General features: G+C 55.3%; 110 protein-coding genes, 2 tRNA genes and 1 riboswitch (2 of these 113 only partly in view). Of the genes, 34 read left to right on the top strand and 78 right to left on the bottom strand.

The genetic code is table 11. The annotated features are described in order from the left end of the window. The 25 genes from ybgF to Ga0123462_RS10110 form a co-directional block, all read right to left on the bottom strand. Positions 1 to 754 carry the 5' portion of a tol-pal system protein YbgF gene (ybgF, locus tag Ga0123462_RS10230; protein ID WP_100266203.1) on the bottom strand. It extends 50 nt beyond the left edge of the window, so only the first 754 of its 804 coding nucleotides appear in the window; it begins with the start codon at positions 752 to 754; its stop codon lies off the left edge, out of view. 164 nt (positions 755 to 918) lie between these two features. Beyond that, positions 919 to 1,668, bottom strand: coding sequence for a flagellar type III secretion system pore protein FliP (gene fliP / locus Ga0123462_RS10225; protein WP_198507443.1), 750 nt, complete (start codon positions 1,666 to 1,668; stop codon positions 919 to 921). Further along, positions 1,668 to 1,964 carry a flagellar biosynthetic protein FliO gene (locus tag Ga0123462_RS10220; RefSeq protein ID WP_100266201.1) on the bottom strand — a complete coding sequence of 99 codons (297 nt, stop codon included), beginning with the start codon at positions 1,962 to 1,964 and terminating at the stop codon, positions 1,668 to 1,670. The genes fliP and Ga0123462_RS10220 overlap by 1 nt, the downstream gene beginning before the upstream one ends. A gap of 38 nt (positions 1,965 to 2,002) precedes the next feature. Next, positions 2,003 to 2,332, bottom strand: a complete 330-nt coding sequence (locus Ga0123462_RS10215) for a FliM/FliN family flagellar motor switch protein (RefSeq protein ID WP_100266200.1) — start codon at positions 2,330 to 2,332, stop codon at positions 2,003 to 2,005. Continuing rightward, on the bottom strand, positions 2,325 to 3,329 hold the full coding sequence (locus Ga0123462_RS10210; protein WP_100266199.1) for a flagellar motor switch protein FliM: 1,005 nt from the start codon (positions 3,327 to 3,329) through the stop codon (positions 2,325 to 2,327). Before Ga0123462_RS10210 ends, Ga0123462_RS10215 begins: the two co-directional genes overlap by 8 nt. Beyond that, a complete protein-coding gene (locus Ga0123462_RS10205; protein ID WP_100266198.1) occupies positions 3,326 to 3,844 on the bottom strand; it encodes a flagellar basal body-associated FliL family protein in 519 nt (172 codons plus the stop codon). Before Ga0123462_RS10205 ends, Ga0123462_RS10210 begins: the two co-directional genes overlap by 4 nt. Positions 3,845 to 3,877: 33 nt before the next feature. Further along, entirely contained in the window at positions 3,878 to 4,618 is a 741-nt protein-coding gene (locus Ga0123462_RS10200; protein WP_100266197.1) for an OmpA/MotB family protein, read from the bottom strand. Between the two features lie 4 nt (positions 4,619 to 4,622). Further along, a complete protein-coding gene (locus tag Ga0123462_RS10195) occupies positions 4,623 to 5,399 on the bottom strand; it encodes an OmpA family protein (RefSeq protein ID WP_100266196.1) in 777 nt (258 codons plus the stop codon). Positions 5,400 to 5,405: 6 nt separating this feature from the next. Then, a complete protein-coding gene (locus tag Ga0123462_RS10190; RefSeq protein ID WP_100266195.1) occupies positions 5,406 to 6,170 on the bottom strand; it encodes a motility protein A in 765 nt (254 codons plus the stop codon). A 124-nt stretch (positions 6,171 to 6,294) separates the two neighbouring features. Further along, on the bottom strand, positions 6,295 to 7,683 hold the full coding sequence (locus Ga0123462_RS10185; protein WP_100266194.1) for a flagellar hook protein FlgE: 1,389 nt from the start codon (positions 7,681 to 7,683) through the stop codon (positions 6,295 to 6,297). 38 nt (positions 7,684 to 7,721) lie between these two features. Further along, the gene (locus Ga0123462_RS10180) at positions 7,722 to 8,381 is read right to left on the bottom strand and encodes a flagellar hook assembly protein FlgD (RefSeq protein ID WP_232726444.1); all 660 of its coding nucleotides are present in this window, start codon (positions 8,379 to 8,381) and stop codon (positions 7,722 to 7,724) included. A 20-nt stretch (positions 8,382 to 8,401) separates the two neighbouring features. Further along, positions 8,402 to 10,498, bottom strand: coding sequence for a flagellar hook-length control protein FliK (locus Ga0123462_RS10175; RefSeq protein WP_100266192.1), 2,097 nt, complete (start codon positions 10,496 to 10,498; stop codon positions 8,402 to 8,404). A gap of 322 nt (positions 10,499 to 10,820) precedes the next feature. Next, positions 10,821 to 11,195, bottom strand: a complete 375-nt coding sequence (locus tag Ga0123462_RS10170) for a hypothetical protein (protein ID WP_100266191.1) — start codon at positions 11,193 to 11,195, stop codon at positions 10,821 to 10,823. Between the two features lie 140 nt (positions 11,196 to 11,335). Then, entirely contained in the window at positions 11,336 to 12,397 is a 1,062-nt protein-coding gene (locus tag Ga0123462_RS10165) for an SPOR domain-containing protein (RefSeq protein WP_100266190.1), read from the bottom strand. 127 nt (positions 12,398 to 12,524) lie between these two features. Then, positions 12,525 to 12,869, bottom strand: coding sequence for a pentapeptide repeat-containing protein (locus Ga0123462_RS10160; RefSeq protein WP_100266189.1), 345 nt, complete (start codon positions 12,867 to 12,869; stop codon positions 12,525 to 12,527). A 204-nt stretch (positions 12,870 to 13,073) separates the two neighbouring features. Then, positions 13,074 to 13,463: a PilZ domain-containing protein gene (locus Ga0123462_RS10155; protein ID WP_100266188.1), complete on the bottom strand. Its 390-nt coding sequence runs from the start codon at positions 13,461 to 13,463 to the stop codon at positions 13,074 to 13,076. Then, the gene (locus Ga0123462_RS10150; protein ID WP_100266187.1) at positions 13,456 to 13,821 is read right to left on the bottom strand and encodes a response regulator; all 366 of its coding nucleotides are present in this window, start codon (positions 13,819 to 13,821) and stop codon (positions 13,456 to 13,458) included. Before Ga0123462_RS10150 ends, Ga0123462_RS10155 begins: the two co-directional genes overlap by 8 nt. Positions 13,822 to 13,877: 56 nt before the next feature. Then, positions 13,878 to 14,327, bottom strand: coding sequence for a chemotaxis protein CheX (locus tag Ga0123462_RS10145; RefSeq protein WP_100266186.1), 450 nt, complete (start codon positions 14,325 to 14,327; stop codon positions 13,878 to 13,880). 11 nt (positions 14,328 to 14,338) lie between these two features. Then, entirely contained in the window at positions 14,339 to 15,157 is an 819-nt protein-coding gene (locus tag Ga0123462_RS10140) for a CheR family methyltransferase (RefSeq protein WP_100266185.1), read from the bottom strand. A gap of 5 nt (positions 15,158 to 15,162) precedes the next feature. Beyond that, entirely contained in the window at positions 15,163 to 16,260 is a 1,098-nt protein-coding gene (locus Ga0123462_RS10135) for a protein-glutamate methylesterase/protein-glutamine glutaminase (RefSeq protein ID WP_198507339.1), read from the bottom strand. Between the two features lie 11 nt (positions 16,261 to 16,271). Further along, on the bottom strand, positions 16,272 to 16,637 hold the full coding sequence (locus tag Ga0123462_RS10130) for a response regulator (protein WP_100266183.1): 366 nt from the start codon (positions 16,635 to 16,637) through the stop codon (positions 16,272 to 16,274). Between the two features lie 116 nt (positions 16,638 to 16,753). Continuing rightward, positions 16,754 to 18,742, bottom strand: coding sequence for a methyl-accepting chemotaxis protein (locus Ga0123462_RS10125; protein WP_100266182.1), 1,989 nt, complete (start codon positions 18,740 to 18,742; stop codon positions 16,754 to 16,756). Positions 18,743 to 18,865: 123 nt separating this feature from the next. Further along, positions 18,866 to 20,464: a methyl-accepting chemotaxis protein gene (locus Ga0123462_RS10120; protein ID WP_100266181.1), complete on the bottom strand. Its 1,599-nt coding sequence runs from the start codon at positions 20,462 to 20,464 to the stop codon at positions 18,866 to 18,868. A 52-nt stretch (positions 20,465 to 20,516) separates the two neighbouring features. Continuing rightward, a complete protein-coding gene (locus tag Ga0123462_RS10115) occupies positions 20,517 to 20,936 on the bottom strand; it encodes a chemotaxis protein CheW (protein WP_100266180.1) in 420 nt (139 codons plus the stop codon). A gap of 2 nt (positions 20,937 to 20,938) precedes the next feature. Continuing rightward, positions 20,939 to 23,374 (bottom strand): chemotaxis protein CheA, encoded by a 2,436-nt coding sequence (locus Ga0123462_RS10110; RefSeq protein ID WP_232726698.1) that lies wholly within the window; start codon positions 23,372 to 23,374, stop codon positions 20,939 to 20,941. Positions 23,375 to 23,949: 575 nt separating this feature from the next. Between Ga0123462_RS10110 and Ga0123462_RS10105 the strand changes: the two genes are divergently transcribed. Beyond that, positions 23,950 to 24,036: transfer RNA gene (locus Ga0123462_RS10105), tRNA-Leu, on the top strand. A gap of 160 nt (positions 24,037 to 24,196) precedes the next feature. On the opposite strand, the gene Ga0123462_RS10100 is transcribed toward Ga0123462_RS10105, so the two are convergent. Then, positions 24,197 to 24,273, bottom strand: a tRNA-Arg gene (locus tag Ga0123462_RS10100). A 141-nt stretch (positions 24,274 to 24,414) separates the two neighbouring features. Here Ga0123462_RS10100 and Ga0123462_RS10095 point away from each other — a divergent pair. The 9 genes from Ga0123462_RS10095 to Ga0123462_RS10055 are packed head-to-tail and all read left to right on the top strand — an operon-like array spanning position 24,415 to position 38,233. Beyond that, complete coding sequence (locus tag Ga0123462_RS10095) at positions 24,415 to 26,025, top strand: ASKHA domain-containing protein (protein ID WP_100266179.1); 1,611 nt, start codon at positions 24,415 to 24,417, stop codon at positions 26,023 to 26,025. Positions 26,026 to 26,068: 43 nt separating this feature from the next. Next, positions 26,069 to 26,734, top strand: a complete 666-nt coding sequence (locus tag Ga0123462_RS10090) for a cobalamin B12-binding domain-containing protein (RefSeq protein ID WP_100266178.1) — start codon at positions 26,069 to 26,071, stop codon at positions 26,732 to 26,734. Continuing rightward, positions 26,731 to 27,762, top strand: coding sequence for a uroporphyrinogen decarboxylase family protein (locus tag Ga0123462_RS10085; protein WP_100266177.1), 1,032 nt, complete (start codon positions 26,731 to 26,733; stop codon positions 27,760 to 27,762). The genes Ga0123462_RS10090 and Ga0123462_RS10085 overlap by 4 nt, the downstream gene beginning before the upstream one ends. Then, complete coding sequence (locus tag Ga0123462_RS10080; RefSeq protein WP_100266176.1) at positions 27,749 to 28,363, top strand: DUF1638 domain-containing protein; 615 nt, start codon at positions 27,749 to 27,751, stop codon at positions 28,361 to 28,363. Before Ga0123462_RS10085 ends, Ga0123462_RS10080 begins: the two co-directional genes overlap by 14 nt. Next, complete coding sequence (locus tag Ga0123462_RS10075) at positions 28,356 to 30,569, top strand: GAF domain-containing protein (RefSeq protein WP_100266175.1); 2,214 nt, start codon at positions 28,356 to 28,358, stop codon at positions 30,567 to 30,569. Before Ga0123462_RS10080 ends, Ga0123462_RS10075 begins: the two co-directional genes overlap by 8 nt. Then, on the top strand, positions 30,550 to 31,557 hold the full coding sequence (locus Ga0123462_RS10070) for an ABC transporter substrate-binding protein (protein ID WP_100266174.1): 1,008 nt from the start codon (positions 30,550 to 30,552) through the stop codon (positions 31,555 to 31,557). The genes Ga0123462_RS10075 and Ga0123462_RS10070 overlap by 20 nt, the downstream gene beginning before the upstream one ends. A gap of 17 nt (positions 31,558 to 31,574) precedes the next feature. Continuing rightward, positions 31,575 to 33,965 (top strand): ATP-binding protein, encoded by a 2,391-nt coding sequence (locus tag Ga0123462_RS10065; RefSeq protein WP_100266173.1) that lies wholly within the window; start codon positions 31,575 to 31,577, stop codon positions 33,963 to 33,965. A 2-nt stretch (positions 33,966 to 33,967) separates the two neighbouring features. Beyond that, positions 33,968 to 35,941 carry an ATP-binding response regulator gene (locus Ga0123462_RS10060; RefSeq protein WP_100266172.1) on the top strand — a complete coding sequence of 658 codons (1,974 nt, stop codon included), beginning with the start codon at positions 33,968 to 33,970 and terminating at the stop codon, positions 35,939 to 35,941. 42 nt (positions 35,942 to 35,983) lie between these two features. Further along, positions 35,984 to 38,233 (top strand): heavy metal translocating P-type ATPase, encoded by a 2,250-nt coding sequence (locus Ga0123462_RS10055; protein WP_198507337.1) that lies wholly within the window; start codon positions 35,984 to 35,986, stop codon positions 38,231 to 38,233. Here the strand turns inward: Ga0123462_RS10055 and Ga0123462_RS10050 are convergent. Next, entirely contained in the window at positions 38,196 to 39,365 is a 1,170-nt protein-coding gene (locus Ga0123462_RS10050) for an MFS transporter (RefSeq protein ID WP_100266171.1), read from the bottom strand. The two genes, Ga0123462_RS10055 and Ga0123462_RS10050, sit on opposite strands and share 38 nt — an antisense overlap. A 45-nt stretch (positions 39,366 to 39,410) precedes the next feature. After that, entirely contained in the window at positions 39,411 to 39,806 is a 396-nt protein-coding gene (locus Ga0123462_RS10045; RefSeq protein ID WP_100266170.1) for a hypothetical protein, read from the bottom strand. Positions 39,807 to 39,954: 148 nt separating this feature from the next. On the opposite strand from Ga0123462_RS10045, the gene Ga0123462_RS10040 reads away from it, so the two are divergent. The 4 genes from Ga0123462_RS10040 (at position 39,955) to arsC (ending at position 44,873) form a co-directional block, all read left to right on the top strand. Continuing rightward, positions 39,955 to 40,554 (top strand): hypothetical protein, encoded by a 600-nt coding sequence (locus Ga0123462_RS10040; protein ID WP_100266169.1) that lies wholly within the window; start codon positions 39,955 to 39,957, stop codon positions 40,552 to 40,554. Between the two features lie 72 nt (positions 40,555 to 40,626). After that, a complete protein-coding gene (locus Ga0123462_RS10035) occupies positions 40,627 to 42,423 on the top strand; it encodes a chloride channel protein (protein ID WP_100266168.1) in 1,797 nt (598 codons plus the stop codon). Beyond that, a complete protein-coding gene (locus tag Ga0123462_RS10030) occupies positions 42,416 to 44,518 on the top strand; it encodes an ATP-dependent helicase (RefSeq protein WP_100266589.1) in 2,103 nt (700 codons plus the stop codon). Before Ga0123462_RS10035 ends, Ga0123462_RS10030 begins: the two co-directional genes overlap by 8 nt. Before the next feature lie 10 nt (positions 44,519 to 44,528). Then, positions 44,529 to 44,873 carry an arsenate reductase (glutaredoxin) gene (gene arsC / locus Ga0123462_RS10025; RefSeq protein WP_100266167.1) on the top strand — a complete coding sequence of 115 codons (345 nt, stop codon included), beginning with the start codon at positions 44,529 to 44,531 and terminating at the stop codon, positions 44,871 to 44,873. An 80-nt stretch (positions 44,874 to 44,953) separates the two neighbouring features. Here arsC and recQ read toward each other — a convergent pair whose 3' ends face one another. Further along, positions 44,954 to 47,119 (bottom strand): DNA helicase RecQ, encoded by a 2,166-nt coding sequence (recQ, locus tag Ga0123462_RS10020; protein ID WP_100266166.1) that lies wholly within the window; start codon positions 47,117 to 47,119, stop codon positions 44,954 to 44,956. A gap of 248 nt (positions 47,120 to 47,367) precedes the next feature. On the opposite strand from recQ, the gene Ga0123462_RS10015 reads away from it, so the two are divergent. From Ga0123462_RS10015 to Ga0123462_RS09990, 6 genes are all read left to right on the top strand, one after another. After that, a complete protein-coding gene (locus Ga0123462_RS10015; RefSeq protein WP_232726443.1) occupies positions 47,368 to 48,156 on the top strand; it encodes a uroporphyrinogen-III synthase in 789 nt (262 codons plus the stop codon). A 15-nt stretch (positions 48,157 to 48,171) separates the two neighbouring features. Continuing rightward, on the top strand, positions 48,172 to 49,161 hold the full coding sequence (hemB, locus tag Ga0123462_RS10010; protein ID WP_100266165.1) for a porphobilinogen synthase: 990 nt from the start codon (positions 48,172 to 48,174) through the stop codon (positions 49,159 to 49,161). Between the two features lie 14 nt (positions 49,162 to 49,175). Further along, the gene (locus Ga0123462_RS10005) at positions 49,176 to 50,195 is read left to right on the top strand and encodes a hypothetical protein (protein ID WP_100266164.1); all 1,020 of its coding nucleotides are present in this window, start codon (positions 49,176 to 49,178) and stop codon (positions 50,193 to 50,195) included. After that, a complete protein-coding gene (locus Ga0123462_RS10000) occupies positions 50,195 to 51,328 on the top strand; it encodes a heme biosynthesis protein HemY (RefSeq protein WP_100266163.1) in 1,134 nt (377 codons plus the stop codon). Before Ga0123462_RS10005 ends, Ga0123462_RS10000 begins: the two co-directional genes overlap by 1 nt. 162 nt (positions 51,329 to 51,490) lie before the next feature. Further along, positions 51,491 to 51,895 (top strand): Rieske (2Fe-2S) protein, encoded by a 405-nt coding sequence (locus tag Ga0123462_RS09995; RefSeq protein WP_100266162.1) that lies wholly within the window; start codon positions 51,491 to 51,493, stop codon positions 51,893 to 51,895. Beyond that, positions 51,888 to 52,325 carry a nucleoside deaminase gene (locus Ga0123462_RS09990; RefSeq protein ID WP_100266161.1) on the top strand — a complete coding sequence of 146 codons (438 nt, stop codon included), beginning with the start codon at positions 51,888 to 51,890 and terminating at the stop codon, positions 52,323 to 52,325. Before Ga0123462_RS09995 ends, Ga0123462_RS09990 begins: the two co-directional genes overlap by 8 nt. 56 nt (positions 52,326 to 52,381) lie before the next feature. Here Ga0123462_RS09990 and Ga0123462_RS09985 read toward each other — a convergent pair whose 3' ends face one another. From Ga0123462_RS09985 to Ga0123462_RS09950, 8 genes are all read right to left on the bottom strand, one after another. Next, positions 52,382 to 52,828 carry an SRPBCC family protein gene (locus Ga0123462_RS09985; RefSeq protein ID WP_100266160.1) on the bottom strand — a complete coding sequence of 149 codons (447 nt, stop codon included), beginning with the start codon at positions 52,826 to 52,828 and terminating at the stop codon, positions 52,382 to 52,384. A 34-nt stretch (positions 52,829 to 52,862) separates the two neighbouring features. Further along, entirely contained in the window at positions 52,863 to 53,684 is an 822-nt protein-coding gene (dapD, locus tag Ga0123462_RS09980) for a 2,3,4,5-tetrahydropyridine-2,6-dicarboxylate N-succinyltransferase (RefSeq protein ID WP_100266159.1), read from the bottom strand. An 88-nt stretch (positions 53,685 to 53,772) separates the two neighbouring features. Next, a complete protein-coding gene (locus tag Ga0123462_RS09975; protein WP_100266158.1) occupies positions 53,773 to 54,975 on the bottom strand; it encodes an alanine racemase in 1,203 nt (400 codons plus the stop codon). 13 nt (positions 54,976 to 54,988) lie between these two features. After that, entirely contained in the window at positions 54,989 to 56,182 is a 1,194-nt protein-coding gene (locus tag Ga0123462_RS09970) for an aminotransferase class I/II-fold pyridoxal phosphate-dependent enzyme (protein ID WP_100266157.1), read from the bottom strand. Beyond that, positions 56,182 to 56,619: a hypothetical protein gene (locus Ga0123462_RS09965; RefSeq protein WP_100266156.1), complete on the bottom strand. Its 438-nt coding sequence runs from the start codon at positions 56,617 to 56,619 to the stop codon at positions 56,182 to 56,184. The genes Ga0123462_RS09970 and Ga0123462_RS09965 overlap by 1 nt, the downstream gene beginning before the upstream one ends. Beyond that, positions 56,619 to 57,998 (bottom strand): argininosuccinate lyase, encoded by a 1,380-nt coding sequence (gene argH, locus Ga0123462_RS09960; protein ID WP_100266155.1) that lies wholly within the window; start codon positions 57,996 to 57,998, stop codon positions 56,619 to 56,621. Before argH ends, Ga0123462_RS09965 begins: the two co-directional genes overlap by 1 nt. Before the next feature lie 63 nt (positions 57,999 to 58,061). After that, complete coding sequence (locus Ga0123462_RS09955) at positions 58,062 to 58,265, bottom strand: SlyX family protein (RefSeq protein WP_100266154.1); 204 nt, start codon at positions 58,263 to 58,265, stop codon at positions 58,062 to 58,064. Between the two features lie 46 nt (positions 58,266 to 58,311). After that, positions 58,312 to 59,310 carry a serine/threonine protein kinase gene (locus tag Ga0123462_RS09950; RefSeq protein WP_100266153.1) on the bottom strand — a complete coding sequence of 333 codons (999 nt, stop codon included), beginning with the start codon at positions 59,308 to 59,310 and terminating at the stop codon, positions 58,312 to 58,314. 106 nt (positions 59,311 to 59,416) lie between these two features. Here Ga0123462_RS09950 and Ga0123462_RS09945 point away from each other — a divergent pair, with 106 nt between their 5' ends. Then, a complete protein-coding gene (locus tag Ga0123462_RS09945; protein ID WP_100266152.1) occupies positions 59,417 to 60,196 on the top strand; it encodes a glucosaminidase domain-containing protein in 780 nt (259 codons plus the stop codon). Positions 60,197 to 60,227: 31 nt separating this feature from the next. Here the strand turns inward: Ga0123462_RS09945 and folA are convergent, their stop codons facing one another. The 3 genes from folA to Ga0123462_RS09930 are packed head-to-tail and all read right to left on the bottom strand — an operon-like array spanning position 60,228 to position 62,476. Further along, positions 60,228 to 60,728 carry a type 3 dihydrofolate reductase gene (gene folA / locus Ga0123462_RS09940; RefSeq protein ID WP_100266151.1) on the bottom strand — a complete coding sequence of 167 codons (501 nt, stop codon included), beginning with the start codon at positions 60,726 to 60,728 and terminating at the stop codon, positions 60,228 to 60,230. 5 nt (positions 60,729 to 60,733) lie between these two features. Then, complete coding sequence (locus Ga0123462_RS09935; protein WP_100266150.1) at positions 60,734 to 61,600, bottom strand: Dyp-type peroxidase; 867 nt, start codon at positions 61,598 to 61,600, stop codon at positions 60,734 to 60,736. A 42-nt stretch (positions 61,601 to 61,642) separates the two neighbouring features. After that, on the bottom strand, positions 61,643 to 62,476 hold the full coding sequence (locus Ga0123462_RS09930) for a thymidylate synthase (protein ID WP_100266149.1): 834 nt from the start codon (positions 62,474 to 62,476) through the stop codon (positions 61,643 to 61,645). Between the two features lie 234 nt (positions 62,477 to 62,710). On the opposite strand from Ga0123462_RS09930, the gene Ga0123462_RS09925 reads away from it, so the two are divergent. Next, the gene (locus Ga0123462_RS09925; protein WP_100266148.1) at positions 62,711 to 62,992 is read left to right on the top strand and encodes an EF-hand domain-containing protein; all 282 of its coding nucleotides are present in this window, start codon (positions 62,711 to 62,713) and stop codon (positions 62,990 to 62,992) included. 13 nt (positions 62,993 to 63,005) lie between these two features. On the opposite strand, the gene Ga0123462_RS09920 is transcribed toward Ga0123462_RS09925, so the two are convergent. Continuing rightward, positions 63,006 to 63,914: a type II and III secretion system family protein gene (locus tag Ga0123462_RS09920; protein WP_100266147.1), complete on the bottom strand. Its 909-nt coding sequence runs from the start codon at positions 63,912 to 63,914 to the stop codon at positions 63,006 to 63,008. Next, positions 63,911 to 64,819: a cation diffusion facilitator family transporter gene (locus Ga0123462_RS09915; protein WP_157821331.1), complete on the bottom strand. Its 909-nt coding sequence runs from the start codon at positions 64,817 to 64,819 to the stop codon at positions 63,911 to 63,913. The genes Ga0123462_RS09920 and Ga0123462_RS09915 overlap by 4 nt, the downstream gene beginning before the upstream one ends. A 99-nt stretch (positions 64,820 to 64,918) precedes the next feature. Between Ga0123462_RS09915 and ampD the strand changes: the two genes are divergently transcribed. The 3 genes from ampD to Ga0123462_RS09900 all read left to right on the top strand — a co-directional run bounded on the left by ampD (position 64,919) and on the right by Ga0123462_RS09900 (position 66,384). Then, the gene (gene ampD / locus Ga0123462_RS09910) at positions 64,919 to 65,461 is read left to right on the top strand and encodes a 1,6-anhydro-N-acetylmuramyl-L-alanine amidase AmpD (protein ID WP_100266146.1); all 543 of its coding nucleotides are present in this window, start codon (positions 64,919 to 64,921) and stop codon (positions 65,459 to 65,461) included. Beyond that, entirely contained in the window at positions 65,458 to 66,120 is a 663-nt protein-coding gene (locus Ga0123462_RS09905; protein WP_100266145.1) for a Crp/Fnr family transcriptional regulator, read from the top strand. Before ampD ends, Ga0123462_RS09905 begins: the two co-directional genes overlap by 4 nt. Positions 66,121 to 66,195: 75 nt before the next feature. After that, positions 66,196 to 66,384 (top strand): YgaP family membrane protein, encoded by a 189-nt coding sequence (locus Ga0123462_RS09900; RefSeq protein ID WP_100266144.1) that lies wholly within the window; start codon positions 66,196 to 66,198, stop codon positions 66,382 to 66,384. A gap of 44 nt (positions 66,385 to 66,428) precedes the next feature. On the opposite strand, the gene rlmN is transcribed toward Ga0123462_RS09900, so the two are convergent. From rlmN to Ga0123462_RS09750, 30 genes are all read right to left on the bottom strand, one after another. Continuing rightward, a complete protein-coding gene (rlmN, locus tag Ga0123462_RS09895) occupies positions 66,429 to 67,487 on the bottom strand; it encodes a dual-specificity RNA methyltransferase RlmN (RefSeq protein ID WP_100266586.1) in 1,059 nt (352 codons plus the stop codon). A gap of 63 nt (positions 67,488 to 67,550) precedes the next feature. Then, entirely contained in the window at positions 67,551 to 67,895 is a 345-nt protein-coding gene (locus tag Ga0123462_RS09890) for a 4Fe-4S dicluster domain-containing protein (protein ID WP_100266143.1), read from the bottom strand. A 69-nt stretch (positions 67,896 to 67,964) separates the two neighbouring features. Continuing rightward, entirely contained in the window at positions 67,965 to 69,923 is a 1,959-nt protein-coding gene (locus tag Ga0123462_RS09885) for a lytic transglycosylase domain-containing protein (protein ID WP_100266142.1), read from the bottom strand. A gap of 93 nt (positions 69,924 to 70,016) precedes the next feature. Further along, positions 70,017 to 70,331, bottom strand: coding sequence for a (2Fe-2S) ferredoxin domain-containing protein (locus tag Ga0123462_RS09880; RefSeq protein ID WP_100266141.1), 315 nt, complete (start codon positions 70,329 to 70,331; stop codon positions 70,017 to 70,019). Positions 70,332 to 70,334: 3 nt separating this feature from the next. Next, a complete protein-coding gene (gene cobA, locus Ga0123462_RS09875) occupies positions 70,335 to 71,081 on the bottom strand; it encodes a uroporphyrinogen-III C-methyltransferase (protein ID WP_100266140.1) in 747 nt (248 codons plus the stop codon). Continuing rightward, positions 71,071 to 71,655, bottom strand: a complete 585-nt coding sequence (locus Ga0123462_RS09870) for a sirohydrochlorin chelatase (protein ID WP_100266139.1) — start codon at positions 71,653 to 71,655, stop codon at positions 71,071 to 71,073. The genes cobA and Ga0123462_RS09870 overlap by 11 nt, the downstream gene beginning before the upstream one ends. Next, entirely contained in the window at positions 71,652 to 72,188 is a 537-nt protein-coding gene (cobO, locus tag Ga0123462_RS09865) for a cob(I)yrinic acid a,c-diamide adenosyltransferase (RefSeq protein ID WP_100266138.1), read from the bottom strand. The genes Ga0123462_RS09870 and cobO overlap by 4 nt, the downstream gene beginning before the upstream one ends. Continuing rightward, positions 72,185 to 72,922 carry an ABC transporter ATP-binding protein gene (locus Ga0123462_RS09860; RefSeq protein WP_100266137.1) on the bottom strand — a complete coding sequence of 246 codons (738 nt, stop codon included), beginning with the start codon at positions 72,920 to 72,922 and terminating at the stop codon, positions 72,185 to 72,187. Before Ga0123462_RS09860 ends, cobO begins: the two co-directional genes overlap by 4 nt. After that, positions 72,923 to 73,852, bottom strand: a complete 930-nt coding sequence (locus Ga0123462_RS09855; protein ID WP_100266136.1) for a FecCD family ABC transporter permease — start codon at positions 73,850 to 73,852, stop codon at positions 72,923 to 72,925. It abuts the gene before it with no gap. Further along, positions 73,853 to 74,647 (bottom strand): adenosylcobinamide-GDP ribazoletransferase, encoded by a 795-nt coding sequence (cobS, locus tag Ga0123462_RS09850; RefSeq protein WP_198507336.1) that lies wholly within the window; start codon positions 74,645 to 74,647, stop codon positions 73,853 to 73,855. Beyond that, complete coding sequence (locus Ga0123462_RS09845) at positions 74,575 to 75,186, bottom strand: histidine phosphatase family protein (protein ID WP_100266134.1); 612 nt, start codon at positions 75,184 to 75,186, stop codon at positions 74,575 to 74,577. The genes cobS and Ga0123462_RS09845 overlap by 73 nt, the downstream gene beginning before the upstream one ends. After that, positions 75,179 to 76,186: a nicotinate-nucleotide--dimethylbenzimidazole phosphoribosyltransferase gene (gene cobT, locus Ga0123462_RS09840; RefSeq protein ID WP_100266133.1), complete on the bottom strand. Its 1,008-nt coding sequence runs from the start codon at positions 76,184 to 76,186 to the stop codon at positions 75,179 to 75,181. Before cobT ends, Ga0123462_RS09845 begins: the two co-directional genes overlap by 8 nt. Before the next feature lie 34 nt (positions 76,187 to 76,220). Further along, positions 76,221 to 76,745 (bottom strand): bifunctional adenosylcobinamide kinase/adenosylcobinamide-phosphate guanylyltransferase, encoded by a 525-nt coding sequence (gene cobU / locus Ga0123462_RS09835; RefSeq protein WP_100266132.1) that lies wholly within the window; start codon positions 76,743 to 76,745, stop codon positions 76,221 to 76,223. A gap of 2 nt (positions 76,746 to 76,747) precedes the next feature. After that, a complete protein-coding gene (locus Ga0123462_RS09830; RefSeq protein ID WP_100266131.1) occupies positions 76,748 to 78,175 on the bottom strand; it encodes a cobyric acid synthase in 1,428 nt (475 codons plus the stop codon). Then, positions 78,172 to 78,975, bottom strand: coding sequence for a cobalamin-binding protein (locus tag Ga0123462_RS09825; protein WP_100266130.1), 804 nt, complete (start codon positions 78,973 to 78,975; stop codon positions 78,172 to 78,174). Before Ga0123462_RS09825 ends, Ga0123462_RS09830 begins: the two co-directional genes overlap by 4 nt. Further along, entirely contained in the window at positions 78,972 to 79,349 is a 378-nt protein-coding gene (locus Ga0123462_RS09820; protein ID WP_157821330.1) for a TonB family protein, read from the bottom strand. Before Ga0123462_RS09820 ends, Ga0123462_RS09825 begins: the two co-directional genes overlap by 4 nt. A 242-nt stretch (positions 79,350 to 79,591) precedes the next feature. Further along, complete coding sequence (locus Ga0123462_RS09815) at positions 79,592 to 81,442, bottom strand: TonB-dependent receptor domain-containing protein (RefSeq protein WP_198507334.1); 1,851 nt, start codon at positions 81,440 to 81,442, stop codon at positions 79,592 to 79,594. 146 nt (positions 81,443 to 81,588) lie between these two features. Continuing rightward, a riboswitch (cobalamin riboswitch) is annotated at positions 81,589 to 81,828 on the bottom strand. An 89-nt stretch (positions 81,829 to 81,917) separates the two neighbouring features. Next, positions 81,918 to 83,828 (bottom strand): tetratricopeptide repeat protein, encoded by a 1,911-nt coding sequence (locus Ga0123462_RS09810; RefSeq protein ID WP_100266127.1) that lies wholly within the window; start codon positions 83,826 to 83,828, stop codon positions 81,918 to 81,920. Between the two features lie 43 nt (positions 83,829 to 83,871). Further along, positions 83,872 to 85,332: a 4-hydroxy-3-polyprenylbenzoate decarboxylase gene (gene ubiD / locus Ga0123462_RS09805; RefSeq protein WP_100266126.1), complete on the bottom strand. Its 1,461-nt coding sequence runs from the start codon at positions 85,330 to 85,332 to the stop codon at positions 83,872 to 83,874. Continuing rightward, a complete protein-coding gene (locus tag Ga0123462_RS09800; RefSeq protein WP_100266125.1) occupies positions 85,329 to 85,661 on the bottom strand; it encodes an STAS domain-containing protein in 333 nt (110 codons plus the stop codon). Before Ga0123462_RS09800 ends, ubiD begins: the two co-directional genes overlap by 4 nt. Further along, on the bottom strand, positions 85,645 to 86,178 hold the full coding sequence (locus Ga0123462_RS09795) for an ATP-binding protein (RefSeq protein WP_232726442.1): 534 nt from the start codon (positions 86,176 to 86,178) through the stop codon (positions 85,645 to 85,647). Before Ga0123462_RS09795 ends, Ga0123462_RS09800 begins: the two co-directional genes overlap by 17 nt. A gap of 9 nt (positions 86,179 to 86,187) precedes the next feature. Beyond that, positions 86,188 to 87,114, bottom strand: coding sequence for a tetratricopeptide repeat protein (locus Ga0123462_RS09790; protein WP_100266123.1), 927 nt, complete (start codon positions 87,112 to 87,114; stop codon positions 86,188 to 86,190). After that, positions 87,114 to 88,112, bottom strand: a complete 999-nt coding sequence (locus Ga0123462_RS09785; RefSeq protein WP_100266122.1) for an MlaD family protein — start codon at positions 88,110 to 88,112, stop codon at positions 87,114 to 87,116. Before Ga0123462_RS09785 ends, Ga0123462_RS09790 begins: the two co-directional genes overlap by 1 nt. Then, entirely contained in the window at positions 88,109 to 88,786 is a 678-nt protein-coding gene (locus tag Ga0123462_RS09780) for a P-loop NTPase family protein (protein WP_100266121.1), read from the bottom strand. The genes Ga0123462_RS09785 and Ga0123462_RS09780 overlap by 4 nt, the downstream gene beginning before the upstream one ends. Then, positions 88,783 to 89,604 (bottom strand): MlaE family ABC transporter permease, encoded by an 822-nt coding sequence (locus tag Ga0123462_RS09775; protein ID WP_100266120.1) that lies wholly within the window; start codon positions 89,602 to 89,604, stop codon positions 88,783 to 88,785. Before Ga0123462_RS09775 ends, Ga0123462_RS09780 begins: the two co-directional genes overlap by 4 nt. A gap of 57 nt (positions 89,605 to 89,661) precedes the next feature. Next, the gene (locus Ga0123462_RS09770) at positions 89,662 to 92,745 is read right to left on the bottom strand and encodes an AsmA-like C-terminal domain-containing protein (RefSeq protein WP_100266119.1); all 3,084 of its coding nucleotides are present in this window, start codon (positions 92,743 to 92,745) and stop codon (positions 89,662 to 89,664) included. Between the two features lie 19 nt (positions 92,746 to 92,764). Then, the gene (locus Ga0123462_RS09765; RefSeq protein ID WP_232726441.1) at positions 92,765 to 93,379 is read right to left on the bottom strand and encodes an MlaC/ttg2D family ABC transporter substrate-binding protein; all 615 of its coding nucleotides are present in this window, start codon (positions 93,377 to 93,379) and stop codon (positions 92,765 to 92,767) included. A 63-nt stretch (positions 93,380 to 93,442) separates the two neighbouring features. Beyond that, entirely contained in the window at positions 93,443 to 93,892 is a 450-nt protein-coding gene (gene mlaD / locus Ga0123462_RS09760; protein WP_232726440.1) for an outer membrane lipid asymmetry maintenance protein MlaD, read from the bottom strand. Between the two features lie 9 nt (positions 93,893 to 93,901). Then, positions 93,902 to 94,705, bottom strand: a complete 804-nt coding sequence (locus Ga0123462_RS09755) for an MlaE family ABC transporter permease (protein ID WP_100266118.1) — start codon at positions 94,703 to 94,705, stop codon at positions 93,902 to 93,904. Further along, the gene (locus Ga0123462_RS09750; protein WP_100266117.1) at positions 94,702 to 95,511 is read right to left on the bottom strand and encodes an ABC transporter ATP-binding protein; all 810 of its coding nucleotides are present in this window, start codon (positions 95,509 to 95,511) and stop codon (positions 94,702 to 94,704) included. Before Ga0123462_RS09750 ends, Ga0123462_RS09755 begins: the two co-directional genes overlap by 4 nt. 153 nt (positions 95,512 to 95,664) lie before the next feature. Between Ga0123462_RS09750 and Ga0123462_RS09745 the strand changes: the two genes are divergently transcribed. Together Ga0123462_RS09745 and Ga0123462_RS09740 are read left to right on the top strand one after the other, a co-directional pair. Further along, positions 95,665 to 96,585 carry a branched-chain amino acid transaminase gene (locus Ga0123462_RS09745; RefSeq protein WP_100266116.1) on the top strand — a complete coding sequence of 307 codons (921 nt, stop codon included), beginning with the start codon at positions 95,665 to 95,667 and terminating at the stop codon, positions 96,583 to 96,585. Positions 96,586 to 96,811: 226 nt separating this feature from the next. Next, entirely contained in the window at positions 96,812 to 97,339 is a 528-nt protein-coding gene (locus Ga0123462_RS09740; RefSeq protein ID WP_100266115.1) for a DUF2628 domain-containing protein, read from the top strand. A gap of 43 nt (positions 97,340 to 97,382) precedes the next feature. On the opposite strand, the gene Ga0123462_RS09735 is transcribed toward Ga0123462_RS09740, so the two are convergent. From Ga0123462_RS09735 to Ga0123462_RS11395, 5 genes are all read right to left on the bottom strand, one after another. Continuing rightward, positions 97,383 to 98,543, bottom strand: coding sequence for an IS30 family transposase (locus Ga0123462_RS09735; protein WP_100266114.1), 1,161 nt, complete (start codon positions 98,541 to 98,543; stop codon positions 97,383 to 97,385). A 126-nt stretch (positions 98,544 to 98,669) separates the two neighbouring features. Continuing rightward, the gene (locus tag Ga0123462_RS09730) at positions 98,670 to 99,020 is read right to left on the bottom strand and encodes a YdbL family probable chaperone protein (RefSeq protein ID WP_232726439.1); all 351 of its coding nucleotides are present in this window, start codon (positions 99,018 to 99,020) and stop codon (positions 98,670 to 98,672) included. Between the two features lie 14 nt (positions 99,021 to 99,034). Beyond that, the gene (locus Ga0123462_RS09725; protein WP_100266113.1) at positions 99,035 to 99,232 is read right to left on the bottom strand and encodes a YnbE family lipoprotein; all 198 of its coding nucleotides are present in this window, start codon (positions 99,230 to 99,232) and stop codon (positions 99,035 to 99,037) included. 75 nt (positions 99,233 to 99,307) lie between these two features. Then, entirely contained in the window at positions 99,308 to 101,698 is a 2,391-nt protein-coding gene (locus Ga0123462_RS09720) for an intermembrane phospholipid transport YdbH family protein (RefSeq protein WP_100266112.1), read from the bottom strand. Between the two features lie 169 nt (positions 101,699 to 101,867). After that, positions 101,868 to 102,038, bottom strand: coding sequence for a hypothetical protein (locus Ga0123462_RS11395; RefSeq protein ID WP_157821329.1), 171 nt, complete (start codon positions 102,036 to 102,038; stop codon positions 101,868 to 101,870). A 134-nt stretch (positions 102,039 to 102,172) separates the two neighbouring features. Here Ga0123462_RS11395 and Ga0123462_RS09715 point away from each other — a divergent pair, with 134 nt between their 5' ends. From Ga0123462_RS09715 to Ga0123462_RS09700, 4 genes are all read left to right on the top strand, one after another. Then, positions 102,173 to 102,955: a methyltransferase domain-containing protein gene (locus Ga0123462_RS09715; RefSeq protein ID WP_157821328.1), complete on the top strand. Its 783-nt coding sequence runs from the start codon at positions 102,173 to 102,175 to the stop codon at positions 102,953 to 102,955. A gap of 258 nt (positions 102,956 to 103,213) precedes the next feature. After that, entirely contained in the window at positions 103,214 to 104,602 is a 1,389-nt protein-coding gene (gltX, locus tag Ga0123462_RS09710; RefSeq protein ID WP_100266110.1) for a glutamate--tRNA ligase, read from the top strand. Positions 104,603 to 104,698: 96 nt separating this feature from the next. After that, positions 104,699 to 106,402, top strand: coding sequence for an autotransporter assembly complex protein TamA (locus Ga0123462_RS09705; RefSeq protein ID WP_100266582.1), 1,704 nt, complete (start codon positions 104,699 to 104,701; stop codon positions 106,400 to 106,402). After that, positions 106,402 to 109,836 carry a translocation/assembly module TamB domain-containing protein gene (locus Ga0123462_RS09700; RefSeq protein ID WP_232726438.1) on the top strand — a complete coding sequence of 1,145 codons (3,435 nt, stop codon included), beginning with the start codon at positions 106,402 to 106,404 and terminating at the stop codon, positions 109,834 to 109,836. Before Ga0123462_RS09705 ends, Ga0123462_RS09700 begins: the two co-directional genes overlap by 1 nt. 16 nt (positions 109,837 to 109,852) lie before the next feature. Here the strand turns inward: Ga0123462_RS09700 and Ga0123462_RS09695 are convergent, their stop codons facing one another. Beyond that, positions 109,853 to 110,704, bottom strand: coding sequence for a 50S ribosomal protein L11 methyltransferase (locus Ga0123462_RS09695; RefSeq protein WP_100266109.1), 852 nt, complete (start codon positions 110,702 to 110,704; stop codon positions 109,853 to 109,855). Between the two features lie 78 nt (positions 110,705 to 110,782). Between Ga0123462_RS09695 and Ga0123462_RS09690 the strand changes: the two genes are divergently transcribed. The 3 genes in view from Ga0123462_RS09690 to pyrR are tightly spaced (each overlapping or abutting the next) and all read left to right on the top strand, a layout consistent with a single transcriptional unit that may run on beyond the window. Beyond that, on the top strand, positions 110,783 to 111,475 hold the full coding sequence (locus Ga0123462_RS09690) for an FAD-binding oxidoreductase (RefSeq protein WP_100266580.1): 693 nt from the start codon (positions 110,783 to 110,785) through the stop codon (positions 111,473 to 111,475). Next, entirely contained in the window at positions 111,447 to 111,959 is a 513-nt protein-coding gene (ruvX, locus tag Ga0123462_RS09685; protein WP_100266108.1) for a Holliday junction resolvase RuvX, read from the top strand. Before Ga0123462_RS09690 ends, ruvX begins: the two co-directional genes overlap by 29 nt. Further along, positions 111,956 to 112,432 carry the 5' portion of a bifunctional pyr operon transcriptional regulator/uracil phosphoribosyltransferase PyrR gene (pyrR, locus tag Ga0123462_RS09680; protein WP_100266107.1) on the top strand. Its footprint extends 36 nt past the window's final position, so only the first 477 of its 513 coding nucleotides appear in the window; its start codon is at positions 111,956 to 111,958; the stop codon falls past the right edge of the window. The genes ruvX and pyrR overlap by 4 nt, the downstream gene beginning before the upstream one ends.

Below are 112,432 nucleotides of genomic sequence, written 5' to 3'. Positions count from 1 at the left end.
GCTGCCTGATTAACTGGCTATAGAGCGTGGCCGCCTCCTCATGCTGTTGCTGCTGTTCATGTATCAGACCGGCTTGCAGCAAAGCTGCTGCATGTTTTGGCGTGAATGGTTTCCCTTTATTGATCTCCTGGAATACCGCCAATGCCTTCATCGGTTCACCTTGTGCCAGCAAGGATTCTGCGTACCAGTATTTGGCTTCGCCAGCCAGTTTGTCATCGGGAAAATCGCGGAGAAAGTTTCTGAAGGCCAGGCTGGCCTCAAAGTAGTCGCCATTTTTCATCGCAAAAAATGCATCGTAATAGGCTGCTTTGGCTCTTTCATTCTGCTGCGGGGCGGGTTGCGTGGCAACCGGTTCTGGCAGAGGTTTACTCTCTGCATTGGTCTCAAATGCCTTGGCTGCAGTATTCTTCTGCGTGTTTTTTGCCGCTTTGGCTTTCGCTTTTGAACGGCTTGACTGCAGGGCCTCCAGCTCCTTTTTAAGGAGCTCCATCTGGCTGTTGATGGCTGCAAACTCATTTTGGGCATGCGTGAATTCACGCCTGTTTTCGGTCTCCAGCAGGGAGACTCTTGCCCGAAGTTTGGCTATCTCCGCATTATGATCCGCAACCGCATCAAGCCGTTGCTCTACCTGCTCTTTCCAGAGAATCTCTTTATCTTCACTGCTCTGCGATGCCTGGAAGCCTGGAATGCTCGCACATGCATTCAGCAACATTGGCAGGCTGCATAAGAGCGATAATCTTGTTATGCGGTCCATGATATCTCCTGAAATTAAGCGGTATGCTTCGACCGTTGTGGCTTGTTCATGTAAGAAAAGAGCAAGAAACAAGCCACTGTCAGACAATGCTCTGTCTTTCTGTTCTGTATGTATGTCCGTTCTGGCAAGCCGGCTTTTGAGCTATATATGCCTTGGAACGCGTGCTATAACTTGAAGCTTTGCAGCAGTGAGGCGGTGATCAGGTGCCACCCATCCACGAGCACAAACAGGATGATCTTAAGGGGTAATGAGATCATCACGGGAGGCAGCATCATCATACCCATACTCATCAGCACAGAGGCGACCACGAGATCAAGGACGACGAATGGGATATAGATCAAGAAACCAATCTGGAAAGCTGTTCGCAACTCACTGATCACAAAGGCCGGAATCAGTGCATGCATCGGGGTGGCCTCAGGATTGTCTGGTGTCTCCACCTTGGCGGCCTCAAGAAAAAGGATCAGATCCTCTTCGCGGGTTTGCGCCAGCATAAAACTTCGAAGGGGAGATTTGGCTTTCTCAAAGGCGTCAGCCTGAGATATCTCTTCATTCAGATAGGGTGTCAGAGCTTGAGTGTCAATTTTCTGCCATACGGGCATCATGATAAAAACGGTCATGAACAGCGCAAGGCCGATAAGGATCTGATTCGGAGGGGCCTGCTGGGTGCCCATTGCCTGGCGAAGGAATCCAAACACGATAAGGATTCGTGTAAATGATGTCATCATCACCAGTATTGAGGGGGCAAGGGCCAGAACGGTCATTGCCGCGACAATCTTCAGACCGGTAAACCAGTCATCCGGGTCGGCGGAGTTGCCAAGACTCATCGAGAGCGTAGGGATATCAGCAGCTTCGGCGAGTGACGGGAATATGATCAATCCCATGAGAATCAGGGATGTCAGGCGTGAGGCTGCCATCATGAGGACTCGCTTTCAGTTGCGCTTACGGTTTGTTTGTCGATGTGTCGGGAGATGGATGTCATGCCGGTTGGAGAGAGACCAATGAGATAGTGTCTGCCGTCATAGAATACCTCCACAAGGCTATGTTTTGCGTCCAGCGGCAGGCGTCTGAGTACCTTCATGTTTTCGCCGTGCTGCTTTTGCGTGGATGTCTGAAGACGGCGCAACAGCCACACCAGTCCGGCAAAAACAGCCAGGACAACGGCCAGTGCTGCCACTGACTGAACAATCGCCATCAGGAAGGGTTCGTCCATGGATTATGTCCGTAAACAGCTAAATTGCTGTCCGAAAGTCATGAGAGTGCGCGAACACGCTCTTCTGGCGTGACGATATTGGTAATGCGTACCCCGAGTTTACCGTTTGCCTTGACGACCTCGCCACGCGCAAAAATGCTTCCGTTGGCCATGATATCCACCTGTGAGTCGGCCTCCTTACCCATCTGGAGGACTGTGCCTCGGGCTATGCGTACAACCGAATGCAGCGGCAGCTTGACCCGGCCCAGTTCTACGCTTACCTCCAGTGGAATGTGCATGAGTGATTCCAGGTTGGATGGGCTGTGCTCTTTAGCTGCAATCTGGTTTTCACTGCTCTGCTGTTCAACCTCTTTAGCTTTGTCAGTCATAATCTTTCTCCGGTTCAAGTTTAATCGTGTTTAACACTTCGGCGGCAAGCATCCCATCCTGCTGTCCGGGGTTGGCGAGGAACGATGGATATTTATCAATCCACAGCTTGGCGGGCTCTCGCTCCGGAATTTTTAAGGGGAGAAAATCACCGGTTTTATAATTCAAAAAGTCCTGTATCCGAATCGTACAGCGCCCAAGTTCAAGCCTTAATTCAATCGGTGAACTGAGAATGCTGCTTTTCAATTGGCTGATCCACTCTTCGTCAATACTGGCCGTTTGTTCGCGTGCCTGAGAACGCATGGTGATCAGCATGGGCTCAAGAAATGAGAATGGATAGCAGAGAGATATCTCGCCGCGCACTGCTTCGCCAAGTACGATTACATTGGTGACCGTAAAGCATAACTCATCTTCGGCGGTCATGAGCAGATTCATTGGGTCCAGGTCGATCTGTTTAAGCTCGAAATCCAGTTTAATGATAGGGCTCCACAGATCCGCCAGCATGGAGGCTGTTGTGGAGGCGATTCTTCCAGCCAGTTTAAGCTCCAGCGGCGTCAACGCGGTCTCTTCATCCGGAATCACTTCTCCGCTTCCGGAGAGCAGGGCATCGATATAGGAGACAACCAGGGCCTTATCAAGCACGACAAGCATGCTGCCAGCTCCGGGAGACTCCATGGTGAAATAGACACGGGGCTCATCACTGTCCAGCACTTCAAAATAACTGCTCTCGGTAGTCTCCTTGAAAAAGACCGCAATGGCGTTGGTGAAATTCATTCTCCAGCTTGCCAGCAGTGCCTCAGTGAACCTGTCATGCATCTGGGAAAACCTGGGGTAGTCATTGAGTCCGCTCTTCTCTTCTTCGCGGAACTCAAAGCTGTCAACGTTCTCGGGCTGAGGCATCTCAGGGAAGCTGGCTATAAGCGCACTCGCCTCCTCATCTGGTCCGATAGCACCCAGAAGTGCCTGAATCTCGCTTTTGTTAAGAACCGGCTCGTTCATTGGGCAATCAAATCATTGAAGTAGATGTGTTTTACTGCTTCCTCGCCCACAATCAAGTTGATGCGATATGCCAGTTCTTCCTTGAGTTCATATACCCCCTGCCCACGCTCACTGCGGAGATCTTCATATCTCTTGCTGGAGAGTGTACCGAGAACAGTATCTCTGATCCTGACCTTGTATTGCTCAATCTTCATCCTGGCTTCCTCATCTGCCACTTCCAGTATGATTTTTCCGCGCAGGAAGCGGTCCTGATCATCGCCATAGATATTGACTGTAATATTGTCCATCTCGACCATGATGCCGGGTCCTGTATTTGGCGCCTCTTCTTCAGCGGGCTGTTGCGCATTCTGGGCAACGGGAATCTCCAGATTCACCAGTTTCCAGGCAATGAAGCCGCCGACCCCCAGTACAGCAAGCAAAAGGACGATGATGATGATCTGAACAAGCGAGATAGATGACTTTTTCTTCTCTTTCTGGGGCTGGCTGTCATCTTTCTCCATTTCTTTATCCGCCATGTGCAGTCTCCTTGTCAGCTTCTGATCGTGTCATTACCAATCACTCTTCCGGTTTTTTTGGTGCTTCTTGGCCGGCGGTTCGTAAAGTACAATGTCGACACGCCGGTTTTTAGCTCGACTGAACACACTGTTAAGTACGGAAACCGGCTTCGATGGGCCATATCCAACAAGTGACAGTCTGGTGTGGCTAACACCTTCTGCTTCAAGCACATGCAAGACTGATGCCGCCCGCGCCAGAGAGAGGCTCCATGCATCCGGATAAATGCTTCCGGAAGGGATGGCGTCAGAACTGGTGTGCCCCTCAACGCGAATATGTCCCGGGGTGGAGGCAAGCAGCCGTGCAAGTCGTCGCAGCATGACAATATCCTCTTCTTTCAGGCTGGCGCCGCCTTCGCTGAACAGGACTGAACTGGGCAGACTGAACATGAACTTGTCCTTGACTATGCGTGCACTAACCTTGCTCTTCCATACGCTGTTGGAGAGCATCCGGTTCGCCTTCTGGCGGGCTGCCAGCATCATCTCCTGCATGCTTACTTTCTTGTCTATGTCGACCGCTGGAACGATGTCCAGATCGGTACTGCTTCCCTGATCGAATACGGATGCGCCAACAGCCGCCTGATCGCTGATCTCTTTAAGTGTTAAATCATCCATGGTGGACATGGATACGATGAGAACAAAGAAGGTGAGCATGAGGCTGATCAGGTCCCCAAAGGTCATTACCCAGCCTTCGGTATCAACCTTCTCTGGCTTCTTCTTTTCCCTTTTGCGCGCCATCTGGTCAATGCTCCCCGGGTGGAACTTCTGCCGCAGGTGAGCTGCTCTCAAGCGCGACTGGCCGCGATTCCTGGGTGGTGGTGGGGCGGAAGCGAATGATCAGCTCTACACGCCGGTTAAGGGCTTCATTGCCGTCTGTTTCGGAGTGAGGCAGCGGTCTGGCGTCCCCCATTCCTGCAACAAACAACTTGCTCTTGGAGAGATTGTAGTTCGCCAGTTCATGGAAGACCTGCATCGCTCTGGCTGCAGAGAGCTCCCAGTTGCCCATGGCGCCTTTGCCCCTTAACGGTGTCTTGTCCGTGTGTCCCTCAATCGTGATGTCCTGTATTTCTGGCTGTATGAGTACCTTCGCCATCGCAGCGATAAACGTGCGGCTGCTTTCGGTCAGTCTGATTTGCCCCGGTTTGAAAAGAATCTGCTCCTGCATGCGAACCCTGACAGTGCTCTTATCAAGAGGAAGAACGTGAACAGCGTCACCAGCCCCCAACAGTTTGGCGACATTCGTCAGTTTTTTGGCGGTTCTTTTGGTGGCGGTATTATTGGCACCCAGCTCCCTGCTTGGCATGGAGGCATCATGTTTCTGGCTCAGGTTGGCACCAGCCGGCATGAGATTAAAGGCCCCTGCAATAGAGTTCAGGGCTTTCAGCCTCTTCTCATCAATAATGACCGACAGAGCCGAGAGCAGGATGAAGAAGGCCATCATAATCATCATCAATTGCAGAAAGAGCATATCGAAATTGCTCTTCGGATCCTCACTCTCTTTTTTGCTTTTGCGGGCCATGGTCTATTAGTCGAAACTGGAGGTGCGATCTTTTGGAGATAAGAAGCCCATCAGGCGTCGTTCCATGATGCGCGGATTCTCTCCGGCAGCCAGCGACTGGATGCCGGCCATGATAATCTCATTTACCAGCACCTCTTTTTTACTCAGGGTTTTCAGTTTTCCAGCCATCGGGAGGAAAAGAATATTGGCCATCAGGGCGCCATAAAATGTGGTCAGCAGCGCCACGGACATGGACGGTCCAATGGTTGATGGATCATCCATGTTCTGCAGCATGAGAACCAGCCCCACCAGTGTGCCTATCATGCCGAAGGCCGGGGCAAAACCGGCCAGTGCCATAAATATTTCTGCGCCCAGAGCATGGCGGTCAGAGATTTTTTCCGTTTCACCATACAGGATGTCATCAATCACATGGGGCTCCTGCCCGTCTATGGTCATCTGTACGGCTTTTTTCATGAACTCGTTGTCGAGTTGGTCAACTTGCCCTTCCATGCCAAGAATCCCGTCCTTGCGAACGACCTGGGAAAGCTCGATGAGTTGAGCAATAGTTGACTTCGGATCATGTACTTTTGATATGAATGTTTTCAGGCCGACGGCAACGGCTCCAATCACCTCTTTTAGCGGGTAGTTGATCAGTGTGGCCCCTATGGTACCTCCAACTACGATCAGCATTGACACAACATCGACAAACGATGCAAGTGAACCACCCATCTGGATAGCTGTAATAACTAGGCCAATTGCAGTGACCAGGCCTATAATAGTTGCGATATCCATTTCTGCTCCTTACTGGGAAGAGATTATCCGGCTACTACGTATGTTACATCCCTAGCAAGAAGCGTGCACATATAAAATATGCATAGCGGAGTGAGGCTTTAGCCTCACTCCGCTATGGCATTAATTACCGTTTCAGTGTCATCAATGAGCTGAGCATCTGGTCTGTGGTAAGGATGGTTTTAGAGTTTGCTTCATAGCCACGCTGGATGACGATGAGTTTTACAAACTCGTTGCCAAGGTCGACATTTGACTGCTCAAGCGCGAAAGGTGAAATGCTGCCCATGCCGCCATTACCGGGTTTTTCCAGCACAGGTTTTCCGGAGGCAATGGTTGCTCCCATCATGTTGTTGCCCAGTTTGCTGAGTACCGCCTCATTGGGGAATTTAGCCAGGGCCACCTGGAACAGAGGGCGGCGCTCGCCATTGGTGAAGATACCATTGATTCGGCCGGTGCTATCAGTCTCCATATGATCAAGGAAACCAGCGGCATAACCATCGGCATTCATGAAGCGGGTAGCACTTTGGCCAGCCAGCTGCAGTGCGCCGTCAAGGCCCGTGCCGGTGAATCCGGAGGCATCTACGGTTGTCGCGGAACCAAAGTTGAGTGCGATATTGCCAGCTGCAGCAGATTTCCATGCAGCGGTAATGGCAGGGGCAAATTCGTTGACCATTGCACCATTTGCAGGGTCAAATACCAGCGACTGCGTGCCAGGAGCAGAAGTTGCTGGTGGCCCGGCAGTAATGGTGGAGATTGAACCGGCACCACCACCAAGCTCGAACGGGACTCCGGCGGTGCCACCCGTCACATCTCCGCCATCTACAGTGACATGCCAATCCCAGACAGCATTGCCTGTCACCGCTTCCACACCTGTTTTAACAAAGTAGAGGCTCAGGTTGTGAAGGCTGCCCAGTGAATCATACACGGCTACATCTGCTTTAGAGTTATATGTGCCCGGATTGGTGGGGTCGAATGCCGCCGGGGCGATGGAGCCAGCAGTGGCATCGAGATTGACGCCCACATCCACCTTCGTTGTTGGACTTGCATTGGCAGAGACGTTGGCTGCGGTAATGTTTGTTACGTTACCCTGAGGGTTGCCCGCTGCATCCAGAGCCCAGCCCTGTACCCGGAAGCCCTGGCCGTTAATCAGGTTCATGTCGGAATCGATAATGAATGCTCCGGCACGGGAGTACTGTGTCTGGCCGCTGGCAGGATCCTTCAGCACGAACATGCCCGAGCCATTAATGGCCATATCTGTGGCACTGGTAGTACTCTGAACACTTCCCTGTGCCTGATCCCGCGTGATAGCGCCGATGCGCACGCCGTTGCCAACCTGGTTGGCGATATTGGAACGGGAGACGTTAACCGTCTGCCCCAGTACATCGGCAAAGTTCACATTCTGTGATTTGAAACCAAGTGTGTTGACGTTGGCAATATTATCGCCGATTACGCGGACGCCTTCTCCAAATGCTGTAAGTCCGCTTGCTCCAGTGAATAGTGCGTTATAAATACCCATGTTATTTCTCCTTTAGTAATTGATTATATATTGTCTGGTTATTGGATTTCTCTGATGCTGGCCATGCTGACCGGTGTATCACCGACCATAATATTTACACCCTCAGGTGTGAGGCGGACGGCTGTAACCTGTCCCCTAATGCTGGTGTTGGCAGGAACGGGCTGGCCTGTGCTATCCGTAGCTGCGATTTTAACAATGTAGTTGTCGGGTCTGGCGGTAGAGCCCGCGTCGGTCTTGCCATCCCATGTAAGGTTGTTGATTCCTGCAGGCAGGGCGCTGCTGTGCATGGTGCGCACAGTTCTGCCGACACTGTCGACAATCTGGACATCGGCTGCTGCGGCACCGCTCTGCAGGTCAGCCGAGAACTGCACAGGTGTGCTGCCATCAAATGTAAATGCGCTTGAGTCAGCTAAGACCTTATGTCCCAGATAGGAAGAGGCGGTAGCCATTTCCGAGTTGCCAGACTGTGAATTGGCCAGCATCGATTCCAGTAATTTGTTCGTGCTGATCTGCTGCTCAACCATATTGAACTGTGCCAGTTGAGTTGACTGTTGCGCAGCATCCTGAGGCTTCAGGGGATCCTGATTCTGCATCTGTGCAACGAGAATCTTGAGGAATATGTCCTTTTGTCCCAGGTCATTGCGTGACGAACTTCCTGCGGCTGTTACTTGACTGTTTTGTGCGGCACTTACCTGCATCATTCTCTCCTGTTCTATCTCTAAATTCGAATACTTAAGCGGCCATTTGCTGCTGCTTCAGGACGGTTTTCATTACTTCCGGGCTGCCCGGCTGTCATGGTTCCGTGGTCCGGGTTTCGTCTATGTCCGGCTTGCCGGTTATCTTGATGCTGTTCGGAAGACTCCATCGAAAAGCTGTCCATATTGAGTCCCTGATCGGCCAAAGCCTGACGCAATGCGGGCAGGTGCTGCTCTATGGACTGTCTGGATGTGGATTGCTCAACCACAAAGTGAACCTGAATCTGCTTGTTTACATCGCTGTCCAGGAACACCTGTACCTTGCCAAGGTGCTCCGGAGTCAGTGTCAGTTCCAGTTGGAATTTCCCCTGACCTGCCGCTTGGCCAACTTGCTGCATGGCTGCTGCAACTGTTACAGGGGTGGAGCCCATGAGCTGTTGATTTGGCTGATAAAAAGAGCGCGTCAATGACGATGTCGCTTCCTGGCCGCCAATCTGAAACATCTGGCTGTTGCCGGTGTCAATTGCGTGATGGGCTGGTCTGGAAAAGCCTTCACCCTGAACCACAATTTCTTTCATGCTGGTGGTGAAGGATTCGGATGGCGCTACGGCTGGCTGCCTGATCTGGCTGGCATTGGCCTGCGATGGCGATGTTTTGGCTCTGGACGCATGTTCCAGGTTGATTTTACGAATCTTCACAAAGCTGTTTGTAGAGGCGCGCTGTTGCTCAGGCAGGTTTGCCATAGCGATCGCTTCTGTTTGAGCGGGCATGCCCTTTTCTGGCTGCATGCTGTTGCTCATCTGCTGCATCGCTGCCCTGGTGCTCGCAACGAGCGGCTCATTTGCAGGCTTCTCTGCTTTTGTTGCAGCGCTCGGGTTCGACTTCCTTCCGGGTGTGGCGGCGGCTTGCCTCTCTTCGACATGGGTCGCTGCGACATGCACGCTTTCACCCCTGGTCCTGCTCCTGGCAGGCCGGGCTGCTTCCACCTTGCTGCTGGCTGCAACCTCATCCGTATCATCGCCATGTGTCGCAGGGGTGGCTGCCGTTTCTGAATGAACTGCAATCTTTGCAGGCTGCTCCATGTTCGCCTTCGCTGACGCGGCCGCCTTTGCCATATCTGCAGTGCGGGTTGCAGACACATCCGCTGCGTCAACCTTGGCGCTGTTCGCTGCAGACTGCTCCATGTTTGCCTTCGCTGACGCGGCAGTCTTTGCCATATCTGCAGTGCGGGTTGCAGACACATCCGCTGCGTCACCCATGGCGCCGTTCGCTGCAGACTGCTCCATGTTTGCCTTCGCTGACGCGGCAGCCTTTGCCGCATCTGCAGTGCGGGATGCAGACGCATCCGCTGCGTCAACCTTGGCGCTGTTCGCTGCAGACTGCTCCATGTTCGCCTTCGCTGACGCGGCAGCCTTTGCCATATCTGCAGGGCGGGTTGCAGAGCCTTCTGCTGCGTCAACCTTGGCGCTGTTCGCTGCAGACTGCTCCATGTTCGCCTTCGCTGACGCGGCAGCCTTTGCCATATCTGCAGGGCGGGTTGCAGAGCCTTCTGCTGCATCACCCTTGGCACCGCCCTTCGCAGACAGATTGATATCCGCCTTGGCTGGAGCGGAAGCTTTTGCTTCGGTGGTGCCAGTGGCCGCTGACCACGCTGTTGTATCTGTTTTGTCGGCGATCTTTTCTGCCTGCTTGTCACCTATCTTGAGTGTGGCGGAAACTTTTTCTTCGGCCACTTCACTCCCGAGGTTGCGATTGGAAGCAATCAGCCTGGTTTCAGCGTTGTTGCTGTTTCGGATTTCAATACCGGCTTCTGCTGTAATAAGATCTGAAGACTCTTTCTGCTCAGGGGTGTTCTTTTTTGCTACCGCTTTTCCTGCAGCTGCCGAATGAACACCGGAGCTGTCGGATACTGATGCATCAGCGGTGATCTCCTTGGTGTTAGCCGCTGGCTTGAACAGCTTTTCTGTGCCGGCGTCATGGTCCGCATTGGATTTGCTTTCAATGAGTGCAATCAGTTTGGCAAAAACACCTTTGCCGCCAGATTTGGCCAGACCACTGGCAGGCTGCAGTGCTGTTGAAGCTGTTTGCGAAGAGACGGGTGCTGTGATTTTCTGATCCATGCCATCTTAAGAGCATGCGGTGTGCCATATTATTTTATCATATAAAACAACAACTTACATGTATGCGGGGCGATCTGATCAGGCAATAAATGCCTCTGTACGGCAACTTTTTCCTCAAGCGGGGTGAATATATTGCCTCTGATGTTGTTCGTACCATGAGGCGTACATACGCAATCACTCCCTGGGCACTTTTGCCTGCAGGGTTCTATTTAAACGTGGGTGAACGGAATCTGGAAAAGAGGGGGGTATCTCTTGGCGTGGTCTGGCGTGGGGTTGGAAGTGTTGGCTTATTAATAGCGCAGAAAGGAAAGAGGGGAGTGTATTAGAGTTTCCAGGACTGCAGTCTGCTGGTTTCAACAGCAATAATGGCATCAGCATCCCTCAGGCTGTCAGAGTCTGGCAGCCCCTGCTTCAGGCGATCGCGCAGAAGGTTGAGGGAGTTGGCAATTTCTTCAGATGGCTGCCCGCTGCTCTGGATCTGTTCCAGGGCTTGATCCAGGATAAGGGCTGCATCTTCAATCAGGTGTAGCGTGTTACTGCTGTCTTTTGTCTGTTCATCGGGATGGCTGCCGCCAGTCTCAGGGTGGATTCCATCGATTGTGGTATGCAAGACATCCTGAAACCTGCTGCCTTTCAGATCTGACTTCTTCACCTTGGCGGCGTTGACTCTTCCGGGATTAGTACCGTGAATTTTCATTACAACTCCTTTATGCGTGCTGGAATCGATTTATCAGAAGCAGCTGCAGCGCATCTTCGGATAGCCAGAGTGGGGATCTGTTCATACGCTTCCTTACGCAATAATCAGGCCAAAGTGACATGGTTAATTCCACCGGTTGATTACTGAACCTGTTTGATGGCAGTGCGTGGCTGCTGTGTGGGTGTGATCCAGGCATCCTTGTAGCCAAGACCATGGACGACACTATTCAGGTGCGCCGCGGCATCTTCTTTCTGCTCAAACCAGCCAACGCGCAGTTGATGGAAGGTTTCGCCACGCACCTTCACAGTATGTTTCTCAGCCTGAAGGCCACGCTCTAGTAATACTGCCAGCTCTTTGTCAGCCATGGCCTCATTCTTTAATGAGGTGATAACGACCCCCCAGCCCTGCTTGCTGTTGCCTGCCGCTCTACTGGCCGATTTAGATGTAGAAGGGGAACTCTTTGCCACAGGGGTTTTGCTCTCAGGTTTTGTGGTCTTCTCTGCAGGCGCGTCCGCAGTTTCAGCATTTGCAGTGCTCACGACTTCCTGTTGGGGGGGTGTCTTGTCTGTGCTGATTGCGGAAACAGCTGTCGTTTTTTCTGAATCTATGCTGTTCTGTGCAGGTTCTTCACTCACAGGCTGTTTCAGAGCATTGATCGCCTCTCTGTTTTCCATGATTTGCGATGCCAGTTGCATGAGTATGTCCTCACTCTCCTGATCCGGCAGGCCATTTGCCGCCTGATTCGGGTCGATAGCAAGGCTGTTGTTCATGCGGGCCTCCATCTGCCCGACCCGGCTCTTTAAATCATCAATTTTCTGATTTGTCATCCAGATCGATGCGGTGAAGCCGGTAGCTGCCAGGATGATGACAGCCATGACAACCCTCGAAATCCCGATATTGCCTCTGTTTTCAAGAGGGCTGGAAGATGTCGTTTTGGCAGCAGTTGAGAAGTTCATTACATCCTCTTTGTTCGGGATTATGGGCGTATCATCGGCAGTCGTGCTTTCCATGGCAGCATCATCGGCCATATCTCTCGGCTCCATGTCCGTATCCGGATCCTGAGTGTTGAATTCTTCATGCCTTTTAAGGTGCTCAAGGATCTCTTCGGTTGCTTTGGATTTTTCATAGAGAGGCTCACTCAGGGCCTGTTTCAGTGCATCCCCATCGAAGGCGTGACCATCATCTTTTCCGTTATCTGTCATGAATCCTCCAATCTTGTTGTTCCGGCATTATGCAGACCAATGAACGCACGGGCCTGACAGGCATGTTTAAATTTTCAGCGCCATTAACTGTTTAGTAAGTGGCTGTTTCGGGAGTTGCGCTGCCAGATCACCTGTAGCGCAGGCGAGTTCCGTGCGATACCGACAGCAGAATCTCATCCGGCATCAGCTCTTCCGGGAAATATGTGCCTGCTATTTTTGCACCATGCAGGCTGGCTCCTTCTAGGGTGCAGCTGCGCATATCCAGGCCTTTCAGGTTAGCAGAGCGAAAATAGGCATTTGAGAAGTCTATGCCATTGGCATGAAGCCCCTGCAAATTCGCGGAACGAAGGTTTGCGCCGGCCAGAGAAAAAACATCCCTGCCTGCCAGTAGGGTATTGACCTCTTCAACCATGCCATCCTGCAGCAATCTGCATATCTTCTTCTTTAACGGGTTATCAGTGACATCTTCCATGCTTCAACCTTGTTCTTACTGAGATAAGAACAGGTTGAGCAAATTTAATGCCATTACTTCATCTGTGCTGCACAAGCGTGGACAGGCGGGAAGATCGGGGTGAGAGAGGGGAAAGCTTGCAGAGGTAAAGCAGGCCGGCTGAGAAGGGGAGATTGGCTCTTCAGCCGGCCTGCTTTGGTTCGTTTAGATGGTTGCTCAGGGCAATTATGTGGACGAAGGCTTTTTCAGCCCCAAATGGGATTTGAGTTCATCTTCGACCTGTGAGCCATCTCTGGCATTCATGAGCACCAGATTGCGCAGATGTCCAAAGCTGTCCAGATCAATTTCAGAGATCTCAATACTGATGCCATCCTCAGTAGAGCGAATCACCTTCCCGTTGGCTTTGATGCAGAGCGGACTCTCCCTGGATTCGCCAAGAAAACATTTTACTTCGCATTTGCTCTGCTGCGGCAACGTTTCATCGCACAGTATCCGTACTCCGCGCATGCTGACATCGACAAGCCGGCCACTGAGAACCTTATCCGCACAAATGACCTCGGCATCAATGTGGGTCTCGACACGGGAAAAGTCGCGTCTGTTACCAGTGTCAGCCATTCAGGGTCGGACCCAATTCAGTCTGGAATGACTGGGCTGTGAAAGGTTTGGTGATCAGGAAACTGGCACCTTCCTCCATGGCGGTATCACGCATTTTTGGTGAACCCTCCGTGGTTACAAACCCGAACAGGCCAGCGAAGCCTTCGCCCTTTAACGCCTGCAGAAACTCCAGTCCGTTCATGTTCGGCATATTCCAGTCTGAAATAATTACATCCGGGGCCCACTGATGAACAAGGTCGAGCCCTTCCTTGCCATCGGCTGCCTCTTTGGTTTCGTGATCTCCAAATCCAGCCTGGCGCAATGTACGCAACACAATCATACGCATGGCTTTACTGTCATCTACTACCAGAATTTTCATATTTCTCTCCGTTTCTTCTGTTTTATTTGAGTTTTCAATTTTCTCGGGCGGGAGTGTTAAACCCGTTCCATAATGGCCGCAATCATCGGCTCGCCTTCGCACATAAAGCCGAGCTGGGTGGTTATTCTTCCACCCGGAATCGTGATTTTGTAATCGATTCCCTCAGCTACCGATGGCAATGAAATAGTGCACCCCTGAGGCAGCAGGGTATTGATGTTGCCGGCTGTCATATTGGTGAGTTCACCCAGGGTATCCTGCATCTCCTCTTCCGAAACCTCGTCCTCACTCATGCCAAACATGGAGGCTGCAGATTTCCGAACTAGAGAATCAGGGCAGAACAGCGTTACCGCCCCCTGCCATTCACCGGCAATCTGAATGCAGCCGACCATGGACCGCTGTCCCGGTGGAAGCGCAACAACATCCTGAACCTGTTCAATTTCCAGATCCAATATGGTGGTCCAGATATCGGTGACAATCCTGTTTACATCCTCTTCATTAAAATGCATAGCCCTCTCCTTTATTTGCGCAGCTGATAGCAAACTGCACGGCCAATTAATTTTCTCTCAAATGAGTCATCCAGGTTAAACGTGGTCTCTGCCGAACCAAGAAACAGATAACCATCGGGATGCAGTTGATTGCGCACCTTGTTCAGAATGCCCCTTTTGGTTTCCTGATCGAAATAAATCAGCACATTGCGCAGAAATATAATGTCCATCTTCGGCATCATCGGCCATGGCGCAGACAGATTCAGTTTGCGGAAATCAAGCATATTCCTGATGTTGTCTTTTGCCTTCCATACTGAGCCATGATTCTCAAAATATTTGACCATCATGGTCACCGGAAGGCCGCGGTTGATTTCCAGCTGTGTGTAGTGCCCTTTTTTCGTGTAACTCAACATCTCTTCCGAGATGTCGCTGGCCGTGATGCTCACTTTCCAGCTCGGCTGTGAGTTAAAAAACTCGTTGGCGAGCATGGCCAGGGAGTAGGGCTCCTGGCCGCTGGAACAGGCTGCGGACCAGATGTTCAGGCGCTTTTTAAGCGCCAGTTTCTCTGCCATTTCAGGCAGAACGGTTGTTTTCATCGCCTCAAACGGATGGGCATCACGAAAGAAGCTTGTTTCATTGGTTGTCATGGCCTCAATGACATCGTAATGGAGCGGGCCATATGGGGTTTGCTGAAGTTTTTTGACAAATTCAGAAAGGGAGGCAAATCCCTTCGCCTTGGCGAGCGGATTGATTCTGGAGTCAACCAGGTACTCCTTTCCCGTTTCTAGCACAATGGCAGAGTTGTCATAGACCAACTTGCGGATATAGGCGAAATCGTGTTCGTTGACCATGGCTATTATTTACTCCCAAAACGTGCAGCCTGAACTCTGCGGGTAATTTCACTTCCCAGCCGATTCAGGGGAATCAACTCTTCCGACAGGCCGGCGCCGGCAACCGCGCCGGGCATTCCCCAGACCACGGAGCTCTCTTTGTCCTGGGCAATAACCTGGCCACCTGCCGCCTTGATTTTCTGGCAGCCGAGCATGCCGTCCTGCCCCATTCCGGTCATGATTACCGCCAATACATTGGCGCCATAGAGATCGGAAACGGAACGGAACAGAACATCCACAGCAGGGCGGCAGGAATTTTCCGGCGCGTCCTGATTCAGGGCGGTTTCCACCACCGCACCTTTGCGTACCAGGGTCATGTGAAAACCACCCGGCGCAATCAGTGCCAGACCCGGCGCCAGTTTGTCTCCGGCGGCTGCCTCTCTGACCTGTATGTCGGACTTCTGGTCAAGCCGGTCAGCCAGCAGCTTGGTAAACATTTCCGGCATATGCTGAACAATCACGATGGGTACCGGAAAATTCTTCGGCAACGTTGGCACCATCTCCATAAGCGCATTGGGTCCGCCTGTTGAGATGCCTATGGCTACAATATCCACCCTCTGCCGTAGCCCAGGGCGGACGCTGGCCGCAGGGCTGACTACTGGAGAGGCAACAGGCTGCTTGGCCGGAGCGGGCACAGGAGCCTTTGCAGGCAGTGCCGGGCCACGGTGGAAGAAGCCTTTGATCTTCGGTATCAGTTCGTCACGAAGGCATTGCTGTGCAGCAGCCACGCTGCCGACATTGGCCGGCTTGGTTACATAATCGTTGGCGCCAAGGGAGAGGGCATCAAGGCTCGCTCTGGCGCCGCGTTCAGTCAGTGTGCTGAACATAATGACTTTCAGTCTGGGGTGGAGTTTCCGAAGCTCTTTCAGGGTCTCCAGCCCATCCATTACCGGCATCTCAATATCCAGAGTGATCAGATCAGGCTTGAGCTTGTCAATTTTATCCAGGGCAATGCTGCCATTGGCGGCAACACCGATAACCTCAATGGCCGGATCACTGGCCAGCACATCGCTGACCATTTTCCGGATTACCACCGAGTCATCGACAACAAGAACTCTGATCATATCGCTCATCTTCAGTTCAAACCGAGAAGTTGAAGTTTTTCCTGGATCATCTCTTTGGTGAATGGCTTCATGATGTACTCATTCGCCCCTGCTTCCAGTGCCTTGATCACCTGCGACATTTCAGCCTCGGTGGTCACCATTACAATCTTCATGTCGTTATAGGCTGCATCGGCTCGAACGGCGCAAATAAATTCATATCCGTTCATTTCAGGCATGTTCCAGTCCACCAGGGCAACGTCAAAGGTGCCACTGTCCTGCAGGCGCTCCAATGCTTCCCGGCCATGACAGGCCTCGATGATCTCAAAGCCCAGGGCTTTCACGGTTCGGCCGATAATCATTCTCATCGCTTTTGAATCATCAACTATCAGAGCTCGCATATTTTTACCCCAAACTTATTTATTTTTCCGTTTCCAGCGAAGGCAAATGAACTGTCCCCTCTTCGCGCACACTGGGTTTTCTCTGAAGCCGGGGTGTATTCCGGCTTTAGCATTACTTATGCCAATTTAAACCTGGTCACATGCTGCTGCAGTTCAGCCGCCATGCGGGAGAGCTCGGCAGAGGCCTGCAGGGTGTCGTTGGCACCTGTTGAAGTACTCTGTGCAGCCTCGGCCACGCCAGCGATGTTCTGGGTGATCTCACTGCTTCCCTGCGCCACATCGGCGACATTCCTGGATATCTCGCCGGCCGTCGCACTCTGCTCCTCCACAGCACTGGCAATGGTGCTCTGGAACTCATTGATCTGCGCAATCACCTCATTGATCTTGCTGATCGCCGCCACAGCCTCTGTGGTGTCCGACTGGATGATCTCGATCTTCCTGGCGATATCGTCGGAAGCCTTGCCTGTCTCCATGGCCAGATCCTTCACCTCGTTGGCTACCACCGCGAAGCCTTTGCCTGCCTCGCCGGCACGGGCCGCCTCAATGGTGGCATTGAGGGCCAGCAGTTTTGTCTGCTGCGCAATGGAGTTGATGGCGTTGATGATCTCACCGATCTCGGTACTGCTCACATTGAGCTTGCTCACGGTGGCATTGGCTGCATCGGCAGTCTCTACGGCAGAGAGTGCAACCTTGGCCGCCTCTGAGGCATTGCCGGCAATTTCACGCGTAGTGGCGCTCAACTCCTCGATGCCGCTGGCAACGGTCTGCACGTTGTTGCTGATCGTCTCGGAGGCGCCTGCAACCACACCGGCCTGCGCCGAAGTCTCCTCGGCATTGGCGCCCATCTGCTGACTGACCGATGTCAGCTCTTCGGCGGCACCGCTCAAGGTCTGGGAGTTGCTGGATATCGCAGCGATGGTTGCCTGAAGACCATCGAGTGCATTGGCAAGGTATTCATTCATCTGGCCGACTTCATCCCTGGACTTCTCTTTGACACGCCGGGTTAAATCACCGTCAGCCATGGCGTGCAGCACATCCATGGTCTCTCTGAGCGAGCGGATAATGCCCCTGCTCGTAATCACGCCCTGAACAAGATTGAAGACCATCAGGAAGGCAACGAGGATGACAATCCTCCATAGCTGCCCTGATGATTCAGATGCCATCACCTCCGCTTCCTCAACAAGGTCCTTGCCGATGTATGACTCCGTCTCATACAGGCCGGCGATCTTTTGGCTCATAACCCGGTACCACTGTTCCGGATCCACACCAAAATGGCTGTGCTTACTGCGTGCCATTTCATGAAGCTTCTCAACCTCTGCGGCGGCAGCAGCGACGGATGCCCCTCTCATGTTGTTGTGGAGTGTCTCAGCAAAGGCAACTTCGCCAATTTCGGTGAACAGCTTCTCATAAACGTGCTGCTCGCCGATCAAGGTAACCAGTTCATCATGCTCTTTCTGTTCGATGACATCAGCAGAAAAGACTGAGATTAAGGTATCCCTCTCACTTGCCGCAAGCTCTTTCAGAGAGAGGAAGGTGAGGTAGCCGGCACTCATCATGGAGAGGGCGGCGCTGATCGTCAGGTCAGGGTCATAGGCGGACTGCACAGCCATGGCAACCAGGTGTAATCCATCACTGTTGGTCTTTTTATACCACGCTCTCTGTTCCTCTGCAGTAATATGGAAGCCATCCACCTGGGAGCGTTTGCTGCTCAGGTTTCCTAGATTACTCATGTAGCTCTTGAGCGCGGCATCCCCATCAGCAGTCAGGGCAGCATGATCGAGAATCTCTGTGTACTCCCTGAGTTCATTGAGGGCTCGGTCGGTCTCTGTACGCTGGCTGCGTAAGATGGTACTGAATTTGGCACCCTTGGAAGCGAGAAAACCTGCGCTGGCACTGCGCTCCTTCTGCATCTCATGCATCAGGTTGCCAACTTTCACATTCAGAATAGATGAACTCTCAAGCAGATGCAGGCGCTCTACCTCATCCCATTTCGAGCTGGCCATCATGATAGCCAGAATCAGTATGCCGAGCATCGGTAACCCGAGCAGCATGCTGAGTTTTGTATTGATCCCCAGATTGCCGATAAAAGTTGTGACGAATTTCATGCTGATGTTCCTTTTCTGTTTGGTTTTTTATGTTCGGCGTTACGGAAGGTACCAGAGGTCTCGTTGCCACCCTGGCCTGATACATAAGCCGGAAGTTGCGCCGGCTTATGTATCGGGTGTCAGTTAAAACTTGAACTTGGCCACATGCTGCTGCAGTTCAGCTGCCATGCGGGAGAGCTCGGCAGAGGCCTGCAGGGTGTCGTTGGCACCCGTTGAGGTGCTCTGTGCAGCCTCGGCCACGCCAGCGATGTTCTGGGTGATCTCACTGCTTCCTTGCGCCACATCGGCGACATTCCTGGATATCTCGCCGGCCGTCGCACTCTGCTCCTCCACAGCACTGGCAATGGTGCTCTGGAACTCATTGATCTGCGCAATCACCTCATTGATCTTGCTGATCGCCGCCACAGCCTCTGTGGTATCCGACTGGATGATCTCGATCTTCCTGGCGATATCGTCGGAAGCCTTGCCAGTCTCCATGGCCAGATCCTTCACCTCGTTGGCCACCACCGCGAAGCCTTTGCCTGCCTCGCCGGCACGGGCCGCCTCAATGGTGGCATTGAGTGCCAGCAGTTTTGTCTGCTGCGCAATGGAGTTGATGGCGTTGATGATCTCACCGATCTCGGTGCTGCTCACATTGAGCTTGCTGACGGTGGCATTGGCTGCATCGGCAGTCTCTACGGCAGAGAGTGCAACCTTGGCCGCCTCTGAGGCATTGCCGGCAATTTCACGCGTAGTGGCGCTCAACTCCTCGATGCCGCTGGCAACGGTCTGTACGTTGTTGCTGATCGTCTCGGAGGCGCCTGCAACTACACCTGCCTGCGCCGATGTCTCCTCGGCATTGGCGCCCATCTGCTGGCTGACCGATGTCAGCTCTTCAGCGGCACCACTCAAGGTGTGGGAGTTGGATGATATGGCGCTGATGGTCTCCTGAATCTTGGCGGTGAAGGTGTTGAATGATGCCCCGAGCCGCCCGATCTCATCATTGCCTGAGACCTCAACACGCTGGGTCAGGTCGCCCTCGCCCTCGGCAATATCCTTCAGGCGGTTGCTCAGGCTGACGACCGGGTTGACCACGATATGGTTCAAGATCACATTCAGGCCGGTAAGCCCCAGCAGCAGCAGCCCAAGGCTGATACCAATGCCCATCCACATGGCCTCGTTCAGCTCACTGTCAATTTCCTGCAGTGAGTAGGAGATGCGAACCGCACCATTAACACTGCCGGAAGATACATCGTGGCAGCTAAGGCAGTTGACGCCGCGCGTATTCTCGGTCGCACGAAACGGCGTGATGACTGTCAGGACCCGGCCATTCTTACCATCCTCAATGACTGAGATCTCTTCACCCTGCAGGGCGCTGCGATCCAGGTCGTCACGTGGCTGTTCGTCAGCGCTTCCCGGCCCGTACTGCTGTTTCACCGCTTCTCCACGCAATACACGTGCTTCAATAATGTTCTTGTCGCTGTCCAGAACCTTTTTACGCAGTACATCGCGCTCATCCATGTCTGCTGCAAGCATCAGCATGTTAAGGCTGTCGAAGTAATTGTTGGAGTCTTTGGCGACGCTCTCTTCAGTCATGGCGATGACGCGATGATCTTCCTCGATCAGCGAGTAGGTTCTGTCTACCCCCATGACGATCATGAATATGATAGAAACTGCTACGTTGAGCTTGATTTTTAAGGAGAGGTTTTCACTTCCCATAAATACTTTTTCAGCCACTTTCATTCTATTTCCTCTCCCCGGTGTCAAACAAAATTGATTCCCTTGTTTTTTGACTTTATGCGGTTACTTCCACGGCCTTGTCTGCATCGAGCACAAGCAGAAGGCGGTCCGTGAGCTTGTATGCCCCCTGGATCAACTCACGGGCAATGCCCTTGAGCGTTTCGGGGGGATATTCAAAGCTGGATTCATCGACATCGAGAACATCGCCGATCTCATCAACCTGAAAGCTGACTGCGCCGTCATCATCACAGATAATGATGTTCATCGGCTCATCAGAGTCCGAGAACTTGCTCAGGCCCAGTAACAGTCGCAGGTCCACTGCGGTGACAATTTGGCCACGCAGATTGATCAGTCCACGGATCTCCTTTTTGGCAAGAGGGATTCGCGTCATCTCCTGATGGCGGATGACCTCCTGAACCTTTTCCACATCCACACCAAAGAAGTAATCCCCGAGTTTAAATGTACACAGTTGCATGGTTAGGCCTCCGCGCCTGAATGACTACTGCGGCGTTTGCTTTTGCCGCTGCTCATGGCGATCACCTCATCAATGTCCAGGAACTCGGTCACCCTGTCCTGAATGACCGCTGTAGCGGAGACGCCCCTGCGGCTGGACTCTCCTGAGATCTCCACAACCTCTTCAGTTACATCAAGCACCTGATCCACTACGAGTCCGATGGCTTTATCACCTTTTGTGCAGACAATAACCTGAACGACACCGCTGCTATCGGCGCTCTGCTGTGTGCCGCTGCTTTCCATCTCTTTTTCCCCGTCAGCGATGAGTCGCTCACTGCTGCGGCGCTCTGGCAGCAGGGAAAAGACATTGATAAGTGTCATGATCTGTCCCCTGTAGCGAACAACCTCATCGTTACCCACGCTTTCAATGTCGTTCTTCTGGATCTCCTCAAGGCGCGTCACCTCTGAAAGAGGCACTGTCATGCGGCCTCCATCCGGGTTGCGCATCAGAACCAGAGATACCTTCTCTTTCTCTTCAGTCGCCAGCTGTTCATCATGGATGCCTGCACCCTGTTGAGCCGTCTCGGAGAGCAGTTTTGCGTTCTCCGCGAGGCCAAACACATCCAGGATAATCGCCACGCGGCCATCGCCCATAATGGTTGCACCAGCCAGGCTGTTAATGCCTTTCAACTGTTTGCCAAGCGGTTTCACAACCACCTCTTGCGTGTCATTAACATCATCCACTACCAGCCCGAACTGCAGCTCACCGGCTTTTAGGACAACGATGTTGATGTTGCTGTTGGTTGCTGCATTTTCAGCAGAATCTTCCCCCCACAACTCCTTGTTGAGATAGAGCAGTGGCAGCAGCTTGCCGCGCAACCTGTAGACAGGTACGCCATGTAGCTGCTCAATGCCGGATACGGCGTCTTCCCCTTCAAGCATCAAAAGCTCCATCAGATTGATCTGAGGGATGGCGTAGCGGTCACCTGCACAGGTGACAGTGAGTGCGGGGATAATCGCCAGGGTCAGCGGAATCTTGATCCGCATGGTAGTGCCTTCGCCAAGTTTGCTGGAGATGTCGACAACGCCACCGAGGTTTTCGATATTGGTTTTAACTACATCCATGCCGACGCCGCGACCGGAAATATTGGTGACCGCTGCAGCCGTTGAAAAGCCGGCCTTGAAGATCAGGTTCAGGGCATCTTTTTCACCCATGTTCTTGGCCTGATCTTCGCTGATCAGCTTCTTCTCCAGCGCCTTGCTCTTCAGCTTTTCCGGGTCAATGCCGCCACCGTCATCGCAAATTTCAATATTTACCTGACCGCCTTCATGGTATGCACGCAGTGTTATCACACCTTCAGCGGCTTTGCCGTTTGCGGTTCGTACTTCCGGCATTTCAATGCCATGGTCGACAGAGTTGCGTATAAGGTGGGTCAGCGGATCCTTGATCGCTTCAATCAATGATTTGTCGAGATCGGTCTCCTTGCCCTCCATCTCAAGACGAATCTGTTTGCCGCACCCTTGTGAAAGGTCCCTGACCACGCGCGGGAATTTGCTCCAGACGCCGCCAATAGGCTGCATGCGGGTCTGCATCACCTGCTCCTGCAGCTCTGATGTTACCTGGCTCAAGTGCTGGGATGTCGTGGAAAAAACAGGGTTGTCGAATGATTCACCAAACTGCAGCACCTGGTTGCGGATTAATACCAACTCACCAACCAGATTCATCAACTGATCCAGCAGATTGACATCAACTCGAATCGAACTCGGTGAGGCAGTGGATGCGCGTGTCTGCGCCTCGCTTTGTTTGCTCACCGCCTTGTCAACAGCTTCTTTCTTAACCACACCCTTGTTAACAAGGATTTCACCGACGGCAGTCTTGTCGCCGTCCAGCTGTTGCTGGATGGCAGCTGCCAGATCGTCGGAACTTACGTCGCCAGACTCGACAAGTATGGCTCCAATGGGCTTAACGCGCTCTTCTTCCTCAGGCTCATCATCTTCAACGGCTGGAGCGGATTCGGCAGCCGCATCATCCTGCGCTGCTGCACTGTCGACTTCGCCTTCACCGTCAGCAATCTGCAGTGCGGCCAGATTCTCGATCAGTTCAAGATACTCTTCATCACCGTCGTTTTGGCTCTCTTCAATACAGGCAAGCATCTGGCGAATGGCATCCACCATCTGCAGGAGTGCAGTCGTGCGTGGCTGGGTAAGTGGAAGCTCACCTTCGCGCAGCTTGCTTAGCAGGTTTTCCCCAACATGCGAAACCTTCTCAAGTTTTCCAAAACCGAGGAAGCCGCAGGTTCCTTTGATTGTATGAATGGTGCGGAAGATGCTGCCCATGATATCCGCATTCGTTGGATCCTCTTCGAGGGCTACCAGATCATTATCAAGATTGTCCAGGTTCTCATTGCTCTCAACAATAAACTCCTGGATTACCTCATACATTTCATCCATTTCGTCCATTTCACTCACAATCGCACTACCTCTCTGATCGTTGGCCTGTCGCTCTTCATTTCTGCAATAGGATTGAGTGGAGCAATTTTCATTCCAACCCTGAGATGGGGAGATTTCGCTATTTCGGAAAAACCGTCACAGATTTGGCATCCAGCTTTTGGCAATAGAGCCAATATTTTGATGGACCATCCCCCTCAGGCCGCTAGGCACATTAAGACTATATCGGAGTAATCTGTTGATACTTTAGGGTTAGAAAAGCCATAGTGAGAAACCGGGTATAAGAATCACTCCTGAAGCGTCGATGATTAATAAGATATGGTTGGTATGCAGCATGGTGGAGCTCATTTCAGGAGCGGCCCGCTGCGGAGGGGCCAACAGCCTTTCCGGCAGGGTTGTGGTATGCGCGTCAGGAAACTGCCATACATTTTGACGCTACGGCCTGATTGGATTGATCGCGAGGGATAACAACAGGGGGTTGCTGCATGTGATAGCCGAAGCACGCTGGAGAATAAGGATCTCTGGCCTTTGCCTTCTTGCGCATTCTCTCTGCTTTGGCATGATTCCCGACCGCTTTCCAATGCAATGCCGGGATGGTGGAATTGGTAGACACAAGGGACTTAAAATCCCTCGGCAGAAATGCTGTACGGGTTCGACTCCCGTTCCCGGTACCATCATTTGTGATTGTTTTACCTTTCATAAGCGCATCTTCTTTCTGCATATTCCTTCATTAGAGCTTTCTGGTTCAGCCACCATTCCTGGCTGTTCATTGGTCCAAAAGTGCCACTATGGATACATCAGCAGGCTTCATGAGAGGTTGTGTGAAATAGAAGATGGCGCACCCTAGAGGATTCGAACCTCTGGCCTCTGCCTTCGGAGGGCAGCGCTCTATCCAGCTGAGCTAAGGGTGCATCAAAGAATTGCCGGCGCACGATACTGGCTTCCTGCTTAAAAATCCAACGGCTTCACGATCTCTCCGAGAGAAGTCGACAGATGAAGCTGCATATGTTTACAATCTTCCATGAATTACTCTCCGCTGAGCGAACCCTGCCATGCCTGAACTGAAGGTGAGAATCGACCATCACGATCTTCACCTACATGTTGTTGATGAAGAGGAGGGCGACTCTCTTAAGGATATTCTCGATCATCACGGTATCGTCCTGCCCAGTGATTGCGGCGGTGTCGGTAAATGCGGCCTCTGTCTTGTCCATATCGATGAAGGAGAGTGTACGCAGCTCACCCTCTCCGAACAGGGTACACTCAGCGCCGATGAGATTGGCCAGGGCTGCAGGCTGGCTTGCCAGGCCAGACCACTTGGCGATGTCACATTGGCGATTCACCAGACGAGTCACCCGGCTATCTGGTCCGACCTCGAAACCGGCAAGTCAGGCGCGACGGCTTCCGAATCAGACAGGCTTGGTGTGGCCATCGATCTTGGCACCACGCAGATCAGGGCCACGCTGTGGAATCTCGACAGCGGTGAACGCATGGATGGCATTACATCACTCAACCCGCAGGCTGTGTTTGGTGCCGATGTGTTGAACCGCCTTTCCGCTGCCAAAGCGTCGAATGCGGATGCAGCCAGGCTTTCCCGGCTTGCCGAAAGTGCTATCGCTGAAGCCATTCAGATACTTACGGCGCGTCATGATGTGGCCAGCGCTCTGGTAGTCAGGGTTACGGTTGTTGCCAACACAGCCATGCTGGCGCTGCTTGCAGGCAGGAATTACGAGCACCTGCTTGAGATCGAGCAGTGGCAGAAGCCGGTGGATTGTCAACCCGCCACGCTTGATCCCTGGCGAAAGGCGTGGGGAGTTGCCAGCGATGCAGATATCGTACTGGTTCAGCCGCTGGCAGGATTTGTCGGCTCTGATCTGCTGGCCGCTGTGCTTGCATTCGGACTGATCGAATCCGGAGATGCGGCTCTGCTGATCGATTTTGGCACCAACTCCGAGGTTGCCCTCTGGGATGGCAGGCGGTTGTGGGTGACATCGGTGCCGGGAGGGCCGGCCTTTGAGGGCAGTGGCCTGAGCTGCGGCATGCCGATCATGGCGGGGGCGATACAAAGGATAAGCGCTGCCGGATCAGATGCTCCCTTTGAACTCGATGTGATTGGTGGCGGGACTGCCAGAGGAGTGTGTGGTTCGGGTCTGGTGGATGCCATCGCCCATCTGCTGCGTCGCAAGGTGCTCAATCGGGTAGGGCGTCTTGCCGAGCCCTTTGTGAAGGGGGGATTCCCGCTGGATGAAGCGGGAAACATCCGTATCAACAACCGGGATGTCGACCTGTTCCAGCGGGCCAAGGGTGCAACGGCTGCGGCCACCCTCTACCTGCTTGAGCAGGCAGGCCTGAAACAGGAGGCGTTGAAAAGGGTCTGCATCACAGGCGCATTCGGCAGCAATCTTGATTGCCGGCACGCCTCTGAGATCGGCCTGATACCGGATATATCTCCCGATACGATTGAGCTCCACTACGACAGTGCGCTCTCCGGCTGTGAAGCGCTGCTGCTCTCTCACGAGCAGGGTCGCAGGCTTGAATTGCTGCGTGAGCAGGCGAGGCTGATCAACATGTCGATGGCGCCGGAGTTCGATATGCTTTTCGTCGACAGTCTGTTTCTCAGGCCGCTTCCGAAAAGCGGCATTCAGGCCGGTTCTGTGCTAGAATAACAGAGTCAGAAGAAGCAGATTCGAACCTGCAGTGGGGGTCGTTATGCAGAGAGAGATTATCGGCAAGTATAACGAGGCGGTGTTTGATACCGACCGCGACAGAGCCCTTGAGGTGATCAATACGGCCATTGATCACGGCATCACCCCTGAAGAGATTGTATTCGACGTCATTATCCCGGCCATGGAGTCGATGATGGAGTCGATCAGCAAGGATTTCGATGCCAACCTCGCCCAGCACTTCATGGCCGCCCAGATCGCATCGGAAGTGACCGAGGCGATGATTGCCCGCTTTAAAACACCACCCGAATCGTTGGGAACCATTGTCATCGGCACCTCGGTCGGTGACATGCATACACTCGGCAAACGTATCGTCTCCGGCTGCCTGCGCTCGATGATGGTCAATGTTGTTGATCTGGGCGTCAATGTGAAACCGGAACTCTTTGTCGACAAGGCGGTTGAGGTTGGCTCTCCAGTCATCGCTATCTCCTCCATGATGATGCACACCGCCACCAGCGAAAATGGCTGCAAGCGGGTGCGCGAGCTGCTCAGGGAGCGCGGCCTTGAGGATAAGATCAAGATTGTTGTCGGAGGTGCCCCCTACCGCTGGGATAATGAACTCTATAAAACCGTCGGCGCCGATGCCTGGGCCGAAAACGGCATCACGGCTGGCGAGGTGATCAAGAAAATCGTTATGGAGGCCAGGTCATGATTACAGGTATGGACAGGCTGGTCGCAGCCATCAACGGTGAAAAATCGGATCGCATTCCGGTCTTCTGCAACCTGCTCGACCAGGGTGCCGCCGAACTCGGCATCGACTCACTCGAGGAGTACTACGCCAACGGCGAGCATGTGGCCGAAGCGCAGCTGAGAATGCGCGAGAAGTATGGCCATGACAATGTCTGGAGCCTCTTCTATGTCGGCAAGGAGGCCGAACTGCTCGGTTGCGAGAAGATCATCTTCTCGAAGAGCGGGCCGCCCAATGTCGAGGACTTTGTCATCAAGAGCTATGACGATATCGTCAATCTCGAAATACCGGACGATATCTCCACCCATCCAGGCTTTGAGGAGAATCTCAAGTGCCTGAAGATTCTCAAGCGTGAGGTGGGCGGCAAATATCCGATCTGCGCCTATATCACAGCGGGCATGACGCTGCCGGCAATCCTGATGGGGATGGACAAGTGGCTGGAGCTGCTGCTGATGGGGCCCGCCGATATCCGCGACCTGCTGCTGGAGAAGTGTTCGGATTTCTTCCGCAAGGAGATCAAGGCATTCAGGGATAACGGAGCTGATGTCTGCGTCTACTCCAATCCCTTCGGCTCGACCGATTTCGTGTCGCTCAAGCAGTTTGAAGCGCTCTCGATGCCGTGGATGAAACGGGACATCGAACCGGGCGGCGTCGGCGGGCTGGTCTACTACTGCGGCAGCTCCCGTTTTAACAAGGTGATCGACCGCGTCATCGAGGAGCTGGGCATCGGCGTATTCTACCTGAGCCCGAAGGATGATATTGCCGAGGCGAAGAAGATCATCAACGGCCGCGGCCTCACCTGCGGCGTCATCAACGATATCAAGCTGGTTAGCTGGAGCAGGGAGGAGATCAGGGCCGAGGTGAAGCGGATGTGTGATGCCGGCATGCCGGGCGGAAAATTCCTCTTCGGCACGCTGGTGATGCCATACGATATTCCGGAGCAGAATATCAGGACGATGCTGGAAGCAGCCTATGAATATGGCAGCTACTGAAGGTTCGGCAGCGCATGAGAATCTGCTGCTGATCGGCTGCGGCATCCTGCAGAAGGAGATCCGCTACCTGATCGAAAAAAACAGCTGGCCGCTGGACACCTCTTTCATGCGCTCCGCCCTGCACAACAACATCGGCAAGCTGGAGAAGGGGTTAAGAGGGTCGCTGAGCAAGCGCTCGGATCGTGAAACCATCGTTTTTTACGGCTGCTGCCACCCCGATATGGATCATATTGTCGCGGCGGGAAACGCTGTTCGCACGCCGGGTCAGAACTGTGTCGATATCCTGCTCGGGCGTGAACAGTTCGACCGCGAGCTTGAGCAGGGGGCATTTTTCCTGCTCGAGGAGTGGGCGCATCGCTGGCAGCCGATTACCGAAGAGGTGTTCGGAGATCACCCGAGCGTGATTCGCGGTGTGTTTCAGGAGGCGCACAAGTATATTCTGGCCATACGCACGCCATGTTCCGAAGACTTCAGCGATGAGGCGGAAGCTGTAAGTCGCATTGTCGGCCTGCCGCTGGTCTGGATGGATACGGGGCTGGAGCATCTTGAAGCGGTGCTGCAGGAGACCATGCAGCGGAAACTGAAGGGGCGCCATGAGTGATCAGAAGAAGAGGCAGCTGAGCGAGCAGGAGATCGAACAGCTGCAGGAGCGGGCGAAGAAGCTGGCTTTGGAGAAGTCCTATTTCCAGCTGGTGATGCAGATGATCACCCGCATCAGCGAAACACCTGGCCTTGCCAATGTGATCAACAGCCTGCTCATCAACACCATGCAGATTCTCGGCGGCAGCAACCTGCAGCTCTACTATAAAATCGACGAGCAGCTCCACTACGCCGATGCGATGGGGAATCAGCATGAACTGGATGGTTTCCCCGACGAGGTCATCCCCCGTGTTTTTGCAACCGGCTGGGAGGAGGAGATCGAGGGGGACTTTCAGGATACTCACCTGACCACAAGTGAATTCACCAAGGCCTATACCTGGATCTATCCGCTTAAGGTCGGCAATGAGGTGATTGCCGTTTTCCGCATGGAGAACCTGCATCTCGATATGCGGCTGCTTTACGAACAGCTGCCGGCGTTTTTCAACTTTGCAGCACTGGTGCTGAAAAACGAGATTCTCGGCCAGTCCCGGTTGCAGGCGATGAACAGGGAGTTACAGGATGAGGTCGCTGTACGTAAGCAGCGGGAGATAGAGCTGCGTGAGGCGAAGTCGGGGCTTGAGAAGACCGTGTCCGAGCGCACTGCCGAGCTGAAGGCCACGAACGAGCAGCTTTCCAGGGAGCTTGAAGAGCGCAAGGCGTACATGGAGAAGCTGGCAAAGAGCGAAAAAGAGTACTACGCGCTGATTCATGAGCTGCAGGTGGCGGTGGTGGTGCACAATTTTGACACCTCCATCCGCATATACAACGAACTTGCCTGCGAACTTCTTGGTTTGAGCCCTGATCAGATGGAGGGAAAAACGGCCTTCGATCCGGCATGGAACTTCATGGATGAGCATGGCGATCCGCTCGATGTCGCGCAGTATCCGGTCAACCGTGCCATTGCTGAAAAGCGGGCGGTGCGCGATCTCATTCTCGGCATCAACCGCCCGGTCAGCAGCGACCAGGTCTGGGTGCTTGTGCACGCCAATCCGATTAAAGGAAATGATGATGAGATACTGGAGGTGGTGGTCACCTTTATCGATGTTACCGCCCGGCGTCAGGTAGAAAAAATCGAACGTGCCCGCCTGCGCATCTTTGAACTGTCGCAAACCCGAAGCATGGATGAACTGATGGAGCAGTCGCTCAACGAGGCTGAGGAGCTGACGGGAAGCCAGATCGCTTTTTTCCACTTTGTCGAGGAGGATCAGGAGACGCTCTGGCTTCAGAACTGGTCGACACGCACCAAGGCGGAGTTCTGCAGGGCGGAGGGCAAGGGTGAACACTATGCTGTTTCAGCGGCGGGTGTATGGGCCGATGCGCTGCGCAACAGGGCGCCGCTGATCCATAACGACTACGCCGCGCTGCCGTACAAAAAGGGGATGCCTGAAGGGCATGCCGAGGTGAAGCGTGAGCTGGTGGTGCCGGTGATGCGTGGCGAAAAAGTGGTGGCCATTCTTGGCATCGGCAACAAACAGAGCGACTACAGCGATGCGGATGTGAATGCGGCCTCCTTCCTCGCCGATCTGGTCTGGGATATCGTCGAAAAGAGCCGTGCCGAAGAGCAGGTGGAGGAGATGAGTACCCGCTTCAAGGCGATGACGGACTCATCGCCACTGGCCATCTACATGTCGAGCGGCGGTATCGAGCAGCGAGGCGAATATATCAACCCGACATTTACCGAACTGTTCGGCTACACCATCGAGGATGTGCCGAGCGTGGGCGAGTGGTGGCCGCTCGCCTATCCTGATGAGGCCTACCGCAAGCAGGTGGCGGAAGATTGGGAGAAGCGGGTTCAGACTGCGATTGAGAACAGTGCCGATATCGAGCCGATGGAGACCACGGTCGCCTGCAAGGATGGATCAACGAAGCGGATTGTCTGGGGATTCTTCTCTTCAGGCCAGGTGGATTGCTCATTCGGGCTTGATGTGACCGCCAGCCGCGAGGCCGAAGAGGAGATCAGGCGTTTCAATGCCGAGCTGGAGCAGCTGGTCGAGGAGCGCACCGCGAAGCTGAACGAAACCAACAAGCGGCTTGAGGGCTTTAACGAAATCATGGCTGAACGTGAAATGCGGGTTGTCGAGATCAAACAGGAGGTGAACCTGCTGAGCCGGGAACTTGGCCGCGATCCCCCCTACAAGGAGGTATGGAATGCGCTACAGGAGACGTGATATCCTATCCACAAACCGTAACTGGCTGCCAACAGTGCTGATGGCACTGGCGCTGCTTACGGCCTGTTCCGCGGAGAAGGAGCCGATGATCATCGACAAGGTTCGGATTGGGCTGGCGCTGCAGCCCTCAAGCGCCCTGGTGCTGGTTGCAGCCGAGAAAGGCTACTTCAGCCAGAGCGGACTGGATGCCGAGGTATTGGAGTACCCCAGCGGCAAGCGGGCATTGATCGAGGGGCTGCTGCCCGGCAATGTCGATATTGCCGTTTCAACCGAGGTTCCGATTGCTGAAGCTGCGCTGCAAGGCACGAAAATGAAGCTGGTCGCCTCCACATTCACAGCCAGTAACGTTAACCGTGTGATCGCCCGCAAGGATGCGGGTATCGAGAAGCCGGAGGATATTGCAGGCAAACGGGTGGCGACCCAGAAACATTCAGCGGTGCACTATTTCCTGCACCTCTTCCTGCTTGAGCATGGCCTTGCCGAATCCGATATCAGGCTCTCATTCACCAAGGCCGAGGAGCTGCCGGCGTCACTGGAGTGGGGAACCATCGATGCCTTCTCAATGCGTGAGCCCTATATCAGCGAGGCAGCCGTGCGGCTGCCGAACAATCATGTGATTTTTGCTGCGCCCGGAGCCTATAAACAGTTCGATATTGTTGTTGTGTCGCCCGAGCTTCAAAAGCAGCGGTCGAGGGTGATCGAGAAGTTCCTGCGCGCCCTGCAGATGGCCGAAGAGTATATTGAACAGCATCCGAAAGAGGCACAGATCATTGTGGCTTATAAGTTCGGTGTGGTGCCAGAAACCGTTGCGGCGGGGTGGGGCGATTACCAGTTCCAGCTCGGCATGGGGCAGCCGCTTCTTCTCCTTCTCGAGGATATCGCCCGCTGGATGAGGAGTGACGAGCAGGCCATCCCCAATTTCCTTGAGATGATGGCCTTCGAGGGGCTGGAGAAGACCAAGCCTCAGGGCATCACCGTGTTCAGATAGCGCCGAAAGGATAACCCGTGGGCATCAGACTCCAACTTCAGCTTTTGATCGTGCTGTTTATCACGACAGGCATTGGCCTGCTCGGGCTGCAGGAGTGGGTGCATCTGACCACGGAGAGGGCGGTGGAAACCGAACATGTCGTGGATGAGATCGAACGCACCGCCTTCCAGATCACCACGCTGACAGCAGAAATAGCCTCGAAACCAGCTGAAGTGCGTCCGCAGCAGCAGTGGCGGGCGAAGTTTGAGCAACTCGAAGAGCTGCTCAGGGACCCACGCATTCAGTCAAAAAGGGCTGGGGCAGCAATTGCTCAACTGCGCAGGGTGATGGGTGAGATGCAGGCGCAGATAAGTCGCATGATTGAGGCGGCAGGCAGTGGGCCGGAGGCGGCCTATTTCCAGGAGCGTCTGAGCAGGGAGCTGCAGGCAACCCTGCTGGTGGCGCAGAGCATTGTCTCCAATGCATCCACTGTACGCAATATTCTCACTGAAGGTTACCTCAAGGAGCTGCATGAGATCCGCGCCATCACCCTCTATGTGACGCTGGCGGCGGTGGCCATCCTGATTCTGGCCGGCAGCGTGATGATGATACGTATGATCGGCGGATTGTCCCTGCTGCAGGAGGGGATTGAGGTGTTCTCACAAGGAAAGCTGAGCAGCCGAATAACGATGAGATCGAAGGATGAGCTTGGCAGTATCGCCAAAAGCCTCAACAGTATGGCGGCCAAATTGAGCGAATCGATGGCATCGCGTGATCGTCTGGAGGGGATGGTCAAGGAGCGCACCGATGCGCTGCAGAAATCCCGGCTGGCAGCGATCAGTGTGATGGAGGATATCAATATTCAGCGCCATCAGACCGAGGAGGCGAAAGAGGCGCTGGAGAAGGCGAATGCCGAGCTTGAGGGCGAGATCAAGATCCGAAAAGCGAAAGAGAGCGAGCTGCGAAGGAGCGAGGCGATGCTCAGGCAGGCCAAGGCGGGCGCAGAGGAGGCGAGCCGTTCAAAAAGTATCTTTCTGGCCAACATGAGCCATGAGCTGAGAACGCCGCTCAATGCCATCCTTGGATTCTCGCAGCTGATGCAGATGGATCCGAATATCTCCGAAGAGAGCAGGATAAACCTGCAGACGATCAACCGTTCGGGCTCCCATCTGCTGACCCTGATCAATGATGTGCTCGATATGTCCAAGATCGAGGCGGGCAAAGTGGAGCTGCAGAACGACAGCTTCAATTTCGATGAGCTGGTGCATGAGGCGATCGATATGATGCTGGTGCGCGCCAGCAGCAAAGGCGTGGAGCTGCAGCTCGACAGTGAATCGGTTTATCCGAAGTTTATCCATGGTGATGCGGCGAAGATCCGCCAGATCCTGATCAACCTGCTCAGCAATGCGATCAAGTTTACCGAAGAGGGACGCATCGTGGTCAAGTTCAGCTCGGAAGCTCCGGATGCGAAGGGGTATTTCAGGCTCAACGGATCGGTGAGTGATACAGGTATCGGGATTAAAGCGGAAGATATCGATAAGGTGTTTGCGCCGTTCGAACAGATTGTCGGCAAGGGCGAAGAGAAGATTGACCAGAAAGGAACAGGGCTTGGTCTTGCTCTCTGCAAGCAGTTCATCGAGATGATGGATGGCCATGTCGAGGTGCAGAGTGAGTTCGGGCTGGGCTCCACCTTCAGCTTCACCATCACCGTGAAGGAGGCCTCCGCTGCTGAGATTCCTGAGCAGGTTCATGAGGCGAGAGGCGTGCCGGTCGGCCTGGCAGAAGGAGTGAAGGCGGTGAAGGTGCTTATCGCCGAGGATGACACGGCCAGCGGCATCATCCTCGAAAATGTCCTGCGCAAGGCGGGATTGCAGACACTGGCGGTTCAAAATGGCGAGCAGGCAGTTGCGCAGTTCAGGGCCTGGAAGCCGGACCTGATCTGTATGGATCGCCGCATGCCGGTTATGGATGGACTGGAGGCAGTGCGCCATATCCGCCAGGAGCCGGGTGGCAAGGATGTTGTCATTATAGCAGTGACTGCTGTGGCCTTCAGTGAAGAGCGGCAGCAGATGCTTGATGCCGGGTGTGACGATCTGGTGAAAAAGCCCTACACCTTTGAAGAGATATTCCAGGTTATAGAACGGAATCTGAAGATCGAGTTTGTATATCCCGAGCCGGGTGAAGGTGAAAGCCAGGGCGAAACCGGTGTTAAGGCGCTCGACAAGAGCAAGGTTTCCGATGCGCTGAAAGCGCTTCCGGCGCAGCTGCTTGATCAGGTTCACAGGAGTGCACTGGAGCTGGATATGGATGGCATGGAAGAGGCCCTTGCTGAACTGGACAAGGTCAATCCGGAACTGGCCGAAAGCCTGCGTGCCATGCACCGGCAGCTCGATTATTCTGCTATACTTAAACTGGTGCAGGAAGATTAACGATGGTAGAGAACGAAACGATATCGAATGGCATGTCCGAGATTCTCGTCGTAGACGATACCCCGGCCAGCCTGAAGCTGATTACCGAGACGCTGCGTGGTGAGGGGTATCAGGTACGCCCCGCCAACAGTGGTGAATTGGCACTTGGTTCTGCAACCGCCAAGCCGCCACAACTGATTCTGCTCGATATCCGCATGCCCGGCATGGACGGATTCGAGGTGATCCAGAAGCTGAAAGCCAGTGAGGTCACCCGCGATGTGCCGGTGATTTTCCTGAGCGCATCTGTTGAGCTTGAGAGCCACCTCAAGGGCTTCGATCTGGGCGCGGTCGATTTTGTTACCAAGCCGTTCCAGCGTCAGGAGCTGCTGGCGCGGGTACGCACCCATCTCGAACTGTTTCAGCTGCGCAGCCAGATGGAGCGATTGATCGAAGATCGCACGGCTGCCCTTGAGGAGAGCCAGCTGAGATTCCGGCGACTGGTTGAGAACCTTCGCAACGAATATTTTCTCTACGAACATGATACTGAAGGGTTGTTTACCTACGTCAGCCCCTCCATCACCAACCTGCTGGGTTATTCGCAGGATGAGTTCAAGACCCACTATGCAGAACACCTTACTGACAATCCGATCAATCAAAAGGTGGAAGAAAAGACCCGGCTGGCCATTGCCGGCAAACAGCAGCCCTCCTATGAGCTGGAGATATTTGCCAAGGATGGCTCCCGCCACTGGCTTGAGATCAACGAATCGCCCGTAACCGATGAGGCCGGAAAGGTGGTTTCCATTGAGGGAATCGCCCACGACATCACCGACAAGAAGGGGCTGCAGCAGCAGTTCCTGCAGGCACAGAAGATGGAGGCGCTCGGTACACTGGTCGGTGGCATGGCACACGATTTCAATAACCTTCTGGCGGGCATCATGGGATCGCTCTATATCGCGCGGCGGAGAATCGAAAAGGAGCCGGAGCAGGCGAGGGAGAAGATCGCGACCGCCGAAACGCTTGGCAGCAGGGCAGCAGATATGATCAAACATCTGCTTACATTCGCGCGCCATGGTGTTGTGGAAAAGTCGCCCGTACCGATCAAGTCGATGTTCAAGGAGGCGTGCAAGCTCATTGAGCCCGGCGTGCCGGAAAGTATCAGCTTCAAATCCAGCCACGATGAATCGGACATGGTGGTGATGGGGAGCCCTGCCCAGCTGCAGCAGGTGCTGATGAATCTGGTGAATAATGCCCGGGATGCCGTAAGCGATTGTGAGCATCCCGAGATCACCATGAGCCTGAAGCCCTATGCGGCCGATCAGGCATTCAGTTTATGGCACCCTGAGATAAAAGCGCGGGAGTTTGCGCTGATCGAGGTGAAGGATAACGGCTGCGGCATTGCCGGGCAGGATATCGATAAGATGTTCGAGCCATTCTATACCACCAAGGAGGCGGGCAAGGGTACCGGCCTCGGTCTGGCCATGGTTTACGGAACGGTCAAGGATCACGGCGGTGTGATCAATGTGGAGAGCAGGATTGGAGAGGGCTCCACCTTCCAGATATTTCTGCCTCAGGAGAAGGCGGCGATTGAGAACCTGGAAGGCGATGGTGAAGAGGTCAGCTCAAGTGGAGACAGGACGATCCTGCTGGCCGATGATGATGATGTGCTGCTGCTCGCATACGCCGACATTCTTGATGCTCTGGGCTACAGGGTGATAACAGCTCGCAATGGCAGTGAGGCGCTGAGCATCTACAAGGAGAAGGGGGATACGATAGACCTTGTTATCCTCGATGTGGTGATGCCGGTGATGGGAGGTGTGGATGCGGCCAATGCGATCCGTCAGATCAATCCCGGGCAGAAGGTGCTTTTCTCTACCGGTTACGACCTGAATCAGGAGATGGTGGCACATCTGTCCGAGAAGAATGAGAAGATTATCAGCAAGCCGTGGGCAATTGCCGTTGCCAGTAAAACCATCCATGAGCTGCTTGCTGCAGATTAACTCCGGGCTTCCCTAACTTCTGATCCTGCTTAGCATGGCAAGATGCGTGATGCGAAAATCATTCGTTTAGCCATCGATGGCATGCACTGTGCCGGTTGCGTGGCCAAGGTGGAGGCTGCACTGAACAGCGTGGCCGGAGTGACGCATGCCAGCGTCAACCTTGCCCAGCGAACGGCACTGGTTGAGGGGACAGCACACGCATCCGATCTGATCGCGGCAGTAGAGGCGACCGGCCGCACTGCGAGCGAGATCAGAACGGCTGCAGATGAAACGGCACGTGAGGCGGCTGAACAGTTGCGTTTCAAGCAGCTGATCAGACAGTTCGTTGTTGCAGCAGCTGTCGGTGCACCACTGTTTGTGGCCGGCATGAGTGGCTGGCTGCCACAGCTTGCCAGCGAATCCTTCAATACATTCTGGTTTATCCTCGGGCTGCTCACGCTCGCTGTCATGCTCTATTCGGGTCGCCACTACTATATTGGCGCGGCAAGAGGTTTCCGGCGCCTGCAGTTCGACATGGATACCCTGATTGCCACGGGAACGGGAGCCGCCTGGCTCTATTCAATGATCATTTCACTCTGGCCGGCATCTGTTCCCGAGATGGGAAGGCACATCTATTTTGAGGCTGCGCTGATCATTATCGCACTGATTAATCTCGGTCAGGCGCTGGAGATGCGGGCGCGCGGCAAGACCTCGGAAGCGATCAGGCGACTGATCGGTCTGACCCCAAAAACAGCGCGCATCGTGCGTGATGGTGAAGAGATCGATGTTGCCATCGAAATGGTGCAAATCGGGGATATGCTGCGTGTACGACCCGGCGAAAGGATTTCAGTGGATGGTGTGGTTGCTGATGGGCACTCGCTTGTCGATGAATCGATGCTGACCGGTGAGCCGATGCCGGTGATGAAAGAAGCAGGAGATGAGGTGGTTGGCGGCACCATCAACGGGCACGGAAGTTTTCTGTTCCGGGCTACGCGTGTGGGTGCGGATACGGTACTGGCACAGATCGTGGCGATGGTGCAGCAGGCGCAGAGCTCCAAGCCGGGCATCGGCAGGGTCGTGGATCGGGTGGCGGCAGTGTTTGTGCCGACCGTACTGGTGATCGCAGCAATCACGTTCCTGATCTGGTTCTATGCGGGGCCCGAGCCGCAGATCAGCTATGCGCTGGTCACGGCCATGACTGTGCTCATTATCGCCTGCCCCTGTGCGCTGGGACTGGCAACGCCGATGTCGATCATGGTTGGTGTCGGCAAGGCGGCCGAACACGGGATTCTTATCAGGAATGGCGAGGCGCTGGAACAGGCCGGCAGGCTGACCACCATCGTTCTCGACAAAACGGGTACGCTGACCATCGGCAAACCGGTGGTTACCGACTGCATTGCCCTGCACGGCAGTCGCAAGGAGCTGCTCTACCTGGCTGCAAGCCTTGAATCCGGCAGCGAACATCCCCTGGCTGCAGCCATTCTCGCGGCCGCGGCAGAGGAGGGGGTTGAATCCGGCAATGTCGGCGGCTTTAAGGCGATTCCGGGCCTTGGAGTGGAAGGCGTTGTTGATGGCCGCAGGCTGTTACTGGGAAGCTTGCGGCTGATGGAGGAGCAGGGCATAGAGGCGGAGGTTGAGATCAGGCAGCAGCTTGCAGGGCTGGCGGAAAAAGCACGCACGCCGGTGCTGCTTGCAGAGAACGGAAAGCTACTGGGGCTGCTGGCTGTCGCCGACCCGGTTCGCAGCGACAGCAGGGAGGCGGTAAGGCGCCTGAAGGAAAAAGGGCTGCGCGTTGTGATGCTGACCGGCGATAGCCGTGAAACTGCCAACGCGATAGCCGAAGAGCTGGGTGTGGATGATGTCATCAGCGAGGTGATGCCCGCAGACAAGGATAGCAAAATTGCCGATCTGCAGCGGGGTGGAGAGGTTGTCGGCATGGTGGGTGATGGCATCAATGATGCGGCAGCGCTGGCGCGGGCCGATGTCGGATTTGCCATTGGGGCCGGCACGGATATCGCCATGGAGAGTGCCGATGTGACGCTGATGCGCTCCACGCCGCTCAGTGTGATTACTGCGATTGAGATATCGCGCGCCACCATGGCAAATATCCGCCAGAATCTGGTTGGAGCATTTATCTATAACATGCTTGGGATTCCGGTTGCAGCAGGTGTTCTGTTTCCATTCATGGGGTTGCTGCTCAATCCGATGATCGCCGGAGCCGCCATGGCGCTCTCCTCGTTTACCGTGGTGAGTAACGCCAACCGTCTGCGCCTGTTTACTCCCGAATCAGATCGCCCCCAGAGGAATCATTAAGCCCCATTTTCGGCAGCATCAGCGCCAGCGGAATGCCGGCCAGCGCCACTGCAGCGCAGATATAGAATGCCATCGCATAACCGAGGCTTCCGGCGATTACACCGCAACCCATAATCCCGATGGTGCTGCCCAGTCCGAAGCCGGCTGCTGAAAAGAGTCCCTGGGCTGCGGCATGGCGGCTGTCCGGAGCAATGCGCTTGACCCACGCGATGGCGGCGACATGAAAGGCGGCAAAGCTTGCTGCGTGTAGCAGCTGCAGTATCGCCAGCATCAGATAGTCCGTTGTAAGGCCAGTGCCCATCCAGCGTAGTGCGGCAAGCAGCAGGCAGACGGAAAAAATAAGGGCCGGGGCAAGCCGTTGCACTGTTCTGGACCAGCGCCACATCAGGATGATTTCGGCAACTACGCCGATCACCCAGTAGAGGCCGATCTGCCAGCCACTGAAGCCCGCATCGGCAAGGTAGAGGCTGAAGAAGCCATAATAGGCACCGTGTGAAATCTGCATAATGAAGGCAACCGACAGAAGCAGGTAAAAGGCACGGGAGAACGGGATTCTTGCATCTGCCTCGATCTCGATTCGTTCAACCTGCGGAAACCCCTGTGCGGCAAAGGCCAGCACGATCATCAGTCCGGCGAGCAGGAAGGGGAAAGTGGTGATGTTTTCACCAGCCAGCCAGGCACCGCCAGCCAGCGAGGTGATCACGAAGCCGACGGAGCCCCAGGCACGCAGACGCCCGTAATCGGCCCGCTCAGACTCTGAAACCGATACAGAGAGGCCATCGGTAAGCGGTAGTACTGCGGCCCAGAAGATGCCGAACAGCAGCACGATCGCAGCAAGCAGGTAGAGGTTGAGAGCGAAGGCGATGAGGAGTGCGGCAAAGGCGGCCATCCATGAAGCCAGAACAATAAACTGCTGCGCCTGCTCCTGCGGACGCCGGTCCAGCAGGTGGCCGATCCAGGGTGGCGCCACCACCTTGGCCAGAGCAAGCAGGCCGGTCATAAAGCCGATCATCACGGCATCGAGACCGCGTCCGTCGAGATAGATCGGAAAGAAAGGTAGCACCAGCCCCATGGCGGCAAAATAGGCCGCATAGAAGATGCGGATTCGATTCAGGGATGATTCGGTAACCATCAGCGCCGCCGTTCAGGCCAGGGTTGGCCGTGAAAAGGTGCGGCCTTAAACACCCTCAACCGTAAACAGGAATGCCAGCACGGCAAATTTGGCGTAGATCACAGAGATGAAGATCGCTGTCAGAGAGGTGATAAGGATGGTGTTGGCCTTTTTCTTGGCAAAAAAGATTTTAGGAAGCAGTGAAAGTCCGGCAAAGAAGCCGGCCACGCCGAACACGGTATTAAGCTCGGCATCACTCACCTCAAGCTCCAGCATGGCATGGTTCAGGTCATCGAATACGGAGCCGACCAGCAGCACGAATACGGCCCAGTTGAAGTAGAGGGCGAGATACTCGATCGGATGGCACCGGAGGTCGAACTTTCTGCCAATAAGAATAAGCGGCAGGGCAACGAGATTTGCAGCAATGGCATAAGCGATAAGTGAATGAAGGTAGGCGTCCATGTGCGAAGCCTATCGCAGGAGAAAATAAAATCACCGCCGGAACTGTATCGGCCTGCTGCTTGCGCATCCGTGCCGGCTCGGCCACATTTCAAGTCCATGAGCGCAGATGAAACAATCCCAGCAGTGTGCCGGTTGAGTGGAGCCAGGTATGGATGAGTGGTTCAATATCGTAGTTCGCCAGCTCATTCTCTACACTCTTCCGCTGCTTGTTTCCCTGACGATGGTTGTCCTGGCCGAGGCGAGGCTCTCCGGCATCAAGTCACCCCATCCATTCTTCGCCATCTCCTGGAAAGGCAGCTGGATTCCACTGCTGGTAGCTATCTTCCTGCATCGCGGTGTTATCGTTGCGCTTCCCCGGCCGCTGGCGAAGGGGATAAGGCCTGCAGTCGTCCGCCTGCTTGCGCATGGTGCGCTCTGTTTGGTCGGTTTTATCCTTTACACATGGAGTCTTTCACATCAGCCCCCAACAGGTCTTCCACCGCTGCACCACTGGTGGGCGAAGGTGTTGATGTTTTTCAATCTCTGTATGGTTGTACTGCATCTGTTGCCGCTGCCGCTACTATTGATGGGGGAGCTGGCGGAAAAACTCCCCTGGCTGCGCGGGTTGCCAAAAGGGGAGTCGCTGCCATGGATTGTTCTGGCGCTACTGGTCGCCACACCGCTGATTGATATTTCGCTTGGCTCGATGCTCATCTATCCGATCTATGAGTCGCTGAGCAGCATGGCGGTTCAACTCTCCCGCGGATAAACGCATGCTATCGGGCGGGCTGCTGTTTCTGTTACTGTTGGGGCAATCAGACGGCAAAGGTAATGGAAACGCATGGCTTTGAAGGATAAATTGGATATCAGGGACTTCCTGGCACGCGGCCTGCTGCGTGAAAAGGAGACGCTTTTCCTTGTCCTGCTGGCTGTGGTGGTGGGTGTTGTTTCCGGTTACGCCTCGCTGCTACTCCGCTTTGCCATTGAGTGGGTCAGCCTGTTCTGGACGGGCGAGCGCACCTGGACAGAGGCGGCGCACTCGCTCCCGTGGTATATCTATCTGGTTGCCCCGACCGTTGGCGGCCTGCTGGTAGGCTGGATTACCGTGCGTTATCTGCCGGGCGGCGAACTGCGCGGCGTATCGGGAGTGCTGGCCGACATGGTGGAGCATAAGGCGCGCGTACACCGCCACCAGATGGCCACCGAAACCTTCGGTTCAGCCATTGCTATCGGCAGCGGCGCAAGTCTCGGCCGAGAGGGGCCGACGGTAGCGCTGGGTGCTCTGATCTCCTCCGAAATCGGTCAGCGCGCGGGGCTCTCCGAACAGCAGTTGCGTATCCTGATCGGCTGCGGTGTGGCGGCAGCCATTGCGGCCTCATTCAACACGCCGATTGCCGGTGTTCTGTTCGCTCTTGAGGTGATTCTCGCTGACTATGCCATCGCCACATTCAGCCCGATCGTTATCGCATCGGTTCTGGCTACGGCGATCGCCCGCTCCGAGGTGGGCAATTTCCCGGCCTTTACCGTGCCGGAGTATCATCTGATCAGTGTATGGGAGATTCCTGCCTATATGATCATGGGGGTACTTTGCGGCATAGTGGCAAGCGGTTTTATCAAGTCGATGGCACCAACCCGCGCCTGGTTGGCCAGAGTTGTGCCGAACCGCCGGCTAAGGCCTGCTGCGGTTGGTTTTAGCATCGGCCTGATAGGGTTGGCCATTCCGCAGGTGATGTCGATCGGTTACGGCTTTGTGGAAGATATGATGCTGGAGCGTATCCATCCCGAGTTGCTTGGCGTTGCGCTGCCACTCACCCTGTTTCTGGCAATTGTCCTGATCGGCAAGATGGTGGCCGTAGTACTGAGTTCAGCCGGCGGTTTTCCGGGGGGGCTGTTCGGCCCGGCGCTGTTTCTGGGGGCCACGGTTGGTGCCCTCTTCGGCGATATCGCCCACAGCCTTTCACCATCCTATTCGGAGAGCTACGGAGCCTATGCGCTGGTGGCATGCGGCGCCCTGACTGCAGCCGCCCTGCAGGCACCGTTGACGGTAATGCTGATCGTTTTCGAAATGACTGCCGACTACCATATTATGCTGCCTCTGATGATCGCCTGCAGTGTTGCCACCATGGTGACCCGCTCCTTCGGCCGTGCATCGGTTTTTACCGAGGCACTGGAGGAGCGCGGCATCGAAACACACTGGGGTCGGGAGCAGTCATGGATGCGATCGGTGCCGGTTACCCAGATTCCATGGCGCGCAATTCCGCGTGTTTCCGAATATGCCAAGCTTGAGGAGCTCAAGCAGGTCTATACCGGCTCCGGCAAGGGGTGTGTTCAGGTGGTGGATGACGAGGGCGACATGATCGGTATCGTTACCTTCAGCGATCTGCAGCAGTGGCTGATCGATCCTGCGCTGGATCAGGTGGTGGTTGCCAGCGAGGTGGCCAATCGCAATGTACTAACGATTTCCGAATCGGGCAGCCTGCTTGATGCTGTGCATATCCTTGATCGCGAGGAGTTTGAGCAGATGCCGGTTGTCGCTGATGATAATCCGCGCAAAGTGCTGGGTATCCTTTCGAGGAATGCGATCTTTTCCACCTACCACAAGCTGATTGTCAAACATGGCGAGGGTGATCGTGAGTGAACTCAATACAGCACAGCAGCAGGCGGTGGAGGCGGGTGATGGACCGCAGCTGATTCTGGCAGGGGCTGGCTCCGGCAAGACCCGCACCATCGTGCATCGCATCGGGCACCTGATTGCCAGCCGTGGCATTGCGCCGCACAGGATTCTTGCCGTGACGTTCACCAACAAGGCGGCTGCGGAGCTCAAATCGCGTCTATCCATGCTGATCGGAGATGACGGCGGCGGTGTCGTGTCGGGAACCTTTCATGCCCTCTCGCTCAGATTCCTGCGCCGCTATGCCGATGCGCTGGGTTTTCCGCGTTCATTCCAGGTTATCGATGCCGATGACCAGAAGGCACTGATCAAGCGGCTTTTGAAAGCCCGTAATATTGCAACTGATCGATTGCATCCGAACTATCTGCTTGGCTGGATTGAGCACTGCAAGCATGCGGGCCTGACACCCGCCCAGGCACCTGAAAATGGCTGGAACGGCATCGATATGCGCGAACTGTACGGGGAGTATCAGGCGCATCTGAAACAGCACGAGCGCATGGATTTCTCCGACCTGATTCTCAATGTTGTGCTGCTGATGCGCGACTTTCCAGACATTGCCGAAGCGCTCAGGTGCCGCTTCGATTTTGTGCTGGTCGACGAGTATCAGGATACCAATCCGATCCAGCATGAGTGGCTGATGCAGCTCTGCAGCAGTCATCGCAACCTCACCGTAGTGGGCGATGACGACCAGAGTATCTATGGCTGGCGCGGCGCGGATGTATCACACATTCTCGATTTCGAACGCCACTGGCACGGTTCGGAAATTCACCGCCTTGAGAAGAATTACCGTTCCAGCGAAGCCATTCTTGAGCTGGCCAATGCTGTGATTCGTGAAAATGCCGATCGTCATGAGAAGGTGCTGAAGGCGACGCGAGAGCGCGGTGAAACACCGCGCTGGATCGTCTGCAACGATGATTACGACGAGGCGCGCCGTATTGCCGCACAGTTAACGCGCTGGCGGGAGGGCGGCTATCCATGGAGCGAGATGGCGATTCTGTTCCGTTCCAATCGCCAGTCGCTGGTGCTGGAGCAGGTGTTGCGCGAATCACAGGTTCCCTACCGCATGATCGGCGGTGTCGGATTCTTTGAGCGCATGGAGATCAAGGATGCCCTGGCCTACTGGTCGCTGCTCAACGGTTGCGGGGATGCATTGCAGCTGCTGCGTATCTGCAATCGTCCGAAGCGTGGACTTGGCGCCAAGGGGCAGGAGCAGTTGATGGCACAGCTGGCCGCATCGGGCATGCGGGCCGGCGATTGGTTGCAGCTTATTGCCTCGGCAGGTGCGGAGGGGGCGGCCAAGAAGATGGTGCCGATAGCCGCAGTGATGCAGAGCCTGCAGGGGAGTCTTGATCAGTTGCCCGATCGTGGTCTGATGATGTTGCTGGATGAGAGCGGGTATCTGAAAAGCATTGAGGCGCTGGGAGAGATTGAATCGGCATCGCGCCTGGAGAATATCAGAACCCTGCAGGAGTATATCGAGATGTCGATCTCCGAAGGCCTGACGCCCGTGGAGTTCATGGATCGGGCGGCACTGCTGCAGAGCAGCGAGGAGATGCAACAGGGCGAGGATGATGAACCTGAAGCGGTATCGATGATGAGCCTGCACCGTGCCAAAGGACTGGAGTTCGACTGTGTGGTGCTGCCCGGTGTCGAGGAGGGGCAGCTGCCCCATCAGCGGTCGCTCGATGAGGGTGAGAGTGGCATAAGCGAAGAGCGCCGGCTTCTTTATGTCGGTATCACCCGTGCCCGCAGGCACCTGCTGCTGAGCTCTGCGCGCCTTCGACGCCTGTTCGGAGAGTCGCACTATCCGCTGCCCAGCCGTTTTATCAAAAGCCTTTCCCCCGACACTCTTTCTCAGGAGGGCGTGGCTGCACCATCGACGGCGACTGATTCAGCCTCCGGCGGAATCACGATCGGCAGTAGCGTGACACACCCGAGTTTTGGTGATGGTGTTATCCTGTCGCTTGAGGGAAGCGGCGATGCAACACGCGTGACGGTTCAGTTCAGGCGCGCCGGAATCAAGCGGTTGATGCTGAAATACGCAGCTTTGCAGATGATGTAAGGAGAGAACTATGAGTGTGAAGGTTTACCACAATCCGCGTTGCAGCAAATCTCGGCAGACCCTTGCCCTGATCCGGGAGAGGGGGGTTGAGCCGGAGATAATCGAATATCTCAATACGCCTCCGACCGAGGCCGAACTGGACCGTATCCTGAATATGCTCGGTATGGAGCCTGCCGGACTGATGCGCAAGACAGAGGCCGAATATAAGGAGCATTTCAAGGCAGCGGATCTAAACCGCAGCGATGCGATTGCATTGATGGTGAAGTATCCGAAGGTGATTGAGCGCCCGATCGTGGTTAACGGTGACAGGGCCGCCATCGGCAGGCCGCCTGAGTCTGTGCTGGAGATACTCTGATTCATAAGTGATAAAAAAAGCCCGGGATCTCCCGGGCTTTTTGTTATCTCCTGATTGCTCCCCGCATCTGGGGTGCAGGATCAGGCTACGCCGATCGCTTCACGCCATGCCAGGACCAACCGGAACTCATCGTTGTCGAGATCAACGGAGAGATCACGCTTGATTTCGCTCAATGATGCATAGGGGTCGGCATCATCCAGTTCAGCCATGATTGTATCGAATGTTTTGCCGATAAAGGCGGGCACATCGATATACTGGCCGGCACGAATGATCGCGACATAGTGCTTGAGTACGGTCTCAAGACTTACCCCCTGCTGGGCGGCGATCTCGTCGATCGTCATCCCCTTGCGGTGGAGAGACAGGGTATAGCTCTGGGTCTCATTCAGGCCGGGTCCCTTGGCAATCAGCTTGGGAATCTCCTTGCCTCCGCTGCTCTCGGTCTGGTCGCTTGATTTTTCAGCATGCTCCTTAATCAGTTCAATGAAGGCTTTGCCGTATGCTTCTAGCTTGTGCTGGCCAACACCACTGATGGTACGCATGGCATCATCACTGGTCGGTTTGCGCTGCGAGAGTTCGGTCAGGGTAACATCACTGAACACCACGTGTGGCGGCAGATCCTCTTTTTCGGCAATGCTCTCCCTGAGCTTCACCAGCTTCTTGAACAGTGGCTCATCACGCGGCGTACCAAGGCGCTTGAACTGGCGTTTGATGCCGGGCTGGTACTTGGCGAGAATAATCGGGTCACCAATTCCGATATGTTCAGCCTTTTTGGTGGCCAGCATGGCTGCACGTTTGGAGACGTCCTGAATAAAGTAACCGTGATGAACAAGCTGGCGAAGAATGGAGGTCCACTCGTCGGCATTAAGGTCGGCGCCAGCACCATGGCTCTTGAGTTTATCATGCTTGTTTTCCCGAATACGGGCATTGGTTGAGCCGCGCAGAACATCGACAATATAACCCATGCCGTAGTGCCCCTTGACTTCGCGCACACACTGCAGGGCAGCCTGGGCAAACTCTGTGGCATCGTACGTAGCCGGAGGATCAAGGCAGATATCGCAGTTGCCGCAGGGCTCATCGAGTGCTTCCCCGAAGTAACCGAGCAGGACACGGCGGCGGCAGGTGAGTGCCTCGGAGAATGCGACCATACTGTTGAGCTTGTGCACCTCAACACGGCGCTGGTCGATATTCTCGACATTCTCAATCAGGCGGCGAACCAGATTCACATCGCCGGAGCCGTAGAGCATCAACGCCTCCGACTCCAGGCCATCACGCCCGGCTCGCCCGGTTTCCTGATAGTAGGATTCGATGCTCTTGGGAAGATCATGATGAATCACAAAACGGACATTGGGTTTATCCACGCCCATGCCGAATGCGATGGTTGCTACGATAACCTTGATGCGGTCACGCAGAAAATCATCCTGCACCTTTTCGCGCGAGCGGCCCGGAATGCCGGCATGGTAGGCGGCGGCACTGATACCGTGACGCTGCAGGTTTACAGCCAGATCCTCCACCCGTTTGCGTGACAGGCAGTAGATGACGCCTGATGCATTGGGCCACCCCTCCAGAAACTGCAGAATCTGGGTCAGGGGCTGCCGCTTTTCGGCGACCAGGTAGCGGATATTCGGGCGGTCGAAGCTGGCGACGAAGCGCTTTGCCTTTTCCAGCTTCAGGCGCTCGCTGATATCTTCACGTGTATGTTCATCAGCCGTGGCGGTCAGGGCCAGCATCGGCACATCGGGGAAGAGTTCACGCAACTCTCCCAGGCGCACATATTCCGGACGGAAGTCATGACCCCACTGGGACACGCAGTGGGCCTCATCGACGGCGAACATGGCAATATCCACCTTTTCAATCTTCTGCAGAAAACTTTTCGAGAGCAGGCGCTCAGGGGCCACATAGATCAGATCCAGGTTGCCTGACTCAAAACGCTCCAGTACATCTTTGGCATCAGCTGCCTTCAGAGATGAGTTGTAGTAAGCCGCCTTCACGCCGCAGGCTGTAAGTGCATCCACCTGATCCTTCATCAGAGAGATTAGCGGTGATACTACTATGCCGGTTCCCGGGCGCATTATGGCCGGAATCTGGTAGCAGATCGATTTGCCGCCACCAGTCGGCATCAGGACAAATGCATCCTTGCCATCCAGAAGGTTACAGATGATATCCTCCTGCATGGGGCGGAACTCATCGTAACCGAAAATATCTTTGAGAACTTTTCTTGCCTGTTCTTTTGCTTTTTTTGTTGCCATCTTCTTCCTCTTACAATCCCGGGTTTCCGGGTTGTATATTCTATTGCCGGAACTGACGTTCCTGATCACTTAATAGTGAAAATAGGTGAATTTCAGAACCCATCCATGGGTGCAATGTCTATTGCATCCGGCTTCCTATAATTATTTCATCACGATACTGGAATCTTGGCAAGCATTTTGAATCAAATTACCTTGAAGCAAGCCTTGGCAGCACTGCTTCAGGATGGCGGTGACATCAATCTTATTGCATGATTAGAGCCATGAAACTTTCTCCGCTAACTGGTAAGCGCATCCTGTTGACGCGTGCAGAACACCAGCTCACCGAGGTTGACCGGATGCTGCGTGATCGGGGAGCCGTTCCCATTCATTTCCCGTGTCTGGCGCTTGAGCCGCTGCCGCATGAGATCGACCAGGCCCTGCCGCTGCTTGAGAAGTGCAGCGATGTGCTATTTACCAGCAGCAACGGCGTGCTGGCCCTGCAACGTTTCTGCCATGATAGAAATCGTGATCCGGCACTCCTTCTTGCAGGTAAACGCATTGCAGCTGTCGGTGATAGCACTGCAGAAACACTCAGGGCCCTCGCTATCAATGTGCAGATCATTCCGAACACAGCTTCCCAGCATGGGCTTATTGAAGCCTATGCAGTGCACGGCATGCCGGAGCGCCTGCTTTTCTATCGGGCGGAAGAGGGTAGCGATGTTTTGGCCGCCAACCTGAGGAAGCAGGGGGTCGAGGTTGATACGGTGAAGGCCTACAGGACGATTTGCCCCCAAGGGAGCGCTGTGGAAATTGTCAGCATGATTGCCGCAGGGGAGATTGATGCGGTGCTGTTAGGAAGTGCGAAAACTGCCCGCCACTACCTGCAGCGCATCGGCTCCGGGCGAGTGGCGAATGCCCCCGTTGTGGCAGTAATTAGTCCTGCGATGGCCGATGAGGCGGAGCGCTCCGGCCTTCACGTGCAGGTTGTGGCAAAAACCGCTAGTTTTGAGGCCATGCTTGATGCATTGGCCGACTATTTCGATGCCAATCCTTCCTGAAAGAGGAGTTTATATATGTCACTGCCCGACCTGATTGTCCGTCCGCGGCGCCTGCGCAGAACCGCTACGATCCGTAAGATGGTGCGAGAGACGACACTATCCGCATCCGATTTTATCTATCCGGTTTTTGTCGATGAGACAATTGATGCGCCGCTTGAGGTGGCAAGTATGCCGGGCGTATCCCGTATTCCGCTCTCCATGGTTGGCGAGGTGACCCGGCAGGTCTCGGAACTGGGCATTCCGGGCATTATCCTGTTCGGAATTCCTGCCGAAAAGGATGCGGTTGGTTCCGGCGGCTGGGATGATCAGGGTATTGTGCAGCAGGCAATCCGGGCAGCCAAAGCGGCCAGTCCCGATACCTGTGTGATTGCCGATACCTGCTTCTGTGAATATACCGACCATGGCCACTGCGGTGTGCTGCACGGCGAGGATGTCGATAACGACGAGACGCTGGCTAACCTGCAGAAAGAGGCTATCTCTTATGCCAGGGCGGGAGTCGATATCGTCGCCCCCTCGGGCATGATGGATGGCATGATTGCCGCAATTCGTGGTGCTCTTGATGAAGCCGGATTCAAAAACATCCCGATCATCTCCTATGCCGTGAAATATGCCTCCGGTTATTTCGGCCCATTCCGGGATGCCGCAGACTCCACTCCGAGCTTCGGAGACCGGGCCAGCTATCAGATGGATCCGGCAAATCGACGCGAGGCGCTGAAAGAGGCGTGGCTTGATGTCGAAGAGGGCGCCGATATGTTGATGGTCAAACCGGCGCTTGCCTACATGGATATTATCCGAGAGGTCAAAGATGCGACCAATTTGCCGATGGCGGTTTATAACGTATCCGGTGAGTACGCGATGGTAAAAGCTGCCGCCGAAAAAGGGTGGATCGATGAGAAGCGCGTAGTGCTGGAGACGATGCTAAGCTTTAAACGTGCAGGTGCTGACCTGATTCTATCCTATCATGCTCTGGACGTGGCGCGCTGGTTGCAGGAAGATAAGGGATAACGGGGATTAAGCGTATGTCTGACAACAGGGATGAGAAAAAGGATGAAGTCGACAAGGCGAGTTCTGCCTCCGCAGTCCACCCCTTAGAGGAGAACAGCAAGCCAGCAAGCACGCTCTCCAGGGTGTTTGGTTTTCTGCTGCTGGTCATTGTCATTATTGCTGGCGGGCTTGCTGCCAACGGGCAGCTGATGCCGATGATCGACTCGATCAAGGCCAGCCTCGAATCTCAGCAGGCAACAGAAACCGAGGGGATGCCCGCAGAGCCAGAGGTCGCCGAGATCAAGCCGGAACCGGTTTCCCGGCCTGTTGCGCCAGAGCCAGAGCCGGTCGTTCCTGATGTGAGCAGCACTGTTGCTGCATCTCGTGAGGCTGAAGCGCTGCTCTCCACCATCGAGCAGTTGCGTGCCGAGCTCCAGAACATGGAAGCGTCACAAAAGTCACTGCAGCGTGGTTTGCGTGAGCAGCAGCGTATGAATCTGCAGGTTCGATTGCGCTGGATCACCGATCCGGCCAGCAGGGCACCGCAGATACAGTTGGCGTGGGAAGAGATTTCGCTGCTGCCGGGACTTAGCAGTGCTGAACGTAGCAGGGCGGAAGAGATGCACACGCTGGCACGGGCCAATGTTCAGAAGTTGAACGCATGGCAGGCAGCCCTGCTTAAGTGGATAGATGCCCTGGAAACTCCGACGCATCAGGATGTCATGCCGAAGCCCGAACATCCATGGCTTGCATGGATTGTGGGGCAGTTTCATCTTCGGCAGGCACCGACTGTGGAGTCCCGGCGCCTAGGTTCGCTGCGTGACCGACTGCAGCATGTTTCCCGCTCGTTGACGCTGGAGCAGTGGCCGGCTGACGGTGAATGGCAGAGTCTGCATGCCGAGCTGTTGTTGCAGGCCAAGGCCATGCATCCGGAAACCGCCGAATCCGCGATCGATCTCGGCCTTCCGGAGAACTTCACGGCGATTCAGGAAGATATGAATACATTGCGTGATGCTGCCCGGCAGTGGGCACAAAGCGCCCAGGGAGCGTTCTGATGCGACTTGTTTTCCTGCTTGTCATTGCACTGGCTACAGCTACGGCCTTGATTGCATTCCCCGACATTGCCGATCAGCACCTGCGACTGGAGGCTTTCGGCTGGATATTCGAAACCCGTCAGGGTTCATTCCTAATTGCGCTGTTTGTGCTGCTGCTACTGCTCTGGTTGTTGCGTTCACTGTTGCAGGCGATCTTTTCAGGCCCGGGCACAGTTTGGCGCTCGGCCCGCATGGGAAGCCGTAAACGCAGGGAGAAGAAGCTGCGTGAAGGCCTGGCCCAATGGCTTGATAATCGCGGCGACTTCGGCACCAAAGCCCTGAAGCGTGCCAAAGGAGTATTGCCTGACTGGGTGATGGAGATGCTGCAGGTTCTCAGTGTTCCTCCCAAGGATCAGAAGGTGTTAAGTGACCATGAAGATCCGCTGGTTACGGTGCTGGCCGCCCGCATTGCCACCGATCCTTCAGCCCACCCGAAACCTGATCTTACGACACGCAAGGCGCATATCGATACATGGCTGCACCTGCATCCGGGGGCGCCGCTTGCCATCAGCCGTAAAGCGGACACCGCCGAAGAGGAGGGCGACTGGAAGGGGTTGGTGGCACTGCTTGAGGAGGAGTGGAAGCAGGGACACCGGTCAGCGCACTCAGTGAAACCCCGTCTCGCCAACGCATATATCCGGCTTTCCGAAAGCGATACTGGGCATGCTATGGCTCACCTGAGGAAGGCATACCGGTTGCTGCCCCACAATCATGATGTGCTGCTTGCGTATGGACTTGGTTTGATTGTCTCAGGAGAAACACCGACGGCTGTCCGGCTCTGGTTATCACATCTGGAGAAACATGACTCACTCGATATTGCTTCGGCCCTGCTTGATACCCAGCGCGCTGACCCGTTGCGTGCATACCGTAAACTTGATGAGAGAAAGGAGAGCGAGCTCAATGATGCCGAACGCTGGCTGAAGGCGGAACTGGCGCATGCAGCCAAGCTGGCGGGGCTGGCATTTGAACAGATGCAGGCGCTTGCCGAGAGGACAAACAGCGCTGATGCCTGGCAGAGCCTTGGCAACTGGTATGCCGGCGCAGGGGACTTCCAGCACGCCAGTGAGGCTTACCAGAGAGCGCTGGAAGGCTGACACTTCTGACTTTGACCAATCGCACTTTCGGGTCTAAAATAGTAGTGAAAGAAGATAACACCTCACTTGGAGGTGTTGGCGGTCACCGACGGGTGGCCGCCTATTTTTTTGCCCATCTGTTAAGTGGTTCGAAGATGTGCTGTTGGGTGACCGGAGTCGGGTTTGAGTAAACAGCAAGATTGGCAGTTTGTGAACAAACCGGCAGAGGGTGAGGCCGTCTGCTTTGATCTTAAGGCAACAATTCATCTTTCCGACGGCAGTGATGTCGATATCAGCGAGCAGGGGTTCCTGATCTGTTTTCAAGGACAATACCGGGCATGGAGAAATCACTGTCCGCACGCCGGGGCTCCGCTGGACTGGGAGCCCGGCCGCTTCTTTTCGGATGATGGGGGGCAACTGCTCTGCCATGTCCATTTTGCCCATTTTGATCCGCTAAGTGGTGAGTGCCTTTCCGGCCCATGTTCACGAGGGCTCTACCCGCTCGAATTTCGCGAGATGGAGACGGTGATTCAGGTTCCCTCGATGATTTCGAATCCAGAGAGTGGAGAGGAGAAGTGCCATGGATGAATTTTTAGCGGCTGCAATCGAAGAGGCAAAGATAGGGTTAAGCGAGGGCGGGATTCCCATCGGTTCTGTCCTTGTGATTGATGGTCATGTCGTTGGTCGTGGCCATAACCGTCGGGTTCAGAGTGGCAGCCCGGTGTTGCACGCTGAGATGGACTGCCTCGAGCATGCAGGGCGCATTAAAGCCGCCGATTATCGAAGGGCAATCCTTTATTCAACCCTCTCTCCCTGTGATATGTGCAGCGGCGCTGTGCTGCTCTATGGGATTGGCAAGGTTGTGGTTGGCGAGAACCGTACGTTCAAAGGGCCCGAGGCGTACCTCCGCTCACGTGGCGTGGATATACAGGTGGTCGATGATCCGGTGTGCAGGCAGTTGATGGAGAGTTTTATCCGGCATAACCCGGAACTCTGGAATGAGGATATCGGCGAGTAGTTCCATAACAAAAAGGCCCCATTGAGGGGCCTTTGATGTTTCTGTTAAGCCTGCAACTAGACTTCTGACTCAAGGAGCTCCTTGAGATTGGCGAAATCCATCTCCAGCTCCCGTTTGGCGATATGAGCTACCACAGGGGAGGCCACCTTGAAGAACCTGCCCACATCAATGCTCAGTGTCCGGTGTACCCGTGTAGAGGGACCATTTGCAGAGAACTGCATAGAGGTTTCCATAGGGAATGGCCCCGTCATGGTTTTCGCCGACCAGAAGCTGCCATCCGTATTGCGGTCGGTAACTTCCCAATCCTGTTCAATAACACGGCCGAGAAACTTCTCCTTGACGCGATAGACTGTGCCGATTGCAGGCGTGCCATCACTCAGCTTTTCCGACTGCAGTACTGATGTCTGCCACATCGGATCATTCCTGCAGTTATCGACAAAGGCGATAACATCGGTGACTGGCCGGTTGATCTCGATACTTACTTCCAGCTTGCTCAATGGCATGGCCAACTCCTATATAACTGCAGCAGCAATCTAGTCAGTCGCGAAGCAGTTCCGTAATTCCTGTTTTCGAACGTGTCTGCTCGTCCACCTTTTTCACGATCACTGCACAGTAGAGGCTAGGACCGCCGGATTTGCCCGGCATGGAGCCGGATACCACAACCGAATAGGGTGGAACTTCGCCGTAATAGGTCTCTCCGGTTTCTCGATCATAAATGCGGGTGGACTTGCCGATGTATACGCCCATCGAGAGAACGGAGCCCTCACGAACAATGCAGCCTTCAACAACTTCTGAACGGGCGCCGATAAAGCAATTGTCTTCAATGATGGTGGGTGTGGCCTGAAGTGGCTCAAGCACGCCGCCGATACCGACACCGCCAGAGAGATGTACATTTTTACCGATCTGGGCACATGAGCCGACGGTAGCCCAGGTGTCTACCATGGTGCCTTCATCAACATAGGCGCCGATATTCACATAGGACGGCATCAGAACGGTTTTAGGAGCGATATAGGCACCTTTGCGCACTGTGGCGGGCGGTACGACACGCATGCCGCCCTTGCGGAACATATCTTCACCCCAGTTGGCGAACTTCTGAGGGACCTTGTCGTAGTAGTTGGTGCCACCACCGCTGATCACCGCATTATCGTGCATCTTGAAGTAGAGCAGTACCGCTTTCTTCAGCCACTCCTGCGTGACCCAGTTGCCCTCTGCATCTTTTTCCGCAACGCGGACACCGCCATCATCCAGCAGTTGAATGGAGTGCTCAACGGCCTCGCGGACTTCACATGAGGCCGAGCGCATATCCCATTCGGTTCTGGTATCCCAAGCGCCTTCAATGACTTTTTGTAAATGGTTCACGGACAACTCCTGTTATTAAACATATAAATTTGATGAGAATCGAGTATATCGTTTCACCAGCTGCAATCCAGCCTCGGTAAGCGGAAGTTCAGCCTAAAACGATCTCTTCCGGCCGCTCGTGGCTGAGGAACTCCATATTCGACATGGTCAGGCCATAAGCGCCGGCCAGCCCGAATACGGCAATATCGCCGATATCTGCCGCTTCGACGTGAATATTGTTGGCCAGTTTGTCAGCGCCAGTGCAGAGAGGGCCGCCAAAATAGACCGATTCATTTCGGATCGATTCCTGTCCATCGAAAAGTCGAGCTCTTTCGAGGTGAACGATGGCCAGCGGGTGGTTAATGGCCAGAGCTGCCGGGCGCCGGAAGTGGTTGATGCCGCCGGCACAGATCACCTGCTTTTTGCCGCGCGAATCCTTGATGTCGAGAATCTCGGTACAGAACCAGCCGGAATCGGCAGCAAGATAACGACCGAGCTCCAGAAAGAAGGTGCGCTCCTGATAGCCGTATTGGTCGATCAGACTCTTCAGGCCATCGGCATAGGCTTGAGGGTCGAAATCATGGCCGGATTCAAGGTAATCAACACCGAAGCCGCCACCGAAGTCAATGGTGTCGCACAGAGCCCCGGGAAAAGTGGCTTCGATATGGCGGGCCATGCCGAATACCAGTTCACAGTTCTTCAGCAGGTCAGCAACATTCAGTACACCGGAAGCAGCATAGACATGCAGACCACGGAAGTTGAGGGCGTCGAGCGCAAGGATCTGTGGCAGTACGTCTGCAAGCTTCTCCTCATCAACACCAAACTTTTTCGAGCCGCCCGAGAAGGTTGTCTGTGCTTCGTGAATGTCGAAATCAGCATTGATGCGCAGCAGAATGTCCTGTTTTTTTCCCGCCTTCTCTGCAATGGCATTCAGGCGGTGCGCTTCGGTCAGCGATTCGATATGAACGGTGCGGATGCAATGCTCCACTGCCCATGTGAGCTCTTCAGCCGACTTTCCCGGGCCTGTATAGATCAGGCTTGAGGCATCAAATCCTGCTGCAACTGCCTTCTCGGCCTCACCCAGGCTGGCAATCTCAATACCCTTTGCTCCCGCTTCAAGCGCTGCAGCAAGAAAGGCCCCATGCGGGTTGGCCTTCATTGCATAAAAAACCTCAACGCCGGCAGGCATGATCCGGGCCAGGTGCGCGATTTTCTTCCGCATCTCGCCGGTATCGTAAATATAGCAATTCAGTGTCTTACCATGTTCTGCAAGTTCGCGAAGTCTGGTTTCTACATGATTAGGTATCTGCATGGATATGGTACCTTTAGATAACTACCGCTTTTAAGCGGCGGGCAAGTTCGGCCGCGCTTTCCGGACCATCAACAAGCGCAGCCCGGATATAACCTGTTCCAGGGTTAATGCCATTCTGATCTGCTGCTCCCAGATAGGTTCCGGGAAGAACCGTTACTGACTGCTGGGTGTAGGCGGCTAATGCAAATGCTTCGTCATCGGCAACAGGAAGCCAGACAAAGAATGAACCGGAAGGTATTTCACCACCGTAGACATCAAAGAATGCTTTCAGGCTCGCCCGATAGACATCAAGATGCTGTTCGACATGTAATTCATCCGACCATGCAGCCGCGGCAACATGCTGTAATGGCAGTGGTGTGGCAGGCCCGGTATAGCTGCGCAGTTTGGTGAATTGCCTGATCAGTTTGGCATCGCCGGCTATCAGCCCCGAACGCATGCCGGGCAGAGCCGAGCGCTTGGAGAGCGAATTCATCACCAGACAGCGTGAGAAGTCGGTTCTGCCAAGGTTTTCGGCGACCTCAAGCAGGCCTGCAGGCCGCTGCTGCCAGTAGATCTCGGAATAGCATTCATCGGAAACAATCGCGAAATCAAAACGGTCAGCCAGTTCAAGCAGTTTACGGAAATAGTCCTCGTCAGCTATCCAGCCGGTCGGGTTGGACGGGGAGCAGACATAGACCAGTGCGGTATCGGTCCACACATGTTCGGGCACTGCAGCAAGATCAGGAGCAAACCCTGTTGCCTCAGAGCAGGAGAGAAACCATGGTTCAGCACCCGCCGTAATCGCTGCACCAAGATATATCTGGTACATCGGATTGGGCATCAGCACGTATGGGCGCCTGTCATCCGGAGCATCCGGGTTTACCAGTGCATGCGCGATGGCGAAGAGCGACTCGCGCGTACCATTTGCTGTCAACACCTGTGTGGCAGGATCAATGCTTTCCAGACCATAGCGTTGCTTCAGCCAGGCGGCGATAGCGGTTCGCAACTCGATACTGCCGACCGTGGACGGGTATTTTGAGAAGCCGGTGAGATTCGCATTCAGCGTGTCGGCGACAAAGGAGGGGAGTGGCAGGCGCGGCTCTCCCGCACCGGCGTCGATGGGCTCCAGCTCGGGATTAGGCGTATGGCCGTCAAACAGCGCTTTCAGGCGCTCAAACGGATAGGCGCCCAGCTGCGCAATGCGAACCTGATGGGATTTGTTTTGCATTATTGGTTGGATAGATCGGTGCCGGTGGCTCGAATCATCTTGCTCCATGGGCCAATGTTGCCATGCACGTCAACCGCGCGGACTCGGAACAGGAACTCTTTGCCCATCACCTTCAGGTTTACCAGCTTCTTTCCTTCGCTGCCTACCTGTCTGGCATTAGGAGTATCTTCCAGATAGCGCTGCCATAAGCCTGGGCACTGGCAGTAGGGATCGATCTCGGTGCGGTCGATCTGGATGCCGACACCATCAGGGCTTCCCTGCAGGGTGTAGGTCATCTCAAGGATGTTACCGACGACCTGATATTGAAGGTTCAGCAGTTGCGGCTTGCTTGACGGATCCGCTGCTATCTGGGGCGCCTCCTTGCGGCCACAACCGGTCACAAGCAGCGTTGCTAGAATAAGCAGGGCCATAGTGCGGAACATGGATTTAGTATTCATCAGCTTTTCAGCTCCTCTTTCCAGGCGGCAACCTGAAGACGCACCTGATTCGGTGCGGTGCCGCCGATATGATCGCGCGCAGCCACACAATTCTCTACAGAAAGCGTGCGCACCATATCGACGCTCAGGCGCTCGTCAATGTTAACACAGGTGGCGGCATCCATCTCATGCAGTTCAATACCCTCTTTGATACAGTGGGCGACGGACTTGCCGACTATTTCATGTGCGTTGCGGAATGGTACGCCGGCTCGAACCAGCGCATCGGCGAGGTCGGTTGCCGTGGCAAAACCGGAAGCGGCAGCTTCATGCATCACCGATTTGTTCACTTTCATGCCGGGGAGCATGTCACCAAACACTCGCAGGCTTCCTTCGAGGTTGTCGAAGGCATCGAAAATAGCCGTTTTGTCCTCTTGCATATCCTTGTTATAGGCCAGCGGCAGGCTTTTGACCGTTGTCAGAATAGCGACCAGACCACCGATAATACGGCCGGTTTTACCGCGCACCAATTCCGGCATGTCCGGGTTTTTCTTCTGAGGCATGATTGATGAGCCTGTGCAAAAGGCATCGGGCAGGTCGACAAAACGGAACTGGGCGCTCATCCAGAGGATAAGTTCCTCAGAAAAACGGGAGAGGTGAACTGCGGTAATCGAGGCGGCCGCCAGTAGCTCCATGATAAAATCGCGATCGGAGACTGCATCGAGCGAATTGGCGGTTGGTGCGTCAAAGCCGAGTGTGGCGGCGGTCATATGACGATCAATCGGAAAGGTTGTTCCGGCAAGCGCAGCCGAGCCGAGCGGGCACTGGTTCATGCGATCGGCTGCATCTTTAAATCGGCCGATATCGCGGTTGAACATCTCGACATAAGCGAGCAGATGGTGGCCGAAGGTGACGGGTTGCGCTGTCTGCAGGTGCGTAAAGCCGGGCATGATAGTGTCGGCATGTGTTTCAGCCAGTTCGACCAGTACCCGCTGCAGGTGGCGCAGGTGGCCGATTATGCGGCTGCTGCGGTGACGCAGATAGAGACGCGTGTCAGTGGCCACCTGGTCGTTGCGGGAGCGTGCTGTGTGCAGGCGTTTGCCGGCATCGCCAATCTTTTCTGTCAGGCGTGCTTCAATATTCATATGCACATCTTCGAGTGCGATAGTGAATTCGAACTCTCCACTTTCGATCTCACCGAGGATTTCATCCAGGCCACGCATAATCGCGTTGCAATCTTCCTGAGACAGGATTCCCTGAGCCGTCAGCATTTTAGCATGTGCTTTCGAGCCGTTGATATCCTCAGCATACATGCGCGCATCGACATCGATCGATGCATTAAATGCTTCTACAAATTCATTGGTAGGGGACTCAAAGCGGCCACCCCAGGGTTTCTCAGACATATTGGCTATCCATGATCATTGATCTGGCAACTATAGCTTTGCTTTACGGTTACGGAAACAGGCTTAGTAATGGGGAGGGGGAGACTCTTCATCAGGATGCGCCAGCCCGGATGAGGTAAGCGCTTTCAGGTGTGCCTGAACCCGTTTCATCTCCTTCTCCAGTTTTTCGATCTGTTTTTGCTGGCTGGTCACCACATCATCAAGCTCACTGATAATATGATCCTGATAGGAGATCTTGGTTTCAAGTTCGATGATTCGTTTTTCCATCTCCGTACTCTACTGCAGTTCTTCCACGACAGCGACATCCATGCGTTTATATCCAGACAAGAGGCGGCTCCTGCATCGCAGCCATCTGCTCTTTCAGTGATAAAACATGCTGCTCCCAGTAGTTCTGCGTGTTGAACCACGGGAATGCGTCTTTGAAGGCGGGGTCATCCCAGCGGCGTGCCAGCCATGCAGCATGATGCATGATGCGCAGGGATCTGAGTGGTTCGATCAATGCCAGCTCCCGGCAGTCAAAATCATGAAACTGATCGTATGCCGTGAGCAGGATATCGAGTGAGCTGCTCATATTGGCACGATCCCCGGAGAGGAACATCCAGAGATCCTGAATCGCTGGTCCCATGCGGGCATCGTCGAAATCGATGATATATGGGCTGCCGGCTCCATCTCCGCTGACATCCCAGAGAATATTGCCCTGATGTCCATCACCATGCAGGCGGATCAGTTGAGGATTGATTGACTCAAAGCGTGCTTCTACGGCATGCAGAAGGTCTTCAGCAACCTTCTCATAGGCCGCTTCGAGTTCTTTGGGGATAAAACCGTTTTCGATCAGGAATTCGTAGGAGTCGTCGCCGAACGTGCCGACATCAAGGGTCGGGCGATGCTCGAAATCGCGCACGGCACCGACTGCATGGATGCGGCCGATGTAGCGCCCCAGCTGCTCGAGCTGCTCCCGACTCTCCAGATCGGGAGCACGCCCGGCCTTGAGCGGATAGAAGGCAAAACGGTGGCCATCGTGATGAAAAAGGGTGCTGCCTTTGATGCTGAGCGGTGGCACGGCAGGGATATCAAACTCGGCGAGCTCTTCCGTGAAGAGGTGCTCTTCAAGGATTTCCGAATCCGACCAGCGGTTGGGGCGGTAGAACTTGACTACGATTGATTCGCGACCTGCCCCGACGAGATAGACGCGGTTCTCATAGGAGTTGAGCGCCAGCAACTGGCCATCACACTCAAAGCCAACGCTCTCTACCGCCTGCAGGATCTGCTCCGGACCGAGTCGGTAAAACGAGTGTCTATCCTGCTTCTTCATCGGCTAACGCTAGCACCGGAAAGGGCAGAGGTATCCAGCAAAACCTGGAATTCTGCTTGTGGGCTCAGTCACTGTTTATATGCATGGCCCAGATAGCATGCTCCCCATGAAGAACGATATATTTCATTCAATTACAACAGGACGAATCCGGCTGTTTTCAGCGCTGTTGATGGTTGCCGTAATGGCGTTGGCGGCATGCTCCCTTAAAGTCGGCGGTGTATTGATGGTTGAGAAAGAGAAGAACAGCTCTGAACTGAACGGTAGCGTCGAGCAGAAAAAACAGGCTTTCTTTGCCCGCATGAAGCCATTGGTTGAGGCGGAGAACGAACGCATTCTTGAGCAGCGAGAAGATCTGCTGGCAATGCGCTCCAGCAGGAATCTGGGCTGGTTTGAAAGGCGAACACTGCAAACGCTTGCCGAAGAGTATGAAGTCGAGATCGGAGATGAGCCGGGCCAGAAAGAGGTTCAGGCGCTTCTGATGCGAGTCGATGCTGTGCCGGTCGAGATGGCGCTGGTACAGGCGGCCAATGAATCGTCATGGGGCGAATCCCGCTTCGCGGTCGAAGGCAACAACTACTTCGGCCAGTGGTGTTATTCGAAAGGGTGCGGCATCGTACCTGAACAGCGTTCAGCTGGAGCCACGCACGAGGTTCGTCGCTTTGACAATGCCCGTGATTCAGTGCGTGCCTATATGAACAATATCAATACCACCCGCGCCTATGTGCCGTTTCGCAAGCTGAGAGAGGAGCAGCGCAAGCGAAAGCAGGAGCTTGATGCCGTGCATCTGGCACTTGGGTTGAAATCCTATTCGGAACGCGGCATGGCCTATGTGAAAACGATTCAGGCAATGATCCGCAGCAACCGCAAGTTGATCGCCTCCAGTTAATAACTGTTCTCCTGGAGGATCGGGCGGCGACTCAGTCGGCCGGCCGCTCCAGAATTAGAAAGGTGTAGGGGTATGGGTTTTTCTCATCAGGCTGGTGAGTCTCACGGAATGTCTCCTTCCATATGTTGCGGTCAAATTCCGGAAACCAGGCGTCACCCTCGAATTCACCTTCAATCTCGGTGATATAGAGCCGTGTAGCTCGATCAAACAGAAGTGCATAAATCTCCGCACCACCCATCACCATGATCTCATCGGCATCCGGGACCATGGCCAGTACCTCATCTGGTGAATGAACCACTGTGCAGCCCTCAATCACCAAGTCCGTTTGGCGGGTCAGAATCAGATTCGTTCGCCCGGGCAGCGGGCGCCCGATCGATTCGTGGGTTTTGCGTCCCATCAGAATCGGCTTGCCCATGGTCGAGCGTTTGAACCAGGCCAGGTCAGCAGGCAGGTGCCAGGGCAGAGCGTTGTTGCGGCCGATCAGGCCGTTCCGATCCTGCCCCCATATGAGTGAAAGAGTAGGTTTTGCCATGTAATCTATCCGATCCCCAGCAAGGACAGATCGAGTTTTTCACCCTTCATCGGCGGACACCAGAAGAAGCTGCCGGTAACGGGTGTGGTAAAACTGAATAGTGCGTCCACCTTGCCGTCATCGGCGCCAACCATGTGCGTGAGAAGGGTTGTATAGGCATCGAAGTTTTTGCCAAAGGCAACGAATACCAGACCTTCATGGCCGGCATCCGCCCACGGCATTGAACGGCGTACGACAAACGCCTCCGGGTCAAAATCCTCCTGCGCAACGCGTTTCACATGTGCTGTTTCAGGCGCTTCGTCGAACTCCTCGTTATCCGATTTTCTGCGCCCGATGGTGTCATCCTGCTCCTCTTCGGGGCGGGTGAGGAAATCATCAAGGTCATGAACCCACTGCTGCACAGCGACGAAGCTGGAGCCGTCTGCGGCGATGGCGGCGGCGATCGCATCACCATCGGTCGGGTTCTCAGTCCCGTCCTCGTAACCGGTCAGGTCACGGCCGATATCGTAGCGGAAACCATCGATGATGCTGATGCACTCGAAGCCGCCGGAGAGTATCTCGATAATTTTTCGGCTGATGTGCACAAGTTCGCCGCGGTCTTCACCGCGCAGCCAGCACCAGAGTGCGGACTGAGTGGCAGGGATATCCACCTTGGCAGCATCAATGACGGGGAAACTTTTCAGCTCCGGAATGGAAATGCCGAGTGCATCGGAAACAGGCCTGCCGATTCCGATCACCACCTGCTCGCCATCGGCAAAACGGGCCAGCTGTTGCAAGGCAGCGGAGATTTCAGACGGATCACTGATATCAAAGGTGAGGTAGCGTGCCTGTGCCGGCACATCGGCAAGGATGCCGGGTTGGGGATAACTCATACACGTACCTCCTCTACAGTTTGGTTCAATAATTATAGCAGCTCAGATCGCTATCGGGGCCCGGATGCCTGCATGGCACTCGTAACCCTCCAGTTCGAAATCCTCAAATTTGAAGTCGAAGATGCTTTTAATATCAGGATTGATCTTCATTGTCGGCAGAGGGAATGGCTCTCGCGCCAGCTGTGTCTCCACCTGCTCCATATGGTTGGAGTAGAGGTGGGCATCGCCGAAAGTGTGCACGAAATCACCCGGCTCAAGATCGCACACCTGTGCAATCATCATCGTCAGCAGGGCATAGGATGCGATGTTGAACGGGACGCCCAGGAAGATGTCGGCACTGCGCTGGTAGAGCTGGCAGGAGAGTTTGCCGTCGGCGACATAGAACTGGAAAAAAGCGTGGCAGGGTGCGAGTGCCATTTTTCCGTTGGCCACGTTGGCTTGAGGCGAGATCGATTCGTCGGGCAGATCGGCAACATTCCAGGCCGATACAATCAGACGGCGTGAATTGGGTTTTGTTTTAATCTGCTCGATCAGTTCGGAAACCTGATCGACCAGCTTACCATCCGGCGTTGGCCAGTTGCGCCACTGGAACCCGTAAACGGGGCCGAGCGAGCCATCTTCAGTGGCCCACTCATTCCAGATTGTGACACCATTCTCGGTCAGGTATCTGGTGTTGGTGTCACCGTTGAGGAACCAGAGCAGTTCATGAATAATCGATTTCAGGTGAACCTTTTTGGTGGTGACCAGCGGAAAACCTTCAGAGAGGTCGAAACGCATCTGGTAGCCGAATACCGACTTGGTGCCGGTGCCGGTCCGGTCGCCTTTCTGAGTGCCGTGGTCGCGCACATGGCGCATTAAATCAAGATAGGCCTTCATGTTCCCCCTCGCCTGCTGAATTCAATTTGGATATGATGCCGTCAGCTGCCAATTACGGCAATTATGGATACCCTGAAAAGCAGGGTGCCCATGCAGAGCACGGACGGCCTGATAAAATCCAACACTGCAAGTGTTTGATTTTGTGAGCAAAGGAAAAATCACACTTTTACCTTTGCGCGATGAAAAACTGCAGGGGTGTGGTTTTCAGCTGTTCCCAAACGAAGTGAGGTACCCATGTTGATTCGACTGATTGCGTTGCTAATGTTTTTTCTGACCGCTTCCGGAGCATGGGCTGGACCTAAAACCTCTACCGACAAGATCGTGGACCATTTCATGGAACTGGATACAAACGGCAGTGACTCGGTTTCATATGGTGAATATCTGGCGATGGTAAACCAGCGCGCCAAAGTCCGGTTCCGGGAGATGGATGCAAACCGTGATGGCGAGGTAACCGATTCGGAATACCGAGATTTCTGGCAGCAGAAAAAGGCGCAGTGGTACCGTCTGGAGCGCTAGAACCCTTTTACAATTAACGGCTTATGCGAAGCCGGATCACAAACTCCCGCCTCTCCGTGGTTGAAATATTGCCAAGCAGCGCTTGGCCGAGCCTGCCTGCCTCATTTCCGGATGCGGCGATGGTGACTATCTGATCAAATGGAACCGTCAGTTCGGTGGCGGCGCCTGTAATTTCAATCACTGGTCGCTGCTGCAGGCGTGGGGCGGCGTTCAATCGCATATCGGCATTGGCGGACGGAGGTGTTGCCGGATTACGGGCCGTGCCAAGATCGATAAGCATCTCATGCTGGCCGCTTATCTGCGGATCAAGCCGTTGCATCCACGGCGTAATACGAACCCGCACCTGATCACTTCCTGCCGGAGATGCGGTGACAGTGAATCCCGAAGTGACAGGAACCATCTCAACACTGTTGGCTTTTACCACTCCGTAGCCGCTCAGCCAGAGCTGTGTCTGTTGGTTGAATGATCGGATGATACCGGTTTCGATGCTACCGGGCCGGGCGGAACTGATGCGAAGTTGATACGATTGCCGGTGGCTTGAGTTTTGGTTTCCGCTGCCTGCAGTTAGCTGGACCCAGCCGCCGGGAAGCGCTCCGGAAGTGGCATGGCCAGAGACACTGGAGCGCTTTGAGCCAATGGCCGTGATATTTTCCATTTCAACCATGGCGGTGAACTGTGGAGTTGCTTGATCAAGCTTCTGCAGCAGGCTTTTGGCTTTGTCGAGGTGCTCTTCATCGTCCTCGATGATGAGCAGTCGCCGCGATGGAATCTGGACCACCTTGCCGCTTTCCGAAAGCTGGCTGCGTGCGCTATCCGCCGCTTCGGAGAGGGGGAGAAAGTAGATTTCGATAGTCTCTGTGGCCGCATGTACCGGCATGGAAGTTAGGCAGAGCATCAGTAGTCCAAGCGCAATTCTTATCATCCGACAAACTCCGGTTGTGGTTCGGCAAGACTGGCGGGATCCTGATGGATAATTACCTCCGCCCCCGGATATTTGGCAAGGATCATCGCTTCCACCTCATCCGCAATCTCGTGAGCTCGCATCAGGGTCAGAGTATCCTCTAGTTCGAGATGCAGCTGAATGAAAATAGTCAGTCCGGACTTGCGTGTGCGAAGATCATGCATGCCGAGTGTTTTCGGATGACTATGCACGATCGTCTTGATCTTCTGGCGATCCTCATCGGGCATCTCACGATCCATCAGAAGGTCGAGTGACTCCTGCACGATCTCCCATGCGCTATAGAGGATATATGCTGCGATCAGCAGTGCAAAAAGCGGGTCGAAGCCGGCCCATCCGTAGTAGGCCAGCAGCAGCGCAATGATAACACTGCCGTTAACAAGCAGGTCGGTTTTGTAGTGCAGGTGATCAGCCTTAATAGCAGTGGAGTTGGTCTTGCTGATCACATGCTTCTGGAACATAAGCAGCCCAAGCGTGGCAACAATCGAGATGATCATGATGCCGATACCGACTGGCAGTGCCCCGATCGGCTGCGGGCGCAAGAAGTGGGAGATCGCCTCAAGCACCAGAAACAGGGCAGAGCCGGTAATAAACGTGGCCTGTCCAAGCCCTGCCAGTGCTTCGGCTTTGCCATGCCCGAAACGGTGCTGTTTGTCCGGTGGCGCCAGTGCGTGACGAACTGCGACAAGATTGATAATCGATGCGAGCGCATCGAGGCAGGAGTCGATCAGGGTGGCGAGCAGACTCACCGAGTCGGTCATCATCCAGGCAACGGTTTTGCAGACAATCAAGACAAGGGCGACCGATGTGGATGCGTAGGTCGCCAGCTTCATCAGGTGGGCATTGTCATGCGGAGAGCTGTTTTGCATGTGGAAATTCTGCCTGATTCTCAGAATGAATAAAGGTGTAATCCATATCTGATCAAGCTAAGGCATGACATCAAAGCATGGGCGGACCATGATAAGCCTGTGCGAATATTGAACTCACCCCATCAGAACAGTCGTCCGGCCGGAGAGCAGGTGGATATGATTGTGCTGCATGCTGTCAGCCTGCCCGCAGGGAAGTTCGAGCCGGAGCCGGTCGAGCAGCTATTCATGGGGACACTCGACTGCAGTTCGCATCCATCATTTGGCGACCTGGAGGGGCTCAGGGTATCAGCACACTTTGTGGTCGATCGTAAAGGCAGAGTCACCCAGTTTGTCCCATGTGCACATCGTGCATGGCATGCCGGTGTATCAAGCTGGCAGGGGCGAGAGGGTTGCAACGATTTCTCCATTGGTATTGAGATAATCGGCGATGAGGAGCAGCCATTTACGCAGGTACAGTATCGCGAGGCGGCCCGGTTATGCAGGGTGTTAATGAGGAGGTATCCAGCCATCGGCAGGGATCGTATTGTAGGGCACAGCGATATTGCACCTGGGCGCAAATGGGATCCCGGAAGGCAGTGGCAGTGGTCGCGCTTTGAACGCTCCCTGGCTCGAATTCGCAGGATGGATGTGGAGGTGATATGACAACTCACAGCTGGCTTGATCTATTCCCGTCACTGAAGGGGTTACCTGACACAGTTGCTCGTGAACTGGCGGCCATGAAAACAATGAAAGTGGCTCCTGGCACCGTACTGTTTCGGGACGGTGATGCCTGCCAGGGCTATGTGTTTGTGATCAATGGTTCCGTGCGGGTGCAGAAGATGGATCCTGAAGGACGGGAAATTGTGCTCTACAGGGTAGAGGATGGGCAGACCTGTATGCTGACCACCTCCTGCTTGCTGGGGAACAAGGCCTATCCTGCCGAAGGTGTCGCCGAAGAGGAGACAGAGCTGGTTCTGATTCCAGCCAGGCGTTTTGATGAACTGCTTAGTGATAGCAGGTTTCGCAGGTTCGCGCTCGGTATGATTTCAGAACGTATCGCCGATCTGATGGCATTGATCGAGGATGTAGCCTTTGGGCGCATGGATGTTCGACTTGCACGACGCCTGCTGGAACTTGACGACGGGACACATACCCTCCGTTTGACCCATCAGCAGCTGGCAACCGAACTGGGCACCGCACGTGAAGTCATCAGTCGCATTCTCAAGGATTTTGAGCGCCGCTCGCTGGTTATGCTCAAGCGCGGCGAGATAAGGCTCTCCGACCTGCAGGGCATGAGGAAGTTGGCCACAGAGGATGTGTGACAATATCACGGAAGTCTGCGATCCGGACTAGTAACATCCTTTCATCAGCAGAGAGATATCCAGTGGAGGTTCATGATGAAAGTAAATGTTGGTGGTATAGACAGACTTCTCAGGCTTGTGTTTGGAGCAATTCTGATCGGTGTGGGTGTGGTTGGTGTCGGGACGCCTTGGACATTTATTGTTGGCGGCATTCTGGCAGGAACAGCGTTAATCAGTTTCTGCCCGCTCTATCCGATCTTCGGCATCTGCACCAAAGAATCGTGAATGAGATAAACAGCGGAAAAGAGCGGCCCAAAAGGCCGCTTTTTTTATGCCACTGCCCCGCGGCGTTTTGCCACCTCGGTTTTCAGCTGTCCGCAGGCTGCCGAGATATCACGTCCGCGTGATTCGCGTACCACTGCAATAATCCCCGCCTCAACCAGGGCGCTTCTGAATGCCGACACTGCGGCATCAGAGGGGCTTTCGAAGGCCGAGCCGGGATAGACATTGAACGGCAGCAGGTTGACGGTGCACTCCATCCCTACAAGAAGTTCAATCAGGCGGCCGGCATCTTCGATGCTGTCGTTGACTCCGGCCAACAGTACATATTCCATCAGTACCCGTTTATTGCCACGCGCGGAAATATAATCGCGTACTGCCTGCATCAGCGCTTTGATCGGATATTTGCGATTGATCGGAATGACCCGGTCACGTACTGCATCCGTTGTCGCATTGAGTGAGACTGCCAGATTACATGGGAGCTTCTCCTCGATCATCCTGTAGATGCCAGGCACCATCCCGGAGGTGGAGAGGGTGATGCGATTAGGCGAGAAAGCCATTCCTTTCGGGTCGGAGGCGATATGGACAAACCGGGCTACCGCATCGTAGTTGTGCAGCGGTTCCCCCATGCCCATCAGAACAAGGTTGCGCACCCGGCGCTCCCCAACTCTCTGGCCTGCCATCACCTGTGCTACCATTTCGGCGGTAGTGAGGTTGCGGGTGAGGCCTGCTGTTGCCGTCAGGCAGAAGCTGCAGCCAACAGCACAACCGACCTGTGTGGAGATGCACTGGGTCAATCTGCCCGGCCCTTGGATCAGTACTGTTTCGACCTCTTTTCCATCCGGCATTTTTAAAAGCAGTTTACGGGTGCCGTCTTCAGCCTGCTGCAGGGCGCTGCACCCGGGTTCGAATATACTGGTGTGCCCGGCCAGGTAGTGGCGTAGCACGACTGGAAGGTCGGGGATGGCATCGATATCGCTGTTATAGCGGCGGAAGATGGACGCGACAATGCGCTCAGCATGTACCGGTTTGGCACCAGCAAGCCGGCAGAGGTCGACAATTTCCGCGTGCGTCATGCCGATAATGGGTGGAAGGTGATTTTCACTCATGGAAATAAAAAACGCATGTGCAGTTGCCCGCACATGCGTTTGAAATGATGATTCCTGCCGGGATCAGAGGCCGTACTTGGCCTTGTTCTGTGCAACTTCTTCTGCAGTTGGAGGCGTGTGATCTTTCACTTCGGCAAGATCAAACAGGTCGCGCTCGTCGTCGCACAGTTCGTTCAGTGCGATGTCAGACTCAAATACCTCGGGCACATCCTCTTCAGGATAGATCGCTTCCCATGGGCACTCCGGTTCGCAGACAGCACAGTCGATGCACTCTTCAGGTGAGATGAATAGCATATTCGGAGTCTCATCGGTGATCTCTTTCGGCTGATAAAAACAGTCAACCGGGCATACCGCAACGCATGCGGTATCAACACAATCCTTACACAGTTGGGTGACTACAAATGCCATGGGTTATTACCTCACTCATAAATTCGGCGCGCAGACTAACAAGAGGAGTTGAAGATGACCATACACTGATCAATTGACAGCTTTCAGGCTAACCGTCTCGTCACCCCGGATACGCGCAATCAGGCTGGATGGCGTTTTCGCCTGCCGCCATTCGTAAACTGCGATAAAGGCCATCACCTGCTGAACATAGCGTCGGGTTTCATTGAACGGGATTGCCTCAATCCACGCCTCCGTGCCATTGAACGGACTTCGCTCCACCCAGAGCGAGACCCTGTGTGGCCCGGCATTATAGGCAGCTGCTGCAAGTGCCAGGCTGCCAAAGCGCTCTTTCATCTGTGCAAGATAAGTTGAGCCCAGGCGGACATTGGTGTCGGGAGAGAAGAGGTCAGGATGGCGGGATGGATGTTTGATCTTTTTGGCGACATCGCGCGCAGTTGCCGGCATAAGCTGCATCAATCCCCGTGCACCGGCATAAGAGACCGCCTGAAAATTGAAGGCCGACTCCTGACGGATAATGCTCCAGATTGAGGAGCTATCCAGACCACTCTCTTTTGAGGCGGCTGCAACTGCATCTTCAAAGCCGAGCGGAAAACGTACCTCCAGCGCATCTGGCTCGCTGGCTTTTGCGGCAGCACGAATCGCCTGATCATGCCATCCCCAGCTTGAGGCAAGATGAATGGCTGCACGCCACTCTCCCCTGTTGCTGTTGCGCAGAGCTGCATACCACTCCGCACTTGCCTTGTTGGCATGGCCGAGTTGCAGCCATTCATAGGCGCGCTGCACCGCCGGCAGTCTGGAGAGCGCTTCGATATCAGCTGGAGCGCCCTCAATCACATTGCTGTTGAATTTTAGCGGCAGCCCCAGCCGCTCGCTGGATAGAAAACTGTAATAACCGCGGCTGTTGGCCAGCAGCAGGTAGAGCGGTTCGGCCAGTTTCTTCTCTCCGTTAATCTCCAGTGCGCGCGCTTTCCAGTAGATCCAGTTGCTCTGTTTCCGCTCTCTGTCTGGCAAGGCATCAATGGCGGTGATGGTTTTCTCCCATTGCCCGTCAAGAATGAGAAGGCGTATCTGCCAGTTGCGTGTCTCTTCACTTTTGTGTGATTCAGGTAGTGCAGCTAACCATTCGACCGCCTCAATCCGATGCTGCCGGGCCGCTCTCAGGGCAAGATTCTGCTTCAGGTCAGCCAGCACCTCATCTGCGACGGATACTTTTGTCTCAAGTTTTGGCAGAAGGAGCCATGCCCTGCCGGCATCGTTGCGGGCCAGACGTACCAGGCCATCCTTGAGGATCATGGTTGCAGGGATCGTATCGACCTTTTCAGGCCACAGGAGGAGCATTTTTTCGGGGTCGCTCTGTACCTTCTGCCAGTAGCCAATCAGCGGTTGCTCCACCTTCGGTAGGTGCAGCGCCTCATTCTTCGCTTTCCGCCATGAGCCACTGTTAATGTGTTGGTTGATGCGTTGCCAGCGCTCCTCATGTGTCGGATGACCAGACTTTTCCCACTGCCGATGCAGTGACTCTGAATAACTGCTGCTCTTCCGGGCATTGATCCAGTGTTCGGAGTAGAGCGTGATTGCTGTTGCTTTTTCTCCACGATGCCAGGCCGCGACCATGGCGATTTCCGGAAGGCGGGAGCTATCGGAGGGGTGCTGATCAAGAAGTTTGATAATTTCGGCCCATTTTCCCTTCTGGGCGAGCTGCTTCAACCAGGCAATACGTAAGCTGGACGACTCCGGAATCTGTGCGTGCTGTTTCAGCACTTCCGCCACAAGGTCATCATTGCCCTTGTCGAGGTGTTGCCGGGCCATCCAGATATCGAGATAGGGGACGAGAGGGTAGTCCCCAAGTTTCTCTTTTATTGACTTGAAAGTGCCGCTGTCATCGTTGTTCAGGGCGAGACGCGCCTCTTCAAACCACGCTCGCTGCTGCTCAATAGTGTCCGCCTGCGCTATAGATGCGCAGAACATCAGCAGAACAAACAGTAACGCCTGCATATGCATGACACCCCTGCCAGTGAAGTTGCCCATGCGCCTAGCGTAGACGGAAATTTTCAGAATACCAGAGGCCGCTCACCATGGGTGTTCTAAAATGCATCCGTTGCGCTTGGCCTGGGGAAGGTTTTACATCTGATAAAAAGCGAACTCTTCGACGACTTTTCCGCCCTGGAAATGTTCTTCAACGATGCGATCAATCGCCTCCTCATTGAGGCCGTAATACCAGACCCCCTCGGGATAGACGACCATGATCGGTCCCTCAAGGCAGACGCCGAGGCAGCCGGCACGGTTAACGCGCACCGCATTGGGGTCGCCCACTGTCAGTCCAGCTGCAATCACCTGCTCTTTCAGGTAATTGAGCAGCGGCAGGTTTTCACCACAACTCTTGCCGCAGCAGAGAATGGCATGGCGTTTGTAGGGCATCATTTGTGGTTTGGTCATCGTTCAATCCTTCCAGTTTATTCTTTTGGCCACTACATCACCGACGATCAGGATCGAGGGGGAGCGAGCAGATATGCGGCCTGTGAATGCCTCATGCAGTGTCGCAATTGTCGTATTCTCCTCATTCAGTGTGGCAGCGTGAATGATGGCAAGCGGAGTCTGTTCTGCAAGACCTGCTTCCAGAAGCCTTGCCGCGATCTGTGACAGGTTTCTGGCACCCATGTAGAAAACCAGAACCGGAAATGCCTCGACGAGTGCCCGCCAGTCCATACGGCTCTTTTCACTGGCTTCATGGCCGGTGAGAAAGGCGAGTGTGGCATTCACCGAACGGTCGGTGACGGGGATGCCAGCCATGGCGGGGGCGGCAATACCTGCCGTGATGCCGGGAATGATTCGAAATCTGATGCCTGCCGCTGCCAGTGCGCGCACCTCTTCGCCACCGCGCCCGAACACAAACGGATCTCCCCCTTTCAGGCGTACTACTCGATTCCCGTTTTTCGCCAGATCGATCAATGTTTTGCAGATATCATCCTGACTGGCAGATGGCCTGCCGCCACGCTTCCCGGCTTCAACCAGTTCGACTCCGACCGGTGCCATGTCGAGCACCTCTTCGGATACCAGCGCATCGTAAACGATGGTATCGCAATCGCCGATCAATTTAGCTGCCGCAAGCGTGAGCAGGGATGCGCAACCGGGCCCTGCACCGACAAGGGCCACTTCGCCGTTGGCCAGTGGTGAATCAAGCTTCATGGCTAAAGCAGTCGGCGACCAGTTCGGCAAAGCCGTTTAGTTCACACAGAACGGGAGCAAGCCCGGCATCGGGGATAGGGGAGTCGTTGATCATGCGGCGAACCCTAGCAAGAGAGCGTCCCGGAAACAGCAGCAGTGGCTGCACGGTTACCCTGCTTGTATGCATTTGCTGAAGAACAGCGCTCAGTGATGGCTCGTCATGCAGAAAGGCAATGCTGCCTTTTGTTTCGAATGCGTTGAACAGATTTTCAAAGCCATTACGCTGGTAGAGCAGGAAGATGCTGTTTTTTACCGGGTTGTTATCGATAAGTTTGGCAATGGCCGCAGTTCGGGCTCCCAGTGCTGGCAACAGTCTGCAGTTCGCAGCGGCCGCAAGTTGTGGCGCATCCTTCGTGACATGAATGCCAGCGCCGAGAAAGAGGGGGAGGACCTCTGCCCCGTCAGGAAGTTTCTTGTCGGATAAATAGCTGGCGGAGACCTCATCGTTAAGCAGTCCTGATACTTCTGCAGCCAGTTCTGTTACTTTTGATGCATGCATCGCATCGGATGAACCGTGTGCAAGCAGGACCCTCAAAATTCAATGCCCTGCGTGGCCTGGATACCGGACTGGTAGGCGTGCTTGGTCATTTTCATCTCGGTAACGGTATCGGCAACCTCGATCAGTTCTGGTGCGGCATTGCGGCCGGTGAGGATCAGGTGCATCCACTTCGGTCTCTCATCGCGGATGAAGTCGGCGATCTCCTTGCCGGTGATCCAGCCGTAACCAGTACAGTAGTTGATCTCGTCAAAAATGAGCAGATCAAACTCCTCACTCCGTACCTTCTCCTTGCACAGCTCCCATATTTCGCGGCTGGTTTTAATATCCTGTTCGGGATTGTTGGTGTCCCAGGTGAAGCCGTCACCGAGCGCATGCCATTCGATATTGTCGAACTGCTTTGCGGCCCTCTCTTCGCCGGTTTTCCATTTGCCCTTGATAAACTGAATTACACACACCTTCATGCCCCAGCCGGCGGCACGGAAAGCCACACCGAAAGCGGATGAACTTTTCCCTTTTCCCTCACCGGTATGTACCAGCACGATGCCTTGTCGCTTATCACGTGATTTCATAAAGACCCCTCTCCGTAGTCAGGGACAAGTACAGTTCCCTTATGGATGACCGGAGCATCGAAAAGTTTACTTAGCCGGGCAGTTGCGAACAGCTCTGCGGCCTCACCATATTCCGCACCACCCTTGCCATCAATGAGTATGAGGTGGTCCGCTACAGCCATCGCCTGCTGGATGTCGTGCAGCACGGTGATGATTGCGCGTCCGGCTTTCGCCTCCCGCTTCATCATATGGATACTGTGAATCTGGTGCTTGAGGTCGAGGTGCGCAGTCGGTTCATCAAGCAACCAGATCGGTGCATCGCGTAACATCAGTGCCGCAAGTTCAGTGCGCTGGCGTTCGCCGCTGGAGAGTTCGCCAAGCGGTCGCTGCAGTAGCGGAGCGATATCCACATCTGCAGCGATCGATTCAATTCGTGCATGCTTCTCGTTGGCAGCAAGTTCAAGCCGCTGCTGGACAGTCAGGCCGAACTCGGTAGGTGGAAGATCGCCCTGCCAGGCAATGGTACGAGTCACTGTGGTGCGGTCGTAATCGGCAAGCGGTTTGCCAAGCAGTTCAAGTGAACCTGAGACAGGAATCAGTCCGGCAAGCGCGAGCAGCAGGCTCGATTTTCCGGCTCCATTGGGGCCGAGTACCACCACGACCTGGCCTGCCCGGAACTCACAATCAAGGCCTTTGAGCAGCGTATGGCCGCCGCGTTCTACCGCAACATCCACAAGTTTGATCAGGGGGTTCACTTAGGTTCGCCTCAAAAGAAGAAAGAGGAATACAGGAACACCGATGATGGCTGTGAGGATGCCGACCGGAAGTTCGGCAGGTACAATCACTGTTCTGGCAGCCGAATCCGCCAGTACCAGTAACAGGCCTCCGCCGATGGCGGAAGCGGGCAGCACTGCACGATGCAGGGAGCCGAATAGCAATCGCATCAGATGGGGGATCACCAGGCCGACAAAACCGATGGTGCCGGCGGCGGTGACCGCAAGTGCGGTGACTGCCGAGGCGAGCCAGAGCAGCCTGCTGCGCAAGCTTTTTACATCAACACCAAGTGCTTCAGCGTGGCGCTCACCGAGCAGCAGTTTATCGAGCGCATCGGAGAGAAAAAGTCCTGCCGCCAGTGCCGCTGCCCATGTCAGCAACAGCAGCGGCACTGGCAGGTCGGAGTGGGAGAGGTCTCCCATCATCCAGGAGAAGGCACGGAACAGTCCCTGTTCGGGAAGCAGGGCAAGCAGCAGCGCCAGCAGAGCCGACCAGAATGCGGCTAGCACAACGCCAGCCAGCAGCATGCGATTGGGCCCCAGGTGAGCGAAGAACATCACGGCAACAATGCCGAGCCACGCACCGGCAAATGCACCGAGGCTCATGATCCATGCCGATTCGGGCATAAACATCAGTCCGGTTACCGCACCGGCTGAGGCTGAGCCAGCCACACCCAGCACATAAGGCTCGGCCAGCGGGTTGCCGAGCAGCACCTGGAACCATGCGCCGGCCAGTGCCAGCAGTCCGCCGACTGCGAATGCGGTCAAGAGACGCGGAAACCGCAGCTCCCAGAGGATTGTGCTCTCCAGTGGTGAATGGGTACTGAACGGATTGAGCCACTGCTCGCCAGTTGCCAGCCCCAGCAGAAGGCAGGCTGCGACTGACAGTGTAAGAGCAGACCAGCGCAGCATCTAAAGGAGGCCGGCAGCGAGCAGCATCAGGCACTCGCTATACTCGATGCCTGCACCGAGACAATCACCGTTCATGCCACCGAGTCGCCAGGTGAGAAAGCTGCGCCAGAGCAGCAGTACGGCAATACATGCAAGGGCAAAGAGCAGCGACATGCTCAACCAGGTGGCGAGAAAGAGAACTACTCCCCAGCCCCAGAGGGTGCTTTCCGGAAGATCCCACTTAAAACGTTCACCACTTCCCGGTGCTATTGCATCAAGCGTCTGTGACCAGAAGATCGCCCCAAACCGTGCCCAGGCAGGAATAAGCAGCAGCGGCCATAGATGGTTTGCCGATGCTTCGAAGAGGGTGGCCATAGTCACGAGTTTGGTGATAAGAATAGAAGCAATAGCAACTACACCGAAGCTGCCGGTATGGGGATCCTTCATCACCGCAAGCAGGCGCTCGGGATCGCGATGCGCCGCCCCGAGTGCATCTGCAAGGTCGGATGCACCATCGAGATGCAGTCCGCCGGTGATGATGATCCAGACGAGCAGTGCCACCAGTGACGCCAGCCATGCATTTGAGACAGCTGCAGTCGCCAGAACAAGTAGCAGACCAAGGGTAAGGCCGACAAGCGGGAACCAGATGGCGGAGCTTGAGAGTTCCTCATCTCTGAAGCCGGACAGAGAGGGCATCGGAATGCGGGTCAGGAAACCGAAGGCGAGAATCAGACCGCGCGGCATCAGGTGGAGGGCTCGCGATTGAGGAATAGCAGGCGTGGTTGTTCCCCATGCAGCAGCGATACCCTGCTCCATGCCCCGTAGGGGAGTGCAAGGCGCCAGATATGTGAGAGAGGAATGCCCAGCAGGTGTGATAACAGTACGCGCATCACCGCACCGTGGCTGACCAGCAGGCGATGCTCTCCTGAGGCGCCGACAAGCCAATGGTCCCACTCATCGGTAATGCGTGCAGCGAAACTGTTGAATGATTCTCCACCCGGAATTTCAACGCCATCCGGGTTCTCCATGAAGCGGGTCAGCAGATCCTGTTCACCGATCTCGTGCGCCTGCTTCCCCTCCCAGTGGCCAAAATCGATTTCGCGCATATCCGAAAGGATGGTTAATGGAATTGCTGCCCTGGAACTGAACTGTTCCGCAAAACGGGCACAGCGCGGCAGCGGAGACGTCGCAACAGAAACAAGGGAGCCCTCCTTGTGCAGGGCATTTGCCACCGCATTCATCTGAAGCCAACCGGTTTCGGTTAATGGCACGTCGGTATTGCAGCCACGTGCAACCGATACCGGCCCTTCAACTTCACCGTGGCGAAGCAGATCGATGATGACCGGCTCAGCCATCTTTATCCGTCACGCCGGCACTCTCAAAGGTGGCCATTCCGTTGTGCAGGGCGATCGCCGACTGCAGCAGCGGCACGATCAGCGCAGCTCCCGAGCCTTCTCCAAGACGCATTTCAAAATCAATAAGGGCTGATAGCCCCAGCTCGGCCAGTGCCAGCGTGTGGCCATTCTCATGTGAGGTATGGCTGGCAAGCATCCAGTCGCTAGCGGCCGGATCGATGATACGTGCTGCCAGTGCTGCCGCAGATGCAATAAAACCGTCGATCACCACCGGCACCCCGCTCTCCGCCGCCTGCAGGTAGAAGCCTGCCATTGCAGCGATCTCAAGCCCTCCGAGGTGCTGCAGCAACTCACTTTTCGGGCGGCCGGCAACGCGCGCCAGTGCACCTTTTACCACATCGATCTTGTGCCGGCGGGCGGCATGTTCGATGCCGGTGCCGAAACCGACCACCATTTCAGGCGATGCACCCGTGCAGCTGCAGATGATGCAGGCGGATGCAGTGGTGTTGCCGATGCCCATGTCACCGGCGATCAGCAGGTTGGAGCCTGCCGCAATTGCCCTCATTGCAACACTCCTGCCGATCGAAATGGCGGCTTCACATTCGGCCGGAGTCATCGCTGCCTCTCGCAGCAGGTTGGCGGTACCTTTGCGTACTTTTTGGTGCTCGATCCCCTCTATGTTGCTGAGGTCGGGGATGACGCCCACATCGACAACCGAAAGGGAGGCACCACACTGGCGCGCCAGTACGTTGATGGCTGCGCCACCACGGGCGAAGTTCTTGACCATCTCCCCGGTGACCACGCTCGGATAGGCCGAAACCCCCTCCTCGACGACGCCATGGTCAGCTGCGAATACGGCGATGTGGGCCTTAAGGGGATCGGGGGTGACCTTACCCTGTCTGGCGGCAAACCAGCAGGCGACATCCTCAAGTCGACCGAGTGCGCCGCGCGGTTTGGTCAGGCTGTCCTGATGAGTCCGGGCCTCTTTTTCGATCTCCATATGTAACGGTGCACTGGTCAAGTGATCTCTCCTCTTAATTGTTGCGCTCTTTCAGGCAGAGCGGGATACCTGCGGCGACAAATTCGACACGGTCGGCGGTGGCGGCAAGGCGCTGGTTCAATCTTCCCTGCGCATCGCGGAAGGCGCGTCCCTCCTCGTTCTCCGGCACCAGCCCCATGCCCACCTCGTTGGCAACAAGGATCACCTCGCCCTTGAGTTGCGGCAAAAGTTCGCAGAGCGCCTCCGCCTCCTCCTCGATAGTGCGGCCGGCAAAGATCAGATTGTTGAGCCAGAGGGTGAGGCAGTCGATCAGCATCACGCTCTCTGCCCCATCCTCTGCCTGCAGCACACGCGTCAGTTCCAGGGTCTCCTCGATAACGCGCCAGTGGAGTCCGCGCTCCTCCCTGTGTTGCTCGATTCGCGCCAGCCACTCGTGATCGTGGTCGATCATCGGGGCGGTGGCGATATAGATCGGGTGCTCGCTCATCGATGTGGCGAGCGCCTCGGCGCGGCTGCTCTTGCCGCTGCGCGCGCCGCCGAGAATCAGTGTGATCGGCATAACTACCTCCCGAGCAGCGGAGCCAGCAGCTCCGGTGCGATGTTCGTTTCAAGGGTATCGGCCAGCATATCGAGCGATGCCATCACTCGTGCGGCGTGATCATCGCCAGCCTCAACGGTTACACCCATTTCGGCAAGCCAGGCGGCGCGGAACGGGCCGCTGTCGAACAGCCCGTGCAGGTAGCTGCCCCACACCTGGCCGTCGTCGGAGCGGTGCGAGAAGGGGAAGATCGCCGCATCCGGGTGATCGTCGCCGTAGTGGATCTCGTAGCCGTGAACCGGCACCGGCTGCGGCCAGCGGGCAACCGCATCGACCCTTTTCAGCGTCTTCTCCGGCTGCATCGTCGTGGTCATGTTAAGCCAGCCGAGCCCCGCCACCGATCCGGCGGACTCCATGCCCGCTTCGTCGATAATCTCGCGTCCCAGCATCTGCATGCCGCCACAGATACCGAGAACTTTGCCGCCATAACGAAGGTGCTTTTGCAGTGCCTGAACGAAGCCCTGCTCTTGCAGCCATGCCAGATCGGCTGCCACATGTTTGGAGCCGGGCAGGATAATCAGGTCGGCAGGCTGCAGCTCGTCTGTGCGGTTAACGAAACGTAACGATACGCCCGGCTCGGCGGCCAGCGGATCGAAATCGTCGATGTTGCTCATGCGCGGCAGGGCGATGACGGCGATATTCAGTTTGCCGGGAGTGGCCTCTCCTCTGTTGCCGAGGCGGTAGGGGGCATCCTCCTCGGGAAGTTCCAGCGGTAGCCAGGGGATCACGCCGGCAACCGGTTTTCCGCTTTTCTCCTCCAGCCATGTCACTCCGTCATCAAGCAGGGCGAGATAGCCTCTGAAACGGTTGATCAGCAGCGCGGTAACACGTGTTTGTTCGCTCTCTGAAAGGATGTTCAATGTTCCGGTCAGTGATGCGAAAACGCCGCCGCAGTCGATGTCGCCGACCAGCCAGACCGGGATGTCGGCCGCCTCGGCAAAACCCATGTTGGCAATATCGCCATCTCGCAGGTTCGGCTCGGCAGGTGACCCTGCTCCTTCGACCAGCACGACATCATATTGGTCACATAAAAGCTCGAATGATTCCAAAACGGTGTTCAGCCACTGCTCGCGCTCCTCGCGAAAACGGGCTGATTCAAGCTTGCCGACTACCTTGCCGCGCACGACCAGCTGTGAGGTGCAGTCGGCCTCAGGCTTGAGCAGCACCGGATTCATATGCACGGTCGGCTCAATGCTGCAGGCAAATGCCTGCAGCGCCTGCGCCCGCCCGATCTCGCCGCCGTCGACGGTCACGGCAGCATTGTTGCTCATGTTCTGTGGCTTGAACGGAGCGACGCGCACGCCATTGCGAGCCAGCAGCCTACATAGTCCCGCCACCAGCACCGACTTGCCGACGCCGGAGGCGGTTCCCTGAATCATCAGTGCCTTCATGGACGCTTCTCCCCGGCAAGAGCCTTTTGCAGGAACTCCAGCCCATCAAGAAGGCGTGGACCCGGGCGGTGCAACAGGTCGGGGTCAATGGCGACAAAACGTACATTTCCTTTGCCCAGCCAGCCCTCCCAGAACTGCCTGCGATCAGCAAGGTTCCGTTTCTCCAGTGGTATGACAATGACGGAAGGCCTGGCTCGGATCACCGACTCGACATTCACATGCGGTGTTTCAACATCAATATCGACAAAGATATTCCGGCCTCCTGCCTGATGGATCAGATCGGAGATAAAGCTGGGGCCACCGGCAGTGAGCATCGGGTCGTGCCACACCTCGTAAAAGACCGAGGCGTCAGAGCGCGGTATCGCACGCACTGTTTCAAGGCGTGCCCGCAGTTTTCCAACAAGGCTTTCAGCCTCGGATGAGCGGCCACTGAGTTTGCCGATCTTCAGTATATCCTCGAACATGGTCTCGAAACTGTCCGGATTGGAAACCATGACTGTAATCCCCATGCGCTCAAGTATCTCTACGCCGCCGACACTGCGGCTCATTACCACGGCAAGATCAGGTTGCAGGCGCAGGGCAGCCTCGACATTGATACGCTCGTAACTGCCGATGCGTGGCAGGTCCTTGGCTTCGGAAGGGTAGTCACAGTAGGAAACGGCACCGACAATCTGATCTCCGGCACCAACGTCATAGAGCATTTCGCAGGCGTGCGGAGTGAGCGCAAGGATGCGTGCAGCAGAAGCCGTTGCAGGCATAAGGGCTGCGGCAAACAGCAGAGAAAGAAGCAGACGTTTCATTGCAGTCGGAACTCTACCGGCAGGCTGTAAAGGCCGTTGGCCAGCGGCAGCTTGCCGACGGCCTGAATGCCGCGCATAGCAGCACGGTCGAGTAGTTCGTAACCGGAGGAGTGGAAGAGGTCGAGTTTTGCCAGCTTCTGCTCACGTACGTTGAGGTGAAAAGTGGCTTTGCCCTGCCAGCCCTTGCGGCGGGCCTGACGGGGGTAACTGATTTGCGTCAGAATCATCTGCTCTACATCGGCAGGCATGGCGCCGGGGTTGGTCGAGGCAGGCCTGTAAGCAACACTTGCCTGCTCTTGCGGCAGCTCGCTGTCAGATGGGGACGCTTCAGCAGTATTGTTTTGGGCAGAGGCTTGTTTTTTAACTGTTTTCACCACCGAACCCTCCGGGCTTTGCCGAACTTCAGCTTTAACCGGCGGGGTGGCTTGTGCTACTTGTGTGACAGGTGCAGCTGGCTGTTCTGCATCTTTTTTGACCAGTTCAATCTGTAGTGGGGCACCTGCATCGGTATGTAATTGCAGTGTGTTGTTGTGCGGCCAGAGCTGAAAGGCAAGCAAATGCAGGCCAGCGGCAGCTACGAAAGCAGCTGCCAGCCGGCCTGGTTTATGCCAGTTGATCAGAAGGTGGCTCCGGCGCCTGCATACCAGACGCGCCCAGGTACACCATAACCGGCGGCCTCTTCATACTTTTTGCCTTCGACGTTATCGACTCGGGCAGTCAGTTCCCATGTCTCATTGACATGGTAGCGGGCCCGCAGATCTGTTTTGTGATAGCCGGCCATGTAGGAGAAGTTGTTGGGGCTTGAGAAGCGAGGTCCTACGATAGCGAGGCTTCCTTCGAGATTAAGGTCCCCGATATCAACACCAATCAAGATATTGCCGCTTTCTTTGGGACGACGTGCCAGCCAGGTGCCGTTAGCACTGTCTTTTGCCAGCAGGTAGCTCCAGTTGGCAGCAACATAGGCCCCGGCAAAGTCGATGCGCCCCGATAGTTCGAGGCCACGGTTACGTGCCTTGTTCACATTCGATGGAATCCATGTCCATGAACCGGGTGTAATCGGAGCCCAGGCGATCAGATCCCTGAATCGTTGGTCAAACCATGTTGCCGAGAATGCGTAGCCGAGTGTTTCGCCGCTCTGTTCGTACGCAATACCTGCATCCCACCCTTTGCTGCTTTCGGGCTTCAGGTTGGGGTTGCCCAGCGCAGGCCAGTAGAGGTCGTTGACCGAAGGGGCTTTAAACGCAGTGCCGTAATTGGCGCTGATCTTAAGGCCTACCAGTGGACGCAGGGCGCTGCCGATATGCCAGGTTCCCTTGTCGGAAAAGTCGCTGTTGCGGTCATAACGTCCTGAGGCGGTCAGATCGATGATTTCACCATGCCAGGATAGGGCAGCGAATCCAGCGCTCTGGCGCAGAACACGATTGATCGGAGCCAGCGGATTCTCGACGCGATCAGAGTGGTGATCGAAGCCGAAGAGCAGCGAGAAGTTGTCCAGATCGACATGGTTCTGCCAGTTTAGCTGTGATATTTTAGTATGGATATCTGAGTTGTTGGCCGCATTGGCGGGATCGGTACCGGTGACATCGTCGGCCGAGTGCGACAGTTGCAGGCTGCTCTCCCAATTCTCCAGCAGAGGGTAACTGCCCTTGATACTGTAAACTGACTGCCGTGAATGGGAGTTCCAGTTCAGGATGTCGGCCAGTACCCAGCCGCCGTCTAGACTATTGCGGCCTTCGCTCTGTCGCACGGTAACCTCAAGGGTCCCCTCACCAACAGCCATTTCGACATGGCCTGAAAACTGGCTCTGTCTGAACGGGTCTTTCTCGGTACCGTTGGCTGCTACCGAGACACCTGTAGTACGCTGACCGGCAGCGGTCAATGCGTAGCTGATACCGTTCTCTGTACTGCCGGAGAGTTGCATGCTGCCACGAGATGAGTTCATGCCTCCTCCCTCGCCGTTGATGCGAACCTTAGGCGCACCTGCACCTGTTTTGGTGAAAATCTGGATCACACCGCTCACAGCATCAGCACCGTAGAGCGAGGACTGTGGGCCGCGTACGATCTCGATGCGCTCGATATCCTCGGGGGACATCAGCGACCAGTCGAATGCGCCGGTCGATGCGGCACCGACGCGTACACCATCCACAAGCACGAGGGTGTGGCCACCATTACCGCCGCGCATGAAGAGGGATGTGGCTTTGCCAGGCCCGCCTGTTGAGGCGACATGGATACCTACCTTTCGCTTGAGCAGCTCGACCACCGAGGGCGCTTGCGCTTTTTTGATCTCATCTTCCTCAATGATGGTGACATCGGACGAAACACGAGCCGGATCCTCGGCAATTCGCCCTGCCGTGACGATTACGGCAGGCAGCTCTTCGGCAGCCTGAACAGGTGTTGCCGACAGCGTAGCAGCTGCCGCCATGATGAGTGTTGTGATTGATGTTCGTTTTTTGAAGGGTTGTCCCAATGTTTTCTTCCTTTCGCGCCCGCCGCGCATATTTATAGTTTTGGCGGTTGTGAGTGTCGAAAGAAGGCGGGTGCGGATCAGAGGGGCAGTTATGGCGCCATCAGCTCCGGCATAAACCTCCCTCCGAGGACTCAAACCGATGACACATATGTGCCGTGCTTTAGGCCGGTCTCCTGGCTTGCCGTCATCCGCGGCTGCTCTCCTTCCCGGTCTCCCAGTGGATTCGATGCAGCGTTGTCAGGCCTACAGTAGCGGGGGCTGCGCCGGAATTGGTCGATAGCAATTCACACTCGGCATGAGTCTGTGTTGCTGTTGAATCCGCACCGGACTTCCCGTTTCACCCGTGGTCGAACGACCGTTTGGGCACCTGAAGCCCGGTAAGGCTAGAAAGCCAGCGGCTGTTTATCAAGGAGAGCGTGTGTCGGCACCATGCGCATACGCTGCGGAAGCGGAGGAATATATGTAAACAAAACCTTCAGGGTGTGGTGTAGATATCGAGATGCCTTGCCAAATCGAATGGCTCTTCAAACAGCAGGCTTGCTCTCAAGTCTGTGTCAATGGCGTGGCTGGCCAGAATAAAGCCACTCTGCTCCTTACCGAGCAGGGCGAGATTCTGGCGGGAGATTTCCAGCCCCTGAGAAGCAGCCCTGTTGAACCATTTGCGTGCCTGGTCCTGATCTTCGGTAACGCCACGTCCCAGCGCATACATATAAGCAAGTGCATTCTGCGACTGTGCATGCCCAGCTTCGGCTGCCTTGCTGTACCAGCTGACAGCAAGTTTGTCATTCTGCTCAACCCCCTCGCCTTTGCGATAGAGGTTGGCAAGGTTGAATTGTGCCGGTGCATAATCCTGTTCGGCGGCTTTTCTGTACCACGCTACGACATGCTCGACGTTGTAACTGACACCCTGGCCACGCTGGTACATGGAGGCAACCAGGTTGCCGGCCTGGGCATCGCCATTTTTGGCTGCAATGAGGAAATACCTGAAAGCTTTGGCGAAGTCGGCGCTGTTGTAGTGGAGGAGCGCGAGATTGAAAATGGCATCCGGTTCATTTTGGGCGGCAGCTTTTTCATACCACTGTGACGCCTCTACTTCATTAAAGGAGAGGCCGCGCCCAAGATGGTGGAGGAGCGCCAGCACCAGATATGCCTTATGATCGCCGCTTTTTTCTGCCTTATGGAACCATGCGGCTGCCTTTTCACTGTCTTGTACAACATGGATGCCGCGCAGAGACATGATGCCGAGGTTGTATTGCGCTTTGCCGTCTTCCTCGGCTGCCTTCCGGAATAGTGAGAGTGCCTGTTCCAGGTTTTTATCGACGCCTCTGCCAAGCGCGTACATGGCGGCAAGATTGTTTTGCGCCTTGGTGACGCCAGCATCGGCAGCTTTTTGCAGCCAAGTGACGGCCACGTTGTCATCATGGGAGAATCCAGGGGTTTCGCCATAGAGAATCCCCAGCGATGAACTTGCTTTTGCATCACCCGCTTCAGCAGCCTTGGTCAGCCACTGAATCGCCTGATGCCTGTCTGTCGCGATACCGTTTCCGGTGGCAGCCATTGTTCCATATGCCGAAGCCGCTTCCAGGTGTCCCTGCATGGCGGCAGCCAGATACCACTTGGCAGCCTCTTCAGGCTGACGACCATGATCTAAAGAGGCGAGAAAAGAGCCGAGATGGTATTGCGCCTCGCTGTTGCCCCGAGCAGCGCTCTGGCGTAACCACATCTCTGCTGATTTAAGGTCGGCATCGATGCCTTCGCCCCTGCTGAAGGTCATGGCAAGCACAAACTGCGCCTTGGCATCACCCTGCTCAGCCTTTGCCTTCACCCGCTTGAGTAAATTCTGAAGATAGGGTTCGGCTTCTTTGTTGTTGGAACGGGTGGCCTGCAGGGCCCAGTGAAGCGCCTTGCTCTCATCCTGAGAGACACCACGACCCTCAGCGAAGTGGACTGCCAGGCGAAGCTGTGCGCCTGCCTGCCCCTGTTCTGCTGCTTGCCTGAGCCAGAAAACTGCGGTTGCCGGATCAGCCTGATCCATACCGCGACCGCTGTCGAAAAGTTTGGCCAGTTCAAATTGCGATTCTGCATGTTTCTGGGCTGCCGAAAGCTTCAGCCAGCGGACCGCCTGAGAATCATCTCGATCGACCCCCTTGCCATCGCGGTAGAGCATGGCAAAGCGGTACTGCGCCTCAGCATCCCCAAGCTTGGCTGCCTGAAGGAACCAGCCGGCAGCCTCATCATATTCACCCTGCTGGTAAGCGGTATTACCGCGGGCAAGCTTGTCAGCACCAGGATCGCTGTAGTCACTCTCCATCAGGATCGGGAAAACGAGCAGGCCCGCTAAACCGATAGCAATGGCAAACAGGGGGATCTTCAGTTTCTCGATCATGCGCAGGCTCCCTCCCACGGAATGGACATGATTATTGCTATCATTACAGCCCCAGCTCGTCCCAGATATCGTCGATGCGCGTCTTCACCGCATCGTCCATGGTGATCGGGCGACCCCATTCGCGGTCGGTTTCACCCGGCCATTTGTTGGTGGCATCAATGCCGACCTTGGAGCCGAGGCCGGCAACCGGGGAGGCGAAATCGAGATAGTCGATCGGCGTATGCTCAGCCATGGTAAAGTCACGAACCGGATCGCAACGGGTGGAGATGGCCCAGATTACCTCATGCCAGTCGCGGCAGTCGATATCCTCATCCACAACGATGATAAACTTGGTGTACATGAACTGGCGCAAATAGGACCAGATGCCGAACATCACGCGCTTGGCATGCCCGGCGTACCCTTTGCGGATCGAGGTAATGGCGACGCGATAGGAGCAGCCCTCCATCGGCAGGTAGAAATCAACGATCTCGGGAAACTGTTTTTTCAGGATCGGCACGAATACTTCGTTAAAGGCGAGCCCCAGCACGGCCGGTTCATCCGGCGGTTTGCCGGTGTGGGTGGAGTGATAGATGGCACTCCTTCGCATGCTCATCGTTTCGACGGTGAACACAGGGAACATCTCGGTTTCGTTGTAGTAACCGGTATGGTCTCCGAATGGCCCCTCTTCGGCGTACTCGTCCAGCGAGACATAACCTTCGAGTACAATTTCGCTGGAGGCCGGCACCTGCAGGTCGATATCCAGGCAGTCAGTCAGCACGCTCTTGCTGCCACGCAACAGGCCTGCGAACTGGTACTCGGAAAGGGAGTCGGGGATGGGTGTGACGGCGGCAAGTATCGTGGCCGGATCCGCCCCGATAACTACCGCGCAGGGAAAGCGTGTGGCTCCTGATTTCTGCGCTTCGAGATGGTCCTGAGCGCCGCCGCGATGCTTGAGCCAGCGCATGATCAGCTTGTTTTTTCCGATCTTCTGCTGTCTGTAGATGCCGAGATTCTGCCGCTCTTTGTTCGGCCCCTTGGTGACCACCAGCCCCCACGTCAGCAGCGGTGCCGCATCCTCAGGCCAGCAGGTCTGGATCGGCAGGCGGTCAAGATCAACCTCGTCTCCACGCAGCACTATCTCCTGCCAGGCAGCTGTTTTTACCTTTTTCGGCTGCATGTGCATCACTTTTTTCAATACGGGAAACTTTTCCCAGGCATCTTTGAACCCTTTAGGCGGCTCGGGCTCCTTGAGGTAGGCGAGCAGTTCGCCTATTTCGCGCAACTCCTCAGCTGACTCGCGACCCATGCCGAGTGCGATACGCTCGGCTGTGCCGAAAAGGTTGGTCAGCACAGGCATCTCTGAATCTTTTACATTTTCAAAAAGCAGGGCAGGGCCACCTGCACGCAGTACACGATCCGATATCTCGGTAATCTCAAGCTTGCTGCTGATCTCGTGCTGAATGCGTTTGAGCAGCCCGCGCTTCTCTAGCTCGGCGGTGAATGCGCGAAGGTCGGAAAAGCTCATGTCTGGCTGGTATCTTCGATGTCAAAAACGGTATCGAGCTTGGCCAGTGAGAAAATATCGCGTACATTCTCTTTCAGGCCGGAGAGGATGAACTTTCCGCCGGTCAGGCGGGACCACTGCAGACCCTCCACGAGGGTGGCGATACCCGATGAGTCCATGAAGTCGACATGATCAAGCTGCACATGGATACGCTGGGTCTTGGTGGTGTAGAGAGGCTTGAGTTGCTCACGAAGGCGGGTTGAGGTGTGTATGGTGACATCACCGAAAACCCGGAGCTGAATGTTATTGGCACTCAGGTCGCTGCGTTCAAATTTAAGATTCGTGTCCATCTTTCTCTCCATTACAGACATTAAAAATAAGCTGCCAGCGGTTGCCATCTTCGAGCTCATGGTGTTCACAGTTATCACTTACCGAATGAATCAGCCTGAGACCCAGTCCGCCCGGACAGAGGTGTTCAACATCCAGCGGCTGATTGGCAATCTTCTCGATGTCTCCTCGCCAGCAAACCTTAGCATAGTCGCGAAAATCAAATATGAGAAATCGAGTTTCGCCCCTCTCTTCGAGACAGGCATCAACCTCAATCCTGCCTGGTTTGCCGCCATAGGCATGTGCGGCAATATTGGCAAACAGTTCATCCACACCAACCGCGACTCTGTTGCTGCGCAACTCATCCATGCCGGCTCTTGCAGTCATGACGCTTACGATGGAGCGCAGCACCTCGACACAGTCGCTGTTGCTGTCCAGCTGCAGACTTATTCTGCAGCTCTTTCCGCGCTGGTATTTGCCGGGCATGGCTCTCTCAGGATTGCCTATGTTGTCACCTCGCTGGTTCACTGTAACTGCCACTTTTCCAGTCTACTTCCCAAGCTTGTCTTTGATGCTTTGCAAACGCAACCGCAGCAAGCTGGCCGCTTCATCATTGCCTTCAGCCTCGGCAAGCAGGAGCAGCTGTTCGATAGCTCTCTTTTCCCCATTTGGATCATTCAGGGCTGAATAGATATCCAGTGCACGCTCCAGCCGGTTATGTTTTTCTGAGACGTCGTGTGACAACTCCCCCTGCAGCAGAAGAGCATGCGCGGTTAGCCTGGGCGCTCCGACCTTGCGGCACAATAAGAGGGCCTGCTCAGACTCCTGCCATGCAGTTGGATTATCTTCCGCATCACGGGCAAGCAGTGCAAGCCCCATGTGGGCGCCGGCCTTGAGCTGCAGGCTGCTTGCATTTGATGATTTCAGCTGGGTCACCAGCACGTATGCGCTGCGCGCACGCGCCGGATCGCCAAGCCGCTGGGCTATGCGTCCGGCCTGAAGGTGAAGGTCGGCTGGCCAGCTCAGATGAGAAAAGAGGCTTTGCGGCAGTTGCTGTATAGCGAAGGTCTCAGGGATTCTTCCCGAACGCTGTTGCATCAGTCGCAAAGCGAGCAGGGCCCGCAGCCGCATGGGTTCATCATGGTCGTTCGCGGACAGTTCGATGGCTCTGCTGTAAGCCTCTTCGGCCCTGGCAAGGTTGTTTGCCCCGCTTAGAGCCGTGCCCAGATTGTACCACGAGCGTCTGATAAGAGGGGAATCGTCTGCCAGCTGTGAGGCCGCAAGTGCCCGGGAGAAGGAGCGCTCGGCTGCATCCCAGCGCTCTTTCTGCATGGCTGCCAGGCCATTACCGGTGTGTGTTTCTGCCTGTATGGTATAGGGGTTAACAACTTCAGGCGGCTTTTTGGGACCGGATGCACCACAGGAGAGCAGCAGCAGGGATAGTATCGCGATGATCAGCGGCTGTTTGTATCCCATCACGGTTTCATCTCCAGCACCGGGGGCGCAACCGTTTCATCTTCCGGCTTCACGGTTGTTCCTCCGCCGACAAGCCATGAACCACGCATCGATTTTAAAATATCCTGCATTTCGGCAATGGCCTGTCGTGATTCCCGGGCCAGTCCGGGAAGCTCAGGTGTCAGCTCAGAGAGGTCGGATGTGACAATATCAAGTGATTTGGAGAGCCTGTTGACATGGTCGATCAGGCTATTGATCCGCTTCAGGCTTTCAGGCCCCTCTCTGCCAACCTGTGCGGCCAGCGGACGCAGATTTGTCAGGATTGAGGCACTCGCTTCAAGGGCGGTTGAAAGCTGTTTGGCAACCTGCTGCTGCTCCAAATCCTGAGTCAGTGACTTCAGATTCTCCAGCGCATCGGCAAGGTTGGTGATCAGCTTGCCGACATTCTCGCGGTTCAGGTCCTGGCTGACCAAATTCAGTCGCGCAGTAACAAGCCTGATATCACTTTCAGGATTGTTCAGCCAGGCGGCGAGTGCCGCCATCTCACTTAGCAGCCTGTTGGCGTTTTCGACAGCCGGCTTGATGTCCTGCAGCAGTTGTTCGACCGTTGCTGCGGTTCGGTACTCGATCGTCTGACCATCCTGCACCGGGGGTTTGCCGGCATCGCCACCGCTGATCTCAAGGGTCTGCTCACCGATCAGCCCTTCACGGGTCAGCTGAACGTAAGTGCCTTCGTGAATAATCGGGCGGTAACGCTCGAGGACACGAAGCCTGATAAGCACGCGCCCATCTTCCTGCAGCTCCATGTCGTCGATTCTTCCAACAGTAAAACCCTGATATTTAAGCGGCTGGTCAACATAGAATGAGGAGGCGGATGTCGGTGAAAACAGGAGATTGAATTTGTTGGCAAACAGGTCGGTGCGCAGGCTGAAGGCAAGCAGAAGAAAGAGAATCGCACCGATACCGAGGATGACGAACCATCCTACCTGGCGATGAATATTGGCTACAAATTGGCTCACCTGTTCTCCTTATCAGAGTCAAGACTTCGGGAATCCGCTTCAATCGTCAATGTGCGCGCATAGCTCAACCCGGAACCTTCATCGGCACTGGATGTCAGATAGAGCAGTCCCGAGCCAAGTTCAGCAAGTGTCTGCGTGCTCAGCTCCCTGAATCGCTGAAGGTGATCCGGCGGCATTCCGATATGGACCTCCTGGGCAACGATGATTGCCGGTTTTGCAAGCATGCAGCGGGCCAGACTCATCAACGCGTGCGTATAGGTTGTTCGCTCGCCAGCCTTCTCATCCAGAGCAGATGCGATGCCGAGCCTTTCTGCCACTTCGGCCGCCTCATCCGTCGCCTGATCAAGGCGATGTTTGTCGCCGTGGTAGAGAAACGGCAATAGCAGGTTCTCCCGGAGCGTTAAGTTGGCAATCAGTCCCCGCTGGCGGATCATGCTGCCGATACGTGAACTGAACTCCGCGGTCCCCGCATAATATTTTTCGCCGTTACTCTCCAGCCACATCTCGCTACTGCTGTTTCGACTCTCCTCTGAAAGCAGAAAGAGTTGCTGCATGAATGCGTACTGACAGGGGTAATTCATCACCATGCGGACGTATTCACCATGGGATACCTGACCTTCTGGAATCACAATATTTCCCAGCTGCAGTCTGTTCCAGTGCAGAAGGTCGCTCATGCAAGCTCCACGATCAGGGCGATCAGGGCATCACTCATCACCACAAGCATCAGGGACCCAAGCACGCCCTGTGTGGCATAGACCGGGATAAGGTTGGGTTCGCGTCCTACTTTGCAACCCATATTCAGCAGCATCACGGCACTGAGCATGGGGTAGAGGGTGGCCTTGCCGAGAAGCATGACGATCTCTTCCATGGTCGTTCCCCGGCGCACCTCGATCAGAAAATCGATAAAGTTGATCTCATAACCCAGCGATACCATCAATCCGCCCAGCCAGATCGATACAAACACGAAGATGAAGGTCAGGATGAGACCGCATAGTGTGAAGGCCATAAGGCGGGGCCAGAGAAGGTACTCGGTCTTGTTGATTCCCATGCTGCCGAGCGTCAGGTCTTCACCGCGCACATGCATGGTGCCCAGCTCAGTCACCACGGCAACACCCGAGCGGGAGAGCAACAGGATGGTGACAATCAGCGGTGCAATCTCCTGCACCAGCAGTGTGGATATCAGCTGCCCAATCATGGACATGTCCTGAATACTCTTGGCCAGATCCACAATATTATACACGGAGAGGGCACCGACACCGAGTGCGACAAGAACAACCCAGGGAACACCCTGTACGCCCGTAAAATAGATTTGCCGGAACACGACATTGCTGACGGCAGGCTTGGAAACCCACTGCATTCTGAGGCCGACTGCCAGTATGTCAGTGGTGAGCCGGTAGGCGCGCCGAAAATCAGCAAAGATGCGGATCACGGCTCCCCCCAGTTGATCAGCATGACGATTGATTCGCCCTGTTATCTGGCCTTTAGCATCCATGCTTGCTTTATAGGGAGATTGTCAGGAAAGACAAGTGAGAAGGTTCACAATAGCCGGTCATTGTTGTGCCGTGGCTGGCTCCTCTGATCCGGTTTTGCTCTTCCCGCTGCTGAACCAGAGCGAAGGAAGGGTCAGGAGCCCTTCGATAAGTCCTGCAGAAGCAAGCCCGGCCTGTTCAGGATTCACCTGTTCTACCTTGGCATTGGTGAATGGGCCATGCATACGGTACACCTTGCGGAAAAGGCTGTGAGAGCTGCCGCCCAGGATATCCCTCAGTAGCGGGATTTTTGCCAGCAGCGCATCAAGGTTTTGCAGCGGTTGCAGCACCAGATAGAGGTCGACCGAGGTCGATTCAAGGTTCATCTCCCCATGGCCGGCCAGATCGAAGGCTGTCGAGCGCATGGCCACATTGCGGACATGAATATTCTGATTCTGCATGATCGCCTCCATCTGCAGCCGTTCATACATGATGCCCGGGCCGGTCAGGTCTTCACGCTGGCCCAGCAGCAGCATCGGAAGCTTGGATAGGTTGGTGGCTGCCAGCAGTGTCGTCAGCGATCCTCCTTCGAGAATACGTCCCTTATCGGCGCGCAGGCGAAGCCGCCCATCCAGGCCCTGCCACCACGGCTGTTCACGCAGGATAATCCCACTGCCGGAGAAGAGCAGGTGGACATCGCCACCCATAAAACGTTCTGAAAGCCTGCCTCGCCTGAGAAGATGGGCGAAATCGCCATGCAGTTCTGCAAAGCCCTGCCAGCGCATGCCCCCATCCTTTTCCGGTTTCAGGGTTCCAGACATGGCCAGTCTCTGCTTTTCAATGCTGGCAGACAGATGCCTCAGATCTACAAGTCCGCCGCCCGGCAGTGAGAAACGGCTGTCGATATCGGTGATATCGAGCTGGGTTGTGTGAACCTGTTTGGCACTGAATAGCCCCACACTGCCTTTTGCAGAAGCCAGTTTGATGAAGACGCCCTGCATGCGTGAATCGTCCCAGTCAAATTTCCTGAGATTGGCAGAGAGCAGCCAGGGTTTGTCGACCATCTGCTCATTGTAATCAAGCGAAGGCGGCAGTGCGTTGCGGTTAAGGTAGTCTGCATCGACACTCAGCTGCCAGGGAGCGTCGCCAAATGGCATATGGATTTTCAGCGAACCGCTGAAAGAGGGGGTATGCAGGTCATTCAGACTGAGTTTAAGGCGCTCACGGTTAATGCTGGCACTGCTGCCTCGGATCAACAGCCCTGTTCCCTGACTGGTAAGGCTTGTCAGGTTGATGGTTGGTGTGTTCGCCTGCAGATCAAGTTCGCCACTGCAGTGGATCGAGTAAGGCTCGCCGGTTTTCTTGTCTGAGCCGAGCAGCTGCTTCCAGCTTGCCTCCTTCAGGTCCGCACTGCCTCTCCATTTGCCGTCATACTTCAGGTTGCTGTAGATCAATCCTCCTGCCTGCGCCAGCGGCAGCTGGAAATGGGCGGCAAGCATGGCGAAATCACTCTTCGAACTCATCTCAAGCTCAGTAATATTCCAGCGCTCCTCTTTACCGATAGAGGTGGCAAGCGAAAGGGTCCCCTCAATGTGCTGATTGCGGAAATGCATGCCTGCAATAGAGAGGCCGCTCTCCTGATCCCAGTTTGCTTTGCCTGCGGAAAGGGCGATTTTTGTGCCGTTGATTAAGACGTTCCAGTCGCTGACAGGCTGCAGCTCGGCAGTCGCCTCGCGCGGTTCAGGTTCACTGGGGTCCCAGACCAGCTGGAAGGCGCTCTCTGCCTTGGCGCCGTTCCACTGCCAGCCGGAAATTTCGGCAGGGCCGAACCAGCCCAGCAGAGCGCTGACATCCACATGTGACCTGCCTGAGATATGCAGTTCCAGCGTCTGCCAGGGTATATAGAGCTCGCCTGCAGAGCGACCAAGCCCCTTCGGAAGCTCCGCATCGGCTATCACAGCGTTCAGTCCATTCTGATTCAGGTCGACCTGGGCAGTGGTGTCACTCAGGAAATCTTCGGAGATACCGAGGGCGATATCGGTCTCTTCCACCTGTGCGGAGACCTGATACAGCATTGCCTGCCAGTTCTCAGCACTCGGCAGTGATTTAAACGGCTCTTCCCATGCCAGTGATAGCTTTGCATTTGCCTGAGTTGCCAGGCCTGACTTCATGGATGCCAGCCAGTGATGCCAGGTCTCATCACCAAGCGGCCTCAGCCACGACCAGACCACCGGCATGGACAGCCGTTCAGAGGTTGCCTGCATGGTCAGGAGGCCTGCACTCCAGCTGCCCTTGGCCTCGATGCTGCTTTCAGCAAGTGCCCAGGAGACCTTTTCCAGGCTGATATGCTCTACGGCAAAAGCTGTGTCTTGCCGGGCCTTCAGCTTAAGGCGCAGTTCGGCGCTGTTGAGCGCAACGGAATAGATGGTATCAGGCAGCAGGATAAGAGGTTGATCGGATGCGGCCGATGCGTTGAGCTCCCATCCTCTTCTGCCGGTTCGGGAGAGATTCAGCGATGCCGCACTGCTGCCGTTAAAATATCCCTGCAGAGGTGCCGGCAGCCACTGCAGGTTATCGCACTGCACTTTTATCTCCTGCGGCAGCAGGTCTTCGCTCAGCGAAGCGGAGATGGTGAAATCGGATGTTGCTACCTGCAGCAATTTCTCTTCGCCATCATACATGAGTTGAAGATGGGAAAGGGATCCGTGCCAGTCGTCATTATAGCGCCAGTTGGTCTGCACATCGTCGAGTACCAGTTGCATTCTGGGTAATTCGGCCCCGTCGGAGTCGCTGTGGGCTATATCCAGAACACCGCCGGAAAGACGGATACGGTCGGGAAGAAGGTTGCCGCTGAGGAGGCTTGCGAGCGGGATGCGTACGGCAATGCCGCCTTCGTGGAAGGCGACAGCATCATCGCTACTGGTGAAGTCGAGATGGTCGGATTTCAGCCAGAGAAAGTCATACCAGCTCCAGCTCAGCTTCCCCAGCTTTATCTCCTTAAGCTGAAGTTTCTTTTTTAACTGGCTTTCGATGCCGGGCCGTATGGTGTCCAGGCTTGGCGATTGCCAGTAGAGCCAGCCGCCAAGCAGAGAGAGACCCAGCAGCAGCAGAAGCGATACGCGCCAGCATGAAGCCAGCGCGCGTCTTGAGAAACTGCCCTTCATGGCAGAGTATCCTTTAAGGTCAGTCCTGATCCTTGGCCTTCAGTTCCGCAACCTTCTCCTCTAATGTTTTCAGCAGATGTTCGTAGCCGCCATTATCCAGCGTCGCCTGGAAGTCCTGATAGAAGGTTCGCACCATGCTGGTGCCCTCAATGCGGATGTCGTAAACCTGCCAGCCGGTTTTGGTCTGATGCAGCCGGTACTCCACGGGTGTTTCGCGTGTCCCGTCAATGACAGTGGATTCGACGCGCGCCTTGTCATTTTTGAGTTCGGCTTCTGCAAAGACCACCTTCTGACCCTTGTACTCACTCAGTCGGTTGCCGTATGAACGCTCAAGCAGATCACGAAAGACCTGGGTGAAATGGGCCTGTTGCTCTCCATGCAGGTCGTTCCATGGTTTGCCGAGACTGCGGCGTGCCATGGCGGCATAATCGAAGCGTCCTTCGACCGTCTGCCGGATCGCATCGCGATCTTTGGTGGTCAGTTTGGTGGTGTCTTCACGCGCCTCAAGCACTTGAATAATCTGGTTAACGGTTGTTTCAATCACCACCTTCGGATCGCTGTCTGCTGCCCATGCCGTAGTGGAGACAAGCATGGTCAGCAGGATAGCAAAGGTTGTACGGAAAAGTTTCATCATGGAAAGCTCCTTGTCATGTACCGATAGTTTAAAAGTCCTGCAGCTCGCTGCGAGGAGGAATGATTACTCCTTGCCGCTGAATATGTACTTGCTGATCAGGTCCTCGATATTGATGGCAGACTCTGTCTCTTCGATCTCGCTGCCCGCCTCCAGCGGCGTCTCTTCCATGCCCTGAGAGATTCGGATATAGCGGTCGCCGATAATCCCCTTGGTGCGTACCGAGGCAAAGGCATCTTCAGTGATCTCAACACCATCATTGATACGAAGGATCATCGTGGCGTGGTCATTGTCGGTCAGCACCACATCATCAACGCGTCCGATCACCACCCCGGCCAGCATGATATCGCTGCCCTTGCGGACGCCGCCGGCATCCTTGAAGTTGGCGGTCAGGGTATAGCCGGATGCGCCTATGCCGCCGATCTGGCCGACTTTGATGGCGAGCCAGGCAATGGCCACCAGTCCGATAAATACAAATACGCCGACAGTCATCTCTGTTTTTCTATATGCTTGCATTACAACTCCTTACAGGAAGAACGAGGTCAGAATATAATCTATGATCAGTACGCTGACCGAGGCGATAACCACAGCCTGCGTGGTCGCTTTGGCCACACCTTCCGTGGTGGGCTGGGCGCGGTAGCCCATATAGGTGCAGATCGTTCCGATCATGAAGCCGAAGACGACCGCTTTCACCCAGCCGCCGTTAAGGTCAATCATCTCGAGTTTGGCAACAAGTTCAGCCATATAGGCGCCCGGATTTACTCCCAGCAGCTCCACGCCGACAATATATCCGGCCCCGATGCCGACCACATCGAAGATCGACACCAGCAGAGGTACGGCCAGTGTGGTGGCGATGATGCGCGGAAGAATGATGCGTTGCATCGGGTTTACCGCCATCATCTCCAGGGCATCGGTCTGTTCTGTCACCCGCATGATGCCGATTTCGGCAGTAATGCTCGAGCCGGCACGCCCGATAATCATGAAGGCGCCCAGCACCGGACCCAGCTCACGGATAATCGACATGCCGACACCGGCTCCGAGCAGTGATTCAGAGCCGAATTTGGCCAGTGTGTAGTAACCCTGCAGCGCCAGTACCATGCCGGTAAATGCGCCGGTGATCACGATAATCGCCAGCGATCCGACACCCAGCGCATAGAGCTGGATGACAAAATGTTTGCCCTGCCACGGTTTTGCAAACAGCAGGGAGAGGGCGTGGAATGCCAGACGGGTGCCGTCGCCCAGGTGTTCGATGCCACGCATGGCATAGCGGCCCATCCGGCCGAAAAAGGTGGCGATACCTGATTGAGTGGTTGTGGATATCTCGCTCATACTTCCAGCCTTACGGTTCCCGGTCTGTAGGTCAAATCATCAACGTAAGAGGTGGTGCTGCGCGAAAAGGGGATAGGTCCGTCGGGGCGTCCCTCGAGAAACTGCCGTACGCGCTCATCACTGCTCTCCTGGATTACTTCCGGATTGCCTTCGGCAATGATGCTGCCCTGCCACATCAGGATCACGTGGTCGGCAATGGCAAGTCCTGCTTCCACATCGTGGGTGACGACGATCGAAGTCATGCGGTTCATTTTCGAAGTATCCTTGATCAGCGTGGTGATCACGCCTGCCGAGATAGGGTCAAGGCCAGAGGTGGGCTCATCAAAGAAAACGATTTTCGGATCCATGGCGATAGCGCGGGCAAAGGCAACGCGTTTGGCCATGCCGCCGGAGAGCTCCGATGGCATCAGGTGTTCAAAGCCACGCAACCCCACCTGTTCAAGCTTCATGGAGACCATGGTGCGGATCACCGACTCGTCGAGGTCGGTATGTTCATGCAGTGGGAAGGCGACATTGTCGTAAACATTGAGCGAATTGAGCAGGGCAGAGTATTGAAACAGCATGCCCATACTCTCACGCAGTTCATACAGGCGCTTGTCAGAAATAGTGCTGAGGTCTTCGTCGCCGTACCAGATATGGCCTGTGGTCGGTTTGATGAGCCCCGAGAGCAGGCGCAGCAGCGTCGTTTTTCCGGAGCCGGAACCCCCCATGATGGCTGTGATCTTGCCTGCCGCGATATGGATATCGGTCGGAGCAAGGGCAATTGCACTATCGTAACGTTTACTGAGGTTCTCACCGCGAATCATGGGCGCAGACTAGGCGTAGTTCGAAGCAACGGCAAATGATCCATGTCACGCTTAAGGATGGCGTGAAATGCTATGACACGTTACATTTGCGCTCCTTTTGAAGGGGATCGCCGAATCTGTTGGCGGTTTGAGATAAGCAGTGAGGATGTTGTAATGAATTTCGCGGATCGTGATGGATTAATCTGGTTTGACGGTCAGATGGTGGACTGGCGTGATGCCAAGGTGCATGTGCTTACGCATACGTTGCACTACGGCATGGGCGTTTTTGAGGGTGTGCGTGCCTATCACGCAGATGATGGCACTGCGATCTTCCGCCTTGAAGAGCATACCGACCGCCTGTTCCGCTCGGCCAAGATCATGAATATGCCGATGCCGTTCTCCAAGGATGAACTGAATGCGGCGCAAGTCGCAGCGGTGAAACAGAATGGTCTGGACTCCGCCTACCTGCGTCCGATGGTGTTCTACGGTTCGGAAGGGATGGGGCTGCGCGCGGATAACCTGAAGACGCATGTCATTGTTGCGGCCTGGAGCTGGGGTGCATACCTCGGTCAGGAGGCGCTTGAGAAGGGGATTCGTATCCGCACCTCATCATTCAGTCGTCACCATGTGAATATCGCCATGTGCAAGGCGAAGGCCAACGGTAACTACATCAGCTCCATGCTGGCGCTCTCTGATGCGCTGCGCGACGGATATGACGAGGCGCTTTTCCTCGATGTGGATGGTTTTGTTGCCGAAGGCTCAGGTGAGAACTTCTTCATGGTCTATAATGGTGTGATCTATACACCCGAACTGACCAGCGCGCTCGATGGTATTACCCGCGCCACGGTCATCCAGCTGGCTGAGGAGGAGGGGTACGAGGTTCGCGAGAAGCGCATTACCCGCGACGAGGTCTATACCGCAGATGAAGCCTTCTTCACCGGTACTGCAGCCGAGGTTACACCGATCCGGGAGCTCGATGGTCGCACCATCGGTTGCGGTTCACGCGGTCCGGTGACTGAAGTACTGCAGAAGAAGTATTTCGATGTGGTGCATGGCAGAAGTGCCGCCCACAAGGATTGGCTCGCTTACGTTTGATTCAACTCCTTACGCAATGAAAAGGCCCGCTATATGCGGGCCTTTCTTTTTCCTGAGTGTCCTTTTCCGGCCAGCTCCGGACATTCACAAAAGGGTAGCGTCCCCTTTAAGTCAGACATGTTATCAATAGCTAATCTTGATAATCTGATAAGATGTGCTTTATTAAGATTCAATTGTCATGCTTTAGAGGTATGACACTTATATTCATCAAGGGGGGGGGGAGAAGATGCCTGATGCAGCCGTGGATGCTATGAAGCCAAATATAGATGGCGATATTCAGAAAATAGATCAATCGAATATGGATAGTGACAGCCGAAAAAATGAGCACTATTTATCATTCTTAGGTGACAAGAACTCACAGTATTACCTTGGAAAGTTTACTATGTTTAATAATAGAGGAGGTGGCATGATTCCAAGTTGGAATTGGCCTGCCTTTTTCTTCCCTGGGCCTTGGCTATTATACCGAAAAATGTACGGTCCTGGCGTAACCATTCTATTATTGAGTTTCATTCCTATACTAAATTGGTTTATTTGGTTGCCAGTAGGAATAATTGCCGGTGTTTTTGGAAATTCTTACTACCACAAGCATGTAAATAAAAAAATCAATGAATGCCTCCTCTTACAAGATGAGGGACGTATTGCTTTTGCCTTGAATCAATCTGGAGGAGTCCATATGTGGGTGAAATGGGCAGGTGTTGTGCTGTTCATCTTAACCTTTTTGCTAGTGCTTATCGGCGGAGTTGCAAACGCATAATTCTAAGAAAATCACATCCGAATGACCGTTGTTGGCAGCGGTCTCAAGCGGTCGCTGCAACACATGCATCAAATCTCTCTGCCGGCGTTTCAAAATTCAACGTCTGCCTTGGACGCTCATTGAGGCGCCTGGCGATCATATCCAGGTGCTCTTGTGAGTGAATCGATAAGTCGGTTCTTTTCGGGAAATACTGGCGCAGTAGCCTATTAGTGTTTTCATTGGAACCACGCTGCCACGGGCTACTCGGATCACAGAAGTAGACCTTGATGTCGGTAGCCAGGGTAAAGCGTTTGTGATCGGTCATTTCTTTGCCCCGATCCCAAGCCAGAGATTTATACAGCTCATCCGGCAGTCTCTTGGCATGTTCGATTAACGCATTGATCACTGTCTCAGTTTTTCTGTCGGCCACTTTGAGCAACATGACATACCGTGTTTGTCTCTCCACTAGCGTGGCGATATAGCTGTTGTTTGAGCCAGCAATCAAATCGCCTTCCCAGTGACCGGGAAGCGCGCGGTCCTCGGCAGAGCCCGGACGCTCTCTGATCGAGACCATGTCCGGTATCTGGCCAGGTTTATTGTACTCCTTGCCCGCATGAAGCGATCTGCGGATGGCGCGCTTGGAGCGAAGATGCTGTTGCAACTCTTTTTTCAGTGCCCCTCTGGCCTGTATGAATAGGGTTTTATAGATCGTTTCATGCGATACCTGCATGCCATCATTCTCCGGATATTCCCGTCTCAACCAGCCGGATATTTGCTGCGGAGACCACTCCAGTTCCAGCTTGATGGAGACAGCATCCCTCAACTCATTGTTCATAGCCAGCTTACATGGTTTGGGGCGATGCGCTCTCTCCCAGGCCAACTTATCAGCCTTGGCTGCCCGATAGGCTCGGATGCCACCATTCCTTTGAATTTCTCTGCTAATTGTCGACGGCGAACGATTCAATTGTTTGGCAATCCATCGTATCGACTGCTTGGCAGAAAGACCTCGCGATATTTCTTCACGCTCGGAAAGCGTAAGCGAAGTTTCAGCGCGCTTTCTTGGCACAGGGCGTATGCCACCGGTTGGACACAATACGGTGTAAATAGAAGATGAGGCCCGATCAAATCTCTTGCCGATCGAGCCTTGAGATTCTCCTCGCTTCCAACGATCCCAAATCTCAGCTCGTTGAGTTTCTGAGTAGTAAATCCGACGTCGTTGCTTCATGGCTAACACTCCATCTCATTATTCTAGATAAAGTGTTGCAACGATCAGTTGAGATCACCGCCGAACACAGCCATCCGATAAAAGAAGAGGCCCTGCGTTTGCAGGGCCTCTTTCTGTTTAAAAGGGCTACTTTCGGACCCATTGTCCGGAAGGGGTCATGACATACTGACCGGGCGGGGTTTTATCGATCGCCTTTCTGCCGGCCAGCTGCTCAACAGCCTGAAGGCTGGTGCCGTTCTTGCGGGCAATATTCTGATAGGCTGCACGCCGTTTCTGGTTGATGTCCTGAACCATGCCCGCCACGCCCGGGCCGCCGCTGACAATGCCGAGGTAACCATCGGGCTTTTCACCGACCTGTCCGGCAGCCTTGGCCGACTGCAGGTCGGCCGACCAGGCCGTTGTGGCATTCAGGCCGGCTACAGAGAAGCTCATCACAAGAATGGCCAGTAAACGGAATAATATAAATTTGCCTTTCACGTCACACTCCTTGTTCAAAACAGGCCGCTGTCTTCAGACAGGACGTTTTCGAGATCTTTTTCGACCTTCACACGAATCTCGTGCTCGATCTTGATGTTCATGTTAATGGTGATGGGTTTATCCGGCGCCTCGACCTTTACGGTCGGATTGCATGCCGAAAGGGAGGCGAGAAGCCCTGCCATCATGAGAAACGCGCGCCAGTCATATCGCATACACATACCTCTTGGGTTATTCAGCTTTCATTTAGCAGCATAGACGCAATATTTCGCTTCGTCCACGTGCAGATATTACTGCTTCTGCAGTTTTTTCTGCATCCGCTTCTCAAGCCGTCCTCCAATCTCGTCGGCCATGCGCAGGCTGTAGAGCAGCTTGAGCACATTCTGCTCGATGTTGAAATTGAACTCGACGGGTCTGCCGTTCTCGTAGCCGGGGTTCTTCCCCTTCAGTTCGATATGCAGCATCATCTGACCGCTCTGATCTGCATCGACACCGATATCAAGCTTCCAGTAACGCAGGTCGCTGAGGATATCCAGTGCCATTTTTGTCATCTGGTCGCTCGCAGCAAGGCTGCGAATCGATTCGGAGCCGAGATAACGGATAACGCCACCGGGATCGCGGGCAGTGAGTCTGCCCTGAATCAGTCGTATTCCATTCTTCGTCCAGTCAAACGGCAGCGTGCCATCCAGCGTGCCGTCAGCGTAGAGCCCCTCCTGTGCCTGGATTTCGGCGATCTGTTTCGCATCCAGCCGGTCAAGCCTTACCACGAACGGGTTGCTGGAACGCTTCAGGTTGATGTCGATCTTCTCGCTTGAGATATGGCCGCCCAGAGCATCAGCCTGCAGTCTGCTTATAAGGATTATCGCAGGACCTTTGAATGGATAGCTCACATCCGTACGCATTGAAAGGTTGCGGACAGGAATGCCGGTATTGATCTCCCCGACGACGAGGTTATCTGATGAGAGGTTTATCGCCTGCTCTCCGACGCCCATCATCAGGTGGCCACTGAGGCCGGAAAAGGTGTTGCTCTTGTAGAAGCCCTGCAGTGCTGCAACGTCAATGTCTGATCGGTTATGCAGCTGCCACTCCCGCTTGCTACCCCGCCAAGAAAGTGTCCCCTTGCCTGAAACCTGACCCGACTGCAGGGCGTACTCATCCTTGCCGCCAGTCAGTCTGGAGATGTCAAAGCCATCAGGGCCCAGCGACAGGGGCTGCAGGGTGTAGTTGAGAGTGCCGCGGCGATCATCCAATAGATGAGTGAGCTGCCATTTAAGCCTTATGTTGTTGTCCCGGCTTTCCAGCTTGCCCGATGCGGTTGCCGGATCGTGTGAGAGATCAAAACTGCCCGTAAGAGCGCTGTCGGGCAGTGTCAGTGAATCTGTTGCCAGCCTTAACCCCTGCAGTGAGAAGTTGCCCCTGGGTGATGTCAGTGCGCCGGCGTGAAGATCAACTCTGATCGAGCTGGTGTAGATGCTGTTTTTTCCTGAGCGGATCTGTGGCGCCTGCACAGTGATGGATGCCGGGGTCTCGAGCTGTACGGGCTTTTCATCCACCAGCGTCAGCTTCAGCGGCTGCAGCAGTTTTAGGCTCCCCTTGTTCAGAGAGAGATCATCCAGTTGCAGATTGGATGCGTGCAGTGCCGCACTCTGATTGATGCCGAAATGCCAGCCATATTCATGCAATGCAAAGGTGCCGGCAGCAGATGCCGGGGTGAACCGGGTGTGCTGGCGGCCAGAGGCAAGCACTAGCCTTGAGTTGTCAGCAATGCTCCAGCTTCCTGAGCCTCTCTCATAATCTATGGTGCTGTTTAGCAGCAGGGCATGGGACTCTTTCGCAGTCACTGCCTCCGCATCCAGCGCTACGGTTGCAGTGAAATGCAGCAGCGTTCGCACTGTTTGAGCATCGACAGGCCTGTTGGTCGGGAGGTGGCCGCTCCAGCTGGCGTGAAGATTTCCGCGCAACTGATAGTCGGGCAGCTCGACCCACTGCCTTGCCTCCCGATCGAGAGGCGCCAGTTCGGCCTGCAGCTCACCCTTGATGGAGAGTTGCCCCGCCTGCTCGCGGACTACGGTATCAATCCGCAGCATCTCCCTGTCACCACGTCTGAGCAGCGCCTGCAGAGCCCCTTTCTCATCCATGGTGAAGCGCGCCTGCAGCGGGTTTTCTCCATACGGCTCACCCAGCTCGATGGCGAGAATACCTTCTTGCAAGTGCGCCTTGCCGGCCAGCTCCTGCAGCAGCGTACCTTCACTATCCAGCCTTCGCATACTGATCTTGCTGATCTCTATCCGGTCAACGGGCACTGCTGTCATAAGAGCGGCCGGTGCAAACAGTACTACGCCAGCATCGGTTTTTTGAGATGCAGGGTGAAGGGATAGCTGCAGATTGGCGATAGAGAGCCCGTCAAGTTGCCCGCTCAGAAGCCGCGACAGCGAATAAGTGAGGGATAGGGTATCAATATCCGCCTCAATGTCTCCGCTGCTCTGCCTGATGTGAAGCCTTGCAAGCCGGCTCCCATGCAGTCCAACCCGGTCGATCTCAATGGCTTTGACAGTGAAGCCGTAACCGGCAAATTGATCGCGCGCGACCACGGCCAGCCACCACGGGGCTGTAAGCCACGCTGTCGCGATCATCAGGATCACGAATCCGGTTATGGCGGTGAGGGTTGTTCTCCAGCGCATGTTATGATTTTACTACAAAGTGCCGGCTTGGCCAGCGGAGAGTATCGCGAGAGTTGCTCTGCATGGTGGAAAATTGCTGCTTAATATCCGGCCTGCCAACTTGAAGGCTTGCTCGCTGCATGAAAAAGGCCTGCATATTTGCAGGCCTGTCATTGGAAGGGGGTAATGGTTATGCTGCTACTGCCACGATGCCGAATACAACAATCAACGCCAGCATCAGGCCGATGCTCAGAAAATCCGGTCTGGTATAGGTTTCCAAGTTGTTCTTATTCAGGCTCTGCTCCCATGCTTCGCGCCTCTTCTCCTCTTCTTTGCTGTCTATTAAGTACTGTTCGTTCACGTTCGTGCCTCTGCGGGTGATTCGCGTACATGCGATATTTTCATTCCTGACTATCTTTTTATAGGACACAATTCAGACCTTGGCAATATTGTGGAGTCACTTCATAGTGAATGGCAGGAAACGCGCGGAGGCATATGATTCAGCACGATCGAAATTTTGATGACCTGGCCATCCGTTTTGCACGCAATATCTATGGCAGTGCCAAGGGCGAGGTGCGGCTGGCCATTGTCTGGCAGCATCTTTTGCAGACGCTTCCGCAGCTGAGTTCAGGAAAGAGGCTGCGCATTCTCGATGCAGGCTGCGGGCTGGGGCAGATGGGCTTAAGACTGGCAGAGCTTGGCCATGAACTGGTGCTGTCGGACCTGTCAGAAAAAATGGTCGCGGAATCACGGGCGCTGTTTGCTGAAAAGTTGCCTGATGTGGATGTCCGATTCATACACGGCTCTGTGCAGGAGCTGAATGAAAAAGAGCTGGGGCAGTTTGACCTGGTGCTTTTCCATGCCGTACTTGAGTGGCTGGCCGAGCCCAAACAGACGCTTGAGAAGCTGCTCGGAGTGATCCGGCAGGGGGGTGATCTGTCGCTCATGTTCTACAACCGGGATGCACTGGTGTTCCGTAATCTGATCCGTGGCAACTGGCGCAAGGCGGAGAGTGATGATCTGCAGGGAGAAGAGGGCGGGTTGACCCCTTATCATCCGCTCTGTCTTGAGGAAGTTCAGGGCTGGCTCGAGGCCTGCGGTTTTGAAACGCTAAGTCGCGCAGGGGTCCGCGTGATTTATGACTATATGGATCGTAAGATGCGCGAGGAGAGGGCTGTCGAAGAGGTGGTTCGCATCGAACTCAAGTATGCGCAGCATGAGCCCTACCTGCATATGGGGCGCTACCTGCATCTGATCGCACAGAAGCGGGAGAGTTAAGAGTTCAGGAAGCCGTTGATGGCAAAGCCGAGCATAAGAAATCCGGCCAGAAACAGAAAAATGCCAATATATCGCTTTACCGGGTCTTCCTGATCATGTTTTTTGTCGCTCATGGTAATCGCTCCTGTGAAATGGATGCGAACGTTAACACGCTTTTTTTTGGCGTGGCAAATGTGTGCCTGCCTCTACATATCTTGAACTGTTCCGGTTATCCTGCGCCGCCCCATCTATTGAAAGATCAGCTTTTAGGAGAAGTTCATGACCGTCCGCACCCGTTTCGCCCCGTCACCGACCGGTATGCTGCATATCGGCGGCGCCCGAACTGCACTGTTTGCGTGGCTCTATGCCCGCCATCACGGCGGCCAGTTTGTGCTGCGTATCGAGGATACCGATCGCGAACGCTCCACAGACGAGGCTACAGAGGTGATCCTCGACGGCCTGAAGTGGCTTGGTCTGGACTGGGATGGTGAGCCGGTATTTCAGGCGGCGCGTCAGGCGGAACATGTGGTTGCTGTTGATCAGCTGATCGAGGAGGGGCATGCCTACCGCTGCTACTGCTCGAAAGTGGAGCTGGACGAGATGCGTGAAGCACAGCGTGCTGCGGGCAAGAAGCCGATGTATGACGGCCGCTGTCGTCATCGCTCTGATCGTCCTGCAGGCGCTCCATTCGTCGTCCGTTTCCGCTCGCCGGATGAGGGGGAGACCATTGTTAACGATCTGGTTCTGGGCAATGTGAGTTTTCCCAATGCGGAGCTTGATGACCTGATTCTTCTGCGCACCGATGGTACGCCGACCTACAATCTCGCCGTGGTGGCCGACGATGCCGCGATGGGGATCACCCACGTGGTGCGCGGTTCGGATCACCTGAACAACACGCCGCGCCAGATTCAGCTCTACCAGGCGCTCGGACTGCCGGTACCGCAGTTTGCGCATATCCCGCTGATTCACGGACCCGATGGAGCCAAGATGTCCAAGCGTCACGGTGCGGTGGCCATCACCGAATATCGCGAGAAAGGGTATCTGCCGCATGCGGTGAATAACTATCTGGCGCGTCTCGGCTGGTCGCATGGTGATGAAGAGGTGTTCTCCCGTGAGCAGCTGATTGCGTTGTTCGATCTGACCCAGGTTGGCAAGGGGGCTGCCCGCTTCGACCAGCAGAAGCTGGACTGGCTCAACGGCCACTACATGCGTGAAGCAACGCCAGCCGAACTTGTCGACGAGGTGGCGCGCCTGATCGGTGTGGATATCGCCAGTGGCCCCGCTCTTGAGCCTGTGGTCGCAAGCCTGCAGGAGCGATCGAAAAATCTTGTCGAGTTGGCCGAGGGTGCGCGATTCTTTTATGTTGCCCCTACCACCTACGACGAGAAGGCTGTTGCGAAGAATTTCAAAGAGGATACCCATGCACTGGTCGAGAAGTTCATCGCCGGAATCGAGGCGATGACTGAATTCTCGGGAGAGGCAGCGCATGCGCTGATTGCCGGGGTGTGCGAAGCCGAGGGTGTCGGTATGGGCAAACTTGCACAGCCGATCCGTATCCTGGTTTCCGGTGGGCCGGTCTCTCCGCCGATCGATCTGACGCTCGCCCTGCTCGGCAGGGATGAGTCGCTGTCCAGGCTACGCAGAGGTCTGCAGCTTCTGCAGGGGTAACCGCCGGTGCAATAAATCCGGTTGTGTTTCAAAACGGATTGCAGGATGATGTTTTCCGGTGGACATGCTGATAAATACTTCACTGGATCATGCAAGATGAGGCTGAGCAGCCCGCGCCTCTCTTCGCTCTGTGTGCTGTTGCTTGCGGCTGCACTTCTCTTCTCATCAAATGCCTTTGCGAATGATGCCCGCCGCATTATCGGTTCTCCTGTGGGGGTTCCCGAATCCCTGCTCAAAAAAATGGATACGCTGCAGCTTAAGTCGACGGCTGGGCCGGCTCTGGTTCGCTATATGGCAGCGCAGGATGCCAGCGTAATAAGAAGCTGGTTGCGCAGTGAAGGGTATCTTGACGCAGAGGTTACATCTGTCGTTGAGGAGGGGGAGGCACGCTGGCGGGTGCAGGCCGGCGAATTGTGGCGGGTACGACATGTTGAGGTGCTCCCCGCACCGGTGGCCAAGGTGGCGCTGCCTGAGTCGGGAGACCCTTTCCGCAGTCAGGATTATGATAAGGCTAAGACAGCACTGCGCTGGGCATGGCGCGATGCGGGTTACCTGAGGGCAGATTATATCAACGCCGTCGTTGTCCCTGATCGGGAGAGCCGGCTGGTTGATATCAGCTGGCAGATCAAACCGGGGCCACTTTTCTATATTTCAGAACTCCGGGTTGAAGGGGCGCGCCAGTATGATCCGGAACTGGCGCTGAAGATCAGCCGGCTCAGGCCAGGGCAGGTGGCTGCGCAGCATTTTCTGCAGGATGCAATGCAGCACATCTCTGATGACTCCCGCTATCTTCACGCTATGGTCGTGCCGCAGCTGAGTGAGGCGGAGGGGCAGCATGTGCCGATCCGCATTTCAGTGACCGAAGCGCCGTGGCGCAAGCTGACGGGGGATGTCGGTTATTCGACTGATTCCGGCTTCGCGCTTGCAGCGGCCTGGGTTGATCGCAGCCTCTACCAGGGCAATATCGAATACTCGCTGCGTGCTGAAGCCTCACGAACCTCTTCCGGTCTGGGAGCCACAATCACCCGCCCAGTCTGGCCTGCCGCCGATCAGCGGGTAGGTTTTAATGCCGATTACAGCCGCGTGGATACAGATGGACGCCGTTACGACGCCATCAGCGGAGGGCCGTTCTGGCAGTGGGATTTCGGGTTTAAAGATTATCTGCGTCTCTCTGTGCAGGCTGAGAATGTCCGCGAAGCAGGAATCAGCCTGCTAACCCTCGGGCCCCGGGCTGATTTCCATTTTGCACATGAGCATGGCGGCTATCTTCCTGAGCGGGGATGGCGGCTGGATGCAGGTGCGGGGTTGCCGCTGCGGGTCAACAGTCAGGGGTTGTGGGTCACGGTTGATGTCAGCGGACGTTATTTCTACCGACCGGCCGACTGGCTGCTGCTCTCGCCACGTGCCGGTTACGGCCGCACGGTGAGCCTTCAGGGTTCTGCGCCAAAGACCTACCGCCAGTTTGCCGGTGGCGCGTCCAGTGTCAGGGGTTATGCCCTCGATTCACTGGGGCCGCTTGGTGTTGATGGCCTGGCAACCGGCGGCCTGATGAAAACCTATGGCGGCATTGACCTGGTGTTTATGCCGGAGGCGGAGACGGTTTCACCGGTGCTGTTCGGTGATGTGGCGAAGATGTGGCAGGCGATCGGCAGCAGTTCACCGACTGTATGGTCAGCCGGTGCCGGTGCCATCATCCGTACCCCGGCCGGCCCGTTGCGGATCGATCTGGCCGTGCCGCTGAAACGCAGGACTCAGGACAGGCGCTTCCAATTCTATATTACGCTCGGAGAGGTGTTCTGATGCGGCGCTGGTTTATGGTTGCTTTGGCAGCTGCGCTGGCGCTTCTTCTGTTCACCTCAACAGGGCTCTGGTTCTGGCTGGGGAGTGATGCGGGACGGCAGTGGGTGGCCAGTGAGGTGGCATTGTTCAGCGATGGCAACATCGAGATTCGCGGCCTGCTCGGCCATCCGCTGTCACATCTCTCTGCCGATACAGTCGTGGTGAAAAGCGCATCCATGCAGACGGTGGCTTCAACTGTCACGCTGGAGTGGTCGCCATGGCGATTGCTGGCGGGTGACCTCTCTGTTGCGCTATTGAGGGTGGAAAAAATCGATCTGCAGAAGCAGGAGCGTGCTGCCGGAGAGGATGATGGCGCGGCCGGTCTGCCACCCATTACCCTGCGCCTTAACCGGATGCGTATTGCCGAGGTGGCGATCGGACAGAATGGCAGCAGTGAAGTCCGGGCGCGGGATATTCAGGTTGATCGGCTACGCCTCTCAGGCTCCCTTTCAGGCTCACTGCAGGCAAGTCTTAACGAAGGGGAGCTTGCCGCAAACCTGTCCGGCTCACCGGGCCGATGGCAGGCCAGAGGCAGCCTGCAGAGCAAAGCATCCGGATCAGCCAGCGTCGAGCTAACGGGCAAGCGGCTGCAGAGTGGCATGGTGAAGCTGAAGGCGGAAACCAATAGCGCAAGCGGAGAGATAGAGGCGAGCTGGAGAAGGTCGAAACAGGAGCTGAAGGGCGACGGCAAGCTCCATATCTCCAGCGATCGTGGGACGGTTGATGGCATATGGTCGTTAACTGCGCCGCAATCATTTGAGCGGGGGCATCTGGATATGCACAGCAGCCTCGCCGCTGAGTCGCTGCTGAGCAGGCAGATGGAGCTGGATATCACTGCAGACTGGTCCGTAAACGGCCTGTTGGCCACTGCAGAGGAGCGTAAGCATGGACTCAGAGTCGACCTGAACTATGCCGGTGAACAGCTGCAGGGGCTGATGACGCTGACAGGGTGGGATTCGCCTCTGAAAAATGCAGCTGGCCAGCTGAGCGGGCAGGTGAACGGTTCCTGGCAGGCCGGGAGCGGCAGCTGGCAGCTCAAGGGTCATATCGATGAGGGAAGACTGGCCGGACTTGTTGCCCGGATGCGACTCGATGGCGAAGGCGACGCTCAGAACTGGAGGCTGGCGGGGGCCGATATCCAGGCGCTTGGGGTTAACCTCAGGCTCAGCGGGCAGGGAGATGCTGATCGATTTGCACTGCAGGGAAGGCTGGAGGGGTCGGATATATCGCCTGCGCTGAAACTTGCTGGTCTGCGGGAGGGGGGCGGTAGCCTGCATGGCCAATTCACCCTGCAGGGAGGCTATGCTCAACCGAAGCTGGCCATGCATGCAGTGGCAACGAAATTGCAGCTGGAAACCGTGGCTATCGAGTCGGCCAAACTGACTGCGGATCACCTGTCCGGTGTGGCTTCGTATCATCTGAGCACATCTGCAGTGTCGCTCAGTGGCAGGCAGGAGATGGAGAGCCTGAAGGTCGATGCACGACATGAAAATGATGATGTGGTGTTCAGCTGGGTCTCGCAGGGCAGATTGCAGAGCAGCGCAACGTTCAGCGGTAAGGTTTCAGGACCGGCAAAGATTTCTGGCGTCATCAGCAGCTTGCGCATCAGCTACTCGGGCAGCCAGCTGCTGCTGGCTGATCGTTTACCGTTCTCTATTGACGGAGATCGGGTGCAGTTGGAGAGATCAGCCCTGCAACTGATGGGTGGCAAGGGAAGCGCTCTCTTTGCGATGACCGCTGACAAGGTCTCTGGCCAGCTTGATGCGAAGGGTATGACGCTCTCCGGTAACGAGCCGTGGATGAGCGCAATGCCACTCCGGTTCGCCGGAACCGCCGATTTGACCCTGTCGCTCAGTGGGCTTCCCGGGGCGCCGACAGCTGCCTTGAGGCTCGCATCTCAGGCGCTCAAGTTGAGCCATCCGATCTATGCGGGAGAAGATGGGAGGGCACTGTTGCTTAGCGACGCCAGTGCGAATCTTGATTGCAGCAAGAGCAGGCTTGTCTGGCAGGTGCGTGCTAAGGCGCCGGCCGAGGGCACTCTGGCCGGTAGCGGCAGCAGCGCACTGCTGTTCACTCTGAGGCCCTGGCAGTTCACCTTTCCCGAGGGGGAGGCTGGTTCCGGAGCACTCTCTCTCAGGCTTGAGCGCCTTTCGCATATCCAGCCGCTTGTGCCGCGCATTGATCCGATTGAGGGGCGCAGCGACATTGATCTGAAGTGGAGCACGCCGTTTGGTGTAAGCTCGCTTCGTGGCGGCGGATCGATCACCCTTGATGCGATCGGTGTGCCTGAATTCGGCCTTGAGATGCAGGGAGGGGTTAAGGCGAGCATTGCAAAAGGAGTGCCTGTTATCGACCTGCGCCTGCAGGGGGGTGATGGTGAGATGGTTATCAAAGGCGAGGTTGATATCGAAAACCGCACCATGCCCGAGATCCGATTCAGAAGATTTCCCCTGATGCAGCTTCCGGATCAGCAGCTGGTAGTCAACGGAACGATCTCGGCATCGGAAAAACAGAAGGTCAGTCTGATCAGTGGTGACCTTGAGGTCATTCACATGCGTTTGGAAATCCCTGATCCAGTGCCGGGGGTGACCGAGGATCTGATTTGGGAGGCGGCATCGGATTCGAAAGCTGACAGGAAAAAGGCGCCGCTTTCAAAGATCGATGTCGAACTTAACCTGAGCGGTGATTCGGAGATCTATGGCCGAGGCATGAGCCTGAAGCCGAAGGGGACGCTGCATCTTGGTGGCAGCCTGTCGCAGCCGCGCCTGACCGGTGTGCTGGAGATCAGCAGCGGCAAGATCGAATTCCGCAGCGTCAAGCTCGACATCCTTGCCGGCAGCAGGGTTGTGTTTTCGGGCGATCCAAAGCGGCCAGTAATTCAGATCAGGGCGGCGCGTAAGACGGGGGATATTACGGCAGGCGTCATTGTTGAAGGGCCTGCCGACCAGATCAATACACGCCTCTATTCGGAGCCTGCGATGAGCAATGCGGAGATTTTCTCCTACATCGCCACGGGTCGTCCGCTTGCCTCGCTCGGAACAGACAGTGCCGGCGATATGATGACTGCGGCCGAATTTATTCTGGGTCCCGGCACGATGATGCAGGAGGTGCAGGGACAGGTGCAGCAGGTGACGGGGCTGGATATCTTTGAGCTGGGTGGTGATGCCTCCGGCGGCCAGATAAGGGCAGGGCGCAAGCTCTCCGATGATATTACGCTGACCGTTGAACAGATCGTTGCCAAGGAGCCGAGCACGGCGGTGACGCTTGAGTTCATGCTGACGCAAAGCGTCTCGATCTTTGCAAGGCAGGCGATGGATCTGGCGCCGAAGATGGGTCTGCGCTACAGCAAGGAGTGGTTTGGTTCAATGAAGCCTGAGCCTCAGGAGAAGCAGTAAACCGGGCCCAACATGATTATGCGGGGATGAACTCCACGGATGCCCACTCGCCCCGGGCATCACGGCGAACTTCCAGCAGTCCTTCTCTGATATAGGCCTCGGCGACATCATCCACCTGCGTGGTCAGCAGGCCCGAAAGCACCAGCCGCTGGCCGACGCATGGGGCGAGCTCTCTGGCCATCCAGACCAGTGGGCCAGCCAGAATATTCGCAACCACGAGGTCGAACTTCGCCTCGGGCGGCGTATCGTCGAGCAGGGAGGTCAGCGAGACACCATTGATTTCGGCATTGGTAAGGCACGCTTCGACCGACTCCTCTTCCATATCAACAGTCAGAGCCGATCCCGCGCCAAGCTTCAGGGCGGCAATGGCAAGAATGCCTGAGCCTGCGCCCATATCGAGCAGGGTTGCCGGCGGCCTCTCTTTGCAGATGCGCTCAACCGCCTCAAGGCAGAGTTGTGTGGTCGGGTGGGTGCCGGTGCCGAAGGCCATGCCGGGGTCGAGAACAATGTCGACGCGGCCATCATTCGGAGCCGCACAGAATGAGGGGCGTACACACAGGTTTTCGCCGATCTCCATCGCCTGCCACTCCTTCTGCCAGGCGGTCTCCCAGTTCTGCTGTTCCAGTGTCGAGAGTGTTACTGCTTCATCGGCAATGCCCTGCCTCTGGCATGCCTCTAATATCTTGCTCCTGAGTGGGGCCTCATCATCTTCGATGGCGATCCATGCGATGCGATCGGTCATGCCGGAATCGGCATCGGTCTCTTCAGCCGTGCCGAGGGCATTGAGTGCTGCAGCGAGCAGTTCAAATGCCTCTTCTGAGAGCGCGCTGGCCGTTATTTTCAGTTCAAGGCATTTTGATGCTTGCATCTTCTGCTCCCCTTCGTTGCAATAGCCCTCCTGATTCCGGAGGTCATTTTCCAAGTGCAGAACTCTTCTACATATCGCATGCGCGTGAAAGAAAATATCCTCATCACCGATCCTGACTGCAATGATACCGTTGTTCACCTGTCGCTTGAGCCGCTGCGCGGGAAGCTCTCGACTTTTCTTCCGGGCCAGTATGTGCGCATCGGAATCCCCAAGGTCAACGAGCCGGCCCCTGGTTTTTTTGCCATCGCATCGAGCCCCGACGAGCCGGAGTCCTTTGAGTTTTTTGTCAAAAATGCAGGGCCGCTGTCCGCTTATCTCTGCGGTGTAAAACCGGGCACCATCCTGGAAGTGGAGGGGCCGATGGGCAAAGGCTTCGACCTCTCCCCCTTCAAGGGTAATGATGTCTACCTTGTCGGTGTGGGTACCGGTATCGCTCCGCTTCGCAGTGTCTGGCACAATATTATCCGTCACCGTGATGATTACGGGAAGGTGGTGATCTATGCCGGCTTCCTGACGGAGATGCATCAGCTGCTGACCGAGGAGCTTGCCGAGCTTGCCCGCCACGATATCGAGGTCTCCATTACGCTGGAGATCGGTCACGAGAGCTGGGACGGGCCGATCGGCTATGTGCAGCACGCACTCATGGCCGATGCGCCGGACGGAACCCATGCGGTGGCCTGCCTTGCCGGCATGAGCGCAATGGTGGACGCATGCACGGAAACGCTGCAGAATCTCGGCTTTAATGAAAGCCGCATCCTGCTCAACCACTGATTCCGTGACGCTCGGTCCTGCAGCAGAGCCCTCCTTTTCAAATTCACTGCCTGAACATTTTACCCTGCCGCTGATTTCACTCGATATCGGCATGAAGCGTATCGGCGTGGCTGTTTGCGACCGGCTCGGTATCTCCTGCCGCGGGGTCACCTTCCTGCATCGCAATGATCAGGCCTGGCCGAAACAGCTCGCAAAACTGATTCGTGAATACGGTTCGCAGGGAGTCGTGGCGGGGCTGCCCAGGAATATGGATGGCACCGAAGGGGTTCAGGCAGAGGATGCACGCAGAGCGGTTGCTCAGCTGAAACAGAGTGTTGATCTGCCGGTCATCTTTCAGGATGAGCGCCTTTCCACGTGGACAGCCAAAGAGCGTCTCTATGCACAGGGATTGAACGAGAAAAAGGTGCGGGAGAAGATCGACCAGACGGCTGCGGCCGTGATTCTGGAGGACTTTCTCTCGGCACATCCGGAGTTGAAACCATGAGTTCCCCGATTCTGTTTGATAACCGGGCGGTCGAAGCCGCTCTGGATATGATGAGTAGCGCAATCTCAGGCGATGAAGTCTATCTGGTAGGTATCCATAGCGGCGGTGCCGAAGTGGCCGATGCGATTCAGGGCCGCCTTGAATCGCGCGGTGTAAGTGTTGAACGCGGCAATCTCGATATCAGCTTCTACCGTGACGATCTCGACACCATCGCTCCACATCCGCTGGTACGCCGCAGCGAACTTCCGTTCGATGTTGCCGGCAAGGAGATATGGCTGGTCGACGATGTCCTCTACTCCGGTCGCACCATCCGTGCCGCCATGGACGAGATTTTCGATTACGGCCGGCCGGCAGCGATTCGCCTGGCCGTGCTGGTGGATCGCGGCGGCAGGCAGCTGCCGATTGCCGCCGAAAGTGTGGGGCTGAGCATCGAGGCGCCCGCAGACTGCACCATAGAACTGGTGACGGATGCT

It is taken from the genome of Mariprofundus ferrinatatus, assembly GCF_002795825.1.
Lineage (GTDB): Bacteria > Pseudomonadota > Zetaproteobacteria > Mariprofundales > Mariprofundaceae > Mariprofundus > Mariprofundus ferrinatatus.
Note: the sequence above shows the minus strand (reverse complement) of the source record. Positions and strands in the feature narration are given on the sequence as shown.

Excerpts from the sequence above, each read along its gene's own strand:
- argH (WP_100266155.1), bottom strand. The coding sequence starts at position 57,998 with ATGTCTGAGAAACCCTGGGGTGGCCGCTTTGAGTCCCCTACCAATGAA.
- Ga0123462_RS10140 (WP_100266185.1), bottom strand. The coding sequence starts at position 15,157 with ATGGTCAACGAACACGATTTCGCCTATATCCGCAAGTTGGTCTATGAC.
- Ga0123462_RS09925 (WP_100266148.1), top strand. The coding sequence starts at position 62,711 with ATGTTGATTCGACTGATTGCGTTGCTAATGTTTTTTCTGACCGCTTCC.
- Ga0123462_RS09915 (WP_157821331.1), bottom strand. The coding sequence starts at position 64,819 with ATGCAAAACAGCTCTCCGCATGACAATGCCCACCTGATGAAGCTGGCG.
- Ga0123462_RS10000 (WP_100266163.1), top strand. The coding sequence starts at position 50,195 with ATGCGACTTGTTTTCCTGCTTGTCATTGCACTGGCTACAGCTACGGCC.
- Ga0123462_RS10125 (WP_100266182.1), bottom strand. The coding sequence starts at position 18,742 with ATGAAATTCGTCACAACTTTTATCGGCAATCTGGGGATCAATACAAAA.
- Ga0123462_RS09830 (WP_100266131.1), bottom strand. The coding sequence starts at position 78,175 with ATGAAGGCACTGATGATTCAGGGAACCGCCTCCGGCGTCGGCAAGTCG.
- Ga0123462_RS10175 (WP_100266192.1), bottom strand. The coding sequence starts at position 10,498 with ATGGATCAGAAAATCACAGCACCCGTCTCTTCGCAAACAGCTTCAACA.
- Ga0123462_RS10085 (WP_100266177.1), top strand. The coding sequence starts at position 26,731 with ATGATTACAGGTATGGACAGGCTGGTCGCAGCCATCAACGGTGAAAAA.
- Ga0123462_RS09900 (WP_100266144.1), top strand. The coding sequence starts at position 66,196 with ATGAAAGTAAATGTTGGTGGTATAGACAGACTTCTCAGGCTTGTGTTT.
- Ga0123462_RS09790 (WP_100266123.1), bottom strand. The coding sequence starts at position 87,114 with ATGGGATACAAACAGCCGCTGATCATCGCGATACTATCCCTGCTGCTG.
- Ga0123462_RS10185 (WP_100266194.1), bottom strand. The coding sequence starts at position 7,683 with ATGGGTATTTATAACGCACTATTCACTGGAGCAAGCGGACTTACAGCA.
- ubiD (WP_100266126.1), bottom strand. The coding sequence starts at position 85,332 with ATGAGCTTTTCCGACCTTCGCGCATTCACCGCCGAGCTAGAGAAGCGC.
- Ga0123462_RS10045 (WP_100266170.1), bottom strand. The coding sequence starts at position 39,806 with ATGGACGCCTACCTTCATTCACTTATCGCTTATGCCATTGCTGCAAAT.
- Ga0123462_RS10055 (WP_198507337.1), top strand. The coding sequence starts at position 35,984 with ATGCGTGATGCGAAAATCATTCGTTTAGCCATCGATGGCATGCACTGT.
- Ga0123462_RS10195 (WP_100266196.1), bottom strand. The coding sequence starts at position 5,399 with ATGGCCCGCAAAAGCAAAAAAGAGAGTGAGGATCCGAAGAGCAATTTC.
- Ga0123462_RS10095 (WP_100266179.1), top strand. The coding sequence starts at position 24,415 with ATGCCTGAACTGAAGGTGAGAATCGACCATCACGATCTTCACCTACAT.
- rlmN (WP_100266586.1), bottom strand. The coding sequence starts at position 67,487 with ATGAGTGAAAATCACCTTCCACCCATTATCGGCATGACGCACGCGGAA.
- Ga0123462_RS09975 (WP_100266158.1), bottom strand. The coding sequence starts at position 54,975 with ATGCAGATACCTAATCATGTAGAAACCAGACTTCGCGAACTTGCAGAA.
- folA (WP_100266151.1), bottom strand. The coding sequence starts at position 60,728 with ATGGCAAAACCTACTCTTTCACTCATATGGGGGCAGGATCGGAACGGC.
- Ga0123462_RS09855 (WP_100266136.1), bottom strand. The coding sequence starts at position 73,852 with ATGCTGCGCTGGTCTGCTCTTACACTGTCAGTCGCAGCCTGCCTTCTG.
- Ga0123462_RS10155 (WP_100266188.1), bottom strand. The coding sequence starts at position 13,463 with ATGGCTGACACTGGTAACAGACGCGACTTTTCCCGTGTCGAGACCCAC.
- Ga0123462_RS09735 (WP_100266114.1), bottom strand. The coding sequence starts at position 98,543 with ATGAAGCAACGACGTCGGATTTACTACTCAGAAACTCAACGAGCTGAG.
- Ga0123462_RS10050 (WP_100266171.1), bottom strand. The coding sequence starts at position 39,365 with ATGGTTACCGAATCATCCCTGAATCGAATCCGCATCTTCTATGCGGCC.
- Ga0123462_RS09990 (WP_100266161.1), top strand. The coding sequence starts at position 51,888 with ATGGATGAATTTTTAGCGGCTGCAATCGAAGAGGCAAAGATAGGGTTA.
- Ga0123462_RS09800 (WP_100266125.1), bottom strand. The coding sequence starts at position 85,661 with ATGGACACGAATCTTAAATTTGAACGCAGCGACCTGAGTGCCAATAAC.
- hemB (WP_100266165.1), top strand. The coding sequence starts at position 48,172 with ATGTCACTGCCCGACCTGATTGTCCGTCCGCGGCGCCTGCGCAGAACC.
- Ga0123462_RS10150 (WP_100266187.1), bottom strand. The coding sequence starts at position 13,821 with ATGAAAATTCTGGTAGTAGATGACAGTAAAGCCATGCGTATGATTGTG.
- Ga0123462_RS10040 (WP_100266169.1), top strand. The coding sequence starts at position 39,955 with ATGGATGAGTGGTTCAATATCGTAGTTCGCCAGCTCATTCTCTACACT.
- Ga0123462_RS09695 (WP_100266109.1), bottom strand. The coding sequence starts at position 110,704 with ATGCAAGCATCAAAATGCCTTGAACTGAAAATAACGGCCAGCGCGCTC.
- Ga0123462_RS10120 (WP_100266181.1), bottom strand. The coding sequence starts at position 20,464 with ATGAAAGTGGCTGAAAAAGTATTTATGGGAAGTGAAAACCTCTCCTTA.
- Ga0123462_RS09985 (WP_100266160.1), bottom strand. The coding sequence starts at position 52,828 with ATGCCATTGAGCAAGCTGGAAGTAAGTATCGAGATCAACCGGCCAGTC.
- Ga0123462_RS10190 (WP_100266195.1), bottom strand. The coding sequence starts at position 6,170 with ATGGATATCGCAACTATTATAGGCCTGGTCACTGCAATTGGCCTAGTT.
- Ga0123462_RS10145 (WP_100266186.1), bottom strand. The coding sequence starts at position 14,327 with ATGCATTTTAATGAAGAGGATGTAAACAGGATTGTCACCGATATCTGG.
- gltX (WP_100266110.1), top strand. The coding sequence starts at position 103,214 with ATGACCGTCCGCACCCGTTTCGCCCCGTCACCGACCGGTATGCTGCAT.
- Ga0123462_RS09725 (WP_100266113.1), bottom strand. The coding sequence starts at position 99,232 with ATGCGATATGACTGGCGCGCGTTTCTCATGATGGCAGGGCTTCTCGCC.
- Ga0123462_RS10075 (WP_100266175.1), top strand. The coding sequence starts at position 28,356 with ATGAGTGATCAGAAGAAGAGGCAGCTGAGCGAGCAGGAGATCGAACAG.
- Ga0123462_RS10205 (WP_100266198.1), bottom strand. The coding sequence starts at position 3,844 with ATGGCGGATAAAGAAATGGAGAAAGATGACAGCCAGCCCCAGAAAGAG.
- Ga0123462_RS09745 (WP_100266116.1), top strand. The coding sequence starts at position 95,665 with ATGAATTTCGCGGATCGTGATGGATTAATCTGGTTTGACGGTCAGATG.
- Ga0123462_RS09970 (WP_100266157.1), bottom strand. The coding sequence starts at position 56,182 with ATGCAAAACAAATCCCATCAGGTTCGCATTGCGCAGCTGGGCGCCTAT.
- Ga0123462_RS09765 (WP_232726441.1), bottom strand. The coding sequence starts at position 93,379 with ATGATGAAACTTTTCCGTACAACCTTTGCTATCCTGCTGACCATGCTT.
- Ga0123462_RS09905 (WP_100266145.1), top strand. The coding sequence starts at position 65,458 with ATGACAACTCACAGCTGGCTTGATCTATTCCCGTCACTGAAGGGGTTA.
- Ga0123462_RS09945 (WP_100266152.1), top strand. The coding sequence starts at position 59,417 with ATGAAGAACGATATATTTCATTCAATTACAACAGGACGAATCCGGCTG.
- Ga0123462_RS09715 (WP_157821328.1), top strand. The coding sequence starts at position 102,173 with ATGATTCAGCACGATCGAAATTTTGATGACCTGGCCATCCGTTTTGCA.
- Ga0123462_RS10060 (WP_100266172.1), top strand. The coding sequence starts at position 33,968 with ATGGTAGAGAACGAAACGATATCGAATGGCATGTCCGAGATTCTCGTC.
- Ga0123462_RS09700 (WP_232726438.1), top strand. The coding sequence starts at position 106,402 with ATGCGGCGCTGGTTTATGGTTGCTTTGGCAGCTGCGCTGGCGCTTCTT.
- Ga0123462_RS10165 (WP_100266190.1), bottom strand. The coding sequence starts at position 12,397 with ATGACAGATAACGGAAAAGATGATGGTCACGCCTTCGATGGGGATGCA.
- Ga0123462_RS09920 (WP_100266147.1), bottom strand. The coding sequence starts at position 63,914 with ATGATAAGAATTGCGCTTGGACTACTGATGCTCTGCCTAACTTCCATG.
- Ga0123462_RS09885 (WP_100266142.1), bottom strand. The coding sequence starts at position 69,923 with ATGGGCAACTTCACTGGCAGGGGTGTCATGCATATGCAGGCGTTACTG.
- cobO (WP_100266138.1), bottom strand. The coding sequence starts at position 72,188 with ATGAAATCACGTGATAAGCGACAAGGCATCGTGCTGGTACATACCGGT.
- Ga0123462_RS09950 (WP_100266153.1), bottom strand. The coding sequence starts at position 59,310 with ATGAAGAAGCAGGATAGACACTCGTTTTACCGACTCGGTCCGGAGCAG.
- cobU (WP_100266132.1), bottom strand. The coding sequence starts at position 76,745 with ATGCCGATCACACTGATTCTCGGCGGCGCGCGCAGCGGCAAGAGCAGC.
- Ga0123462_RS09690 (WP_100266580.1), top strand. The coding sequence starts at position 110,783 with ATGCGCGTGAAAGAAAATATCCTCATCACCGATCCTGACTGCAATGAT.
- Ga0123462_RS10170 (WP_100266191.1), bottom strand. The coding sequence starts at position 11,195 with ATGAAAATTCACGGTACTAATCCCGGAAGAGTCAACGCCGCCAAGGTG.
- Ga0123462_RS09705 (WP_100266582.1), top strand. The coding sequence starts at position 104,699 with ATGAGGCTGAGCAGCCCGCGCCTCTCTTCGCTCTGTGTGCTGTTGCTT.
- Ga0123462_RS09810 (WP_100266127.1), bottom strand. The coding sequence starts at position 83,828 with ATGATCGAGAAACTGAAGATCCCCCTGTTTGCCATTGCTATCGGTTTA.
- Ga0123462_RS10215 (WP_100266200.1), bottom strand. The coding sequence starts at position 2,332 with ATGACTGACAAAGCTAAAGAGGTTGAACAGCAGAGCAGTGAAAACCAG.
- Ga0123462_RS10210 (WP_100266199.1), bottom strand. The coding sequence starts at position 3,329 with ATGAACGAGCCGGTTCTTAACAAAAGCGAGATTCAGGCACTTCTGGGT.
- Ga0123462_RS09890 (WP_100266143.1), bottom strand. The coding sequence starts at position 67,895 with ATGGCATTTGTAGTCACCCAACTGTGTAAGGATTGTGTTGATACCGCA.
- Ga0123462_RS09930 (WP_100266149.1), bottom strand. The coding sequence starts at position 62,476 with ATGAAGGCCTATCTTGATTTAATGCGCCATGTGCGCGACCACGGCACT.
- Ga0123462_RS10130 (WP_100266183.1), bottom strand. The coding sequence starts at position 16,637 with ATGCGAGCTCTGATAGTTGATGATTCAAAAGCGATGAGAATGATTATC.
- arsC (WP_100266167.1), top strand. The coding sequence starts at position 44,529 with ATGAGTGTGAAGGTTTACCACAATCCGCGTTGCAGCAAATCTCGGCAG.
- Ga0123462_RS10090 (WP_100266178.1), top strand. The coding sequence starts at position 26,069 with ATGCAGAGAGAGATTATCGGCAAGTATAACGAGGCGGTGTTTGATACC.
- Ga0123462_RS10135 (WP_198507339.1), bottom strand. The coding sequence starts at position 16,260 with ATGATCAGAGTTCTTGTTGTCGATGACTCGGTGGTAATCCGGAAAATG.
- Ga0123462_RS10115 (WP_100266180.1), bottom strand. The coding sequence starts at position 20,936 with ATGCAACTGTGTACATTTAAACTCGGGGATTACTTCTTTGGTGTGGAT.
- Ga0123462_RS09845 (WP_100266134.1), bottom strand. The coding sequence starts at position 75,186 with ATGGCTGAGCCGGTCATCATCGATCTGCTTCGCCACGGTGAAGTTGAA.
- Ga0123462_RS10220 (WP_100266201.1), bottom strand. The coding sequence starts at position 1,964 with ATGGACGAACCCTTCCTGATGGCGATTGTTCAGTCAGTGGCAGCACTG.
- Ga0123462_RS09720 (WP_100266112.1), bottom strand. The coding sequence starts at position 101,698 with ATGCGCTGGAGAACAACCCTCACCGCCATAACCGGATTCGTGATCCTG.
- Ga0123462_RS09770 (WP_100266119.1), bottom strand. The coding sequence starts at position 92,745 with ATGAAGGGCAGTTTCTCAAGACGCGCGCTGGCTTCATGCTGGCGCGTA.
- Ga0123462_RS09965 (WP_100266156.1), bottom strand. The coding sequence starts at position 56,619 with ATGAATACTAAATCCATGTTCCGCACTATGGCCCTGCTTATTCTAGCA.
- recQ (WP_100266166.1), bottom strand. The coding sequence starts at position 47,119 with ATGGCAACAAAAAAAGCAAAAGAACAGGCAAGAAAAGTTCTCAAAGAT.
- Ga0123462_RS10035 (WP_100266168.1), top strand. The coding sequence starts at position 40,627 with ATGGCTTTGAAGGATAAATTGGATATCAGGGACTTCCTGGCACGCGGC.
- Ga0123462_RS09780 (WP_100266121.1), bottom strand. The coding sequence starts at position 88,786 with ATGAGCGACCTTCTGCACTGGAACAGACTGCAGCTGGGAAATATTGTG.
- cobA (WP_100266140.1), bottom strand. The coding sequence starts at position 71,081 with ATGAAGCTTGATTCACCACTGGCCAACGGCGAAGTGGCCCTTGTCGGT.
- Ga0123462_RS09955 (WP_100266154.1), bottom strand. The coding sequence starts at position 58,265 with ATGGAAAAACGAATCATCGAACTTGAAACCAAGATCTCCTATCAGGAT.
- Ga0123462_RS10005 (WP_100266164.1), top strand. The coding sequence starts at position 49,176 with ATGTCTGACAACAGGGATGAGAAAAAGGATGAAGTCGACAAGGCGAGT.
- cobT (WP_100266133.1), bottom strand. The coding sequence starts at position 76,186 with ATGGAGATCGAAAAAGAGGCCCGGACTCATCAGGACAGCCTGACCAAA.
- Ga0123462_RS09935 (WP_100266150.1), bottom strand. The coding sequence starts at position 61,600 with ATGAGTTATCCCCAACCCGGCATCCTTGCCGATGTGCCGGCACAGGCA.
- Ga0123462_RS10015 (WP_232726443.1), top strand. The coding sequence starts at position 47,368 with ATGATTAGAGCCATGAAACTTTCTCCGCTAACTGGTAAGCGCATCCTG.
- Ga0123462_RS09775 (WP_100266120.1), bottom strand. The coding sequence starts at position 89,604 with ATGGATGCTAAAGGCCAGATAACAGGGCGAATCAATCGTCATGCTGAT.
- Ga0123462_RS09755 (WP_100266118.1), bottom strand. The coding sequence starts at position 94,705 with ATGAGCGAGATATCCACAACCACTCAATCAGGTATCGCCACCTTTTTC.
- Ga0123462_RS10080 (WP_100266176.1), top strand. The coding sequence starts at position 27,749 with ATGGCAGCTACTGAAGGTTCGGCAGCGCATGAGAATCTGCTGCTGATC.
- cobS (WP_198507336.1), bottom strand. The coding sequence starts at position 74,647 with ATGGAGCAGGGTATCGCTGCTGCATGGGGAACAACCACGCCTGCTATT.
- Ga0123462_RS09825 (WP_100266130.1), bottom strand. The coding sequence starts at position 78,975 with ATGAAACGTCTGCTTCTTTCTCTGCTGTTTGCCGCAGCCCTTATGCCT.
- fliP (WP_198507443.1), bottom strand. The coding sequence starts at position 1,668 with ATGGCAGCCTCACGCCTGACATCCCTGATTCTCATGGGATTGATCATA.
- Ga0123462_RS10200 (WP_100266197.1), bottom strand. The coding sequence starts at position 4,618 with ATGGCGCGCAAAAGGGAAAAGAAGAAGCCAGAGAAGGTTGATACCGAA.
- Ga0123462_RS10070 (WP_100266174.1), top strand. The coding sequence starts at position 30,550 with ATGCGCTACAGGAGACGTGATATCCTATCCACAAACCGTAACTGGCTG.
- Ga0123462_RS09750 (WP_100266117.1), bottom strand. The coding sequence starts at position 95,511 with ATGATTCGCGGTGAGAACCTCAGTAAACGTTACGATAGTGCAATTGCC.
- Ga0123462_RS10110 (WP_232726698.1), bottom strand. The coding sequence starts at position 23,374 with ATGGACGAAATGGATGAAATGTATGAGGTAATCCAGGAGTTTATTGTT.
- Ga0123462_RS09740 (WP_100266115.1), top strand. The coding sequence starts at position 96,812 with ATGCCTGATGCAGCCGTGGATGCTATGAAGCCAAATATAGATGGCGAT.
- Ga0123462_RS09880 (WP_100266141.1), bottom strand. The coding sequence starts at position 70,331 with ATGACCAAACCACAAATGATGCCCTACAAACGCCATGCCATTCTCTGC.
- mlaD (WP_232726440.1), bottom strand. The coding sequence starts at position 93,892 with ATGCAAGCATATAGAAAAACAGAGATGACTGTCGGCGTATTTGTATTT.
- ruvX (WP_100266108.1), top strand. The coding sequence starts at position 111,447 with ATGAAAGCCGCATCCTGCTCAACCACTGATTCCGTGACGCTCGGTCCT.
- Ga0123462_RS10160 (WP_100266189.1), bottom strand. The coding sequence starts at position 12,869 with ATGGAAGATGTCACTGATAACCCGTTAAAGAAGAAGATATGCAGATTG.
- Ga0123462_RS10180 (WP_232726444.1), bottom strand. The coding sequence starts at position 8,381 with ATGCAGGTAAGTGCCGCACAAAACAGTCAAGTAACAGCCGCAGGAAGT.